Source organism: Vibrio sp. 2130-1 (assembly GCF_033339515.1).
The window spans coordinates 129,789-245,131 of record NZ_JAWOUT010000001.1 but is presented as its reverse complement, the minus strand read 5'-3'; the positions used below and the strand labels follow the sequence as shown (position 1 = coordinate 245,131).

Sequence of the window (115,343 nt, the reverse complement as noted above, 5' to 3'; positions counted from 1 at the left end):
GCACGGTTGTGCTCAGCAAGGGATTTCGAGAATACATGTCCGCCCTTTCCACTTGCTACAAAATATAAATAGTTGCTGCTTTCTGGATTCAAAGCCGCTTCAATGGAAGCTTCACCAGCCATCGCAATCGGTGTTGGTGGCAAACCATTGATGGTATAGGTGTTATATGGTGTCGGCGTACGCAAATCTTTCTTACGAATGTTGCCATCGTAGGCGTCACCCATACCATAAATAACTGTCGGATCAGTTTGTAACCGCATACGTTTGTTCAATCGGTTGATAAACACAGAAGCGACGCGCTCACGCTCAGAATCAATAGCCGTCTCTTTCTCGATGATAGACGCGAGAATCAAGGCTTCATATTTATCCTGTAATGGCAGCTTTTCTTGACGAGCTTCCCAGCTAGCGTCCAGTATTTTATTGAGTTTTCGATGCGCTCGTTTTAATAACTGGCTTTCACTCGCACCCGCTGTGTAATGGTAGGTTTCTGCTAAAAACAACCCTTCTAGCTTTTCTCTCTCAATTCCGAGCTTCGCAGCCATTTCTTTTTCTGAAAGATCGGTTAAATCATGCTTTAAATAAGGAGCACTTTTTAGTTGATCTACCCATTCAGAAAAGCGGCTGCCTTCAACAAAAGTGATCGCAAACTGGTATTCTTTTCCAGTATTCAGATGCTCCAATGTTTGCGAAAGTGACATACTAGGCTCAAGTTGGTAAGTACCCGCTCGCACTTGCAACAATTCTGGATATAAGTGAGGAATTAAACGGATGTACTCCGATGTTTCAATCACCTCATCTTCAACTAAGGCGCGCATGACATGATGAAAGCTTGTACCACTTTCTACAGTAAACAGCTGAGGTTGTTCCAATAGAACAGGCTTTTCAACGTATTGTTTAGCCTGTGAAATTATATAAAAAACAGCTGCTGCGCCTATCACTGCGATCAGCACAACAAAAGCCAACAGTTTTTTAATCACGTAGTTAAATTCCCTTGCAGTCGTTGAGTCAATTTTCCTATCGGAAATATAGTCTTAGAGGTCGATGTCACTATGCTGCGAATAGGTGCGACACCTAATATTGAGTTACACATGAAAGCCTCATCAGCACTCAGAAAATCTGGAAGTATAAAACGCCCCTCGATGACTTCAATATGACTTACTTTAAGTAACTCAAGCACCTTACGACGCATTACGCCCGTAACGCCTGATAAGGTCAGCTCCGGCGTAAATACTTTATTACCTTTAACCCAAAAAAGGTTGGCCATTGTAGTTTCAATGACATGGTTTTGCACATTTAACGTTATTGCATCTGCAAACTCTGTATTGTCGATTTCAGCCTTGGCGAGAATCTGCTCTAAACGGTTGTTATGCTTATGTCCAGCAAGTAAAGGTTGAATCCCTAGACGAGTATTACAAACGCCCAAGTCCACACCTTGTTCTTGCCAAGATGAATAATGAGAAGGAAACGCAAAATTGGAAATCGTCACGATAGGGCCTTCAATCCCATTAGGGCTATACCCTCGCCCACCAATACCGCGGCTAACGTGAATCTTCACCCCCGCTCGTGCGTCAGATAAAACCGCTTTGCTTGCCCAATCATGCACAACTTTCCAGTCAGGTGAAGAGATCTTCAAAGCGTCAAGGCAAGCACTCATGCGCTCAGTATGTTCTTGCCAGTAAACCAACTCTCCATTTTGGGTCAGGATGGTGGTAAAGCCTCCATCACCGTATTGGAATGAGCGATCACCTAGCTCTACATGCGTTTGCGGAACTCCATTTACCCAAAACATTCACGTACCTTCAAATTAGCAGACAACAAATAAAACAAAACGGCTCAATGCTAAGCATCGAGCCGTTAGAATACAAGTTTCGCTTATCTAAATTAGGTTAGATAGTGTTACTCAGCGAACTTCTTGAAGATCAAAGAACCGTTTGTACCACCAAAGCCAAACGAGTTACAGATAGCGTACTCCATACCTTCAACTTTGCGCGCTGTATGCGGCACAAGGTCGATGTCTAGACCTTCTTCTGGATCATCAAGGTTAATGGTTGGCGGAACAATTTGGTCAACCAAAGACATAACCGTGATAATTGCTTCAACAGAGCCAGCAGCACCTAATAGGTGACCCGTCATCGACTTAGTTGAAGACACAAGAACTTGCTTCGCACCTTCTTCACCAAGAGCACGTTTCACGCCTTTGATTTCTGCAACATCACCAGCTGGAGTAGAAGTACCGTGAGCATTCACATAACCTACTTGAGTACCTGTGATGTTAGCGTCACGCATCGCCGCTTCCATCGCAAGTGCACCACCAGAGCCGTCTTCGCTTGGAGATGTCATGTGGTAAGCATCACCAGACATACCAAAACCAACCAGTTCTGCGTAAATCTTCGCGCCACGTGCTTTTGCGTGTTCGTACTCTTCAAGCACCATCATGCCAGCACCATCACCTAGAACAAAACCATCACGGCCTTTATCCCATGGGCGAGACGCTTTTTGAGGCTCTTCATTACGAGTAGATAGCGCTTTAGCTGCACCAAAGCCAGCCATGCCAAGAGGCGTAGAAGCTTTTTCTGCACCACCAGCAACCATCGCATCTGCATCGCCGTAGGCAATCATACGTGCTGCATGGCCGATATTATGCAGGCCAGTAGTACATGCGGTAGAAATCGCGATATTTGGACCACGAAGACCACGCATGATAGATAGGTTACCTGCAACCATGTTTACAATGGTCGAAGGAACAAAAAATGGGCTAACTTTGCGAGGGCCTTTGTCTACTAATGCAGTATGGCCAGTTTCGATAAGGTCAAGACCGCCAATGCCTGAGCCGATAGCAACACCAACTCGAGCCGCATTTTCTTCGGTAATTTGTAAGCCAGAGTTATCAAGAGCTTGAATACCCGCTGCAATGCCGTACTGGATGAAAAGGTCCATCTTACGAGCATCTTTTTTAGACATGTACTCTGTGCAATCGAAATCTTTAACAAGACCTGCAAAACGAGTTGAGAAGTTCGTAGTATCAAAGTGCTCGATATTTACGATACCACTTTGACCTTCTAGCAGGGCTTTCCAAGATGATTCTACTGTGTTGCCTACCGGTGACAACATACCCATGCCAGTGACAACTACACGACGCTTGGACACGATATAATTCTCCGGGAATTGAATATTTCTATGAGAGGATAGAAGAAGTTAGAAAGAACACAGGCGGTCTAGGAGACCGCCTGGGAGAGCTAATTACTGAGCGCTGTTTACGTAGTCGATTGCAGCTTGAACAGTAGTGATCTTCTCAGCTTCTTCGTCAGGAATCTCAGTGTCGAATTCCTCTTCTAGAGCCATAACTAGTTCTACAGTGTCTAGAGAATCAGCACCTAGATCGTCAACGAAAGAAGCTTCGTTTTTAACTTCTGCTTCGTCTACACCTAGCTGTTCAACAATGATTTTCTTTACGCGTTCTTCGATGTTGCTCATTTTTCTTTTCCTTTACAGATTTCGCCTAATGCGATGATTCCGTAGTTTATTCGAACTATTGAAAGTTGCAAGGGGGTCCTTGCTGGTCAAACCACAAAATTAGCGAATTTAACCGAATTTCAATACATTTTTGACTTAAATCATGCACAAATCTTGCGCATAAGCATGACAAGTTCATGACAGTTAACTGCAACTATAGGCTATTTTTCACAATGTAAAATAGCTTATTTTGCATAAACTGTCGCATTAAACCATGTACATGCCACCATTTACATGCAAAGTTTCACCAGTAATGTACGCTGCTTCAGGAGAAGCAAGGAAAACTACTGCTGATGCAATTTCACGTGGGTCACCTAAACGACCTGCTGGCACGTTCGACAAAGTTGCCGCACGTTGGTCATCATTTAGCGCCTTAGTCATGTCAGTTTCGATGAAACCAGGAGCAACAGTGTTCACTGTTACACCACGAGACGCAACTTCACGAGCCATTGATTTAGTAAAACCAATCACGCCCGCTTTCGCTGCTGCGTAGTTAGTTTGACCAGCATTACCCATGGTACCAACAACAGAGCCTACGTTGATGATACGACCCGCACGTTTTTTCATCATACCGCGTAAAACCGCTTTAGACATGCGGTAGATAGGCGTTAGGTTGGTATCGATGATGTCGTTCCACTCATCATCTTTCATGCGCATCAATAGGTTGTCACGAGTAATACCAGCGTTATTCACCAGAATATCGATCACACCAAATTCTTCGTTGATCGTTTTTAATGTCGCTTCGATAGACTCGACATCAGTCACGTTAAGCGCTAAGCCTTTACCGTTATCACCAAGATACTCGCTGATAGCAGCCGCACCACTTTCAGAAGTAGCAGTACCGATAACCGTAGCACCTCGCTCGACAAGAAGTTCCGCGATCGCGCGGCCAATACCACGGCTTGCGCCGGTAACTAGCGCGATCTTACCTTCTAGATTCATCATGTTGTGTTTCCTTTTCTTATCGCAAATTTATCGCTTGATGGATTACTTCGCAGCGTCTAGCGATGCGATATCATTCACTGCTGCTGCAGTTAGCGTTTTCACGATACGTTTTGTTAGACCTGTTAAAACTTTACCAGGGCCAAGCTCAAGAAGATTTTCTACGCCTTGTTCGTGCATCAGTTCAACTGTTTCAGTCCAACGAACTGGGCTATGTAGCTGACGAACAAGCGCATCTTTGATTTTTGCAGGATCTGTCTCAGCAACCACATCAACGTTGTTGATAACTGGCAGCTGTGGTGAGTTAAATTCGATAGACTCAAGAGCTACAGCAAGTTTTTCCGCTGCTGGCTTCATAAGTGCACAGTGTGAAGGTACTGAAACAGGAAGAGGAAGCGCACGCTTCGCACCAGCTTCTTTACATAGCGCACCAGCTCGCTCTACTGCGTCTTTGCTACCAGCGATAACGACTTGGCCAGGCGAGTTAAAGTTTACTGGAGAGACCACTTCGCCTTGCGCTGCGTCTTCACACGCTTTTGCAATCGCATCATCAGCCAAACCGATAATCGCGTACATTGCGCCAGTACCAGCTGGTACTGCTTCTTGCATAAGTTGACCACGTAATTCAACCAGCTTGATGGCTTCTCTAAAGTCAATAACACCCGCACATACAAGTGCTGAGTACTCACCTAGGCTGTGACCAGCTAGGTTGGCTGGTTGCTCTAAGCCAAGTTCCTGCCATACACGCCAGATTGCAACAGATGAAGCTAGCAAAGCTGGTTGAGTACGGAAAGTCTCGTTTAAATCTTCTGCAGGTCCATTTTGAACAAGCGCCCATAGATCGTAACCTAGTGCGTCAGATGCTTCTGCAAATGTTTGTTTTACTACGTCATATTGTTCGCCTAGTTCTGCAAGCATACCTACAGCTTGAGAACCTTGACCTGGAAATACGATAGCAAACTTGCTCATGTTGTTTTCCTTTAAGCAAAGTAAAAAGAAATAAGATGCACCAAGTGCACCTTAAATTTTGAATTCTTGTGAAACTTAGAACTTCACAAGGGCCGAGCCCCAAGTGAATCCGCCGCCAAACGCTTCAAGAAGCAGAGTTTGACCGCGTTTAATACGACCATCACGTACCGCTTCATCTAGTGCTGTTGGCACAGTAGCAGCTGATGTGTTGCCGTGTTTATCAAGTGTAATCACGACTTGGTCTAGTGACATCGAAAGTTTCTTCGCTGTCGCTGAAATAATGCGGTAGTTCGCTTGGTGCGGCACTAGCCAGTCTAGTTCAGACTTATGCATGTTGTTGGCTTCAAGCGTATCTTTTACTAGTTTCGATAGCTGAGTGACAGCGACTTTGAATACTTCGTTCCCAGCCATATGAAGCCATTTATCCGCATCTTGCCCCCGCACAGGTACAGGTAGGCTTAGAAGCTCTCCGAATTGACCATCCGAGTATATGTGGGTAGAGATAATGCCAGGCTCTTGGCTAGCGCCTACGACAACGGCTCCGGCACCATCACCAAATAGGATGATGGTTGAACGGTCTGTCGGATCACACGTTTTAGACAAAGCATCTGAACCAATCACAAGTACGTTTTTGCACATACCAGATTTGATATGTTGGTCTGCAACAGATAATGCGTACACAAAACCAGAACAAGCAGCGGCTAAGTCAAAAGCTGGACAACCTTTAATGCCAAGCTTTGCCTGCACCTGACACGCAGATGAAGGGAAAGTATGGCTACTGCTCGTTGTGGCTACGATAATCAGGTCGATATCGTTTTTATCAATACCCGCCATATCGATAGCGTTTTCAGCTGCGTAGAATGCCATGTCTGCTACAGTTTCGTTTTCTGCAGCAATTCGACGCTCTTTAATACCCGTGCGAGCAACGATCCACTCATCACTTGTATCTACCATTTTCTCTAGATCTGCGTTTGTACGCACCTGAGATGGCAGGTAGCTGCCAGTACCTAAAATTTTGCTATACATGAAGACTAATAATGCCTCTCGAGTAAAACCGCTTCCAAACGATCGCTAATACGGCTTGGTACTTGTCGTTTGACCTCGTGTACTGCCTCGCCAAGTGCATTGACAATCGCAGATACATCCGCACTTCCATGGCTTTTTATGACAATGCCGCGCAATCCTAGCAAACTTGCGCCGTTATACTGGTCGGGGTTCAGTGTTTTTAGTTCATTAAACAGCCTAGAAAACAACTTTCTAGCTATCCAACCCTTTATCGTTGATGCCATTATGCTGGTTTTAATTTTTTCGATAAAAAGTTGAGCTGTTCCCTCACTGGCTTTTAAGCATACGTTGCCGACAAATCCATCACAAACAATGACGTCCGCAACATCATGCAAAATTTGATTACCTTCAATATAACCGACAAAGTTAATCGCATCGGTCTGAGAAAGCATTTCTGCGCAACGTTTGACTAAATCGTTACCTTTAATCTCTTCTGCGCCAATATTGAGTACAGCAACGCGAGGAGGACGACCCAAGTGTTCTTCAGCTAATGCACTGCCCATTACAGCAAATTGGAACAAGCTATCAGCATCGCACGATACATTCGCCCCCAGATCCAGCATCCAAGTACGCTTTCCGGTAATCGTCGGTAAAGCGGAAACTAAAGCAGGACGTTCAATGCCAGGAAGTAACTTAAGAATGAAACGCGATAGTGCCATTAATGCACCGGTGTTGCCACCACTAACACAAGCATCCGCTTTCTGCTCAGAAACCAAATCGATAGCCATACGCATAGAACTATTTTGGCTATTACGTAACGCCAATGAAGGTTTTTCTGAGTTCGAGATAACTTTCTCGCTGTGAAGAATAGTCAAGCGAGAACTGGTCGAGGTACCGAGTTGAGATAATTGAGACGTGATCAGAGATTGATCACCAATAAGAATCACTTTTAGCTCTGGGAAATGAGACAGTGCCTGCACGGCGGCAGGCACTGTTACGCGTGGACCGAAATCCCCGCCCATTGCATCAAGTGCAACGGTAATACTTTGCAAAGGTTCAACCTTACTTGTTGATAACCTTTTGACCACGGTAGTAACCTTCAGCAGTTACGTTGTGGCGTAGGTGAGTTTCACCAGAAGTCGCGTCTACAGATAGAGCAGCTGTAGTTAGCGCATCGTGTGAACGACGCATACCGCGCTTAGAACGAGTTTTACGGTTTTTCTGTACGGCCATTGACCCTACTCCTATACTATTGGGTTAAAAACCTGAAGAAGAATCGGCTACCACACCTATTACTTTTTCAGACTTTTCAAAACGTCGAATGGATTCGGTTTTTCTTCCTCAATTTCTTCAGGAATCTCACCAAAAACCATGTTATTTGAATCAACGCTACAATCCGCTTCATCGTGCATCGCAATTTGAGGTAATGCTAAGATGAACTCGTCTTCAACAAGTTGTATGAGGTCTAATTCACCATATTCATTTAGATCTACCAAATCATAAATTTCTGGTGCTTCCTGTTCTGTTTTCTCACCGTAGTAAGGAGTAGAAAGGAATTCAACTTCGCACTCATGTGCGAATACCTCATTACAACGCTGACACTCTAAATCGACTTCGATGTTAGCTTTACCAGAGATAACAACGAGTCGCTGTTCATCCATCCCAAATGACAATGAGACTTCTGCGTCGCGTTTTACGCCTTCAGTTGTTTCCACTAAGCGCTTGAAAAGACTAGCTTGGATGATGCCATCGTAATCCAATCGTTTCTGTGCAGCTTTAGCTGGGTCAACCGTTCGCGGTATTTTTACCTTTTGCATAGGGCGCGAATATTATCTTCCAAATCAAAATTAGTCAAAGAAAAAGGCAAAAAAGTTGTACTTTTTTACGCTTAACATACAGAGCATTAGCCAGAATCATTTTTGATCGATTATCCTATTGGAAATGCTCCCACGAATTGTAATTCAAAATGAAAAATTACCAACTGGTTTTAGCCTCAACTTCCCCTTTTCGTAAACAACTGCTTGAAAAGCTCTCACTACCATTCGTTTGTTTACCACCTGATTGCGATGAAACACCTTTTGACCAAGAAACGCCAACCGAACTTGTGCAGAGACTGGCCCAAGAGAAAGCAATATCTTGCCAGACGGATAAAGCAAGTTTAGTTATCGGCAGTGACCAAGTTTGTGTCATTAATGGTGAAATCGTTGGCAAGCCTTTAAATAGAGATAACGCGATAAATCAACTTTTGGCTCAAAGTGGAAAAGTCATCACTTTCTATACTGGTCTTGCGGTACATAACACCGTCACAAACCATACAGAAGTCGGCTTTGATTCTTTCGAGGTGCACTTTAGAGATTTAACACTTGAACAAATCGAACGCTACGTCGACAGGGAAGAACCTTTTTACTGCGCAGGCAGCTTTAAAAGCGAAGGCATGGGAATTTGCTTGTTTACGAAATTAGTCGGTAAAGACCCGAACACACTTGTCGGACTACCATTGATTGATTTGATTGATATGTTGCATGTTCAAGGACTCGATGTCCTTTAACCCAAATACGATAAAAGGGAGCCACAGGCTCCCTTTTGCATCCGCGAGGAAAACATGGTTACGCGTTTCTTAAACCCGCCAACACTTTTTCTAGTTTCGGTTCCATCGGTGCGTTGATTTCCATCCACTCATCATTTGATGGGTGTTGGAACTTGATGTTTGCCGCGTGTAGGAACAAACGATCTAAACCAACTTGACCTGTGTAAGCATCAAAGCGACGATCACCGTAGCGATCATCCCAAGCGATTGGGTGACCAGTGTATTGCGTATGAACTCGTATTTGGTGAGTTCGACCAGTAATCGGACTCGCCTGAATCAATGTAGCTTGTTCGAACTTTTCCAAAATCTTAAAACGCGTTTCTGACGGCTTACCATTAGGGTTAACACGAACAATACTGTTCACTTCGTTTTTGAGCAGTGGCGCGTTCACAACCTTACAACTGCTTTTCCATTGCCCCATGACAAGAGCTAAGTAAAACTTCTTTACTGTCTTTTCACGAAACTGGGCTTGCAAGTGACGAAGTGCAGAACGCTTCTTAGCAACCAGCAAAATCCCTGAAGTATCACGGTCAATACGATGCACAAGTTCAAGAAAGCGAGCTTGAGGACGCAGAGCCCTAAGCGCTTCAATCGCACCAAACTTTAACCCACTGCCACCATGCACAGCGGTGCCAGATGGTTTGTTTAGAATCAACATATGGTCATCTTCGAAGATAATCATATTTTCCAACTCAGCGACTTTGTTAAGTTTCGTACTTGGTGCGACATCGTCATCTTTTTTCTCGACGGTCACCGGTGGAATACGAACGAGATCGCCTGCTTTTAACTTGTACTCTGCTTTTATACGCTTTTTATTTACGCGCACTTCGCCCTTACGCACAATTCGGTAAATCATGCTTTTAGGAATGTCTTTTAATTGGTTGCGCAAAAAATTATCAATGCGCTGACCCGCCATATCTTCGTCGATGTCGACGAACTGGACTTTTGTTCTTATTTCGTTCATGGACGGTATTGTAAACTCAATTTCGTGCGACTTCACATTATTCTTGTCGTAAAAGAAACACTCGGTGGCACATACTGGTCTAAATTTCGCCAAGCTTTTGTTTAAATTATTAAAACTCTCAATCAAGTTCTCAATTTGTTTTCTGTCTTGAACAGTTTGCACATCTCAATTGCTTATGAAACAGCCAGTTATAAAATAGAAATTTTGAGTTTAGCGGCAAATTTTCTATCGTTTGCGTGAAAGCAGATTGCTGATAGCCACGCGCACTGCTATAGTTCACAGCTGCTAAGGAAGGTTTGGTTACATTTTATTCATTACCAATCATTTATCCTCAAGCAATGTGAGTAGATCGTTGAAGGTCGAGTGCAGCATTGGCGTGAGACACATCGAATTCAACACTCTTGCCACCCTACTCCTCGCATATTCACGTTGAGTACCTACCGCCCAAATAGCGGGTCACAAGTCTACGTTTCCAACAGAAACCACAAGAGGCTTGTGATGACTGAAGTGCCCGAGAGCATCCCCTTCCAGCCGGGAGGCTGCAAAATACAAGCCATGGGATCAGGCACCGTGAAAGAGCGAAAAAACAGTGGCAAGTCGACAAGAAAGATATAAAAGAAAAGACAACGAGAATTTTCAATGAAAAGAATGTTAATTAACGCAACTCAAAAAGAAGAGTTGCGTGTCGCTCTGGTTGATGGCCAGCGACTTTTCGATCTTGATATCGAGAGTCCAGGTCATGAATCTAAAAAAGCGAATATCTACAAAGGACGTATCACACGTATCGAACCAAGCTTAGAAGCCGCATTTGTTGATTACGGCGCCGAGCGTCACGGTTTCCTCCCTCTCAAAGAAATTGCCCGCGAATATTTCCCTGAAGGTTACACCTACCAAGGTCGTCCAAGCATCAAAGAAGTGCTAACGGAAGGCCAAGAAGTTATCGTTCAAGTGGAAAAAGAAGAACGTGGAAGCAAGGGCGCAGCTCTTACTACTTTCATTTCTCTTGCTGGTAGTTACCTTGTTCTGATGCCTAACAACCCTCGTGCTGGCGGTATTTCTCGTCGAATCGAAGGTGACGAGCGTACTCAACTAAAAGCCGCATTAAGTACTTTGGAACTGCCTCAGGGCATGGGCCTAATCGTACGTACTGCTGGCGTTGGCAAGAGTGCTGAAGAGCTTGAGTGGGATTTGAATGTACTACTTAACCACTGGGGTGCAATCAAAGGTGCAGCGGACTCTAACCCTGCTCCATTCTTAATCCACCAAGAAAGTAACGTTATCGTTCGTGCAATCCGTGACTATTTGCGTCGTGATATTGGCGAAATCTTAATTGATAGCAACACCATCTACGAACGTGCAAAAGAGCACATTCAATTGGTGCGCCCTGATTTCCTTAACCGCGTTAAGAAATATGAAGGCGAAGTTCCACTATTCAGCCACTACCAAATCGAAAGCCAAATTGAATCGGCTTTCCAACGTGAAGTGCGTCTGCCATCTGGTGGTTCTATTGTTATTGACCCGACTGAAGCACTAACGTCTATCGATATCAACTCTGCTCGTGCAACCAAGGGCGGCGATATTGAAGAAACAGCTCTAAACACGAACCTAGAAGCAGCCGACGAAATTGCTCGCCAATTACGTCTACGTGACTTGGGTGGCTTAGTGGTTATCGACTTTATCGATATGACCCCGGTTCGTCACCAACGAGAAGTAGAAAACCGTCTACGTGAAGCCGTTCGTCTTGATCGCGCTCGTGTACAAATCGGTCGTATTTCTCGCTTTGGTTTGTTGGAGATGTCACGCCAGCGCTTGAGCCCTTCTCTTGCAGAAGCAAGCCACCACATCTGTCCTCGCTGTAGCGGAACTGGTGTCGTTCGCGACAACGAATCTCTAGCACTTTCTGTACTTCGTTTAATTGAAGAGGAAGCGCTAAAAGACAACACAGCACAAGTACTTGCAGTCGTACCTGTGCCAATCGCCTCTTACTTATTGAACGAAAAACGTCGTTCAGTAAACCATATCGAACGCATTCAAGAAGTGAAAATTACGGTTGTTCCTAACTCTGATATGGAAACACCGCACTTTGAAGTTATCCGTGTTCGTGAAGGCGAAGAGTTCGATCTGATTTCTTACTTACTTCCTAAGAAACTGGAAGCGATGAAAGAAGCAGAAGGTAAAGAGCCAGCGGAAGTTGACGTAAAACCAAAACGAATTGAAGAGCCAGTTCTTAAAGGCTTTGCTGCTCCGTCTCAAACCGCACCTGCACCAGCAGCTAAACCAGCTCCTGAGGCGAAGAAGAAAGAACAGAAAGTTGAACAAGAAGAGAAACCTGGATTGTTCAGCCGTCTGTTTAAAGCACTTGGTAGCTTCCTATTCGGTGGTTCTGAAGAAACAAAAGAAGAACAGAAACCTCAGGAAGAGAAAAAACCAAATCGCGATAATCGACGTAACAAACGTGATCGCAACGATCGTCGTCGCAATAACAACCAGCGCGATAATCGTGATAACCGCGACAATCGCGATAACCGACGTCGTCGTAAGCCTCGTGATGAGCAGGCTAATGAGCAAAACGAAGCTCAACAACAAACAAATAAACCGCAAAACCGTAACCAAAAGCGTAAACCTAAAGCTCAACAGGCAGATAAAGCCCAAGAGCAGAAAGCAAACGCAAAAGTAGCGGAAAAAGGTCTGCAGCTAGCAGCGGAAGCTCGTACTGAAACAAAACCAGAAGAGAGCAAACCGAAGCAGCAAAATGCGAAAGCAGAAAAAGTGAAAGAGCGCCGCCAACGTCGCAAATTGAACAAGTCTGTACGCGTTAAAGACCAAGAAGCGATTGAGAAGAATGCCGAAGAAACAGCGGTTAAGACTCAAGAAACGGTTGAAGCTAAAGTTGAAAAGCCAACAGAAGCAGCGGTAGAGGCACAGCAAGACAACAAGCAAGCAGAGTCTAAGCAACGTCGTAATCGTCGTTCGCCACGTCACCTGCGTGCAAGCGGCCAGCGTCGTCGCCGTGGCCGTGATCGCCGCCCTAACCCGTTCCGCCTACGTAAGGGAGGTGTCGCTTCTCCTGAAATGGCTATGGGTAAAGTAATGCCACGTTACATTCCGAAACCAGCACCTAAGAAGGAAGAGCGAGTTAAGGAAGAAGCTGTAGCAGCAGTACCTACAATCCAAGGTGGCTTTGCGTGTCCAGAAATGGCAATGGGTAAAGTGATTATTCGTCGCGAGCAACCTGTCGTAACAGATGCGCCAGTTGTTGAACACAAGGTTCAAGAAACCGTTGAAGCGAAAGTGGAAGCTCCAGTAGTAGAAGCACCTGTTGTTGAAACAGTAATCGCAGAAAAAGCTGAATCGGCAGTAGTAGAAACAGCATCGGTAGAGCCTATCGTTGAAACTCCTGTAACTGAACATGCTGAACCGGTTGATGCCATTGTAGAAACGGCACCTGCTGAAGAGCCTGTGGTTGAAGCAGCAAAAGAGATTGCAGCCGAAGCGCCAGTAGCTAAATCAGAGCCTAAAGTCGAAGCCATTAAAGTTGCGGCTAAGCTAAACGCTAGCGCACCGATGACGAAAGCACCTGGCCCTCAAGAGCTACGCGAAATCACGGTTGCAGCAGCACCGTTCAAAACCGAACGTTACCAAGCTAAAGGTGCGGGTAGCCAAGTGGCTAAAAACCGCGCATCAGCAGAGATGACAAAGCCTAACTTTAACTAGGCTAAATCATTACGTTCAACTGCTTAACGGCATAAATAAATTAAAGGCTACCATCTGGTAGCCTTTTTTATCTTCATATTTGCCCAATAAATTGTTCATATAAATACCAATTCGTGATCACATTTGTACGCCATTATTCGTATCATTCTTGAACTTAATCACACTTTTCGGTAGCATGCGCCGACTCAAGTTTTCGACACCATTCTGATGCTGCTCTTTTAATACTACGGTTTACACTGCAATGTTTGATTAGAAATCAACCACTCAGTGGCTTGTGCAAATACGAATATGTGTCGGGTTTAACTCATTGCAAAGAGAACTTAAAAACAAACATGTTCGAATTTCCCCAATTTTCTAAGCACTCCGTAAAAAATGATGTGCTATCAGGCTTAACCGTTGCGCTAGCATTGGTTCCTGAAGCTGTCGCATTTGCGTTCGTCGCAGGCGTAGATCCGATGGTCGGTCTTTACGCTGCATTCATCGTTGGTCTTATTACTTCCATTTTCGGTGGTCGTCCTGGCATGATCTCTGGTGCAACAGGTGCCATGGCAGTCGTAATGGTTTCGCTTGTCGCGACTCACGGTGTCCAGTACCTATTCGCAGCCATCATGCTCGCTGGTATTCTTCAAATTGCCGCTGGTATGTTTAAATTGGGTAAGTTCATCCGTATCGTACCTCACCCTGTGATGATCGGTTTTGTGAACGGTCTGGCTATTGTTATCTTCCTAGCTCAGTTGGGTCAGTTTAAAGCGCCAGACATCAACGGCATGCTCACTTGGCTACCACAAGACCAGATGCTGCTAATGCTTGGTTTGGTTGCGCTGACTATGGCAATCATTCACTTTCTACCAAAAATCACAACAGCTGTACCCTCTTCACTTGTTGCGATCGTAACGGTGACGGCTTTAGTGGTTGGCTTGGATCTGGAAACTCGAACTGTTGTTGACTTCCTGCGTACAATGTCTGGTGATGAAGCTGCAACACTCGCAGGTTCACTACCAACCTTCTCTATTCCTGCGGTACCATTTACACTAGAGACACTACAAATCATTCTTCCATACGCGATCATTCTCGCGGCCATTGGTCTAATTGAATCTCTACTAACACTGACAGTTTTAGATGAGATGACGAATACTCGTGGTCAATCTAACCGCGAATGTATCGGTCAAGGTATGGCAAACATGACGTGTTCTGTGTTTGGCGCGATGGGTGGTTGTGCGATGATTGGTCAGTCGATGATCAACGTAAACTCAGGTGGTCGTGGTCGTCTATCTGGTATCGTTGCGGCTATCGCTCTATTGATGTTTATCTTATTCGCTTCTTCGCTAATTGAAATGATCCCACTCGCTGCTCTGGTTGGTGTGATGTTCATGGTTGTCATTGGTACATTCGAATGGGCAACATTTAAGCTAGCACGCCGCGTACCGAAGCAAGACTTCTTCGTTATTGTTCTTGTGACCGTTGTTACTGTTCTTACTGACCTTGCTGTTGCCGTAGCGGTTGGTGTTATCGTTTCTGCATTAATGTTTGCATGGCAACACGCTAAGCACATCTATGCCGACACGTGCTTAAACGAGGAAGGTTCAAAAGAGTACAAGATTCACGGCCCTATTTTCTTTGGCTCTGCGGCTAACTTCCTGGAGTTGTTTAACGCGCCTGAAGATCCAAAAGATGTGATTGTCGATTTTGCAGACTCTCGCGTGACAGATCACTCTGCAATTGAAGCCATTGAAACACTGGCTGAGCGTTACAATGCTCAAGGTAAAACGCTGCACCTTCGTCACCTAAGCCCAGATTGTCGTAAACTTTTGGACAAAGCTGGCAGCTTGGTTGAAATTAACGTGAAGGAAGACCCAAGCTACAAAGTCGCAACCGACATACTAGCGGGTTAACACGAATAAAAAGGGATGAGCTGAGCTCATCCCTTTTTCTATTGTCTTCAAGCACGGCGATTATAGCTTCTTCAAAATTGCGTCTGATGCCTCTTCGATTAAATCAAGCACCAGTTCAAAGCCATCTTCCCCACCATAATATGGGTCCGGGACTTCGTCGTAACTTGACTCAGAATGACTTAAAAATAACGATACTTTGTGTCGATACTTCAACGGACAAATATCCAATAAATCGGCCAAATTTGCTTTATCTGCGGCTAATATAAGGTCAAACTTTTCAAAGTCATCAATGGTGACTTGGCGCGCTTGCATTCCTTTAAAAGAATAACCTCGCTGCTTTCCTGCTGCCATCGCTCTTGAATCCGGTCGGTTTCCTGCGTGGTAGCCAATTGTACCTGCCGAATCAACCTCTACTTCAACGCCTAGCTTTTGAGCTTTCGCTCTTAACACTGCCTCTCCAGTTGGTGACCGACAAATGTTTCCCATACAAACAACAAGTATTTTCTTCATTTTATTCCCTGAATTATCGGTGGTTTTTCTTCACGATATGTTGGTCTATCATAGCGAGATAAATCAATGAACCCAAATTAGCTTGGGCACAGCACGAAAAGGAATTGAGGAAGTATTATGTCTATCGAAGAAAATAAAGAAGCACGCCATAAAGCTCGCCAACAAAAAGTCAAAGAACAGGTAGACGCAAAAATCGCTGCTGCTCAAGAGGAAAAAGGTCTGCTACTGATCATTACCGGAAATGGTAAAGGTAAATCGACATCAGGATTCGGTACGATCGCACGCGCAGTGGGTCATGGTTTGAATTGTGCTGTCGCGCAGTTTATTAAAGGTACTTGGGACAACGGTGAGCGCAACCTACTTGAGAAACTCGGCGTTGAATTCCAAGTAATGGCGACCGGCTTTACATGGGAAACTCAAAACAAAGCCGCTGATACCGAAGCAGCGCAAGGCGTATGGCAAGAATGTAAGCGCATGCTCAAAGATGAATCTATCGATGTGGTTCTTTTTGACGAGCTGACGTACATGGTGAGCTACGGCTACATTGATTTAGACGAGGTCGTTGAAGCGCTGAACAACCGCCCTAAAATGCAGTCGGTTATTATTACTGGGCGTGGCGCACATCGAACCCTGATTGAAATGGCCGATACCGTTTCTGAAGTGAAAAATGTAAAGCACGCATTTGAATCTGGCGTAAAAGCCCTCAAAGGCGTCGATTGGTAACACTCGCAGAGTAATTTAAAAAGGGTTGGCAAAATGCCAACCCTTTTGATTTTCACGCACGGTTAGTTGAAAAGATTCTTCAATAAACCATCGACCGCATCTTTGGTTTTCTCGTCTTTGATTTTGTCCGTTAGCTTCTCCACGCCACGATCGATTTCTTTTTGAGCTTTCTGCTTCAGAACATCATCGAATACGAGCTTGAATTTAGGATCTGCCCACTTACCAGACACATTGATTGGAATCGTGATGTCTTTCAGCTCATCTATATCTTTACCGCCCTGGCCTTCTAGGCTGCCTACAACTGACGTGCTGATAGTAAAGTCGACTGTTTCATTGATGTAGTTTGCGGTACCTTTACCACGAACACGTAACAATGGAGACTGAGCTTGCATATTATCCGTTGATACAACACCTTTGTTGAGTTTCAATGTCGCCGTCATCGCACTGAAGTCTGTTTTCTTAGCTACATTGGTGCCTTCAACTTTTTGCCCTTTAAATTTCGCATAGTTTTCACGAATCAACTGAGCAACGTTGATGCCATTCACCGCACCGTCAGCAAAATTGATAACAACCGTACCAGATAGATTCTTCTTGATACCGGTAGGCGTGAGACTCTTACCTGTAACATTCACATCAATGTTACCTGTCCCTTCAAGTTTGTCGTTTTCAGCAACGTCTATAAGTAGCGGTTGAACTTTCACGCCTTTGATTGACTTTTTAACACTGTAAGTCGCTGGTGATTGGCGTGCATCTAACTTCGCTGTCGCTGAGATTGAGCCTTGGTACAACTTCGAACTAAATGATGTAAGCTCAAACACGCCACGATTCACAGTGAAGCTCGTTTTTACCGCTTCCATCTTCGCATTTGCCGCTTTGAATTTGTCGATGGTAATGTCACCCTTTACATCTAACGTTTTCAACGCAGACAAATCAGGCTCAACCTCAGGTCCGGCAGGAGCACTCTCGCCACCAGAAGCAGGCTTATTACCTTCGGCAGCTTGCTTATCTAACCCTAACAACTCATCAAGATCGATATTGGGGCTATGGAGAGCAAAGCGTACTTTAGGAATATCACCGAGTGTCACATCTGCCTTACCATCTAGGGCGATAGCATTCGCTGTTAACTTCTCTAGAACAAAACTCAGGTGGTTTTTCGTTAGGTCGAAAGACAGATCAGACACCATGTCGACTTTCATCGGGGACTGAGGTAAGGCATCACCCTCAAAAGTCGATTTAAGAGTTAACTTATCCAACTGTACTTTGCTGATAGCCTTGTCCACGCTAAGTTGACCAGCACCCTGCATATCTAACTTCATACCACCAGCGTCACCCTTAATGGCATAAGTCAGGTTATTTACTGTATCGAATTCAAACGTGTCTAAACCGATCGTTGCCGATTCAATCTTATTGGCAGGGTCAGAGTATGTCGCATCAAAGTTGATGTTCTTTAGCGCGTAGTTTGCCAAACCTTTTTCTAGCTTAAAGTCTGCCTGACCTTTCGCGGTGAACTTTTGGTCGTTCATTTCGCCCTTCACGCCAAAATCAGCCGTTGTCCAGTTGTCAAAAGCGAATTCGGAAAGGTTTAATGAAATATCATAAAGTTTGGTGTAACTACCGGCTTGCTTATCCTGCATTTCTAATGAACCGTTAGAAACCGTAACGCCAGCAAGATTAATACTCCACTCAGAACCAGAAGTTTGCGTTTCACCATTTTGCGTAGGCGCAGCATTGCTCTCTTGTTCTGCTTGTTGTGTTTGGGCTTTCGTCAATGCATCAATATTCTTGCTGCCATCTTTCTTGGTTTCAATGTAGAACTCAGCACCATCAAGCGTGACGTTTCCAATTTCAAGCTGTTGACTAAAAAGTGGCATAACAGAGATGTCTACACCAACGGTATCAACTTTGAATAAATTGGGTTTACTAAAGCCTTGTGGGTTTCGCAATTCTGTATGTCCCAACTCAAAGCCAATCGATGGGAAAAATTGCCAACTGATATCCCCTTCAATCACCAACTCTAATCCCGTTTGCTTTTGCGCTTGCTCAACAATAAGGGGTTTAAACTGATTCGGGTTGACGAAGATGGTTAACGCTAAAATTGCGACCAAAATGACCACAATCGGTATTGCTAGAATTAAGAGCAGTTTCTTCATTTGTTTTTCCTTGCTCGAGTGTTTTTACAATTATAAGCGCAGACTCCATTTACCGCTGACAGTTCCACAAAAGCGTGAAAAGTGTCTGGTTTTAACCTGCAACTGACTAATTTAAAAACAAAAAAAGAAGTGGCACTTAAGGTGCCACTTCTTCTCTTAAAAATAAAGCGATATAGCCGTCTATAGGCTTAAGCTTTCAAAAGTCTTGCAATGTGAGCTTTTAATACATCAATTGCGATACGGTTTTTACCACCGCGAGGAACAATAATGTCCGCATATTGCTTAGAAGGTTCGATAAACTGCATGAACATCGGACGTACTGTTTGTTGGTATTGCTTAAGAACAGACTCCATAGTTCGGCCTCGTTCTTCCACATCACGCTTAACACGGCGAAGTAAGCAAATATCTAACGGTGTGTCCATAAATACTGTCGCATGCATCAAATCACGAAGACGAGGGTCTGTAAGAAGAAGGATACCTTCTAGAATGATCACCTTTTTAGGTGTCATTGTGGTGGTGTTAATTGTTCTTGTGTGCTCAGTGTAGCTGTACTCAGGCACTTCTACTGCTTCACCACGTACCAATTTTTCTAGGTGCTCACACAGTAGGTCGTGGTCCAACGCACTCGGGTGATCGTAGTTCGTCTTTACTCGCTCTTCCATGCTTAGGTGGCTTTGGTCGTTGTAGTAGCAATCTTCCGTGATGACACCGATTTGATGATCGCCTACTTTCGCGCGAAGCTCATTATAAATAGTGCTCGCGATCAGACTTTTTCCAGAAGCAGAAGCGCCAGCAATACCTACGATGACGCATTGATTATTATCAGACATTAGTTTGCACCCGATGATGATTTCTAGTCACATAAAAAGATAAACTGCCTGATTATAGGGAGTTCACCCCATAGTTACTAGTTGGAATTAGGGTTTAGTCATAAGTTTCTGCCTGCTCAGAGGATTAACCTCCGAGCAAACGTTAAAATGTGCAATTATCAACCAGCAGGCATAGTAAACTTAGTTCACCATTGTAAAGCTAATCGCATCTGGTTTTGCTTTGCCTTGCCAAAACATCGTGCTACATACGCGATCGGCAAGTTGCTTATAATACCCTGCATGCTCACTTTCTGGGCGTCTTGCTACCGTTGGCACGCCAGCGTCAATATCTTCTCTCATAGAGATATGAAGCGGAATTTGTCCTAACAATGCTAAGCCAAATTCTTGTGACATTTTTTCAGCTCCGCCCATACCAAAAATATGCTCTTTCGCGCCACATTGACTACAAATGTGATAACTCATGTTTTCCACAACACCAATAACCGGGACATGGACTTTGTTAAACATTGCCGCTCCCTTCCTTGCATCGGCAAGGGCTAAATCTTGCGGTGTTGTGACTAGCACGCTACCTGTTACCGGAATTTGTTGTGACAGAGTCAATTGAATATCCCCTGTACCTGGCGGCATATCAATCACCAAATAATCCAAATCTGGCCAATCTGTTTCAGTTAATAACTGCGACAACGCTTTTGAAGCCATTGGACCGCGCCATATCGCCGCTTCTGATTTATCCACCAAATAACCGATAGAATGAGTATAGATGCCGTGAGCAAAAATGGGTTCCATCCACTTGCCATCACGAACTTCTGGTTTAGCATCTTCTTGCCCCAACATCATAGGTACAGACGGACCATAGATATCTGCATCCAACAATCCCACTTTCGCCCCAGATTGAGCAATTGCCAACGCTAAGTTAACTGCGGTAGTAGATTTACCAACGCCACCTTTCGCAGAACTGACGGCAATGATGTTCTTAACACCCTTAACCGAGTTAGCCACTTGAGTTTCTAAAGCTTTAACTCCAAGGCGAATATTAAATGGGAATTCAGCCACTTTACCCGAGGCTTGCTGCTGTTTGATCCAGTCATGCAGTACGGTTTGAAGCTCATTACTTGCGAATGACAACGTTATATCAATAGAACCCTGTGTCGTAATCGAAATTGCGCCATGAATATCTGCCCAGTTTTCCACCAACTGTGGATGTTGGAATTGGTTAAACCAGTGACAAAAATCTTGTTTTGAAGTGAACTGATGCATAAGCCCTCCTTTTAGATGTCATGCTACCACCGTCCAGGCTCAACCAGAACCCCAAAAAAACTAAGGCATTCCGCAGTTTGACACCTTGGAGTTAGTCAGTTCATGGGGTAGTATTATCCATCAAAATTTATTTATACCTATCAAGAAAAGCGAATATTAAGTATGGCAAACGATCCAAAAAACTTTCCGTCAAGGAAAATGCTGGTAACTTGTGCCCTTCCGTACGCTAACGGTTCGATCCACCTTGGTCATATGCTTGAGCATATCCAAGCGGACATTTGGGTTCGTTACCAACGCCTACGCGGCAACACTGTAAACTTCATCTGTGCTGACGATGCTCACGGCACGCCAATCATGCTTAAAGCGCAACAGATGGGTATTACTCCTGAAGAAATGATTGCCGCAGTTAGCGAAGAGCACCAAAAAGACTTCGCTGGATTTGATATCAGCTTTGATAACTACCACAGCACACACTCAGATGAGAACCGTGAGCTAGCGTCACACATTTATCTTGAGTTGAAGAAAAATGGCTTTATCTCTAGTCGTACTATCTCTCAGCTGTTCGATCCAGAAAAAGAGATGTTCTTACCGGACCGTTTCGTAAAAGGTACCTGTCCAAAATGTAAGTCTGAAGACCAATACGGTGACAACTGTGACAACTGTGGTGAGACTTACAGCCCAACAGAACTGATCAATCCTAAATCTGCGGTTTCTGGTGCGACGCCAGTAATGAAAGATTCAGAGCACTTCTTCTTCGACCTACCTCAGTTTGAAAGCATGCTAAAAGAGTGGACTCGCTCTGGCTCGCTACAAGCTGAAACAGCGAACAAAATGCAAGAATGGTTCGAATCTGGTTTGCAGCAATGGGATATCTCACGTGACGCACCATACTTTGGCTTCGAGATCCCTGGTGAGAAGAACAAATTCTTCTACGTGTGGCTAGACGCGCCTATCGGCTACATGGGCTCTTTCAAAAATCTATGTGACAAGCGCGACGACCTAGATTTCGACGAGTATTGGAAAAAAGACAGCTCAGCAGAGCTGTACCACTTCATCGGTAAAGACATCGTTTACTTCCACAGCCTATTTTGGCCAGCAATGCTAGAAGGTTCTGGCTTCCGCAAGCCTAACAACGTATTCGTACACGGTTACGTAACCGTAAACGGCGCAAAAATGTCGAAGTCTAAAGGTACGTTCGTAAAAGCAAGCACTTACCTAGAGCACCTAGACCCTGAGTGTCTACGTTACTACTACGCTGCGAAACTAAACAGCCGTATCGACGATCTAGATCTTAACCTTGAAGACTTCACTCAGCGCGTAAACGCTGACGTTGTTAACAAGATCGTTAACCTGGCATCTCGTAACGCAGGTTTCATCGCGAAACGTTTTGAAGGCAAACTGTCTGACAACTTTGCAGAGCCTGAACTTTACAACGAATTTGTTTCTGCTGCTGACCGTATCGCTGAGCTTTACGAAACGCGTGAGTTTGGTCGTGCAATCCGTGAAATCACGGCATTGGCAGACAAAGCTAACCAATACGTTGATGAAAGAGCACCGTGGGTTGTAGCAAAAGAAGAAGGAAAAGATCAGGAACTACAAGACATCTGTTCTGTCGGTATCAACCTGTTCCGCGTACTGATGACTTACCTGAAACCAGTAATGCCATCGCTAGCTGCGCGTACTGAAGCGTTCCTAAACCAAGAGCTAACTTGGGAAAACATCGCTGCTCCACTAACAGGCCACGAGATCACTAAGTTCAAAGCACTGTTCAACCGTATCGATCCGAAGAATGTTGAAGCGATGATCGAAGCGTCTAAAGAAGATGCGGCGGCAGAAATGGCGGCGAAAGAGAAAGCTGAAGCGGAAAAGAACAAGGCTAGCCAAACCGAGCTAGACAAAGAACCAATCGCTGAAGAGATTGAGTTCGATGCTTTTGCTGCAGTAGATATGCGTATCGCTCGTATCATCTCTTGTGAAGAAGTACCAAAAGCCAACAAACTGCTTAAGTTCCAATTGGACATCGGTGGTGAAACTCGTCAGGTATTCTCTGGCATCAAGTCAGCTTACAAACCTGAAGAGCTAGAAGGCAAGCTAACGGTAATGGTAGCAAACCTAAAACCTCGTAAGATGAAGTTTGGTATGTCTGAAGGTATGATCCTAGCGGCAGGCCCTGGTGGTAGCGACCTGTGGATCCTTGAGCCACACGAAGGCGCTCAACCTGGCATGCGCGTAATGTAAGTATCTTTATTGAAAAGGCTTAACTAAATCAGTTAAGCCTTTTCTCGCAGTTAAGCTTATCGATTAAGCTTGATTGTACTACAAAGAGAATTCTTCTGGACCCCAAGTAATAATCGCGCCACATGCAAGGAAAAGTACAAAGCTGATCGTGACTACAAAAGCGAGAACTCGATCAAATGTCGTTGCGTATTTTAGTATTAACTGATCATCTACAAGTGATACTTTCGCAGGCTTGCCTCGCATTAAAACTGTAGTATACATTGGGAATCTAACCCCCCAGGTATCTCTATCCCAACCGACAGGGCCATGACCATCCTTCGACATCTTTTTCTCGATCCGCTTTACCGAAACACGAATGAAAAGCAAAGTACTAACTAACCAAGTACATCCGATAATCATATTTGTCATATCAAAATAAGACACGTTGATCCCTTTAATTCCAATGAATGTTAGAACTAACTTCATAGGCACCTTTGGCTAAATTTTGCCCTGCACTATCAGCCATCTTAGCTGCTGCATAGCCGACACCTAAGCCTACACCAATTAATACTACGACTCCAAATGGGCCAGCAGCCAAAGCGATTCCCATTCCAGATGCAATCACTTTGGATGTGGTCCAAACGCCAGCAGCGTTGCTCGCACCAAACCCTGCAACTTCCATTGCTGCTCTTTTTTGCCAATTTTCTCCGTTATTCTTGGCATTTCGAACATTGTTAAAGCGAACACCAGCATCAATCATGATGATCTTTTTACCCACAATACTAGAGCTTTGTTCAAGAAATCGAATTGAGCGGATGTTAGCTATAGATGTTAAATGTAACTTAGTTATATCCCTGCCACTTCTCGCGATATTGGCAGCTCTATTCGGGTTGCTCCAAATGTTTCCACGGCTACTTTTAACTCGTCCTGCATAATGGGTAAGCTCTTTTGTAAATTTTGCATTCAAAGAATTGTGAGCTTCTTTAACTCTATATCCAAGCTTCACAAGCTCCTTTTTCTGCGCACCATTTCGTGAGGCTGTACGTACATCTAGTAAGGCATTTTGATATTTGAGCAAAGCTTTCCCGAAATTACTCAATCTGACTTGCTTTTCATTAACAGCAGTAGCGGCAGCACCTACTGCAGTATACTCATCGATTTTCCCCCCCATAGTATGATTAGTAGCATCTAAAAAAGGCTTAATCTCTTTTTCATAGAGGAGGGCTACCGCTTGTAAGTTTTCATCGCCAAACTCACTTGTTAGATTGGCTACATTTCTTTTGGTTTCTTGTGACCAACTTTTTACAGTATCAAGAGCACAAGCTATATCAGGTCTCTCGCTACGTAACTTAGCTATGTTGATCACAGAGCCTTCGTTCAGTATGAAAGGAGTACCTGCGGGAATAAAACTACCAAATATATGTAGGTTGTCCTTACGAAACTGAAGGTACCTATCCTCATCATTTGTATCGATAGGGAGCGTTATCTTTGAGTGAGTACTGAAGCATAGGTCGAATTTATTAGACAAATTAATTACCTCGAACAACCAACAAAATAGACAACTTATATCATATGAAGTGTTCGAATATTTTAATTTCTAAACATTGTGACTTGAATCAGACTAAAAAGTAATCAATATGTAACTCACAAAGAATAACGCGTACACCAAGCATCGACACCGAATAATCAAACATATTCACAAATTTGGTGAATCCATGCACCAACAACGACCATTCAAAAAGAACATTCAATATAACCAATTGTTTAAATTGAGTTTTTGTTTGGCATCAAAACTGCAATCTTCCTTGTTAGGTCCAAACACTAACAAGGAGTTGGTTATGTTTGTTTTGATTTCCACACTATTGTCCATCGCTATTTTAGCCGGAATATATCACTTATCTTCTAAACGAGAGCAGCAACATGCGCGCAAATATCAGCTGTTAACATTGTTGCGAGATGTTGTTCACCTTCTGAGACACCACCGAGCTGCTACTCACTACTCGCTTCAATTCCAACAAAACGATCAACAAAAATTGGACGCTCTTCATGATGCTCTGACTAACAAGCTGCATCTTTTAGTCGAAACATCACGGTTTGAAAACAAACCCATGTACCGCGTATTACAGATTAAAGTAGGGAAACTACTTGAACAATGGAATGACCATAGTGTTGCAAGAAACCAGATGGAGCATGGTAAGTTAATTCGTCATTGCTTGTTTTTGATGGATGAAGTAACCATCGCATGGCTAGCGGTTGAACAAAGAGATGACTTACATAATGAGTATCACATGAACTGGCAAAACATTATGGATAGCTTGGAGACCCTGACTCAGTTACGAATCAGCATTCAAGATTTAGGAGAACAAGGCGGAAATGAGCGTTTCAAAAACTATGCATCGGTCATGATGCGTAAGCTAAACCAACTAGCGGTTATCGCTCCACTTAGCATTACCTCTCCTGCTTCCACGCGCTCAATACAGACGCTAAATGAATACGTGACAGGGAGTCATGTCGACTTAACAGAAGCAGAGCTTTATGGCGTCACATCGGACTTGTCATTGACCATCTTCAATACTTACGACCATGTCCTTTCAGATGTCGTAGAGTCATTATATCTACCGTTACCCAGACTCTCGCTAGCAGGATAAACGTTCCATGCCTTATTATTGGTGCTAGGTCCGTCGCCGACTTATAAATAAAAACAAAAAAACCGCAGGCCTAAGGCACTGCGGTTTTCGTTTATTCAACTTGTCAGCGCTTAGCTGTCGTCTTCCGTGAAGTTCGTTGGTAATTGCTTTTTCATTTCGTTCCAGATCAACGCACTTTCCATACCATAATGACGAATCACTACTGGTAGTTGCTCACGCTGGCCACTTTCACAAGTTTCGAGCAATTGATGGTAAAACTTCAGAGCTAGCTCACGAGAAGCTGGATTTGAGAAGTAGTAGCTACCGACACGATCGTAGAGCTTCTTCAAACCATTAAAGATCAAACCGTAAATTTGATTTCCTGAATGGAATGCCAGGCGCTGGAAAAGCATATAATCGTAAAAGTTGAACGTTTTAGCAATCAAGATTTCTTGACGCTTCGCTTCATCTTTCTCGTTATCTTCTTTCACATTCTGCAGAACTTTTTCAGCATACGGCGAGGAAGCGATGAATTCATCCCAGGAAGCCGCATTCATTAAAGCTTCACAAGATTCGATTACGTTCTTAATTGTACGCTCAGAGCTCTCTTTGTTCGCTTTAAATGCATAGCGCATAAAGATAGGACTGATGTTGGTACGAGCCGCAAGCAGATCTTCTACAATGTTTGTCGCATTATCAACGTCTAGCGTCATTAAAGTATCCAAAATATGCAGACCAGAGGTCTCCATAAATTGGTTAACTTTCGTAGGTTTGCCGTGCTGGATAGTCAACCATCCGTCACGGGCTAGTCGTTGAAGAACCTCCCTTAAAGTCGTTCGAGTAACACCAATCAGTTCGGACAGCTCGCGCTCAGCAGGTAAAATTGAGCCTGGAGGAAAACGGCCGTTCCAAATGCTCTCGATAATATATTTTTCTGCGAATCCCGCAGGGCTTTTCGCCTTTATGACCATTCTACTTTTTATCCAATATTGATTTCTGAGGGTCGATACTACTCATCATACCACTACTTAGCGGTTTGAGAAAATTTACGATCAATAGTGGAAACGACTCCATAACATAGAGTTAATACTCTATATGTTGTGTCAATTTAAGAGGCTCTAACATGCGAGCGAAAGCAGTAAAATATGAATTTTCATTTAATTAAACAGCTCACAAATCTCGGAGAAATAAAGACAACCGTGTCACATTTTCATATTCAAAATATGAAAAATTACTTTGTATATCACAGTTAATATTCTTTCTTAATTTGCCTTTTCTCGTCACTGACCGTCATTTAAAATCCAAGAGGATTTTTTTAAGACTTTCATGGTATAGTAACGCCGTTTTGATCGCGTTATTACATTTAAAAAGTCATTTTAGTCGGTAGCATCACGTTTTGTTATTGACTAATAAATGCCTGAGTGTAGAGTTTGCGGTCGAAAGTGAGCGGTGCTTGAGTTCAGGGGAAGTAACTTGGCAAGACTACAATAAACAAAGGATTGTTGTTTTACTAAGTTATTGTTTTTAAAGACTAGTTAATAAGTCTAACAAACAGATACTTAAGCACTATTGTAGTGTCTATTCATAATTTTGTTATAAAGAGAATTATCATGCCGATATCGCTCGGAAACGCTTTTATCAAGAACTTCCTTGGTAAAGCGCCTGATTGGTACAAAGTTGCCATTATAGCCTTCTTAATAATTAACCCGATTGTATTCTTCCTAATAAACCCATTTGTAGCTGGATGGTTGTTGGTCGCTGAATTTATTTTCACGCTAGCAATGGCATTAAAATGCTACCCATTACAACCTGGCGGTTTACTTGCTATTGAAGCCATTGCTATCGGCATGACTAGCCCTGCGCAAGTTAAGCACGAATTAGTAGCAAATATCGAAGTACTGCTACTTCTGGTATTTATGGTTGCGGGCATCTACTTCATGAAGCAGCTATTGCTGTTCATTTTTACCAAAATTTTACTTGGCATTCGCTCTAAAACCCTACTATCACTCGCGTTCTGCTTTGCTGCGGCATTTTTGTCTGCATTTTTGGATGCCTTGACGGTTATCGCCGTTGTTATCAGCGTGGCGATCGGCTTTTACTCTATCTATCACAAAGTAGCGTCTGGTAACCCTATCGGTGACCATGACCATACACAAGATGACACGATCACTGAACTAACGCGTGATGACCTAGAAAACTATCGTGCGTTTTTGCGCTCTTTGTTGATGCATGCTGGTGTAGGTACTGCCTTAGGTGGCGTAACCACGATGGTTGGTGAACCTCAAAACTTAATTATTGCAGACCAAGCGGGTTGGTTATTTGGTGAATTCCTAATCCGTATGTCTCCAGTGACACTACCTGTATTTTTCTGTGGTCTCATCACTTGTGCTTTAGTTGAAAAGCTTAAAGTGTTTGGCTACGGCGCGAAGCTTCCTAATAACGTTCGTCAGATCCTCGTCGATTTTGACCGTGAAGAGCGTAAAACGCGAACAAATCAAGATGTCGCAAAACTCTGGGTTCAAGGTCTTATTGCGGTTTGGTTGATCGTTGCACTCGCTTTGCACTTAGCGGCTGTCGGCTTAATTGGCCTTTCTGTGATCATATTAGCGACCGCATTTACTGGTGTCATTGAAGAGCATTCCATGGGGAAAGCGTTTGAAGAGGCCCTGCCCTTCACTGCACTGCTTGCAGTATTTTTCTCGATCGTTGCCGTAATCATTGACCAAGAGCTGTTTAAACCAGTCATCGATGCGGTGCTTGCCGTTGAAGATAAAGGTACTCAGCTAGCTCTGTTCTATGTGGCGAATGGCTTATTATCTATGGTGTCGGATAACGTGTTCGTTGGTACGGTTTACATCAATGAAGTAAAAACTGCACTCATCGAAGGCCTCATTACTCGTGATCAGTTCGACTTACTGGCGGTGGCAATCAATACTGGTACTAACCTGCCTTCTGTTGCAACGCCAAACGGTCAAGCGGCATTCCTATTCTTACTCACATCGGCTCTCGCTCCATTAATTCGTCTGTCTTACGGTCGAATGGTTATCATGGCGCTGCCTTACACCGTCGTTCTTGCGATTGTCGGTCTGATGGGAATCATGTTCTTCCTAGAGCCTGCAACCGCTTCTTTCTACGAAGCTGGTTGGATTTTACCTCATAGTGGTGATCTGACTCCCGTAGTATCCGGTGGTCACTAAAATTTGAGTTGATTAGGAAACTTATCCACGATAAAAAGCTCTGAGTATTCAGAGCTTTTTCTATTTCAGACAGGAACAAAAACGTGACTATTTTAAATTCACTTAACCAGTTTTCAAAGGGACGTTTATCGTGGCTACTGCTTCTGCTATTCGTCGTTTTCTTTGAAGCATGTGCCCTCTATTTTCAGCACGTCATGATGCTTGCACCATGTGTCATGTGTATTTATGAAAGAGTCGCGATGATTGGAGTGGGCGTCGCTGCAATGGTTGGTATATTGGCACCCAAGAACCCAATTTTCCGCTGGCTAGGTTTGATAGGCTGGGGATTAAGTGCTTACAAGGGTTTGTTACTTGCGATGCAGCACGTTGACTACCAGTTTAATCCATCACCATTCGCGACTTGCGATTTATTCGTCACATTCCCTAGCTGGGCTCCGCTCAATCAGTGGGTTCCTTGGATGTTTGAAGCATATGGTGATTGCTCTAAGGTTGTGTGGCAGTTCCTTGATTTATCAATGCCACAATGGTTAGTCGTAATTTTTGCAGGCAATTTAATCGCTTTGGCATTAATTGTAATTGCACAATTCTTCCCTGCAAAACGCGTTAATCCAATTCGTTAATCCTACTGACGCGTAAAAATTAACAAAAAGCCGACCATCTGGTCGGCTTTTTGTTAAGTGGATAGCGCGGCGATTCGATTTAGCCGCGTGATTGACCACAGCACTGCTTGAATTTTTTTCCGCTCTCACAAGGACAGGGATCATTGCGCCCGATACCTTTGAATGGGTTTAGGCTTTGAGCTTTATTGCCTACCATCAACTCATCCGCGCCCAGCGCGACTTCACCGACCATTAAATCAAGCTGGTCGACTAAATCTGTCAGGGCCGGTGGCGTTTCAATACCTGCGTCGCGCATCTGTTGCTGCGTTGCTGGCTCATCGATAGCCAGCATCAAAGTGGTCAGTAATGCTTGCAGCATACGCTGTAATCCATCATTGAGCTCAACGTCTTGCCACTGTTCTTCAATCATTGGCCAAACAGACATAAAGCCTTCGGCAAAATCAGCAAGTTGTTCAGGTTCTTTGCCTGTTAGCTCTAGCACAGAATATTCGTTTCGTTGAATTCGGTTATGCTGCTTGTGAATTTGCTCTTCCACAGCTGGTTGAATCGCTTTGAATCCCTCACCTAATAGCGGCTCTAACCACTTTTCAGGAGCGAGTGGTTTTGTCGTCAGATTCGCAGCTAACACTGCGCCTTCGATAAATAGGCAAGATTCATCGACGTGAACTTCACCTTTTTCAATCAATGTGTATTGCATGACATCTGGTTTCCCATAAATTTGGCGGCATTATACCTCAGAGCTCAAAAGCACGTAACCTAACGTTGTGTGTTTGACTGCATTGGGCGCTTCGAGTCTTTTAATGACAAACTTAACTTACATCGCTACAATCGCCCTCCTTTTTACCACCAAACTGTATTAGGCAAGCTATGCGAGTTGTACTAGGCCCAATGGAAGGCGTTTTAGATCATTTGATGCGCCAAATCCTGACCGAGATAAACGACTATGACCTGTGTGTTACGGAGTTTGTTCGCGTAATCGACCAGCTATTACCCGATCATGTGTTTCACCGTTTATGCCCAGAGCTGTTGCAAGGTTCTCAGACTGCATCTGGTGTGCCAGTACATGTGCAATTGTTGGGACAAGAACCGAACTGGATGGCTGAGAACGCAATTAAAGCGGCAAACCTTGGCGCCAGAGGTATTGATATAAACTTTGGTTGCCCAGCCAAAATGGTCAACAAAAGTAAAGGTGGAGCAGCGCTACTCCAACATCCAGAGCTCATTCACCGTGTGGTTAAAGCTTGTCGAGAAGCCGTTCCAGAAGCCATTCCCGTAACTGCAAAAATTCGTCTTGGCTGGGAGAACCCTGAAGATTGCTTTGAAATTGTCGATGCCATTCAGTCTGCTGGCGCAAATGAACTGACCGTACACGCACGTACTAAACAAGGTGGTTATAAAGCTTCTGAGATAAAATGGGATTACATCAACCAAATTCGTGAACGTTTTGATATCCCACTGATTGCGAATGGCGAAATTTGGAATTATGAAGACGGTCAACGTTGCATTGAAACGACTGGCGTTAACTCTTTGATGGTGTGCCGAGGCGCTTTCAATATCCCTAACTTAGGCAATATGGTAAAACATAACCACCAGCCAATGTCATGGCCCGAGGTGGTTGAGTTGCTCATCTATTATTCCAAGTTTGAGATGAAAGGCGATAAAGGCTTGTATTACCCAAACCGCGTAAAACAATGGTTCTCTTACTTACGTCAGGCTTATCCTGAAGCAAAAGACCTATTTAGAGAAATCAGAACGTTCAACAAAGCCGCACCAATTGTTGAGCATATTCAACGCTACCGCGATGACTTAAACTCTCAGGTTGCATAACTCCCGAACACAAAAAAGGACGAATATCTCGTCCTTTTTTGTATCTAAATCCTAGTAACAGATCTTATTTTTGCCGGTACTTTTGGCTTGATATAACTTTTCATCCGCCGCTTTAAACAATTCATCAAAGTTTTCTACTCGGCTCTCTTTACTAAACACCACACCGCCAGAGATCGTAAAGCCTTCTTTCGTTACGCGTGTCGAGCGCTCATCTATGGCCTTTTTTACTCTGTCTAAAATGAGTTTAATGCCCTCTGAATCTTCGTCATAAATCGCTAAAACGAACTCTTCGCCACCAAACCTTGAGGCAACATCGGTATGGCGAATATTTTCACGTATACATTTTGCAACAAGCTGAATTGCAGAATCACCGACATCATGACCATAGGTGTCGTTGATCTTCTTGAAGTTATCAATATCGAACACTGCTAAAGCAACCTGTTTTTTTGTCATCTTATTACGCCACACGGTTTGCATACCTCGACGATTCAATAAGCTGGTCATTGGGTCTCTTGCTGCCAGTTCTTTAAAGTAGCGTCGCTCGCTATGCATATTCACATAGAACAAGACGACGGTACTCAACACGTAAATAAATAGTGCGACAATAAGGCTGTATTTTTCAAAAACCGCTAGGTTCTTAGCTTCATCCCAAAGGTTGTACTCGTAGTACATGCTGTGATTCGCACTCAATCGCTCTAATTCGACTGGTTTGATTCGTGTACTGTTTGAAGGAATGGATTGTAAATTGGAAACCAAATGAAACTGACCTACAAGACCTAGCGACGAAGCCATAAGCGTATTGATGTCAAAATCAATAGATAAAACACCTTGATGTTCTCCTTTCTCATAGACGGGTACCGTCATACTAATGACTTGACCTTCCATCGAGTCCAACACAGGCCCTGGTCCAGCCAAGGTAATGTTCACTTTATCTTGCGCGGTTTTTTGCCAAAAAGGTCGGGCTTTTAGCGTTGACAAAAGCTCTTTTGTGAAATTTTTTGCGTAGGTATCGGGTGAGGAGATAACGTAACCGCGCTTGTCAATGTAATGGATTCCAACAATGTGCGATTCAATATCGTGCAGAAATGACAATGACGGCGCAAAACCCGCCTTTTGTTCAGCTAACTGGTTAATCGTTGAACCTTGCTGACATAAGCTTTCGTCCCCTACGATCATATAATCCAGGTCAACCGCAGGTAACCCTTCACTATAAACACTTTCGAGTAATAACACATCTATAGGCCAAAGATAACAAAGCCCTTCTTTGACTAAAGAATTATGTTCTTCAAACAGTGGGTTAGCGTAATTGGTATAGTTGGTGAAGCTGTAATCTAAAGCCGTGAGTACTTTAATACCGCGAGACATTGCACGCTCGATACGCGAATACTCAGAATCGATATAGCGGTTAACCGCATCATAGTAATTTTTCGTTGTCACGAGTAAAACCACTACAAATAACGCCAGAGGAAAAAAGATGACAAATGAGAGGCTAAATCGCCTTTGGTTTACCATTGAGTACCATGCATATGAAAGGTCAATAGTCTCTTATGACTGCTATTAAATTGATACTCGTTATCTGGTGACGCATGCAATGCAGCACCAGATAACAAGAGACCAAACAAATGTGTGCGCGCTGTTTGAGACCGTTTATATATTAAAGGAGTTTAATCAATATAGAGTGTGGTGTCACTTTAGTCGCCATAATTTGCAGCTCTGTGCCGACATATTGACAGAGATATGACCTTTATAATCAACCTGTTCTGTGTCATCTAACAACGATATAACTTGGCTAACCTCCAAGCCCAGTTGCCACATAGGTAAATCGATTGAACATTCATTACCACTGAGATTAATCATAACAACGACTGCTTCGCGACCCAGTACACGTGCGTACGCCAACTGGTTGTTAGTGCAATGAAGCCATTGAATACAGCCCGACTGTAAAGGCTTACATTGTTTACGTATCTTGATCCATTGTTGGTAAAGCGATAGCCATTGTGAACTTTCAATTTCATTCCAAGGAAAACAACGACGATTATCCGGGTCTAGCCCTCCTTCTAGACCGACTTCACTCCCGTAGTAAATACAAGGCGTGCCAACGTAAGTCATAAGCATTGCTAGCGCGATGTTCATTTTACGCTTATCACCATCAACCAGTGTGATAAACCGAGCAGTATCGTGACTATCGAGTTGATTTAGCTGCGATAGCTGATTAGAAAATGGGATTTTTGCTCTGGCTTCGTCCAACCATGCTTTAAACTCCAAACCATCAATGTTGATTGGATCGTACATAATGTCTTGTCGTGCGATAAAAGCTCGAACTGGATGAGCAAAACCGTAGTAGTTCATCGCCCCATCCTCTTGATCACCTTGCAACCACTGCGTTGCTTCAAAAAAGTGCTCACCTAACACATAAGCATTCGGGTTTACTGACTTAGTCGCATTACGAAACGCTGCCACATAATGAGCATTGTTTTTCGCGCCGTCCCCTTCGCCAAGCATATGAATTACATCAAACCGCCAGCCATCAACCAAGTACGGTGGCTTCAGCCAATACTTGATGACAGACTCTTCACTTTGGTAGATGTAGTCGCGCACCTGTTCATTTTCGAAGTTTAGAACCGGTAAGTTACCAATGCCTTTCCAACCAATGTAGTGATTGGTTTCGCCTTCGAAAAAGTAGTAATCACGGAACTTTGACTGCGGATTGCCATACGCTCCTTCTCCTTTTTGATGGATATCAAACCAAGGATGATGCACTGACGTGTGGTTAAACACCGCGTCTAAGACAATCTTCATATTCTTACCACGGATTTTCTCACACAGTTCAGCAAACTGATCATTGGTGCCGAACATAGGGTCAACAGTGAAGTAATCGGTGGTGTCGTATTTATGATTACTTGGTGAAGAAAAGATCGGATTAAAATAAAGCGCAGTAACGCCGAGCTGTTCAAGATAGTCCAACTTTTGCTCCACACCTTTGAGGTCGCCGCCAAAGAATTCACGCGCCCCGGTATTTTGGTGAGAGCCTACCGCGTCTCCCCACGCCTTGACGATCGATGCAGAATCATACTGAGCATAAGCGTGGCGAATATCAGACTCACTTTTACTAGCAGAAAAACGGTCAGGAAAGATTTGATAGAAAACTTGCTCTTGGACCCAGCTTGGTGGTTGATGGTTTACATTCAACTTAAAGTGGAACTCTTTGGGTGGAATACGCTTTTGCACACCCCGTGCATCGAGCCAGTATTGTTGTCCGTCTTTGAGGATCTTAAACACATAATGTGTGACATCTCGATCTCGATTTGGTCGAAACGATGCCTCCCATAGTAACAATTCCCCAGCTGTTCCAATTTGAGCCATGTCGACCAGATATTCTTCATTGTCCGGCTCAATACGCACATAGACGGAATCAAAATCCAATGTCTCGGTTTTCAGTCTGACTGTAATTTGCTCGTCATTAAAAGCTAAACCATCAATAGTTTGACTATGAAAAATAAATGGCAGGTTCATTATGGGCACTCCTCGTCATCGGATATGCCACTATGTTATTGAAGAATTCGAGACAAGAAATCCTCCTTGCGAGTTGACATATCAGCCAATTTTCTCAAGGAGGATCACACTTAGTAGGCGTAGTGACTTGTCGGATACCGCTTAGTTCAACAAGAGACTGTCATCTGCCAGCTCTTCACCACGCACTTTGGAGAACATATCCAACAAGTCTGGTACTTGCATGTTAGCGCGCTGCTCTCCAGCCACATCAAGCACAATTTCACCTTGGTGAAGCATTACGGTCCTATCGCCACATGCTAATGCGTCTTTCATCGAATGCGTCACCATCATCACTGTTAAATCGAACTCATCGACAATACGTTTAGTTAAGTCGATAACAAACGCCGCCATACGAGGATCAAGCGCAGCCGTGTGTTCATCAAGCAATAACAGCTTACTCTCCGATAACGTCGCCATCACAAGGCTAACGGCTTGTCGTTGTCCACCAGACAGCAACCCAATGCTATCACCCAAGCGGTCTTCTAAACCAAGACCGAGGATGCTAATTCGCTCTTGGAACAGCTTGCGACGTTTAGTAGAGAGCGCCAATCCCCAGCTGCGTTTTTTACCACGCATGTGCGCTAGAGCCATGTTCTCTTCTATCGTCAGTTCACCACAAGTCCCGGCCAATGGATCTTGAAACACTCGGGCACATTGCGTCGCACGTTGGGCTACCGTCTGCTTGGTGACGTCTTTGCCATCAATGATCACCTGACCACCTATCATCGGCGTCTCACCTGTCACCGCACCAAGCAACGTGGATTTTCCCGCGCCATTAGAACCAATCACGGTAAGAAATTGATGCTCTGGAACCTCTAAAGAGACGCCTTTCAATGCACGATTTTCCAAAATCGTCCCAGGGTTGAACGTGACCTGAATATTATTTAGTTCGATCATAATGCCTCCCCAGAACCATTTTTTGATGCCGCTTGTTTAGCATCAGTAACGCGTTGTTTCGCTCTCATGCTCTGTTTTAGCTTTGGAGCAATAAGCGCCACAGCCACCAATACTGCGGTAACAAGGTTGAGGTCTGAAGCTTGTAAACCAAACATGCCAGAGCTCAAAGCGAAAGCCACTGCAAGGCGATAAAGTACCGAACCGATGATGACCGCAAATACCGCAACCCAAATCTTGCGCCCGGGAATAAGGGTCTGCCCCAAAATCACAGCTGCCAAACCAACGACAATGGTGCCCACGCCAGAGGTCACATCCGCAAAGCTGTTCGTTTGTGCAAACAACGCGCCTGCGAATCCCACAAACCCGTTGGATAAAGCCAAGCCAAAGTAGGTATAAAAGCCAGTGCTCGCCCCTTGCGCAGAAACCATACGCGCATTCACACCCGTGGCTCGTAAACCAAGACCAAAGTCGCTGTTCAGCAGGCGAATGACAAAGAAAGCGGAAAGAAGAACTAAGACCCCAACAACCAGAGGGCGAATAAACATCGCATCGCCCAATGCTTCAAACGGAGTGAGAATCGTATCCTCTCCAAGCAACGCCATATTAGGTTTGCCCATAATACGAATATTAATTGAAAATGCAGCGATCATGGTAAGAATGGAAGCTAACAGGTGTAAAATACCACACCGAACAGCCAGAAAAGCGGTTACCCACCCCGTCATACTACCAGCTATCATCGCCATTATTGTCGCAAGCCAAGGATTAATACCTGCGACAATCGCCGTTGCAGCCACCGCCGCTCCCATTGGAAAGCTGCCATCCACACTCAAATCGGGGAAATCGAGAACACGGAACGTAAGATACACACCCAGAGCGACTAGGCCATAAATCAAGCCAATTTCGAGTGCACCAAAAAAAGCAAATGCAGACATAACTGCTCCTTTCTGCATGCTCAGGCTGGCTAATACCAACCTGAACGTAAGACTTCTAACGTATACTCCCCTTCTTCTCTAGCAGAATGCTTTACACGAGAAATCTGGCGAGTATCAATTTTGGGGCAAGCCTCTATCAACCAACGTGACAGGCTTAACCCCAAAAAGCGTTACTTATTGCATGCTTGTCGCACGTTCAATCACAGAACTTGGCAGCTTGATACCGAGCTTAGATGCTGCGCTTTCATTAATTACAAGGTCAGAGCCCGTCGCGACTTTTACATCCAGCTTGCCTGGTTCTTGACCATCAAGAATCGCCGCCACGTAATCCGCGGTTTGTACACCAACCTGGTAGTAGTCAAAACCTAAGCCTGCAATTGCACCCTTTTCGACATACGACGTCGCGCCACCAAATACAGGTTTCTTCGCTTGATTCGCTGCAACAATCATCCCTTCAATCGCACTTGCAACTGTATTGTCTGTTGGGGCGTAAAGAATGTCTGATTTCGCTGCAATCGCTTGAGTCGCAGACTGAACATCAGCACTTTTTAGTGCGGTCGCTTCAACCACTTGTATGCCTTTTGCTTTTGCGCTTTCTTTTAGTAATTCAACTAAAGTCACGGCATTAGCTTCACCGGGATTAAATACAACCCCGATGCTTTTCACCTGAGGAAGAATTTCTTGGATGAGATCGACATGCTGAGCAACGGGTGAAAGATCAGACAGGCCAGTTACGTTTTTGCCTGGTTTTTCCATCGACTTAACCAATTTCGCACCAACCGGATCTGTTACCGCAGTAAAGACAACAGGAATAGAGCGAGTAGCCGACACCAAAGCTTGTGCCGAAGGTGTCGCGATGCCAACTAACACATCGGGATTTTCACCGACGTACTGACGGGCAATTTGCACCGCAATCGCTGGATTACCCTGTGCGGTCTTATAATCAAATTCTAGATTTTTGCCTTCTTCGTAGCCTTTCGCTTTCAAACCATCAAGCAATCCTTGGCGCGTCGCGTCTAACGCCGGGTGTTCGACAATCTGTGAAACTGCGACAGTTGCAGTGGCGGCCAGTACATTGGTAGAAGAGAAAATAGCAGTAGCCGATAGAACGGCGGTGGCTAATAAACGTTTCGTTTTCATCATAACTCCTTGATGTGACTTCGTCCTTGTTTCACGAGCTTTCAATATGTGTATCGACTCGTGAATTCAAATGTTTGAAGGCGGTATTGTTGTGTTCGTATAACTGTGCACTTCTTGCGCATCTTGTTTTTATTATTACTACTAAGTCTTAGTAAAGAAAAGAAAGATTTAACACTAAAGCAACATTTGTGATCGGGGGACTTCTTCATCCGGAAAGAATCTTTGGTAAACAAAGCTTCGCTCGCTTCATCGACGACCGTCAAAGTAGGTAATAGAGGCAGGATCAAAAATGGAGCGGCCAGTGCACACTCCATTTCAAACAATTTAAATTAGAACCAACGCTCTAATGACGATTTATCGAGCTGGCGAAACGCTCGGTTCAATATTATCGCAAGCTCTTTGTAACGAGGGCGAGCTTTTACAGGCTCTAATGCAAAACCTGTTTCCACAATTTTTTGATGCAACTCCCGATACCAAGAGGCCAAAGAAGGCGGCAATTTCGTGTTGGATCGAGCACCAAGCCACCAAATGCCTTGAAGTGGCAAACTAATCGCAAACAAAGCGACAACAATGGATTGAGGTAACGCGTGGTAATTGTTGAATGCCATTTGAGTGAGTACGCTGATCGCAGCAACGGCTGGCATGACTTTAATGCCAAAGCGAGTCGCCTTAATGATACGCTGTTCCGGAAATATGGCGCTTAGCTCTTTACGAACCGGCCAGATCTCCATGTAATTCTGGCCATCTTTCAGGCTATGGATCAATCCGACTTTATTACTCATACCGCTCTCTCACTAAAAAATAGTTGAACATTTCAACTGAAGGTACAAAAAATTGATGAAAGTTAATATTCTTTCAAATTTTTTTTGTTATCATTGCTTATTATCGCTATCCTTTGCAGACCCTCAATCTCATTGTTGCTGTTATTTACAATTTAAGCAACTCCGAGATATCTATCTGCACGGATCGCATCATAGTGATGGAAGGGTTCATCACTATTTCTTTATATGGAATTAGAACAATTTTTGACCAGGATTAGTACGCAGCCTTCTGGGTATCGGCTATTCTTGTGATTAATTTTTCATTCTTTAACTGATTTTTTATCAGACGAATAACAGGTAGTCATACATGTCTAAGCTAGTTTTAGTTTTAAACTGCGGTAGTTCTTCTCTTAAATTTGCCGTTGTTGATGCCGAGAACGGCGACGAGCACTTGTCAGGTCTTGCTGAGTGTCTTCACCTTCCTGAAGCTCGCATCAAGTGGAAACTTGATGGCAAGCACGAAGCTCAACTAGGCAATGGTGCAGCTCACGAAGAAGCACTAGCTTTTATGGTAGAAACTATTCTTGCTTCTAAGCCAGAGCTTAAAGCTAACCTAGGCGCAATCGGTCACCGTATCGTTCACGGCGGCGAGCAGTTCACTCAATCTGCACTAATTACTGATGAAGTTCTAAAAGGTATTCAAGACGCTGCAACATTTGCACCTCTTCATAACCCTGCTCACATCATCGGTATCGAAGCGGCTAAGAAAAACTTCCCAGAGCTGAAAAACGTTGCTGTATTTGACACTGCGTTCCACCAAACTATGCCTGAAGAGTCTTACCTATACGCTCTTCCATACAACCTATACAAAGAACACGGTATCCGTCGTTACGGCATGCACGGTACTTCTCACTTGTTCATCACTCGTGAAGTTGCAGGCCTACTAAACAAACCAGTTGAAGAAGTAAACATCATCAACTGTCACCTAGGTAACGGCGCATCTGTATGTGCGATCAAGAACGGTCAATCTGTAGACACTTCTATGGGTCTTACTCCACTTGAAGGTCTGGTAATGGGTACTCGCTGTGGCGACATCGACCCTGCTATCGTCTTCCACCTACACGACGCTCTAGGTTACTCTGTTGATCAAATCAACACGATGCTAACTAAAGAGTCTGGTCTTCAAGGTCTAACTGAAGTGACTTCTGACTGTCGTTTCGTTGAAGACAACTACGGTCAAAAAGAAGAAGCAACACGCGCAATGGACGTGTTCTGCCACCGTCTAGCTAAATACGTTGCTGGCTACACTGCTTCAATGGAAGGCCGTCTAGACGCAATCACTTTCACTGGCGGTATCGGCGAGAACTCTGGCCCTATCCGTGAAATGGTTCTAAACCGTCTTGGCATCTTCGGTATCGAAGTAGATAGCGAAGCTAACCTTAAAGCTCGCTTCGGCGGCGAAGGCGTTATCACGACTGAAAACAGCCGTATCCCTGCAATGGTTATCTCTACTAACGAAGAGCTAGTCATCGCTGAAGACACTGCTCGCCTGACAGGTCTTTAATTGAATTCCTGGCTAGCCACTCGGCTAGCCAGATTTTCATTCAAACGAATTTCTTAGGGGCTCAACTCCTATTCTTCGAGCTTCATGGAATAAGAGTTGAGCTTTTATCCCCCAAATAGCTAAAGGTACTCTACGAATGTCTCGTACTATTATGCTTATCCCTACTAGCGCAGGCGTTGGCCTAACAAGCGTTAGCATGGGTGTTCTTCGCGCTATGGAGCGTAAAGGCGTTAAAGTTTCTTTCTACAAGCCAATCTGTCAGCCACGTTCAGGTGGTGATCAGCCAGATCTGACTTCAACTATCGTTGGTCGTAACAGCGATATGAAGATCGGTGAACCAATGGCGATGTCTGTTGCTGAAAGCCTAATCGGTAACGACAACATGGACGAGCTGCTAGAAACCGTTGTTGAACGTTACAACCAAATCAACAAAGACGCAGACGTTACGCTAATCGAAGGTCTTGTACCTACTCGTAAGCACCCATTTGCAAACCAAGTAAACGCGGAAATCGCGGCAACACTTGGTGCAGAAATCGTGCTAGTTGCGACTCCAGGTACTGATAACCCTGCGCAACTGAAAGAGCGTATCGAAGTAGCATGTTCTAACTTCGGCGGCACTAAAAACAAAAACATCTCAGGTGTTATCATCAACAAGCTAAACGCTCCTGTTGACGAAGCTGGCCGTACTCGCCCTGACCTATCTGAAATCTTTGACGATGCAGACAGCGCGAAACAAAACGAATTGAAAGTGATGGAAATTTTTAACACTTCTCCAATTCGTGTACTAGGTTGTGTGCCATGGAGCATTGATCTGATTGCGACTCGTGCAATCGACATGGCTAAGCACCTGAAAGCAGATATCATCAACGAAGGTGACATCAACACTCGTCGCATCAAGAGCATCACTTTCTGTGCACGTTCTCTGCCAAACATGATTGAGCACTTCAAACCGGGCTCTCTACTTGTTACTTCAGCAGACCGTCCTGATGTTATCGTTGCTGCTTCTCTTGCTGCAATGAACGGTGTGGATATTGGTGCAGTACTGCTAACTGGCGGTTACGATATCCCTAGCGAAATCGAAGGCCTATGTAAACCAGCATTCGACACTGGTCTACCTATCTTCAAAGCACAAGGTAACACTTGGCAAACGTCTCTAAACCTACAGAGCTTCAGCATCGAAGTACCTGCAGACGATAAAGAGCGTATCGAGTTCATCAACGAACACGTTGCTGGCCACATCGACGGTAACTGGATCGAGTCTATGACTGAAGGCACTCAGAAGTCTCGTCGTCTAAGCCCACCAGCGTTCCGTTACCAGCTAACTGAACTTGCTCGTAAAGCAGGTAAGCGTATCGTTCTTCCAGAAGGTGACGAACCACGCACAGTTAAAGCAGCGGCAATCTGTGCTGAACGCGGCATTGCAGACTGTGTACTTCTAGGTAACCCAGATGAAATCCGTCGCGTAGCGGCTCAACAAGGCGTTGAGCTAGGTACTGGTGTAACCATCATTGATGCAGATGCTGTTCGTGAAAACTACGTTGCTCGCCTAGTTGAGTTGCGCGGTGCTAAAGGCATGACTGAAGTTGTGGCTCGTGAGAAGCTACAAGATTCAGTATTCCTAGGCACAATGATGCTTGAGAACGACGAAGTTGACGGCCTAGTTTCTGGTGCTGTTCACACTACGGCGAACACTATCGTTCCTCCGTTCCAAATCATCAAGACGGCACCAAATGCGTCTATCGTATCTTCAGTATTCTTCATGCTTCTGCCTGATCAAGTACTGGTTTACGGTGACTGTGCAATCAACCCTGATCCAACTGCTGAACAGCTTGCTGAAATCGCTATCCAATCTGCTGACTCTGCAGCAGCATTCGGTATCGAACCACGCGTTGCAATGATCTCTTACTCTACAGGTGAATCTGGTAAGGGTGCAGACGTTGATAAAGTACGTGAAGCAACAAAACTGGCTCAAGAGAAACGTCCTGATCTTATCATTGACGGCCCTCTACAGTACGACGCTGCTATTATGGAAAACGTTGCTGCTTCTAAAGCACCAAACTCTCCAGTTGCAGGTAAAGCGACAGTATTTGTATTCCCAGACCTAAACACGGGTAACACAACTTACAAAGCGGTACAACGTTCAGCTGACCTAGTATCTATCGGTCCAATGCTGCAAGGTATGCGTAAGCCTGTAAACGACTTGTCTCGTGGCGCGCTAGTAGACGACATCGTGTACACCATCGCTCTAACAGCTATCCAAGCAGACCAAGAAGCTAAATAATCGCTTCTGACATCTAGTTGGATATAGATACAAAGCCCTCGATTCGTCGAGGGCTTTTTCTATTGCTGGCCAGAACACTTATTTGTTTTTTATACCAATTACTGCACAACCTATAATTACTGGTGCACAAAGCTTTTCTCCCTATCGCCCCCCATACCTAATCGACATTGCTCGTGCTTGTTCTTACACCGATTGACCCACTCCCCAAAATGCATTGGCTCCAAAGCAGCACGGTCCCTGTTCAATTTATCGACATTATTTACGTTTTAGCTAAACTTTTTTGCTAGGAAATACGTAAAAGCTACTGCAATGCACAAACTCATTGACTGCTAAGGAATATATATGAAGGATTTCATCAATACATCACTGATAAAGTTTGGTTTAGCTGCGTTTCTGATTAGTTTTTCTTCATTCAGCTTTTCCGCCCCGAGTATTAAAGGCGTCGATCAAGATATGTCCGGAGGAACGGTGACCGCTGAAATGGCTCATGCTGATGACAATGGGTGGATGGTTGTCCACCGAACAGACGAATCAATGAAGCCTGGTCCTGTTATCGGCTACGCTCCGTTAAAAATGGGAAAGAATGAAAACGTAAATGCAATTTTGATGGAACCAGTAGAATCAGGCGATATGCTGATGTTAATGGTCCACGGAGAGAAAGGTGGCATGAAGACTGGTGTGTTTGAGTATACGCTCGGCGCTAAAGAGGACGGTCCTGTAAAAGTGGACGGAAAGCTAGTGATGGACATCGTACGCGCTAAGTAAGGTGGCGATGAATGAAAAAGTAAACTTCCTACTCCCGGTATTTAGATGACACAAAAGTACTTAACGGCATTGCTAACCGTTAAGTACTTTTTCATTTGCGATGGAAGCAGCAAACTAGCCAATCCTTTCTCTTCCATGAGGAGTATTTAGGTCTAAATCAGGCCCTTTTGGTACAACTTGCGTCGGATTAATCCCAGTGTGGCTGAAGTAGTAGTGGCGTTTAATGTGATAGAAATCCGTCGTTTCTTCGACGCCTTCGACTTGATATAACTCTTTTAAGTAGCCTTGTATATTTTCGTAGTCTGCGATGCGCTGCTTGTTACACTTGAAATGCCCCACATACACCGCATCAAAACGAATAAGAGTCGTAAACAAACGCCAATCAGCCTCAGTAATTGTGTTCCCTGCTAAGTAACGATGCGTCGCTAAGTGAGCATCGATTTTATCTAACGCATTAAACAAAGAATCAAACGCTTCTTCATACGCCTCTTGTGTAGTCGCGAAGCCACAACGATACACTCCGTTGTTGACATTTGGATAAACAAAATCGTTCCAATCATCAATAACGTGTTTTAGATGATCTGGATAGTAGTCGTCGTGATTCCCTGTTAACGCATTGAATTCCGAATTGAACATGCGAATGATCTCTGACGACTCGTTTGACACAATAGTATTGGTCTTTTTATCCCAAAGTACAGGCACGGTTACGCGGCCCGTGTAATCGGGTTTGGCCTGCGTGTAAATTTGATACATGCGCGTGTGACCAAACAATGGCTCAGGAAGCCCCATTTGCCAACCTTGGCTGAGCATATCAGGGCAAACGACCGTGACATCAATATGTGGTTCTAAACCTTTCAGCTTGCGGAAAATGAGGGTTCGATGTGCCCACGGACAAGCAAGAGAGACATACAAATGGTATCGACCGGACTCTGGTGTAAATTCCGCATCAGGGTCGTTTTTAACCCAGTTACGGAATCCGGCATCTTCGCGCACAAATTTGCCACCATTTGATTTTGTGTCATACCAGACATCTTGCCAAACACCTTCAACCAACTTACCCATGATTGCTCTCCTCTCGTTCTGTTTGTGTCTATATTAGCGTTTCCTATCAAACAGAGAATCATCGAACTTAGGACATCATGTTCAAGAAATTCGAATGTATAAATCAGACACATAAAAAAAGCGCGACCCGATGAAGGTGTCGCGCTTAAGCCCGTCACAGGCTGAATTTATACACTAACGTGTAAACAAGATACCGCGTGAACGTCATTACCTAAAATGGTTGGCTTCGTCTTCGCACACTCTTCGGTTGCTTGTGGGCAACGAGTGCGGAATACACAACCCGACGGTGGGTTGATAGGTGAAGGAAGATCACCCTCTAGCATTTGGATTTTCTTATTGCGCTCAATATCCGGGTCCGGGATCGGAACCGCAGACATCAGCGCACGCGTATATGGGTGCTTAGGATCAGCAAACAGAGCCTCGGCCTCGCCAAGTTCCACGGCATTACCTAAATACATAACTAAAACGCGATCTGAAATGTGTTTAACGACAGACAAGTCATGCGCAATGAATACCAGAGAAAGCCCTAACTCTTTTTGAATCTCTTTAAGCAGGTTAACCACCTGAGCTTGAATAGATACATCAAGCGCCGATACTGGCTCGTCACAAATGATCATCTTAGGCTTAAGGATAAGCGCACGCGCTATCCCGATACGCTGACACTGACCACCCGAGAACTCGTGTGGGTAACGGTTAATCACGTTAGGTAATAGGCCAACTTTCGCCATCATCTCTTTAACGCGATCTTTCACTTCCTGCTTAGACAGTTCTGGATAGAATGTCTCAAGAGGTTCAGCAATGATATCACCAACAGTCATACGCGGATTCAGCGATGCCAATGGGTCTTGGAAAATCATCTGAATTTCTTTACGCGTCTCACGGCGCTGAACGCTTTTCATTTTAGTAAGGTCTTGACCCAACCAAACTACTTGGCCGTCAGTAGCTTCAACCAGACCAATGATGGCACGAGCAAACGTCGATTTACCACAACCTGATTCACCTACTACACCAAGCGTTTCCCCTTCGTATAGTCGAACGTTCACGCCATCTACCGCTTTCAGGCTCGAAGGCTTTGACCACGGCCATGCCGACTTTGAGGCAATGCTGAAGTGAACTTTCAGCTCAGAAATGTCCAGAATTAGTTTTTTGTCTACTGCGTTCATTTGTTCCAAGCCTCCCATTCAGAAAAACATGCACGCTGACGACCATCACCAAATGGTGTCAGAATTGGCGCCTCGCGCTTACAACGATCCATCACACGGTGACAGCGCTCTTGATAAGGGCAGCCCGGCGGTAGACGAAGCAAGTTTGGTGGATTACCAGGAATGGTCGGCAGAATTTCACCCTCAGTATCGAGGCGAGGAATCGCCTTCAGCAGCCCCTCCGCATAAGGATGGCTTGGATTGTAGAAAATTTCGTTTACGTTGCCGTACTCCATAGTACGGCCTGCATACATCACCAGCACCTTGTCACACGAACCTGCAACCACACCAAGGTCGTGCGTGATCATGATGATCGCTGTGTTGAACTCAGATTTCAGCTCATTCAACAAGTCCATGATCTGTGCTTGTACCGTCACATCAAGTGCTGTTGTTGGCTCATCGGCAATAAGCAGTTTAGGACGACATAACAACGCCATCGCGATCATTACACGCTGACGCATACCGCCTGAAAACTCATGCGGGTACATCGTGATACGCTTACGCGCTTCAGGGATTTTTACCGCTTCCAGCATGCGTACTGATTCTTCAAATGCTTCCGCTTTGCCCATGCCTTTGTGCAGCATAAGCACTTCCATCAACTGATCACTCACTTTCATGTAAGGGTTCAGTGATGTCATTGGGTCTTGGAAGATCATTGCGATCTGTTCCGCACGCACTTTGTTCAGTTCTTTTTCCGGTAAGTTTAGGATTTCTTTGCCTTCAAACTTTGCGCTACCAGAAATAATACCGTTCTTAGCCAAAAGGCCCATGATTGCGAATACGGTTTGAGATTTACCTGATCCCGACTCTCCAACGATACCTAAGGTTTCGCCTTGGTTGAGAGAGAAGTTCAAATCGTTTACTGCGGTTACGATACCATCTTGCGTGGTGAATTCGACGCGCAGATCTTTGACATCTAATAAGCTCATCATTGCTTCCTTAATCTTATCTTTTAATTATCTGTCTTTTGGATCCAGCGCATCGCGCAGGCCGTCACCAACGTAGTTGAAGCAGAATAGCGTCACAACCATGAACACTGCTGGGAATGCCAGCTGCCAGATTGCTACTTCCATCGTCTGTGCACCTTCTTGTAGAAGAGCGCCCCAACTTGTCATTGGTTCCTGAACACCAAGACCAAGGAATGATAGGAATGATTCCGTTAGAATCATACTTGGGATAAGCAGCGTAGAGTATACCGCTACAATACCCAGTACGTTCGGTACGATATGACGAGTAATGATTTTCCAGTTGCTTACACCACACACATGTGCTGCTTCGATAAACTCCTTGCTACGTAGACTAAGAGTCTGACCACGTACGATACGCGCCATATCTAGCCATGCGATAGCACCAATCGCAACGAAGATCAGCATGATGTTACGACCGAAGAATGTTACCAGTACAATCACCAGGAACATAAACGGTACCGCGTATAAAATTTCTAGAATACGCATCATTACGCGGTCAACTTTACCGCCGATGAAACCAGATGCTGCGCCGTAGAGCGTACCAATCAGTACCGCTACAAATGCACCCATAACACCTACCATCAACGAAATACGACCTCCAATTAGCGTACGCACGTATAAATCACGGCCTAAGCTGTCAGTACCAAACCAATGGTCAGCATTCGGTGCAACGTGCATCGCGTACCAGTCAGTATCATCAAATGTGTACGGTGCGATCATTGGCAGGATAATAACCGCCAACGTCATTAGAACAAGAAGGAATAAGCTCACCATCGCCGCTTTGTTGCGCATGAAACGGATACGAGCATCTTGCCAAAGACTGCGACCTTCAATCTCCAAGTTTTCGGAGAATTTCTCAATCGCTTCTAGGTTTTCTTTTTTCGTTAACATAACCAAACGTCCCTGTTAGTAGCGAATTTTCGGGTCAATCATTGCAAGTAAAATATCTACAATCGCGTTGAATAGAATAAATAGGAAACCAATCAGAATGGTTACCCCCATTACTAGCGAGTAGTCACGGTTAAACGCAGCGTTAACGAATAGTTTACCAATACCAGGCAGACCAAAAATGGTTTCGATAACAACGGAACCGGTGATGATACCTACGAAAGCTGGACCCATGTAAGAAACAACAGGGAGAAGTGCCGGCTTCAGAGCATGTTTGATAATGATGTAACGGTAACTTAGACCTTTAGCACGTGCCGTACGAATAAAGTTACTGTTTAAGGTTTCGATCATCGAACCACGCGTAATACGAGCAAAAGTAGCAACATACAGTAGCGACATACCAATAACAGGAAGCACTAAATACTGCCAGCTACCATCTTGCCAACCGCCCGCAGGGAAGATATTCCAGTGAAGCGAGAATATGTAGATAAGCGCAGGCGCTAATACAAAGGATGGCATTACCACACCAAGCATCGCAGTCGACATAATGGTGTAATCAATCCAAGTATTTTGCTTGAGCGCAGCAATGGTACCGACGGTAACCCCCATTATCAAAGTAAAGATAAAGGCGATGAAGCCCACTTTAGCCGAAACTGGTAAGGCAACCGCGATCAGCTCGTTTACTGAGTAATCAAGGTATTTAAATGACGGTCCGAAATCACCTTGGATAACATTGGTCAAATACGTGGTGTATTGTTCAAATACAGGTTTATCCAAGCCATATTTAGCTTCGATATTTGCCATTACTTCGGGTGGCAATGGACGCTCTGTCGAGAAAGGGTTTCCCGGTGCAAAGCGCATAAGAAAGAAAGATACGGTGATCAAAACCAACATTGTTGGGATCGCCTCAAATATCCTTTTTGCGATGAATTTAAGCATAAACTCACTCTTTCAGTCTGTGACAGTTAAATTAAAGAAGTCGTCCAATTCTTTTGGACTAAAGATAGGCGCTACATGCAATTTCTCACATGTAGGGCCTCATTTTTATAGTTCTATCGAGTTACGAATTACTCTGTGATGTAGAGATCTTTAGAGTAAATCTTGTCTTCCGCGTTATTTACTGGGAAGCCACCAACTTTCGGTGATAGTAGACGTGATTTCACGTACTGGTAGATAGGTGCGATTGGCATATCTTTTGCCATCAACTTCTCTGCTTCTAGGTAAAGCGCTTGGCGCTCTTCGTCAGAAGTTGAAGCAAATGCTTTGTTCATGATCGCATCGTACTCTTTGCTGTCGTAGTGAATACCACCAGTAGTGTTATTACTCATCATCAGCGTTAGGAAAGATGAAGCTTCGTTGTAGTCGCCACACCAACCTGCACGAGCAACCTCAAAGTTGCCAGAATCTTTGGTAGATAGGTAAGTTTTCCACTCTTGGTTTTCTAGCGTAACGTCAAGACCAAGTGTCTTCTTCCACATTGAACCCAGTGCAACCGCAAGTTTCTTGTGGTTCTCTGATGTATTGTATAGAAGGTTAAATTCAAGAGGGTTGTCTGCGCCGTAACCCGCTTCTTCCAATAGACGCGCAGCTTCTGCGTTACGCTCTTCTTGCGTCATTTTGCCGTATGCAGGGATTTCTGGGTTGAAACCTGCCGTAATTTCAGGTGTTAGGAAGTAAGCTGGCTTTTGACCTTGACCTAAAATCGCATCAGTCACAATGTTACGGTCAATCGCATAAGAAATCGCTTTACGCACACGAACATCATCAAACGGCTTTTTCTTCGTATTGAAGATGTAGTAGTAAGTACATAAGTTACCGGTTACAGACACTTCTTGTGGGTGCTCTTTCTTCAGACGCTTGAAGTGCTCTGTAGGCAGCTCGTTCGTGAAGTCGATTTCACCCGCTAGGAAGCGGTTCATTTCCGCTACTTGGTTCTCGATTGGTAAGAAAGTCACTTGATCAAGCGTCGTGTTTTCGTTGTCCCAGTACTGTTCGTTACGTTTTAGAACCAAACGCTCATTTACAACCCAGTTGTCAACAACATAAGCACCGTTACCTACAAAGTTCTCTGGCTTCGTCCATTGATCGCCGAACTTTTCAACAGTTGCTTGATGAACAGGTTTCACTGTCGTGTGGCCCATCATCATTACAAAATATGGTACTGCAGTATCTAACTCAACCACTAACGTGTGGTCGTCAACCGCTTTAACACCTAACTCGCTCTTATCTTTTTTACCCGCAACAATGTCTTTTGCGTTCTTCATCTTGGTGTATTCCATGTACCAAGCATATGGAGAGGCGGTTGCTGGATCGACTGCACGTTGGAAGCTGTAAACGAAATCACCTGCAGTGACAGGATCACCGTTTGACCATTTTGCGTCTTCACGTAAGTGGAAAGTGTATGTTTTGTTGTCTTCAGTTTCCCAAGATTCTGCAACACCAGGGATAGTGTTACCGTCCGCATCTTGGTTTACAAGGCCTTCAAGAAGATCGCGAATCACGTGGGATTCTGGAACACCTTGAGATTTATGAGGGTCTATTGTCGCAACTTCTGTACCGTTACCACGCACCAATTCTTGAACAGCAGCAAGTTTTGGCTCTTTAGAATCAGATTTAGCTTCAGGGGCTGGAGCCGGAGCAGGCTCAGCAGCTTGTTTCTCCGCAGGCTTTTCACCACAACCAGCTAGAGCGAGAGAAAGACCAGCACCAATAAATAAAGCGCGCGTGATTTTATTCTTATACATGCGTAAAACTCCAAATTTTTTCGTTAGCATCCATGACTTCTTTGTAAGGGCCTGGAACGGTCAGAGTTTTAGATTTTTTTAGTGCACTTTCTGAGCACAAAAGTCTAAAACCTTACAAAGACTGCGGCACACATTAGCAATCATTGAAGTAATTTGCCATAAAAATGTAGCAAAAAAACCAATAATGCTGACTAAACCACACATATCTAGCAGTAAACTCTAACCCCAAAGCATTCACCAGCCAAATAAAGACCAGAAGCGACATTTAACAGGCGAAACTTTCGATTAATCTGAGTTTAAACCATTTACTAGCATCTTATGCTAGATATTTACACATCATTTAACATTTATGACAAATCAAGTCTAACAAATAATTGTTTATATATTGGGCAAAAAACTTTTATTGTGAAGAATATCACCAGACAAAAGATAGGAAATATTGAAACAAAGTGAGCAATACAATGAAGATAAATACAAAAAAAGCTAAGTACCATTAGCACTTAGCTTTTTTCACTAGAATGCGGGTTAGTTCTATTTTTCCCAACGCTGTGCAGCTTGATGATCGGTGTCGCGCGACTCAACCCAACGATCTTCATTCGTCGTACGCTCTTTTTTCCAAAATGGAGCTTGGGTTTTCAGATAATCCATGATGAACTCGCACGCATCAAATGCCGCGCCGCGGTGCGCACTGGAAACGCCCACAAATACAATTTGATCACCGCTATCCATGTCTCCGACGCGATGAATCACGCGTACACCTAATAGTGGCCAGCGAGACTCAGCTTGCTCGCAAATGTCGCTCAAGCTCTTCTCTGTCATCCCCGGATAGTGCTCTAGATGTAAACCAATGACATTATCCCCAAGGTTCATATCTCGAACTTTACCAACGAATGTAACGACAGCGCCGGCAGCCGTCCCTTCAGATAGACGTTGATATTCTTGCTCAACCGAAAAGTCTTCAATTTGTACAGATACACGAGAATCCATCTTAACCCCCAGTTACCGGCGGGAAAAACGCAACTTCGTCACCTGCTTTTACTTGTGTATCCAAAGGGACGATGGATTGGTTCACTGCAGCAAGTAGCTTTCCTGGCTCGAGCGCTAAATCCCACTTGCCATCTTTCTTAGTGCCTTCTTCCACTAGATGTGCACGAATTGATTCAACCGTTTCAAACGGCCCGTCTAACTCGACACTGTCGATGCCAATCAGCTCGCGAGTTTGAGCAAAGAAAAGTACTTTAATCATGATTCCACCTTAAAGTGACCAGATTTACCACCCGTTTTCTCTAGTAGACGAACTTGACCAATGACCATGTCTTTTTGTACTGCTTTACACATATCGTAAATCGTTAGAGCAGCAACGGAAGCTGCCGTGAGCGCTTCCATTTCCACACCAGTTTTACCCGCAAGTTTACATACTGATTCGATGCGAACTTTGTTTTCTGTTTCGATAGCTTCCAGTTGAACTTCAACTTTAGAGAGTAGTAGCGGATGACAAAGTGGAATCAAATCCCAGGTTTTCTTCGCAGCTTGAATACCAGCAATACGAGCCGTCGCAAATACATCACCTTTATGGTGCTGGCCAGAGACAATCAGTTGAAGTGTTTCTGGGGCCATGTGAACAAATGCTTCAGCACGAGCTTCACGAACCGTCTCCGTTTTTGCTGACACGTCAACCATGTTTGCTTCGCCAGAAGCATTGATATGTGTAAATTGGGTCATTGTTTTTCCTTCGCTTTTAGGAAAGGTTATACAGATAGGTGTGGCATGAAGTTACAAGGGCGATGACTTGCATCCAACTGCTGTTTAATAATTTTTGTCCAGCCTGTGCGGCACGCACCAGTTGAACCTGGCATTGCGAAGATCACGGTGTGGTTAGCAAAACCAGCAATCGCACGAGACTGAATCGTAGACGTACCGATCTCTTCGTACGACACCATACGGAACAACTCACCAAAACCTTCAACTTCTTTATCAAATAGAGGCTTAAGTGCTTCTGGCGTGCTATCACGTGAGGTGAAACCTGTACCGCCAGTAATCATGATCGCTTGTACGCTTTCATCAGCAATCCATTGAGAAACAATCGCGCGGATCTTGTACATGTCATCAATAACAATTTGCTTGTCTACTACGTTGTGACCCGCTTCTTGAGCATGTTCAGCAAGGTAACGACCAGAGGTATCGTTTTCTTCAGTACGAGTGTCAGATACCGTTAGAACGGCAATATTTGCAGGTTGGAATTTGCTTTCAGCGTGACCCATTTGTTCACCTATTCTCTTAATTAGCTTTGATACGCTTGGTATCGATTCGGAAAAAGTTAGAGCCAGCTTATCAGTGAACTCGCTCTAAAAATTGAATGAAGTTAGCCGCCGATAGACGCGAGGTGTGGCGTCATACCAGTATTGCCATCATGCAAGAAATGGCTTACCGACTTGGTTTGTAACTGCGCCTGGATACGTTCAATAAGCTCACTCTCTTGCTCATCACGTTCCAAAAGATCACGCAATTCTACACCGTGGTCTCCAAACAGACATAGGTGCAGCTTACCCATCGCCGAAACGCGCAGTCGGTTGCAGCTTTCACAAAAGTCTTTTTCATAAGGCATGATAAGACCTATTTCACCCTTGTAATCAGGATGAACAAATACTTGCGCAGGACCATCATTATGCGAGCGCACTTTCAGCAACCAACCATTTGCAATTAGCTGGTTACGAATTGCCACTCCGGATACATGGTGCTTATTAAATAGCTCATCCATCTCACCCGTTTGCATCAACTCAATGAAACGCAGTTGGATTGGACGATCTTTTATCCAGTTAAGAAACGCTGGCAGCTCGTGATGGTTCAGATCTTTCATCAACACCACATTAACTTTTACTTGCTCATAACCGACCTCGAACGCACGTTCGATACCATTCATGACTTCAGTAAACTTATTTTCACCTGTGATTTGATGAAACATACGCGGGTCAAGGCTATCCACACTGACATTAATGTGGGTTAAACCGGCTTCACGCCAATCTGCGACTTGTTTTGCCATGCGATAGCCATTGGTTGTCGTTGCAACTTTTTGAATGCCAGGCGTCGCCGCTACTGAATGGATAATGTCGGTAAAATCTTTGCGTAAGCTAGGCTCACCACCAGTGATGCGCACTTTTGACGTGCCACAATCAGCGAATGCTTTTACGACCCGTTTGATTTCAGGGAGAGATAAAAAAGACGAGTTTTTATTGCCCGAAGGCTTATAGCCATCAGGAAGGCAATAGGTACATTTGAAATTACATACGTCGGTCACAGACAGACGCAAGTAATAAAACTTACGATGAAATTTGTCTTCGAATTGTTGCGCCACGGAACACCTTTCCAAACACGGGAGGCATGGCCATTTCCAATCATGCCCTTGTGACAGTATGCCACTGGCTCAAAACGCTTATCCAAGGACTTAGCAATAGTGAGCTCGGAGTTATGGCAACCAGAGATATGAAATCTCTGATAGCTTTGCGGTGTAAAATACTTAATATTTGTAATGGAATCCAGACTTGAGTGATAAAAAACTCTCTAGAGACACAATTTACCGCTAAGTGAGTACCTTTAAGACACTCCTTAAGATAAATTGTAGCCGTTTTTTATTAGATTATTAGAAGAACATAATGAATATCTACACAGATAAAAAAGTGGTCGCTGTTGGCGGTGGTCATGGCTTAGGTCGAATGCTGGCCGCATTACGAGATTTTGGCAGCAATGCAACTGGGATTGTTGCCACGACTGACAATGGTGGTTCAACAGGAAGAATTCGTCACTGCCAAGGAGGAATCGCTTGGGGAGACACACGTAACTGTATTAATCAGCTCATTACAGAGCCTTCGATCAGTTCTATGATGTTTGAATATCGCTTCAAAGGCACTGGCGAACTTGATGGTCATAATCTTGGTAATTTGATGCTTACTGCACTCGATAACTTATCGGTCAGGCCTTTAGATGCCATTAATCTGATTCGCAATATGTTAAAAGTCGACGTTAACATCCTTCCTATGTCCGAACACCCTTCGGATCTTTCCGCGTTATCCGTAGATGGGAAGTGGGTTACGGGAGAAACAAATGTCGACGAAATGAAAGCAGACTTGCGACGTTTGGATCTTTCACCAGAAGTGCCTGCTACCAAAGAAGCCATCACAGCTTTGGCGGAAGCGGACGCGATTATTCTTGGCCCTGGCAGTTTTTTAACTAGTATCATGCCTCCTTTATTGCTGCCTGAACTCGGCAAAGCGATTGCAGCAAACACAAGAGCAAAAGTCATTTTTGTTGCTAACCTGAGTCCAGAATACGGCCCAGCGGGACGAATGACGATGGCTCAAAAATTAGAATGGTGTGAACGTGCCTGTCAAGGAAGAAAAATAGACGTGGTTCTAGCAGAGAAAACCGAGCAAGACGTCTTAAGTCAATGGAATGTAGTGACGGAGTCACTCGCCTCCTCTAACCGAGACTGGCGTCACGATAGAAACAAGCTCAAACTAGCGATTGAAAATCAGCTACAACTTTCTATTTAAGAGCACGTTACCTGGCTAGCGCCCTCTTTTAAGGTGTTTATTGATAATGAAAACCCTTCTGTCATCGAAGGGTTTTAGTTCAGGCATCCAGTAAAAACAGATGTTTACTAAGAAAAAATGGTTAATAGAAAAAATAGCTACTGTCGCCAAGAGCGATAAGCATCTCGAGTTTCGTGCAAAAGATCGAACATAGCCTCTAACTCCTCAGACTCCGCAGTCAACTCACCGGCTTTCGCTTTTTTGTCTATGGACATAGCCAGTTCACAAAGGCGATCTGCCCCAAAGCTCGCAGCACTACTTTTCAACGCGTGGCTGATTTCTTTTGAGTAAGCTAATCGCTCTGCCCCCTGCAGTTGGGATAAGTTCTCGATATAGGTATCCATTTCTCCTAGGAAGATATCGAACAGTACAGGTACGTTGTCACTGCCAATTTCCATCGACAGTTCATCTATTTTTTGCTGATTTAATACATTTACACTCATACTTTTTGCCGCTCTTCCTTGCCGTTCCATGCCTGTAACTTGCGGTAAATCGTCGACGGACTGACATCAAGATATCCCGCCGCTCGAGGAATATTGCCATCACATGCTTCAATCGCTTGCTCGATTGCCATTTTTTCCGTCATCCATAATGGCATAATCTCAGATGCGGTCATCGCTTTCGGCTCAATTAATTTAGCCACAGACGACGGACGGTCAAGCGGTTGATTCAACGGTGGCGGTAACATGTCCAACGTAATCTCTTTACCGTTGTTTAGAACAACGATATTGCGTAGCACGTTTTGTAACTGACGAACGTTACCCGGCCACTCAAAGCTGTTGAATCGCTCGATGACATCAGGCGCAAAACGTATGAAACTTTTTCCTTCTTCGTGTGACATGTAACCTAGCAGTGAGTATGCAATTTCAATAACATCTTCGCCTCGTTCGCGTAAAGGCGGTAAATGCAAAGGAATGACATACAAACGATAGTACAAATCTTCACGGAATCGACCTTCTTGTACCTCTTTCCAGGGATCACGGTTAGTGGCACAAACAAAGCGCACATCCACGCTCTTCATTTTTGAGGAACCCACTTTTTGGAATGTGCCCGTTTGAATAAATCGTAGCAACTTGGTTTGTAAATCCAAGTCCATCTCACAAAGCTCATCTAGAAAAAGTGTGCCGCCATCCGCTAACTCAGCTGCCCCTTGACGATCATTCGCAGCGCCAGTAAAGGCCCCTTTTACGTGACCAAACAGTTCACTCTCAATCAAATCTTTTGGAATTGCAGCACAGTTAATTGCAATAAAAGGTTTGTCACCACGTTTACTTGCTGCGTGAATAGCCTCGGCACATACCTCTTTACCAGTACCACTTTCACCTGTGATAAAAATACTCGCTTTACTGCTCGCCGCTGAATCTATCGTACGGTAAACCTGCTGCATGGTTTGGCTACTGCCGATAAACCCCTGATAGCTCTGATTACCTGGATTATCGGCTTCATTTTTTAGCTTGGTCGCTTTACGAATTGCATTGTTAACCGTGACACGTAAACGGTCTGCTTCACACGGTTTAATTAGAAAGTCTTGTGAGCCATGACGCATGGCCTCGACAGCGGTATCGATAGAACCGTGAGCGGTCATAAAAATTATAGGTACGTCGGGATGACTCTTTTTAACGGCATGTAAAACGTCCATCCCCGTCATATCTGGCAGACGGAGATCGAGTAAAATAAGATCTGGAATTCGATGATTTAGGCTCTCAATGGCATCCCTACCTGTGCCGACAATATTGATATCTATGCCAAGCGGTGTCAGGTATGAGCGGTACAGAGCCGCAACAGATGCGGTGTCCTCGACCATTAAAAGGTAACGAGACTTTGGGCCTTCGGGTTTTTGTTGCATAACCTAGCTATTATTTTGTTGTGTTTTAAACAATAATCGCATTACGCTTTGCATTTTGCAAATAACATTAGCTAAATTATGGGCAAAGGAAAAAATTCAAAAATAATATCAATTATTTAAAAAGTGGCACAAACCATGCTGTAACGATAGTGACCCCTCGGGTCACCTAGCCAACTGACGTTGTTAGTGAACGATATGTTCACAAAACAAGCCAATAGACCCGACTGCCTATTGGCTTCTTTTTTTTACAAGCGACCTAAAATGCTTGGATAGCTAAATCGGTAAGTTTGTTCAACTATTTGCGATGAACTGCGCTCGTAGTTTTTCAATCTCGTCACGCTTTTGTGCCGCTAACTCAAATTCTAAATCTTGCGCATGCTGATACATAGCTGCCTCCAGTCGACTGATTTCTTTTTCTAGCTGCTGAGGGGACAGTGCCTCGTAAGTTTGCGAAGGCTCCGCCACTTTCGATAATGGTACCTGTTTAGTGTTACGCTGGCGTTTAGACTTAGTGATATCGCCAAGTTCCATGATGTCTTTGATATTTCGTTTGAGCGCTTGTGGCGAAATACCCATTTCTTCGTTGTACGCTTCCTGCTTCTCGCGACGACGGTTAGTTTCATCCATCGCCTTTTTCATTGAGTTGGTGATTCGGTCAGCGTATAAAATCGCCTTACCTTCGATGTTTCGTGCAGCACGACCAATGGTCTGAATGAGTGAGCGTTCAGACCGCAAGAAGCCCTCTTTATCCGCATCCAAAATTGCAACTAACGAGACCTCTGGCATATCCAGGCCCTCTCTCAATAAGTTGATTCCCACCAGCACGTCAAATTCTCCAAGGCGAAGGTCACGGATAATTTCCACACGCTCAACAGTATCAATGTCTGAGTGTAAATAACGTACCTTAACATCATGTTCGTGAAGGTATTCGGTGAGATCTTCAGCCATTCGTTTGGTCAGTGTTGTAACCAGAACTCGCTCATCTTTAGCAGCGCGAATACGGATCTCAGATAATAGGTCGTCGACTTGGGTCGCTACTGGGCGAACTTCCAACTCAGGGTCAAGCAAGCCTGTAGGACGAACGACTTGATCCGCTACATCACCCGCCGATTTTTCTAGTTCGTAATTTCCAGGAGTAGCAGAGACGAAAATCGTTTGTGGCGCTAGTGCTTCAAACTCCTCAAACTTCAGTGGACGATTATCCAAAGCTGAAGGTAACCGGAAACCAAACTCCACCAGCGTTTCTTTACGCGAACGGTCGCCTTTATACATGGCACCTATCTGCGGTACTGTCACGTGAGATTCATCGATGATCAACAAGCCATCATGAGGTAAGTAGTCAAACAGGGTTGGTGGCGGCTCACCTTCCGAGCGTCCACTGAGATAACGAGAATAGTTTTCGATACCGGAGCAAAAGCCCAACTCATTCATCATTTCGATATCGAATTGAGTGCGCTGGCTAATTCGCTGCTCTTCCAGTAGCTTGTTGTTATCTAGAAGCTGCTTTTTGCGCACTTCTAGTTCGACTTTAATATTTTCAATCGCTTCAAGAATGCGATCTCTTGGCGTCACATAGTGCGTCTTGGGATAGATGGTATAGCGCGGCAAGTCTCGTTGTTTCACCACGCCTGTCAATGGGTCGAACACACTGATGCAATCCACCTCATCGTCAAACATCTCAACGCGCACAGCGTCTTGGTCTGATTCAGCAGGGAATATATCAATCACCTCGCCACGGACACGGAACTGCCCTCGCTCAAAAGCAACATCATTGCGTGAGTATTGGAGCTCCGCTAGGCGACGAAGCATATCACGCTGATCAATCACATCTCCACGTCGCAAATGAAGCATCATTTGTAGATACGATTCAGGATCACCCAAGCCATAGATAGCCGATACCGATGCAACAATAATGGCATCTTTACGTTCTAGTAGTGCTTTTGTAGCAGACAAACGCATTTGTTCTATATGCGCGTTAACTGAAGCGTCCTTTTCAATGAAAGTATCTGTTGTGGGAACGTATGCTTCAGGTTGGTAGTAATCGTAGTAAGAAACAAAATACTCAACCGCATTATTAGGAAAGAATGACTTCATCTCACCATATAACTGAGCAGCAAGCGTTTTGTTTGGCGCAAGTAATATTGCAGGTCGTTGGGCTTGAGCAATCACATTCGCTAGTGTGAAGGTTTTACCTGAGCCTGTGACCCCCAACAATGTTTGATGTGCTAGCCCAGCATCGAGCCCCTCAAGCAACTGATTGATCGCTCCTGGTTGATCGCCCGACGGCTGATAATCGGAGACCAATTCATAGACTTTACTCATACCCTTCCTCAATTTTACTGCGCTTTGGCTGTATATATATACACCTTAGCTAATGAAATCTACGTCTATCGAGAATTTAACCATCATTGTTAATAAATTTTCTTGTTTGTCTAGAATGCTATAGCCATACAAAAGTGACTCTGATATAGTACTTCGCCCTAGTTGAAGAGCTACACACATTCTTCACATTATAGTTTCCACAACTTTTCCCCAAAAATTAGCTTAAAACTTTCTTATCCCCAAAAGATTGATTTTTATCCACTTTGAATACCTTTTGATTAACATCGATAAATCTCTGTTTTATTTGCTTATTTTACGCATAACTCCGACTAAAAATTCATTAAATAAAAACTTAGTTGCATATCAACTTTCTTTACCCAGATCTCATCAACATACTTATCCACAAATTTAGTGGATAACTAACCTCGAGCCTTTACTGGCAAGCCATACAGAAAAGTAAAGCCCTTCACTCAATATTTTTTGCTAAAAATGTATTTTTTTACTGTTGACAGTAGTTTGAGTGCTCGGTAAGATTCGTCCCGCTTTCAAGCAAAGCAATTCCTCCTTAGCTCAGTTGGTAGAGCGACGGACTGTTAATCCGCAGGTCGCTGGTTCGAGCCCAGCAGGAGGAGCCAGATTATAGAAAAGCCGTGTCGCAAGACACGGCTTTTTTTGTATCTTAATCGCCAGGAAATCTAAGCCAATCTAGGCGCCATAAAATCACACCGAAATAAGTTCAAATTACAGAACTCATAACATTGTCATAGATAGTGTTCTCACAGCACCACACATTTAATTCTGTCTCTTTTCTAGCAAAAAACAATCATAACCAATTGAATCTATTATTAATGCAATTTAATCATTGAAAAAATGAAAAGCATTCATTTTACTCATACCAAATAAATCCATACGATTAAAAGGGTTAAGAATGGTTCCGTCCTACTCGTCGCCTCCATTCTAATTATCAATAACTTAGGGATTTACTTATGACTATTCCGACAACTGACATGCTAGATGCATGGGCTGGATTTACTGCTGGTGAATGGCAAAACTCTGTCAACACTCGTGACTTCATCCAAAAAAACTATACACCCTATGAGGGAGACGAGTCTTTCTTAGCCGAGGTTAGCAAATCCACTTCAGCATTATGGAACCAAGTGCTTGAAGGCATAAAACAAGAAAGCCGCACACACGCCCCTATTGATTTTGACACAGACTTGCCCTCAACAATCACTTCCCACGATGCAGGCTACATCAACAAAGATCTGGAAAAGATCGTTGGCTTACAAACTGATCAACCGCTAAAACGTGCAATCATCGCCAATGGCGGGATTCGCATGGTCAAAAACTCGTGCGAAGTTTATGGCCGCGAATTGGATCCAACGGTTGAAAAGATCTTCACTGAATACCGTAAAACTCACAACAAAGCGTGTTTCGACCTTTACACCAAAGAAATTCTAGCCTGTCGTAAATCAGGCATCATCACGGGTCTTCCTGATGCCTATGGCCGTGGTCGTATCATTGGTGACTATCGCCGTCTCGCCCTATACGGTATCGACTTCTTAAAAGCAGACAAAAAAGAACAATACAACTCAACACAAACGTTCTTAGAACAAGGCAACGATCTTGAGAAAACACTTCGTCTTCGCGAAGAAATAGCTGATCAAGTTCAAGCGCTTGAAGACATTCATCAAATGGGTCTGAAATACGGCATTGATATGTCGCTACCTGCAAAAACAGCACAAGAAGCGATCCAATTTACCTACTTTGGCTACCTAGCGGCGGTTAAATCGCAAAACGGCGCAGCAATGTCACTGGGCCGTACTTCGACTTTCCTAGACGTCTATCTAGAACGCGATATCGCAAACGGTTTGATTGATGAATCACAAGCGCAAGAAATGATTGACCACTTCATCATGAAGCTACGCATGGTTCGCTTCCTACGCACACCAGAATACGATTCATTGTTCTCTGGCGACCCAATCTGGGCAACCGAAGCCATGGCTGGTATGGGCGTTGATGGCCGTACGCTAGTATCTAAAACGACATTCCGGTACTTACATACACTACATACTATGGGCCCTGCTCCTGAGCCAAATATGACGATTCTTTGGTCAGAGCAATTACCTGAAGCGTTCAAGCAATACGCTGCAAAAGTGTCGATTGATACCTCTTCGGTTCAATACGAAAACGACGATCTAATGCGTCCTGATTTCAACAATGACGACTACGCGATTGCCTGTTGTGTGAGCCCGCAAATTGTTGGTCAGCACATGCAATTCTTTGGTGCACGTGCCAACCTTGCAAAAGCGCTGCTTTACACCATCAATGGTGGTATCGATGAAAAATCGAAAGCGCAAGTGGGTCCGGTAGTGGACAAAGTTCAAGATGAAATTCTCGACTTTGACGCTTTGATGCCTCGTTTCGACAATATGTTGGAGTGGCTAGCAACGCAATACGTCACAGCGTTGAACATCATCCATTACTCACATGACCGTTACAGCTACGAAGCATCACTGATGGCATTGATGGATCGCGACGTGCACCGCACCATGGCGTGTGGTATTGCAGGTCTGTCTGTTGTCGCTGACTCTTTGGCGGCAATTAAATACGCGACCGTGAAACCTGTTCGTGATGAAGATGGCATCGCCGTTGATTTTGAAATCGAAGGTGATTATCCAAAATTTGGTAACAATGATGCCCGTGTTGATGACATCGCTTGTGATCTGGTTGAGCGCTTCATGAAGAAAATTCAGAAGATGCACACCTACCGCGAAGCAGTGCCAACTCAATCGATCCTAACGATCACATCTAACGTGGTTTACGGCAAAAAAACGGGTAATACACCAGATGGCCGTCGCGCAGGTATGCCTTTTGGCCCGGGTGCAAACCCAATGCACGGTCGTGATGAAAAAGGGGCGGTTGCGTCTTTGGCATCGGTATCTAAACTGCCGTTTGCTTACGCGAAAGATGGTATTTCTTACACCTTCTCAATTGTGCCTAACGCACTGGGTAAAGATGAATTAAGTCAGAAGAAGAACCTAGCTGCGCTAATGGATGGTTACTTCCATCACGAAGCAAGCAACGAGGGCATTGCGATTGAAGGTGGTCAACACCTTAACGTCAACGTTCTAGACCGAGAGATGTTATTGGATGCGGTTGAACATCCAGAGAAATACCCTCAGTTGACGATTCGAGTGTCTGGTTATGCGGTACGTTTTAACTCTCTAACGACAGAGCAACAGCAAGACGTCATCACTCGTACTTTCACAAGTAAGATATAAACATAGTCCATCAAGCACTCAGAAGATTTAAATAATTAGCTTGTAAATATGCATTACCCGCTTCTCTTTTCTACCTGGGAGAGGCGGGCTTTTTTTAAAATCACACATTAGATGAAAATTAATAGGTAGTATCCTCTCGCTAACAATACATTCAGCAAACGTTTCAATTTCTTATTGATTCATCAAAATAGATCAAATAGACGACTATTTTTCCATCGTGTATGTAAAACCACATCGTTCACTGGTTGTTATTGGTGTCACAAAACACGATAATATCAAGATCGGATTTTAAGAACGTAATAACTATGACCGAATATGTTTTGTTGTTGGTCGGCACTGTGCTGGTGAACAACTTTGTACTGGTGAAGTTTTTGGGCCTATGTCCTTTCATGGGTGTGTCCAAAAAACTGGAAACAGCAATAGGTATGGGCTTAGCGACAACTTTTGTGCTAACGCTCGCGTCAGTGTGTGCGTATTTAGTGGAAAGCTACATCCTTCGTCCACTAGGTATTGAGTACCTTCGAACCATGAGTTTTATTTTGGTGATAGCCGTTGTGGTGCAGTTCACCGAAATGGTTGTGCACAAAACCAGCCCGACGCTTTATCGCTTGCTTGGCATTTTCTTACCGCTGATCACAACAAACTGCGCAGTATTGGGCGTGGCACTTCTTAACATTAATGAAAACCATAACTTTATTGAATCGATCATCTACGGCTTCGGCGCCGCTGTTGGTTTCTCATTGGTGTTGATACTTTTTGCATCCATGCGAGAGCGCATAGCCGCCGCCGACGTTCCTGTACCTTTTAAAGGTGCATCAATAGCAATGATTACAGCAGGTTTAATGTCACTCGCCTTTATGGGCTTTACAGGTTTGGTGAAGTAAGCGATGAGTACGATTTTAATTGCGATTATCGCGTTAGCGGTTCTGGCTGCGATTTTCGGCGCGATACTTGGTTTTGCTTCTATTCGCTTTAAAGTTGAAGCGGACCCTATTGTGGATCAAATCGACGCCATTTTACCGCAAACTCAATGCGGTCAATGTGGCTACCCTGGTTGCCGCCCTTATGCTGAAGCAATTGCAAATGGCGACCACATCAACAAATGTCCACCTGGTGGTCAGGCAACAATCGAAAAGCTCGCCGACTTAATGGGTGTTGAGCCAGAAGAATCTGCGCACGATCTCGACAGCAAAATTCCAACTGTTGCGTTTATTCATGAAGACATGTGTATTGGCTGCACTAAGTGTATTCAGGCGTGTCCGGTGGATGCAATTGTAGGCGGAACAAAGGCGGTCCATACCGTAATCAAAGATGAATGTACGGGCTGTGACTTGTGTGTTGCCCCATGTCCGACTGATTGTATTGAAATGATTCCTGTGGCAACGACCACAGAAAGCTGGAAGTGGCAACTTCACTCCATTCCGGTACTTAACATTACGGATGCTGCCGACAATGCAGCGAACGTGAAAGATTCAATTAAGTAAGGTTTCACATGTTGTCTTTGATTGAACAAATTCGTACAGGCGCGCTTTGGGATTTCCCAGGTGGTGTGCATCCGGCAGACAATAAAAAGCAGTCCAACAAAACTGAACTCGCTCATGCGGCTATCCCGTCAGAAATTGTATTGCCGCTAAAGCAGCACATTGGTAAAGCGGGTAACCTACTGGTTGCCGAAGGTGACTACGTATTAAAAGGTCAGCCATTAACGCAATCGGAGACCGGCTTTACGGTTCCAGTGCATGCTCCAACATCAGGTACGCTCACCGCGATTGAGCCACGAACTGTCGCGCACCCTTCTGGGTTAAGTGAGTTGTGCGCAGTCATCACGCCTGATGGGAAAGATGCATGGTGTGAAAGAAACCCCGTCGCAGATTACCAACAAGAAACCCCTGACGCACTGATTGATATTATTCGTCTCGCTGGTATTTCTGGTATGGGTGGCGCAGGCTTCCCTACTGCAAAAAAAATCCAATCAGGTTTTGCTCGTACCGAGATTCTTATCGTTAATGCAGCAGAGTGCGAGCCATACATCACGTCTGATGACAAGCTCATGCAAGAACATGCCGAAGAGCTTATTCAAGGTATCGAAATTGTCGAACATATCCTGACACCAAAGCTCACGATTATTGGCATTGAAGACAACAAACCAGAAGCAATCAAAGCGCTAGAAGCTGCGGCTATAAACAAAGATATCGTTATTCGCGTTATCCCAACTAAATACCCTTCTGGCGGTGAAAAACAGCTGATCAAAATTTTAACCAATAAAGAAGTACCAAGTGGCGCGATTCCAGCCGATATTGGTATTTTGGTTCAGAATGTTGGTTCTCTTTACGCTATAAAACGCGCAGTCATCGACGGTGAACCGATGATAAAGCGCATCGTGACTCTCACTGGTAAAACCTTCAAACAACCACGCAACGTTTGGGCATTGTTAGGGACACCAGTACAAGCACTGTTGGATGAGTTTGGCTATAAAGCAGATAAGAAGTTACAGCGTTTAATTATGGGTGGGCCAATGATGGGCTTTACCCTTCCTCACTCCCAAGTGCCGATTACCAAGACAGCAAACTGTATCCTTGCTCCGACTCGTCGTGAGATCTCTCCGCACCAGTATGAGATGGAATGTATTCGCTGTAGCCAATGTGCCGAAGCGTGCCCTGCTTCGCTGCTGCCTCAACAACTGCAATGGCATGCAAAAGCTGAAGAGTATGACAAACTCGAAGAATTAAACTTAAAGGATTGTATCGAGTGCGGCGCTTGTGCGTTTGTATGTCCAAGTGAAATTCCGCTCGTACAGTACTACCGTCAAGCGAAAGCAGAAATTCGAACTAGAACACAAGAAGCGGAAGCTGCAGAGCGAGCAAAACTGCGTTTTGAAGAGAAAAAAGCGCGTATGGAACGCGAAAAAGCAGAACGTGAAAATCGCTTCAAGAAAGCTGCCGATCAGCGCCGTAAAGAGATGAAGTCTTCTGGCGGCGATGATGCGATAGCAGCAGCAATCGCACGAGTGAAAGCTCAAAAGACAGAAACCACTGAAAAAGCAGAGCCAGCAGTAAAACCAGCCGTAGCGGCAGCCATTGCCAAAGCGAAGGCTAAACAAGCGGCAGCAGCTAAAGCAGGCTCTAGTGAACCTGATAACTCAGAAATGGCAAAACTGCGCGAAGAACGCAAACGTCTTGCTCGCGAACGTAAAGCGCAAAAAGAACAAGGCGAAACGCCAGACAATAACGCTGATGATAAAAAATCGGCAGTTGCGGCCGCCATCGCCCGAGCTAAAGCGAAAAAAGCACAACAAGAAGATTCAACTGAATCTGTAGAATCGGAAACGTCTGCACAGCAAGACAGCGATCCGAAGAAAGCCGCGGTTGCTGCTGCCATTGCACGTGCCAAAGCACGTAAAGCGAAGCAAGCAGACTCAACTGAAGCGGAAGAAGCTGAAGCACCTACTGAGCAAACCGACGATCCGAAAAAAGCCGCCGTGGCTGCTGCGATTGCACGTGCCAAAGCACGAAAAGCGAAGCAAGCAGACTCAACTGAAGCGGAAGAAGCTGACGCACCTGCCGAGCAAACCGACGATCCGAAAAAAGCCGCAGTTGCCGCTGCAATTGCTCGAGCCAAAGCGCGCAAAGCGAAGCAAGCAGACTCAACCGAAGCGGAAGAAGCTGACGCACCTGCCGAGCAAACCGACGATCTGAAAAAAGCCGCAGTTGCCGCTGCAATTGCTCGAGCCAAAGCGCGAAAAGCGAAGCAAGCAGACTCAGCTGAAGCGGAAGAAGCTGAAGCACCTGCCGAGCAAACCGACGATCCGAAAAAAGCCGCCGTGGCAGCTGCCATTGCACGTGCCAAAGCGCGTAAAGCTAAGCAAGAAACGCAAACAGAGCCTGTTGAAGAAGCAACTTCCGAAGAACCAGAAGTGGATCCGAAGAAAGCCGCGGTTGCCGCAGCAATTGCGCGCGCGAAGGCTCGTAAAGCGAAACAAGCAGACTCAACTGAAGCGGAAGAAGCTGAAGCACCTGCCGAGCAAACCGACGATCCGAAAAAAGCTGCCGTGGCTGCTGCCATCGCTCGAGCCAAAGCGCGCAAAGCGAAGCAAGAAACGCAAACAGAGCCTGTTGAAGAAGCAACCTCCGAAGAACCAGAAGTGGATCCGAAGAAAGCCGCGGTTGCCGCAGCAATTGCGCGCGCGAAGGCACGCAAAGCGCAACAAGAAGCTAATAAAAATAATACTGAGGAGAACGAGTAGTGTCGTTTTTTATTGCCAGTTCACCGCATACCCACAGTCGTCGTAGTACGCCAGACTTAATGAAATGGGTGGCACTTTGCGCACTTCCAGGTTTAGTAGCTCAAACCTACTTCTTTGGCTGGGGTACGCTTATTCAGCTGATTTTTGCCATTGCAGTCGCTGTATCCCTTGAAGCCTTAGTCATGATCTGTCGTAAACGCTCACCAATGAGAGCGCTACGTGATAACAGTGCAATAGTTACCGCTTGGTTGTTAGCCGTTGCTATACCACCATGGTCTCCGTGGTGGATTATGGTGATCGGGCTTATTTTTGCGATAGTAATTGCTAAACACCTCTATGGTGGCCTTGGACAAAACTTATTCAACCCTGCAATGGTCGCTTATGTGGTCTTGTTGATCTCTTTCCCAGTACAAATGACGAGTTGGAGTGCACCGACATCACTCATACCTGATCATGTAAATTTTGCAGATACACTCTCTTTAATTTTTACGGGCTATGATTACGACGGCTTATCACTTCAGCAAGTTCGCTCAGGTGTTGACGGCGTGACAATGGCGACACCACTTGATGCATTTAAGACTGGCATTCTTACAGGTGCCACTCCAAGCGAAGTAATGTCGCAGCCAATATTTGATGGCTTAGGTGGTATTGGTTGGCAATGGGTAAACCTTGCTTACCTTCTTGGCGGCATAGTCATGATCAAAAAGCGTATCATCCAATGGTATATTCCAGCAGGTTTCCTTGCGAGTCTGACTCTGTTTAGCCTAGTGTTCACGTTGCTGACGCCAGGGGAAACTGCGTCGCCAGTTTTACACTTGTTATCTGGTGCAACCATGCTTGGCGCATTCTTTATTGCAACCGATCCCGTTTCGGCGTCTACCACCGTCAAAGGACGTTTAATCTTCGGTGCGCTTATTGGTGCTTTGGTTTTTATCATTCGCAGTTGGGGCGGTTTCCCAGATGGTGTTGCATTTGCAGTGTTGCTTGCAAATATGTGTGTGCCACTGATCGATTACTACACCAAACCTAGAACTTACGGTCACTGAGGTAAACATGTTAACCGCTATTAGAAAAAATGGTCTGACACTCGCGATATTTGCATGTGCAACAACCGGATTAGTCGCCCTTACTCAGTACCTAACAAAAGACCAAATCAAGGTACAAGAGCAAAAACAATTACTTTCTGTTTTGAATCAAGTCATTCCAGAAAATATGCATGACAACGCACTCACGCAAGCTTGTACAATGGTCACGTCTCCAGATCTGGGGACATTACGTGCGATGCCAGCCTACCTCGCCACGAAGAATGGTGAACCAACAGCAATCGCAATAGAATCTATCGCGCCAGATGGCTACAATGGTGAGATAAAAGTAATTACTGGGATTGATAATCAGGGCAATATTTTGGGGACACGCGTCCTAAACCACCAAGAAACCCCTGGTCTGGGCGATAAAATCGATCTTCGTGTCACCGACTGGATCCTGAGCTTTACAGGAAAGCAAGTCACGGAAAACAATTGGAATTCGTGGAAAGTTCGTAAAGATGGCGGCGATTTCGATCAATTTACTGGTGCAACGATCACGCCAAGAGCCGTCGTAAAAGTGGTGCGAAATACCGTTAACTACGTAAACCAATCTCGTAAAGACATTCTTAGCCAGCCGTTAGGCTGTGAAGGAGAGCAGTAATGAATGAGAATAAATTACTGATGAAAAACGGTATGTGGAGTAACAACCCCGCTCTCGTACAACTGCTGGGCTTATGTCCACTGCTAGCGGTTTCTTCCACGATAACCAATGCATTAGGTCTTGGTATTGCAACCTTACTCGTGCTAGTTGGATCCAACGTAACAGTTTCTCTTATTCGTAACTATGTGCCAAAAGAGATCCGTATACCTGTATTCGTTATGATCATTGCCTCACTCGTTACCTGCGTTCAGTTGTTAATGAATGCCTATGCGTACGGTTTGTACCTGTCTCTAGGTATCTTTATTCCTCTGATTGTAACGAACTGCATTATTATTGGCCGAGCAGAAGCTTACGCGTCAAAAAATGATGTTGCACCCGCTGCGCTAGATGGTTTGTGGATGGGCCTTGGTATGACGAGCGTCTTGGTTGTTTTAGGTGCCATGCGCGAATTGATTGGTAATGGCACACTATTCGACGGAGCAGACCTTCTCCTAGGAGACTGGGCTTCAGCTCTACGGATTCAAGTTTTCCAATTTGACAATAGCTTCCTGTTAGCGCTTCTCCCACCTGGTGCATTTATCGGTGTTGGGCTGTTGATAGCGCTCAAAAATGTCATAGATAATTCAATTCAGGCACGTCAACCAAAAGAAGAAAAACCAACCATAGAACGTGCTCGCGTCACTAACGCATAACAAGATAAGGCTCTGTCATAGGAGCCTTTTTCATAAACCGCAGAGACGGTATTGGAAGTCAGCAATGAACAAAATAAAAAGAATCGAAATTCTTGAGCGATTACGAGAAAACAATCCGAATCCTCAAACTGAGCTTAACTGGAGCTCCCCTTTTGAGCTGCTAATCGCTGTATTACTATCAGCTCAAGCAACCGATGTAAGCGTCAATAAAGCCACCGACAAGCTTTTCCCTGTAGCGAATACACCTCAAAGCATTCTTGATTTGGGAGTCGATGGCTTAAAAGAATACATAAAGACCATCGGTTTGTTTAACTCAAAGGCAGAAAACACAATCAAGACTTGTAAGATCTTGTTGGAAAAACACAATGGTGAAGTTCCTGAAGATCGTGCAGCGTTAGAAGCGCTGCCAGGCGTAGGTCGCAAGACCGCAAACGTCGTGCTCAACACCGCTTTTGGTTGGCCAACTATTGCCGTCGATACGCACATTTATCGCGTGTCGAATCGCACTAAATTTGCGATGGGAAAAACGGTTGATGATGTCGAGCAGAAGCTATTAAAAGTTGTGCCAAAAGAGTTCAAACTCGATGTGCACCACTGGCTCATTCTTCATGGTCGTTATACGTGCGTAGCAAGAAAGCCTCGCTGCGGTAGCTGCATTATCGAAGATTTGTGCGAATATAAAGATAAAGTATACCCAGATAGCTAACGCTATTTGTAAATCAAAGCTAGGAGCAAAAAATGTCAAACGGTCGAATTCTCCACACTATGCTTCGCGTAGGTGATCTAGACAAATCCATCAAGTTTTACACTGAAGTTATGGGCATGCAGCTGCTTCGTACTAACGAAAATAAAGAGTACGAATACACGCTAGCGTTTCTTGGTTATGGTGACGAATCCCAAGGTGCAGTGATCGAACTGACTTACAACTGGGGTAAAACTGAGTATGACCTGGGTACTGCTTTTGGTCATATCGCCATTGGTGTTGACGATATCTACACAACTTGTGACGCTATCAAAGCGGCGGGCGGTAATGTGACACGTGAGCCAGGTCCAGTAAAAGGCGGAAGCACGCACATTGCATTCGTAAAAGACCCAGATGGTTATATGATTGAGCTTATTCAAAACAAGCAAGCTTCAGCAGGTCTTGAAGGCTAAGCGGCACTTCTAATAATCACTTGTACTGCAAGTTGAACTCCGATTACAGGCAGGTCTGCGATCTGCCTGTCCTTTTATAAACAAAACCCTTTACTTGATAATAGTTATCGTTTAGATTTATCCGCAACTTCGATATGCGGGATTACGATAATGATCAGTGAATGGGAAAAACACACACTTCTAGCCGATACGGCACTTCAACTAGATGACCCTGTTCGCAGCATTCTTCATTACCAGCAAGCCCTAAGCCTGAGTGAAGATATTAGCGAATGTGTGGAAATTGAGGCGGACGAGCGATTATTAATTTCTGTGATTTCTTGTCATAACTTAGCTCAGTTCTGGCGTTGGGCCGGAGATACTGACTATGAACTCAAATACCTTCAACTGGCCTCTGAGAAAGTCTTAACACTTATCCCACAATGCCCAAATAAAGAGTGTGCAAGCTTTATCGACTCGATAGGATGCTGTACTAAGGCGTTGATAGACTTTATGAAGCGTCACCCTAATCCAGCTATTGCCAAACAGGTTGAAAAAATAGATACCGCAACCAATTGCGAAGTCATTGCCAAATTCCGCTTAAACTAACATTCAAATTATACAGCAGGAATCACCGAAAGGTGCTTGGCAAAATACCACTAAAATATTATTAACAACGTCAGTAAATCAAAAACGCCGAAGCTTTCAGCTTCGGCGTTTTTATATGCATCACACTTGGGTTCGCCCTAGAGATATCACGACTCGGCGGTTTTTGTCTTTTCCTATTGGCGAACCGTTATCTGCAATAGGACGACGCTTGCCGTACCCTTGCACTTGAATTCGATCTTCCGGTAGCCCTAGAGACTGAAAATAGTCACGAAGTGACTCTGCACGTCGCTCTGATAAACTTTGACTCGCACTTTTACCATCGGTTGAATCTGTGTACGTCGCCACCAGCACGAGATCGATATCTTGATTATGTCGGATATAATCTGCAATTTGTGATAAACGCTTTTTAGAAGCCTTGGTTAACTGATCACCTTGTCTTTCGTAGTGCAAAATCGTAAAAGCAATGTCCTCAAAACTATATTTCAATAAGTTGGAAATACAGTCGCTAAACGCGTTGTACTTGTTTTGAAATAGTACTGATGACAATGCGACTTCAATTCTCTGATCTCGGCTCTGCCAATCTTGGTAACTAAAAGTCGGATAACGGCCTTTTTCCAGCTCAGACAAAATGCCCCATGCTGTTTGCCCTCCGACATAACCATCAAACTGTTTAAAAAACTTTAGGTTTGTAATTCGATCGGCGTGTTCACCTGGCCGCCAAGGTGGCGGCATAGAAATGAGACTGACGTTACGTGTTTCTCCCATCGGACGACGCATTTTTAACTCAAAGTCTAAATTGATTTTTTTATTTGCACGAGATGAAAATACCGCATCTCCAAAGCTTGGAATGGGGTGTACAAGCTGACATTCTAATGGTGTATTGACCACCATTTCCCATTGAGATTGCTGTGGAGTTGCAGCATAACGTTTGCCCATCAAAGCGAAGCTGCTTGTGCTAAACAACGAAAATACAACACCACTGGTAATCAGCCATTTCTTCATCTAATACTGTCTCTTAAACGGCAGTCTGTTGCCGTCAAATTGCATCAATAAAACCACTTCAACGGGCATGCAAAAATCTCGCCAATATCGGAATATCTGTCACACTGCCATTAATGTGAGCCATAGTGTTCCAATCACCTTAACCGCCACTTAGCGTTTTACTTCCTCATGTTTTATCGGTTTACATGATGCAAAGTATGGCGAATAAACGTCTACATAATATGCAATACAAACTTATTGATTGGATGCAAAATAGAATTCCGGTTTTCTCTTAAATTGCGGTTTTTCTCATCGGTATAATCTGCAATAATGCAGCCTTCGTCACACAAAAATAAGCCAACATGACACTAGAAAATGAAGCTCTAACCTTGAAAAAACGCTTTCGTGGTTATTTCCCTGTGGTAGTAGACGTTGAGACCGCTGGTTTCAATGCTCAAACTGATGCACTTTTAGAAATCTGTGCCGTTACGTTGAAAATGGACGAACATGGCGTGTTGCATCCGGCCTCCACCATTCATTTTCATGTGGAACCATTTGAAGGCGCTAACTTAGAAAAAGAAGCGCTTGAATTCAATGGTATTCGTGACCCTTTCAGCCCTCTTCGAGGTGCTGTTTCTGAGCAAGAGGCGCTAAAGGAAATTTATAAGCTTATTCGCAAAGAACAAAAAGCCGCAGATTGCTCACGTGCAATTATGGTTGCTCATAACGCAGCATTCGACTTGGGTTTTGTAAATGCAGCAAATGAACGCTGTAAACTAAAAAGAGTCCCTTTTCATCCCTTTGCTACTTTTGATACGGCTACATTAAGTGGCCTTGCTTATGGCCAAACAGTTCTCGCTAAAGCATGCAAAACAGCCGGGATGGAATTTGATAACCGTGAAGCACACTCTGCGCTTTACGATACACAAAAAACAGCAGAATTATTCTGCGGTATTGTCAACAAATGGAAGGCCCTCGGCGGTTGGCCGCTTGTCGACGAAGAATAATAAGTAAACACAACATATTAGGAAAAGTATGAATCCTGTCGTTATATCAGTGTGCGTCATGCTCGTGTTAGCATTGATGCGCGTAAACGTGGTGGTTGCCCTCACGTTTAGTGCCATCGTAGGCGGCCTAGTCGCAGGCATGAGCCTTGGGGATACGGTTGCCGCATTTGAAAGTGGTCTAGGTGGCGGTGCAACTATCGCGCTAAGCTACGCCATGTTAGGTACTTTCGCTGTTGCCACCTCGAAATCAGGCATCACGGATCTACTGGCCAAAAGTGTTATCAAGCGCTTAAATGGCAAAGAAAACTCCGCTTCCACTACTGGCTTAAAGTACGCCGTGTTGGTGGCATTAGTGCTTGTTACGATGTCGTCTCAGAACGTAATTCCGGTCCATATCGCCTTTATTCCAATTTTGATTCCACCTCTTTTGGGCGTATTCGCGAAACTTAAACTCGACCGACGTTTGGTCGCGTGTGTTCTTACCTTCGGTTTGATCACACCTTACATGATCTTGCCTGTTGGTTTCGGCGGTATTTTCTTAAACAACATTCTGTTAAAGAACCTACATGACAACGGTTTGGAGAATGTGGTTGCAAGCCAAGTCCCAACCGCCATGTTACTGCCAGGTGCAGGTATGCTGTTTGGTCTATTACTGGCTATCTTTGTTAGCTATCGTAAACCGCGTGTCTACAAAGAAACTGAGTTGACTGTCGTTGACGAAACCGATCACGTCATTAATAAAAAGCACATCTTAGTTGCGGCACTTGGTATTGTCGCTGCATTGGGTGTTCAGCTTTACACGGGTTCAATGATTATCGGTGCTCTAGCTGGCTTTATGGTGTTCACTTTCGGCGGCGTTATTGCATGGAAAGAGACGCACGACGTGTTCACTAAAGGTGTACACATGATGGCAATGATTGGCTTCATCATGATCGCAGCGGCAGGTTTTGCAGCAGTAATGAAGCAAACTGGCGGTGTTGAAACACTAGTACAATCGCTATCAACCAGCATCGGTGACAATAAGCCTCTAGCTGCACTACTGATGCTGATCGTTGGTCTATTAGTAACAATGGGCATTGGTTCATCGTTCTCTACGATTCCAATCCTTGCAACTATCTATGTGCCTCTTGCGCTAGCATTCGGTTTCTCGCCGATGGCAACGATTGCACTGGTAGGTACTGCAGCTGCGTTAGGTGATGCAGGCTCTCCAGCTTCTGACTCTACATTAGGCCCTACATCTGGTCTAAATGCCGACGGTCAACATGAGCACATTTGGGAAACAGTCGTTCCAACCTTTATCCATTATAATATCCCTCTAATCATCTTTGGTTGGATTGCAGCAATGGTGCTTTAATACTATTGTTTGGATGGATATACATTAGTTACGAAAAAGCCGCTCAATGAGCGGCTTTTTGTTATTCATAACTGTGGTTATTGCGCTGGCATATTGTCAATAATACGCTCACGAATCAGCTTCAAGGTTGGTTCTGTCGACAGGTAATCGATGGCAATCGGAAAATAAGCGTCGTTAATTTTAAGAACCAAGCTAGGGTAAGAGCTCACACCTAGGCTCTTTGCAAGGCTCAATTGATCTTCGAACACACCTTCTAAGAAAGAGCCATCCATGTCATTCTTGAATTGCTGAACATTCAAGCCAATTTCTCTCGCTAGTTGCAAGTGAGTGGCTTCTTCATGAGGAGGCATCGCACGTAAGTAGTACGCATGCTGAATCGCTTCTAGCATCTGCTCATAAGAGTCTTGAAAGCCCGCTGCAATAACCGCACGACAAGATTGGTAAGTGCTTCTAACTGGCGTACAAAGCTTCCAGAAATCGTAGTTAAACTTAGTGCCTAACTGGCGCTCAATCTGCTTCCAAATACCTTCGAGTTTTTGTTGCATCTCGGGCGGCATCGGTAAATTAGTATCTGGCGCAAGACCACCAACCACATACTCAAACTGAATCACACCTGGCAGTTGCTGTTTTAGTTTATCCAGCGTTGGTTTGTAACCCCAACACCAACTGCACATTGGGTCATGCACGTAGTAAAGCTTTATATCCACTTTAATTTTTTAACCTATAAAATCAATTAGTTAAATGAAACAAGAATAATAAATGGCGATAAAGTGGCGACACATTTAAATCTTATTGCTTGGTTTCTGCTTAAGAGTTAACGAGTTTTGCTTGTAACCCTGATAACAATATAGGTCCAGCACTCACTCGTTCCCCTCTTCTTCATCAACACGTAAACAGCGGTTTTGTCCCGTTAACTGCACAGTGATTTTGACATCTGAGTTTAATTATACCGTCTCATAAATTGAAAAACTGCTTTATCTTAATAATTCGCTCTAAAGCCTTATAGAGTAAGGCTCTATGCCCTCTTGATCAGATCTTATCTTCGCTCACCTGATCATCTACATTTCTCACAAAATTCTGAACAACACTTATTTTTCATGCACTTACAAAAGTCACTTTGATCTTCCCAGATCATTAAAATTGGAATTTACTGAAAATATTTTCAATCTTTGAAATTTTCAAAACACTCTCAGTCTAGGCTCTAAGTAGCTCTATTCTCTCGCAAGCCCCGCTATATATATGGTTTCCCATGAGACACTCTAGGAACTCTCCCCACTAAATTTCAGTACACAAAAACTGAAAAAAAACTGATCGAAAAACCTCGCAGGCGGGTGAGGAGAGTGCGGATTTTGTCATCCGCTCAGTGTGTCCCGTGAGTTCATAACCGTTCATCGCCATATGACTTGTAGCTTTAGTTTGAGATCAACATAAAAAAACGCAGCCGTATGGCTGCGTTGATTGTGTGAAAATCAAGTTCTTTATGTGTGCTAATATGCCTTAAACTTGCTTTCATCATCACCTTGTCCTACGGACTGCATTTCAGAGCAGCTCCATAGCAGCTCAAATTGGTTCAGATCTTCATCGTCTTCGGGAAGAACAATGGTTGAATCTTGAATAACTAGCTTCACGCAACTTGATTGTTTAGTTGGGATACAGTGGTAAAGCTCAGCAACTTTTTTATCATCTTCGATTCCCCCAAGCACAAGCGTTGAAGCGTCTAGAATGAGACACTGGCAAGGTACAAAGTCCGGCAATGCCCCAAACTTAGTTTCTAGATTATTCAATAACTCCGTATCTAAACTATCTCTCTTCAAGCAACCAACGATAGCAAACTGGTAATTTTTCGATTTTCTAACCACCTTACCAGAGAGCCAAGGTTTGTGGTCTTCGTTGACAATTTCTACCCACCAATTCCAGTCCTCAAACATTTTATAGATCTTCTTATTTTGAGTGCTTTTTTTAAAAGCGAGACACAAACCCACCACTACAAATACTGCAGCTACTAGAGTACTGATTGTCATCCCCTTGCCCCTACTTAATGGTTCTTTAAATACAAAAATAGGACAGAGAATAACAATAATTTCAAACAGTTATTATTCTTAATGGAGTATTCCAGCGAATCTCCCTACAAAATGGTTATTTTGTCTATCAAAAACATGGCATAAGAAGGTAATAAGCCTAATTAATATATGGATAACAATTGTTAAGCTATCAACATTAAAGTCCAGGTGGGTTATCCCCCACCCGTTGGACAACTAGCTTGTTTGTGTTATCGGTTCGAGTCTTCCCTTCAATTTCATACTATCCTCCCCATGGCCAACAATATCATTCGCTTGGACTGGTGTTTTGGTGCTTGCTCGTCCTGGTGCTACACCGCTGTGTGTATGCGTTGCTAAAGTGTCGGCCAATTCTTTAACCACCTGCATTAGCTCCGATAAAAGAATCAACACATTCTCTTGCTTAGAGCCTATCCAAGTCTTAGGTGATTGAAGCCATTGGTGCTCAGCGGCAATACTTCGGCGAAATTTTCCGATGGTCTCAATCAGTTCGCCAGCGGTAGCCGTTTGCATGTTACCCAAGCTTCCTAACACCAGATCATCTCCTGACAACAAATTAATAGCGCCAAGCGCTTCAATGAGCTTCTTACCATTCACTTCTTCAGTGCTGTGCTCATTTACAAAAAGCTGATGCTGGCCTAACTCACCTTTATACCGTTCAAATTGGTCTAACTTACCAAACGCTCTCTGATTTTGAGTTTGGTCAGTCTGCAGTGTTGTATTTCCTGCGGCATCGACTCGATAACTCACTTCTTCACGTTGCTGTTGTAGTTGTTCACCAGGCTCTATTGAGGGAAGCGCATATTCACGTCCATAAACGCCACGTATGATGGGTCTATCGCTTCGACCATAAGCGAAAGCAATTTCAACCAATGTCCCTTCTAATGGATACGCTAACAATCCGGACTCATGTCCGCTCATGTTAACTGGCAGTGGAATCGAGCGATAAACCGGTACGTTACTATCTGGTTGCAAATTCTCATCTAGAACTTGCACATCAACAGAGAGTCTTGGCCGAAATGGGTCAGATACTTTACCCGCCGTCGCACTGTCTCTGACCATTTCGACTCGCCCGAACTTTGGCAAGTGAAAGCCTGCTGCTAATTCAGGAAAATGCTGTAGTGTTTCTCGCTTTTTAGGTATGACTTCAGACTGCTCAGCTTTCCAATACGCCGTCATATCATCCTGTATTAAGTCAACCCGATTGACTCGCTTACCATTCACAACCCGACCTGGTCTAAGCATAGGAAACGGAACAAAGGTGACACTGTTACCATTTTGACGACTCGTAAACTCTTCAGGTAGTGGCATTGGTTTGTCGTTGAAATGGCTATCTTGATAGGAGCCAAAATAAACCACCTGGTCAGTATGTTGAAACCAAACACAGTCAGGAATAGAAAAAGCCTTAGCGACCTGCTCTAAACATTGATAACCCGTTCCCTGGCAAACAAAGTTTGGGATCGCGGTCTTCATGTATTCTTTATTAGGTAGATTAAACTCGAGACCAGTAAGGTGAGAGAGCTCATCAATAACCTGCTCGGCATTTGGATGCTCTAAACTGAGAGACCAACGTTTACTCAAAATACCTGTCAGTTCTTTTACTGTGATTTTTTGGTAGCCATTGACTGTAGATTGGATTTTATCAACATAGCCCTCAAACCAAGGCGACGTTTTGTTTTCATATCCAATATCAAAACGCACTGGCTCGAATAATTTCAGGGGTTGTGTTGCTTCAATTTCAAAGATGGCCACACTACCTAAAGAAAGCTTTAAGCTCACCATGTTACTTGCCAATTTGACTTCTTCGCCGCTTATATACAAACGCTTCTCTAACTTCATTGAGTCGCCTCCTCTGCGGTGATGAGAGCCTGTTTTAACCGAGTATTCTCTCGCTGCTCTGGCTTGCTTTGCGCTTTAATCCGCTGCTCTTTTTGCTCGGCGACACTGTTGTACTCCCGAAGCTCAAAGGAAACATTCCAAGCCTGTAGAGTTTCATGTTCTCTTGCTTGAATACGCCCAGTGAACTTCACATTGCGAATTTTAAGTGCGAGCGCAATGTCATTGCCGATTCGATAAATACGTCTAGCATTCGCCTCATCTTTGTCCGAAGCAAACGCATAAAGTTGGGTCAGTGTGTCTATACGAATGAATGGAACACGACCACTAAAGGTAAGCTTTTTGCCTTTGTCACCTTGCTCTGCCACATCGGTACCAGAAGACTGCCCACTCATGTCCTGGTCTTTAAACTCCATGGACACTTCAACCGTCATCGAGTCTAAGTTAATTGGCACACCATCTAGAGCTAGCATAATAGCTCCTCAAAAAACGTCATAGGTTCATAACTAAGCAATAAGCTTGCTAATGTAAATTGATGATTGTTGGGCGTTCCCGCTTGATTCAATCGTGTCGCTATACTTTCCGCATTGCCCTCCACGGAGAACACATAGATACTTCCTTTTAGGTTCTTCAGGGCGTTGAGCTGAGCCTTGATTTCTTCCATCTTTTTATTGCGTTTCGCTGCTAGTAACTGCAACTTGTCAATTACGTGATGGTAATCGTCTGCTAATGACTCTAGCGTAGCTACTTGGGCACCTTGCCAATGTAAAGCATCATGTAATGGGTTAGCGTTGAGTAAAGCCATCGGCTTAAAGCGTGGTAGAGCGATCGCTGCAGGTTGATGGAACTTATCAACGTCATTGGTATTTAAAGCATGACTTTGCCTAGCTACTTGGCACCACTCAGGCATTGGAAACAATGATGTAAGCTCAATGAGCTGCCGAGAGAATTGGTTCAATTGAGAGGCCGTTACCATTATCGCAATACCGTGAAGATGGCCATTTGGTCGGTACCTATCAGCGTAATCCCGCAGCTTATTAGATAACGTTTTAATTGCAGTACTAGGATTGAGGTAACACCCCGAGTCCAAACGGGTCCCCACTTGAAACTGATATGGCGACACTGTAAGTACGGTTCCTGAGACAAGTAAGGATTGAAGTTCACTACGCAGCTTAAGCAAAGCGCTCGCCTCTTCACTTAAAGAGTGACGCCCGTAATTGGCGTCACTTGTATGGTTGGTTAACCGGTTAATCGCTTCATTCATTACGGCGCCGACTGCGTCTGTCACTGACTCAGCCTTGGTTTGAATATTCTGCGAGTAACTTGGCCAGTTTAATTGGGATAAGTGCCAAGTCATAAGCGGCCTTCAATTGTCATGGATTTCTCTGTAGGGCGTTGTGGTCGAATGGCCATCGTTACTACACCGTCCTTTACATAGTCGCGTAGTGCTCTCCGGTAACTTCTCCAAACTGAAGCAGTTAGCGTAGAACGAGGGTCGGAGTCTTCATGTAATGTGACTTGTCTATCCACATAAACCATTTCATGTGCCACCCACTGATTTTCTGCTTCAGCAAAAATGGCTGGCTCTTCTTGACCAGAAACTGCATCTGGATATGTCCATATGCCATTTGATTGTAAGACAGCGGGCAACTTTTCGGGTGGTGAAGGGATCTCTATCCATCCATGCGGAGGGGTACCTCCGATAACTTGAAAACACCCCGTTCCCACTAATCCATATATTTTCTCTTTATCCATCCCTTACACCTTAACGCCCACAATCTTTCTCAAATAATGCTCACCTGAATAGGCGGTCACACCATCGTATTTTAGAGAAGTACCACCTCTAACCGATTGAACTTCCTTACATGTCAAGGTAAACCCGTACTTGCCATCACTCTGCAAGATTACATAAAACTGGCCCAGCTCCATTGCTAATTGCACATCAACAATCGCGCTAAGACTTAGCCCTGACGCCGCTGCATAACCACCTTCGGCTGTCACTATCAAGAAATCGAAGTTCGTAATAGGCTCTGACGTTTTTAGCTTCGTATCACCTGGCGCTCTTCCATTCCATAAAATTGACCGCTTTGTATTTGATTTACTACTGAGTGCTTCTTGTAAACCTCGAATAGTAGAAATAGCTTGAGTGCCCGTATGATTAGCTCGGTTCTTTAAGTATGCGTCTGTTTGATTTTTCGTAGCTTGAGTGGCAACTCCATCGAGCTTTTTCTTATCTGCTGCCGTCATTACCCCTGCATGAGATGTCGTCACCGCACTTAAAACCGCATCTTTACCCGTAGAACTCTTGATCGTTTGAGTTGTGGCGTTGCGAGATGCCGTCAAGTTAGTTGCGATATTCGCTTGCGCTCCAGCTTGTATGCCATCCAGCTTCTTCTTGTCTGCTGCGGTCATCACCCCGGCGCTCGATGTTGTTGCGGCACTTAAAGTGGCATCTTTACCCGTAGAGCTATTAACCGTTTGAGAATTGGCGTTGCGAGACACGCTCAAGTTAGTTGCTACATTGACTTGAGCCCCACTCTGAATCCCGTCTAATTTTTTCTTATCGCTTGCACTCATCCAACCGGAGGCTGTTTTAGTGGCATTCTTAACATTCTTGTTGATGTATGACGCGACAGACTGAAAGACTCGCTTTGCACTCCATAGGCTACGGTATTCATCCTCACCAGCTTCAGCTTGTTGCTGAGTGATAACATCCCACACGCGCCAATCAGTAACATTGCCATGGGAGTCAATGCCAGCAAGTCGAGCGATGTAATGCTGTTGACCATTTTCATCAACGTAATTACTGAGTTCTGTTTTTGAGCTTCTTACTGTCGCTATGTTTTCCCAACGAGAGAGTGCGCTGCCTTGGCGTACCACATCTAAGTACAAGCCACATGGGATGCCATCACTGACCACCACCTCTTTTTTTGACAGCTCAACACGTAACCCTGAGACATAAACAACTCCGGGACTAACAACAAACGTGTTTGACTTTCCTTTAGCGACGACCGAGCAGCCACGAACAAAGGCCGAATGGCCATAATGGTCAAGATTCGCCAAACGTAAATCATCATCAATGCCCATTAAGCGCCCATGAAAATCTATCTGCCAAGTTCCTGGTTCAACATGAATATTTGCTATCGCTGCAGCGCCACTGTACTCCTGCGCGACGGACTTAATAGTGGTCATGTTTTCTTCTTTAGTTTCCGTGTTCTTATACACGATCAAGCCACAGGAGTTCTCAACATACTTGTCATGGAGGTAAATCGCATTGAACTTAAAACTCGGTGTGGTTGACTGAAGAATGACGGAATACACCAACGTATTACTATTAAGTCGCGCAGCCTGGTCCACTTTTTGACGATGCACGATATACGCTTCACTAGGCAGACCTAGGGCTCGGTCAATCGGTGATTCAGCGTCTAAGTTAGGAATATGAGCAAACACAAACTCGTTCATGTCTGTCGTACTACCCGTTGTAATTTTATCCACTAAATAGCGCTCAAACTGAGCAGGGATAATGGTCTGGCTCATACTGTATTATTCCTCTAGTTTTGCACTAAATAGCTGCTGACTCTGGCTGAAACAGGCCGTACGAATGTGCACCTGAATGGGATAAACGACTTCAAATCGATATCGACGGCAAGTTCTCCCATATTGCTCTATGAGCACTTGAACCAACTTGCTGTTTTGCGAGATATCGCCATCACTTAGCTCAATAGTACAAACGTCCCACTGAACTTCGTTTTGACGCTCTTTGAACTTAACGATACCAATGCCTAACCTTTCAAAAATCCGCTTGAAGCCCGCTACGCTACCTGCGTCTTTGGCGTTCACTTCTGCGTATTTCACTCGCTTTCGAAACAGTGAAAGTGGCTCACTCTCAAACCTTTTGATATCTCTATCCCATGCCATTAATTCCAATGCTTTTTCGTTACAGGTCAACGCATCCATTTGGCGAAGCGGAAATAGTAGGCTGCTCCAAACTATCCGGAAGAATGAAAAAACGCCTTTAGATAAAAAGTGAGGTTCTTTGACTTCATCCGCCGTCGTTCTTCCGTCCTGCCACCATGGGATCACAATTTCGGGTAAGCGAGGGGAATGTCGGCTTTGGTCGTAATTTCGAGACTCAGACATCCACGAGTTCCCTAACTGTGAGTGATTTCAAGCGAGGCTGTTCTAGCTTGCTGATAATGTCTTTTTGGACTTTTCCGTCTACGGTAAACCTTACCGATTCAACTTCCGTCATGTTGGTATGTATCTCAGTACCAAGCAAAGATAAGCTAAAACGATGCTCAGGTTTCGCGCGTGTCATTTCTGGGTAAGCTGCTGTTTCTCGAAAAGCCGCTCTAATCCTCTCTTCCACTTCAAGAAGTTCATTCACTTTGGTGGCGCTGTCTAAGTTCTCAGCTAAGACGACATCCGCCGTGATCTCATGTTTCGTATCGGGAATGGCTTTACAGGTAAGTACATCACCGTGACCGTGATGCCCTTTAGACATTATGTGCTCATTTAGCTGTTCAAGAACGGTTAGCGGGGTTGGTCCCACTTCCATCAAAATCAATGCTTCTGCTGAACCAGGGGTTATGTCCCCTGTATTTCTAAAATAGATGTTATCACTTCGGATCCCCGCTACGCTGGCGATGATAGAGCGATACACATCATCGATGTGCCATTCACCAGAGCTAGTAAAGGCATTTTGAATACGAAGCGCTAACTCTTCATCAGTCTCTGCGTCAGCACCGAGTACAGAGAGCCAGTCAGGTTCATTCACCGCATCAACAATGCCCGGTATCGCTTCAGGAATAATGTTGAAATACCCCGCCGGCAAGTTAAACGCGGAGCCCGCTTCAAGTGCTTCGACAAGCACCTTACCCTTTAGGTGACCAGCCTCGATGATTCCAGGCTCAATAACTTGAACTTTATACATAACGCCATCTATAGGTAGCGTTTGAATAACCGCCCCTTTCTCAATCGTCACCGCATCGGCAGCATTTGCTTTAGTTAGTGTGATGTAGCCTTGTGCTCTTTGAGCTACTTTCGGCGCGATATTGTGCTCCCATGCTTTTAGGTCCAGAGCCCAACGCTCAGCGGTTGCCACGAACATATTGGGCATAACGTGCTGAGCCAATAGATGTCTAGTCAGCCAAACACATGGCGTGACCACTGCAGCGCGAACCCAACGCCAAAACGGTGACATTTCGGAGTCATTCGAAACCTTACTACCAGCCCCCACGACTTCTTGTTTTAGTTTGGTTTCAAAGTCCTTTTCGGTAACTGGCACACCCGATTCACTTAGCACCTGAACAAAATCCGTACTTGGTCGTTTACTCATACTTTCACCTCAAGTTCCCCATATTCATAAGCCTTAGCGGTTAAGGTGATATCACCAGTTTCTGTTTCTCTTGCTGTCGCTGAACCCGGTACCACTCTTACATCTCTCTCAGCAAGTTGCTCAATTTGCACCATTACATCAGCGCGTAACGCTGGGTTTCTTTCTGCAACCAATTGGCGAGCCAATCCTGATTCCATGATCGCGTGCTTAATGTCCTGCGCGATGCTGTATAAATCACTGCACTCTTTAGGCTGTTGGCCTGCGTCCATATCCCAGCCACCCTCGACCACTTTGATATCGTTGTAGCGCTTGCGTTCTGTTAAGTCGTTACCCCACATTGAGCTCATCCCACTCGGCTAATTGGTCTGGTGTTATTCCGTTAGGGGCAGTGATATACACGTCGCCAAAAGAGCTAACTCGACTAGCATCACTGTGATTGGTTGTTTTCATATTGTTCACCACTTGAGGAGGCAATCGTGGCTCGTTGCTCTTCCCTTTATATTCGATAAACGGTTGAGGCGATTGAGTATCTAGATTTGGAGCTTCAACGTTGATGCTTGGCTGAGAAATAACCTGGCTTTCTGCAATTTTGAACGGCGCCATTTGCTCTGGCTTATATCCATAAACGTCTTGGTTCGTCGCTATCGCAGACTCGTAACTCATTTGAGGTTGAAGTAGTTCTAATTGCTTAACTTCTGACGCATCACCCGGAGTTAGGTTCTGTGATATAGGAGTACTGTGTTCAGCTTGGACGGCCGTTGTCATCTCTGGCGTTTCAATTTGGCTCCCCAGTTCAATATCAACACCTGGGATCATATTGAGTAAATCAACGAGCCCTTCGATAGCATGAGCAATAACATCAAACCAAGCCGTATCTTTAAACGCGGAGGTTAAGTCGTCCCACCAATAGATTGCCGCAGCAATACCACCTATAAGCAGCGCTATACCAGCGACAACCCAAGTTAACGGGTTGGCCCAAAGCGCGGCGTTAAATAGCCATGCAGCAGCAGTACTCGCCAGCGTACTAATACGCAGTAGTTTCATGATGCTATTTAAACTCGTCATGGTAACCGTCCAACCAGCAGACATCATTTGCCCGATCCCCATGGCAAGCGACAATGTTGCAATCACTCCACCAAGAGACAGGCCTGCGATGGCGACATAGCCAAGAATTTCAGCAAGCCAAGGAAATTGGTCCGTCCAACCAACAAGCACCATTAAGCCGTCAGCCATGGTGCCTACAACCGAATTGATTGAAGGAAGAATCGCACCAAATACCGCTGCACGAACCGCAAACCATGCCGCTTCTAACCGTTCCCACTGATCTGTCATGGTGCTGGCCATTTGCTCGGCCTTCGACATTCCCTCGATTTGACCAAGTTGGTCAATACTGCCTGCGAGTCCTTCGGTATCAGCCATTAATAACTTAATCATGCTAACGGCTTCTTCTGAGCCGAATGCCTTTTTCAAATCAGCCGCTTCAGCAACACTTAAGGTGTCACCATATTTACCTTTCAATTGTTCAAGAATATCTAGCATAGGCAGCATCTGACCTCGGCTATCGGTAAACGACAAATTGAGCTTATCTTGAGCGTTGGCCACACCCGCTAAGAATGCTTTGTATTTAGTACCCGCTTCGCTGCCACTCATGGTTGATTGAAGAGTGCCTAAAATCGCCATCTGCTCTTCGATAGCAACTCCTGCACTGGTCGCATTCGCTCCGATGCTAGTAAAAGCACTACTCATGCCTGCGCCTGTAGTCTTAAACATTTCAACAGACTGCGCGGTCATGCCGGCAATTTGTTTGGACCAAATACCAACCCCAATTTCATCAGCTTGATTTTTGAAAACACCATACATGGTGCCCATATAATCCGTAATGGTTGCTGTATCAGCCTTAGTCGCAGCAGCTAAAACGGCAGAGCTTTTGGTGATGTCAGAAAGGTTGTCTCCATCAATATCACCAAATGCTGACTTGATATCATATGAGGCGCCGACAATATCTGTGGCGGATTTCCCGTACTGTGCCGATGCCCAAAGTGCGGTCTTTGAAAGCTTCGTGAGATCCTCATCCAGAACCCCTAACGACTTCACTTCGCCTAGCTTTCTATCCATTTCAATCGCTGGCATCAGCGCATTTTGAATAGCAAAGCCCGTGGCGACTAAACCCGCACCACCTGCCGCCATGTTTTGCATGCCTTGCTTACCAGCATCCATCGAAGCTTGTACTTCTTTAGTAATCCCCTGCAACGGCTTGGTGACTTGATCAACCAACGCTATGTGCATCAACAGTTTTTCCATGCTCATCGCGTAATACTCACTCGCTCTTTATGTCTGTTAATGACTAAACAGTCGGCTGATAGCACTCATTACCGCTCTTTCTTCGCGTTCGAACTGGTGTTTGTCCAGCCAGATAGCGCGACTTAAACTTCTTTCGTCGTCTGGCTCACTCGGCAAAAAATGACGACGAAGGGCAAAGGCTTGTTCCAAAGGATTGTCTTCAATCCGCTTTGCCCTATCTGTTATTTTTTTAGTGTGATTTCGATACCACCTTTAGAAGCGTTACTGACCGTGGCATAAAGCTCGATAGTTAAGCCAGGAACGCTATCAAGTAACTCAGTGAGCTCATCTTTTTGCTCTGGGTTCACGGTACGCGTTAAGTACGTATAGGCAGGCGCGACTTTGTTGTTAGGCATCATGTCATTGGTATAGTTATTTGCATCCTGTACCGTTGGCGTAAATACGAAGTCAGTGCCACCGATAGCGACTACGACAGGTTTTGATGTAAAGGTAGGTTTAGTCATTTTTACTTCTCTTCTTGTTTTCGTGCCTAGCACGCCATTGCAAATAATCTTCAATCTGGTTATCACACTCAGTCAGTGCGTTTTTCAGCTTGGGAATGTCGTCGGTAACCACTTCTGGCCATGTCCCTTGAACTTGTGGTTTTGAACAGGGCACCAACATTCCAGCAGGTGGCAATTTCATGAACACCTGCGTTGCGACGGTTTCAGTAGGGTTCGCGCAGGCGGTCAGTAACAGTGGCAGGGATATGGCACTGAACGTTTGCCAGCTCTGTTTTAAGTGCTGCCAGGTCTGCATTGAGTTTTTCCTCTGCTGCTATGTGTTGCCGTTGCCGCTGAACTAACATGTTGTTAGCTTGCTCACTTTCACCCTTCAAAAATTCAATGGTGGTTAAGTTGATTTGGTTGTCTGCTTCTGCCTTGGTGAGCTTTTCACTTAATGTGGTTTTCTCTGCTTTGACGGTATGAAGCTGCAGCTTCAGCACCGCGATGGTCGTCACCAACACCGCAAGACCAATCCACTTAATCCATTTCCATGCAGCGATCACGTTCTAATCCTCTTCGAGTGACGAGTCCTTTAAGTACAACGCCCTGACTCTTTACCCACTCCGTAATGTGACCGCAGGCTTTGGGATAATTGCCATGTTTGATTGCTGCGTAAATCCGAGTGTCAGAGCCGTCCTTATTTTTGCGAAACTTGGTACACCCGAAGTTGAAAACAAAGCTGGTAAATGCGTCAAATTGACCTGTGCTCATTTGCGCTCCTGAAATCCTTTCTGCATTGGTCACACATCGTTCGGCCGATTGAATATTTTTCACCCAGTCGATCGCGACTTGCTCCAATGTGATTGGCGTATCTGGCACACCATGAGTATTCCCAATACCATTCGTAGGAATACCTCCCGGACAAACGTAAGGGTTCTGCCGGCATCCCTCGGCATCACCAATCAACTTCAGTCCTTTAGGGGTGATGCGCAGCGCTCCTAAGTCTCGTTCCGATACCACAACTTGCCCAATGGGCTGCGTCAATTCAGGTCCATAAACAGCCGTACCACCTGTTACCAAGCCGATCACAGCGACTACAGAACAAATGATCCGCTTAGTCAGTTTCACTCAGTGCTACTCCTTTTTCGCTAGCAATACGTTGCATTGCTCGCTTGTGCCAATAGTTCAATCCCAGTGCTGCAAGGCCAATCACTAGTGATAAAATGAAATACCACTGCTCAAATGTCAGCTTGCTGAAAGTCATTCCTGCCAATGACACAAGGTAAGCAACTCCACTGGTTAATTTGTCGAACCAATCTTTCATATCGTTACTCCAACTTAGCCTGGCAAGGTGCGCAAAACTGGCATCCCGCTATCGCTATCTGACGCCCTTCAGGGATAGGGTCACCACATTCAAGGCATTCTTTTGCACTCTCTTGTTCGCTTGTCTGCATAGACTGTTTAAGCTGGTTTGCGATTGCCATTTCAGTAAACTTGGTTTCGTTACTACTAGCATGGTCGATAAAGTCAGGCATTCGTTCTCTCTCTGATAGGCTTAAAGCAAACCGCGGGTATCATCATTACTTAGGTATGAGATGCCATTAATGCGAACAAAGTGAGGGCTCGTCACAAAGCCTTTAAGCTTGCGCTTGGTTTTATCACTGCTGTTTGGATCAACACTAAGTAAATCTGAGATTTGAAGCTTCACACCAAACAGCTCTACTTTGTCTTCATCATCGCCAGTATTTGCATAGAACATACAGTCGTGTGGCTTAATACCGCGCCAACTGCCAGCTTCGCGAGCTTTTTGTTGAAGCTTACGGAAGTTGTTCAAGTCCAGCTCATACTCAACATCACAACTCACAGCTCCATGAGTAAATCCAGTGGGAATGCCGCGCTCTTTATCAACAGCAGACTCATCATTGATGGTTGCTGTAGCCGACTCCACATGAACCAAAATCCCCAGCATGTTTATGTCGAAGCTTCGCCCTGTATAACGAGAATTCATTGTTTACTCCCCTAGTCGTTGATTGAGCATGATGCCGATGGTGATTTTCACTGGGCACTCGTAAGGTGTAACTGCGAGTAGAATTTCAACTTCTTCACTATTAACCCATGTAATGGTGATGTCATCGTCTTGAGGTGGTTTGATTTCACCAGGGAACTCGTAATCACCAATTTTTTTCACTACCGCCATTTCACGGAGGTCTTGAGTAAAATACAGCTTTGCGCTGGCTTCACTGCCTGGTGTGGAATTGAATTCTCGATCAGCAATTCGTGCAATTGCTCGTACCCGCACTTTACGTGCTGCTTTCATGGCGACACGAATGTGACGAATATCTTGATAATCACCACCAGGGACATCTAGCGTACGTCCAGTTGTCCAATATTGCCCCGGATAGTCCGGATACCACATCGGTACAGCGATTCGAGCAGCTTCTAGTGCTTTAAGTGTTGCTAGCTCTAATGGCTTTCCATCCTTATCTTTTGCTAATGCCATACTGCCGAGAATGCTGCCTGTTTTTACTCGTGCCGGTGAGTCAGCAATAGATACTTCTTGATTGGCCAACCGACCTGCATAAATGCCAACTGTAGAGTTTCCTTCGTGTACTTGTGGCACTACGGTGATGTATTCACTTGCAATGTTCTTTGGCACATTCACCGTTTGCGCTAACCACTCGGCCCATGTTTCACCGTCCTCGGAATCATTAATTCCTGGTAAGGAACAGATCATGAAAACTTCTCGTCCAAGCTTGGCTTTAAGTTCATGGCGAAATGCGACTGCATCTTCAAGAGTGGACGCTCCAGTATTTGGCTTATCCAACACAACAGCTTCAAAGCTTGATGTCTCATTGGCTTTAAAAACCGCAGCCTGCCAACTATCTGATGGGTTTAAAACGATCACACCGGCAGTCCAGTTCTGTTTCCCATTTAACTGAGCAGCTTTTAGCGTGAGCATGTGTACAGGGTCGATGTTATCGAACGCGCTGTCTGAAAAATCCGTGGTGTTATCCACCATAATTAGGTTGCGCTCTGTTCCTGCAACTGTGCCGTACACAACAAACAGAAAGTGAAATTCAACGCCCGGGATCGGTCCGCGCATCATGTTCAGAATGTTAATAATGACGGTAGGCCATGCCATGTTTAGTTGCTCCTATTTCGATTCATTTCCCGCTTGATAATCATTGCTGCCCGTTTCGGACTAATGCCTATCAATCGGCGTTCTGGGCGATCTACTTCCCACTTACGTGATGGCGTTTTATTTTCCAGATCACTAATCAGTTTTGCGGCTTCAGCGACGGTCATATTCTGAGTAATGAATTTGAGCGTTGGCTTTTTGCCTCTCTTCTGCCTGCCTTGGGGCGGAAGTCTGTAACCTAAACCGCGTAACTCTTTTGCTTGCTCTCTCGTTGCCGGGTCGGTTTTCTTTGGTTCTTTCGCTTTCTTGGCTTGCTTGAATCGCTGCTGCAATCCGCTTTCCTCTGCTTCACCTGTATGGTGAGCCAGTGCAACGGTTCCTCGTCTTGATGGCCAACCAACAACCAAAACCCGGTTATTGTCTTTTTGAAAATGCTTTAGCTTCTTAGTGAAACCTCTAAGCATTTTTCGCCTGCCGTTTTTGCGCTTTGACCACGCTTTACCGTCTGGGTCACGCTGTGCTCGAATGTTTTTTTTGGTCGTTTTGGTGATGTATTTACCAAGCTCTTTCAGCACTCGGGCTCTGGCTTTTTTCTCAAGCTTTAGCAGCTCGAATTGCTCTTTAACTCGCAAATAACTGCGCTTATCGGCCCGTATCTCATACATTGCGGAGAACTACATGTGATAGCCTTTCCGCCTGCCAAATCTCGTACTCTTCAATCTTCCAGCGCTGACCATTCCAATAGATTGGCCCGTCGGGGTCTGCAGCCACTTTGACGGGTTCTTCAAACATGACTGAGACCAACACTTCGGCGTTTTTCTCATCTTCCAGTACTACGTCTACGTATGGGTCGTCTAAGTCTTCGATGCGGAAACGGTCAGAATCGTTGTCCATCAACCACGCTCCAACATTAGCGAACAGCACCGCTGGGTCGCATTCTTTGAAAGGGAATTTGTCGAAGTAGAAGTCAGCAACATAACGCTGATACAGCAGGTCAAAACCATGACCCATGTGCTTGGTTTCTAGTTTCAACTCAACCTTGCCCATTTCACATTCCATGCGCTTGGCTATCTTGTCGCCCACAACGCTGATTAAAAATGCGTTTAGGTCACGCAGCTTGTAACCTGCTTGGTATTGCGTTCTCATAGCAAATCCACCGATGAACGGTTCAGCCCTTTCATATTTCTAATAATGCGCTGGCTTTCTGAAAGTAATTCAGTGCGCACCTCTACGCTTCTGTCTGCGATGTGATCGCCCTTGTCCTTGGTATGAACAGTTGCAATGTCCGGCAGCAAATCAGCTTTGGCTCTCGCAAATACTGCTGATTCGTATTGATATACAACACGGTTTTTATCATTCATTTTCGGAAATGTAGGAACATTGCCAGCAGTTGCATGCCCCTCTTCCCGATACTTAGCTTTTAAGTCTTCGAGTTGCTGATTAACTTCCGAAACAGCATTAACTAGAGCGATAGCAATACGTTCTGAGTCTTGAGCAGCAGGAATACCGCGACGCTTCTCAAAATCACCGGCATTGATGTTCGGCCAAAAACCGTCATTGGTGATTTCTGTCGCTTGATAATCCGAACCGGAAGATCCCGTAAACATCGTTATTCCTCTTTTAATAAGTGAGCCTCTAGCCACTGGGTCGACGGTATTGAGTTAGCCTATTGGCACTCTTACCTCACCAGCCGAGGCTCGGCGGCGTAGGAGCTGTTACAAATTTTTGTTGTCTTTAATTGCTCGAATACGTTGTTCTACCTGACCAATTTTGGTTTTCACCCCAATTTTTGCGTACTTCTCATGAGCACACTGCAGTAGAAACAAGGCCTTTTCCAAGGTATCTAAACAACCGATAGACGTCGGTTGCGGCTGTCCTTCTTCATTTCGAAGTAAGTGCAACCCAGCAAACCGATACCACTTGGCATGCACTTCTTCGTGTAGTCGCCATTCGCCCTCAACCTTTTCAAAAACCGCGCTGAAATAAGGCTCGATAGAATGTCCTCTGCCAGACTCTTTTTCCGCCCAAGCTAAAACTTCATCGGCGCACACGGTTGGCCAGTCACGTCGGAAGTTATCTGGTGTAGGTAAATCAAGCGCTATGGCTTTCAAGCACCAATCAATCGCTGTTTCCATGTCGTTGACATCGAACAACCAGATAACCATATTGGTGAAAATTGGGTTCTCGAATACTTCGCCTTTTGCTAGGTAAGCTTCCACGTACGGTTTGTACTTGGGCACCAAAACATCATGCTTATGTTTCACCTTGTCTTCGATAGCATTGAGCTGTTTTAGATACTTGCGGTCTTCTTCAAAATCGATCAGCTTGATGTGCAGGCTTTCGGTATTTGCACTAGCACTCAACTTCGATGCAGAATGACTGACTTGATTTTCTAGAAGCTGACGACGCTGCCTTGCTAAAGGACTAGCCATTCATTACCTCTGCAACGGCTGATTCGACGACTGAAACAGATTCGATAGCCGCGAACTTTTTAAGATTTCCCACAGCGTAACCTTCCATACGGATATGGTTTTGCTTGAAACGAAGCTCATCTTCATCGTTTTTCTGCTTACGCCACTGAGTGCCTTCTTGCGTCAGAATCTGTAGGTTCTTGGTATTGGTAACCCAAAGTTGATCAGCCGGGAAAAATGGTGGTGTGTAAGCCTTTTTGCCAGCAATTGTCTTGGCTAGGCTTTGAGCTGCTTTATGCTCTGTTGGACTATCGGCAGCCTCAAGTAAGCGGTGCTGCTCAGCCGCGACTAGATTCGACCCAACTAAAACAACGAGATCTGGGTCTTGGCGATGTTCGGGAGCAATCGTCGTGTTGATTAGATCTTGCGTAAGTGAATCAAGATTCTTGTATGAATCAGTCGCACTGCCTGTTGGGTCAAGCTTTGCTGATGCGAGTACCTGGCTAGATCTCTTCTCTTTAACTATCGTGAGCCAGCCTTTATTTACATCCTGGCCTAATGGATTTTTAATCGGGTCCGTATTAGTTGCGATAGACGTACCGTTAAAACCGACACGCAACATATCCAATGCAAAACGACGAGAAATCGCGCTTTTCATCATGCTCAACCAGTGACCTTTAGAGCCAGAGTTTGCCCATTGCGTCATAGTTTCCCAAAGGATGTGTGCTCCTGAATCTGTCTTTGTAAGCTCGAAAGTATTACCACTTTGCCCCACTTCCACGCTAAAACGTCCCGAACCAGAGCGACCGGTCGAAAGGCCATCATCACCAACATCAACAACCTGACCTTTGATTTGCTGAACTGGCAGCAATGAAACCATGCCTAAGAAAGCATCCGATTCCATAATTGCTTGACGTAGCTTAGTTTCCATTGGGGGCGTCAAGTTAAACGACTGTGTACCTTGCGGAGCATTTGCGGCGGATAACGTCGCTGTACAAAACTCTTGTAGATAACTGGTAGATAGTGCGTTCAGCATTAAAACATCTCCTTAGATGAGAAATATTCACTAGCACCTGATGGATCTGGTTCCTGGTCAGGGACTTCTTGTGATAGTTCAGCAAACTTAGTTCCTAGTCCGTTCACTTTCTCAAACAACGGATTTAGCTTTTCTTCCAGCGCAGCGGAAAACTGCTCAACCGTCGCATCTTTGCTTGCTACTTCTGGTGTTTCTGGTTGGTCGGGTGTGTTTTGCAAATTGAACTCTTCTTTTAGTTCTTGCTTAAACTCACCTTTGAAAGCAGAAAACTGCTCTTTTAGTGCGACTTTTAATTGTTCTTCGGTCACGTTGGTGCCCTCTGCTGTTGATAGCGTTTCTGGTTCTTCATCGTCAGAAGAGAAAAATTCATTGAATGCCGCAAAAAAGCGGTCTTTGCGAGTAAAGCAATCTGAAAAGTCCACCTCTTCTAAATGGCTTGCTTTGATCTCGGTGGTTTCCCCATGAACACGAGAGAATTGAAGGAGCGATGTTCCTGTGGAGGCTGGGGAGTCAGTCGCAGCTAGCCCATTAGATAGCAACGCCCTTCCCCCTTGTAGTCGGGATTTGGCTCAATAGATGTGAATAGTTTTTGTTTTTTACGATTGGCTTCAAGCAGGTAGTCATTCGGCTCTAGCTTGGCGAACAGACGTAATTTCCCACCTTGTTCCTCCGCTTTTACTTCAACCACTCGGCCCCAGTTTTCACCGTAACCGTAAAATCGACGATGCTCAGGCCAAATTAGTGCGGTGTACTCATCCATCGAATAACTAGCGGCCATTTGCTCAATCCAATCACGGGTTATTTTACGCCCGTCGACGGTCGGTCCTTCTGTCGCGATGATTTTCCACTCACTAATCTTTGGCATTTTTGTACTCAAACTTGTCAATCACATACGGTTCGAGCAAACAATACGCCTTTGAATGTGTCGTTTCAGCTACTTCAATTCCTTGTAATTCGGATACATTTACTATCCGAATTCATCCGAACTTTGCTTAGTCATCTGCAAGTTTTCGGCGCGTATGATGCGCTTATGGCATATTCTCCCGAAATACGACAAGCCGCCCGAGCACTCTATTTGAAAGCTTGGACGCCACGTGAAATCGCTACCGAACTGAACCTGAATAATGAGCGCATCATTTATTACTGGGCAGACAAATTCGGTTGGCGCGATATGTTGCGTGAACAAACCATTGATGAAGCGATAGCAAATCGAATTCAAACACTGCTTGAACTTGTTGACCCCACTAAAAACCAACTAGACATGCTCGATCGGCTTATCAAGCATCACGCTGCATTAAAGAAACAAAGGGCACAAGAAAAGCAGCAAGGTGAGCAACCTTTAAATACAGGGAATAAAAAGCACGACGGTACAAATAGCCGTAACAGCCAGAAATCTAGCAGTAATTCAAAATCGACCAAGAAACGTAAAAGTAAAAAGAATGACATCAGCGAACTGAGTGAAGATGACTTTGTCACATGGCATGACTCCCTGTTTGCCTATCAGCATGTAATGCGCAACAACATAAAACAGCGTATTCGAAACATTCTTAAATCCCGCCAAATTGGTGCAACTTACTACTTCAGTGGCGAAGCGTTAGAAGATGCGATTCTGACCGGCGATAACCAGATCTTTTTGTCAGCATCACGAGCTCAAGCAGAAGTATTCCGCAGCTACATCATTGCTATTGCAAAAGAGTTCTTAGACATAGAGCTGACTGGAAACCCGATCATTCTCTCCAATGGCGCTGAACTTCGCTTTTTATCTACCAATAGTAAAACCGCGCAGAGTTACCACGGCCATGTCTATGTTGATGAGTATTTCTGGATACCGAAGTTTGACGAACTAAACAAACTCGCTTCAGCAATGGCTACCCATAAAAAATGGCGTAAAACCTACTTTTCGACACCATCATCGAAAATGCACCAGGCATATCCATTTTGGACGGGCGACCAATGGCGAAAAGGCAGAGACTCACGCGCCAAAGTTGAGTTTCCAACGTTCGATGAATATCGCGATGGTGGTGTACTTTGCCCTGATAAGCAGTGGCGATATGTCGTCACTATTGAAGACGCTGCAGCAGGCGGCTGTGAACTATTTGATATTGAAGAACTGAAGGACGAATACAGTAAAGACGATTTCGATAACCTGTTTATGTGTATCTTCGTCGACGGCTCTTTGTCTGTATTCAAATTCTCTGACCTCGAAAAAGGCATGGTTGACTCTGCCCACTGGCAGGACTTCAAGCCGAAAACAAAATCACCGTTTGCCGGGCGTGAAGTATGGTTGGGTTATGACCCTAGCCGAACGCGAGACAATGCTTGTTTGGTAGTAATAGCTCCACCGGCAGTTGCAGGTGAAAAGTTTCGTGTCTTAGAGAAGCACTACTGGAAAGGGCTTAACTTCCAGTACCACGTAAGTGAAATTGAAAAGGTATTTCAACGCTACAAAGTCACTTACATAGGCGTTGATACTACAGGCATTGGTGGCGGTGTTTGGGACTTAATTAAGAAAAAGCACCCTCGTGAGGCCCACGCCATACATTACAGCAACGAAAACAAGAATCGCCTAGTAATGAAGATGATCGATATCGTAGAAGCAAAACGACTGCAGTTTGATGCCGAACACAAAGACATTGCTATGGCATTTATGGCGATTAAACGAGTGCCGACCAATAGCGGTAACGCTATGACCTTTAAAGCAGAGCGAAGTGAAACAACAGGCCACGCTGATGCGTTTTGGGCCATTTCACACGCCATTATCAATGAGCCGCTAGACCACAACACACCAACGAAATCAACCTGGGCGACTGCAGCATGAACAATCAAAAAGAAAAACTAGTACAACAGGAGCAACATGCGGAGTCTGTTTATCACCTTGACTCTACGCCTGAAGCAATTGACTCAACCAGTTGGATGACTTCATATTCTGAGCTTTTCTATAACGACACTGATGGTTACTGGGAACCACCAATCTCACGCCAGGGCTTAGCAGAAACTTCTCGTGCAAACGCCTATCACGGGTCTTTACTTAAAGCTCGAGCAAATTATGTTGCTGCCCGTTTTATTTCAGGTGGCGGTTCAAGACGTCGGCAGATTCAATCTTTTTGTAATAACTACTTCACGTTTGGTGATGCCGCATTTTTAAAAATCCGAGACCACTTCAAGCGTGTTGTACGCTTGTTTCCTCTACCGACCATGTATCTGCGTAGACGTAAAAATGGGGACTTCGTTTTGCTAGAGCGAGACAACAAGCAACGAGTGTACAAAGAGAGTGACATCATTTTTTTGCCTCAAGAAGACCTGCAACAGCAAGTTTATGGCCTACCTGATTATCTAGGTAGTTTACAAAGCAGCTTACTAAATCGAGATGCAACGCTATTTCGTCGTCGCTATTACAAGAACGGTGCACACATGGGATTCATTTTTTACGCCACGGATCCAAACCTTAGTGATGACGACGAACAAATGCTGAAGGAAAAAATCGCGAGCTCTAAAGGGGTGGGTAACTTTAGAAGTATGTTTGTTAATATTCCAGGCGGTGCAGAAAAAGGTATTCAGCTAATCCCGGTGGGCGATATAGCGACAAAAGATGAATTTGAGCGAATCAAAAACATCACTGCGCAAGACATTCTCGTAGGCCATCGCTTCCCTATAGGAAAAGCAGGAATAATTCCCCAGGGAACGACTAATCTGGGTGACCCCGTCAAAATTGGCAGTGAGTATGCCAAAGACGAAATCATCCCCGTATGCGAATTAATTATGGATGAAGTTAACAACGATCCCGAGATAAAAAATATCAAAAATCTACATTTAAAATTTGCTACTACGTTTGGAGAAAGCTCATAAACCTGTACAAAAACACAGCCCTTTGACGTATCATTATTTGGTCAGTCAATAAGTTAGGTGCTTGTATGAGAGTATTGTGTCCGGAGTGTGGTTGTAAAAGCCGAATTCAAAAATCCAATCGACTATCCAATAGTCATGCCGATTTATATTGCAGTTGTAGTGACCCAGAATGCGGGCATAGTTTTGTGATGAACTTGTCGTATAGTCACACTTTAAGCCCATCGGCAAAAACAACTAGTCAAATGGCTTTTGATTTATGTAAGGCGTTGCCGCCAGAAGCGCGACAACAACTCAAACATCAACTATCTATACTTTAGATTTGGGTTCATATGAACCCATCTAGCAGATTCACTTTTCTTGGGTTCTCGTATTCCGTAAGTGTAAAAAACAACAGCCGCTAGTACACACAAACCAGCCGCGGTTAATAATGAATCGTTATTAACTGCAAGCCGCCACGCTTGAAAAAGTGTTAAATCCAGATTTGAGAAATACATACCATAGAGTTGATATCCCTCTGTAGCTACCGTTAGAAAAACAATAGAGGGTATCGTCCGTTTGGAAATAAAGATCAAAACATGTTTAAAAGGCGTTCTGTCAGTAATCTTTTCATAAAAGCCCCAATGCAAGCTCAACCAAATCCATGAGGCAAATGCAACTGTCGTTGAAATTACTATCTGAGAGTGTTTATCAATGCCCTCGAGAGCTTTAAAAACTTCTAGCTCAAACAGAACTAGGTAAGGAGCCAATATAAGAGAGATTACTATATAGGAAATTTTAGGTACTTTTTTCATCATTACTTTTCAAACTTGGGTTTCTATTTCACTAGCCATCTCGATAATACTCAAGATGGCTTTTTGTTTTTTGGTGTCCAACTGCCCTTTTGTATCCGCAAGTATTAAACCAGCGATATACGCTCCAGCCGCTCGAGTTCTCTCTGTTGCCTCACTACTAGCCACTCCATCAATGACGATTTCTAAAGCAGACAACAAGATATCGTTTTGATTTTTATTCGACATATCAACACCCTTACCAATCATTAGTGAAATATACTGTATATCCATACAGTTTTCCACCGTGGTTTTTAGATACAATTCACTCATTAGGTATTTTGATAAAGCCAAAATATAAAATTATACGGGAACATAAGCACTGAACACGATATGAGCATGGTTGCCTATTGGTTCATTTTGCGTACAATACTTGTTTAATAGAATTGTTTCCCCGTAGATGGGTTAATATTTGAGGAATAAAGATACCTAATGGAAAATGTAAAAGAGTTATTAGATTCTATCGATCAAGCAATTAAGCGCTTGGTATCTCCAGTAGCAATGCTTGTTGGTGCAGCTTTGCTCGGAAATGGCATTGGTAAACCACAAGCAAATGAGTTTGTTATCCACTTTCTCATGGTTTTACTTAGTGTAGGTGCTTTGGGATATATGATTCTTTCCGGTAAAGAGGCTATTGCTACATTCAAAAAACTAACCATAAGCAACTGGAAATATGGCTTATTAACAATCTACTTCATTTTGATATATTTTGTTCTTTGCGTTGTAGCTATTCACTTAGGGTTTGATAAGCTGCCTACCACATAACTCTCATTGAACAATACTTCGCAGTTAAGTGAACTCTTAGTTTGAGAGAAAAACGCAATCCAGAATATTCTGATTGCGTTTTACCAAAGTTTCATCTTTTAAAAACGGTAACACTTTAACTCTTTTTTACGCCTAAGAGTTGATCACAAGTTAAACCTTCCGAATGTGGTGGGGTATCATTTTCTTCATTATGATTGCTAGCACCCTTTATATTCGGATTTACTTGTTTAGAAACGCATGAAGCCACCTTTCCATTTTTAATCCTAAGTAAAAATTCATTTGTTACCATATACATATACTTAGAGTCACTATGTATTATTACTCCTGAAACCAGCCCAGGTTCCACATCAACAGGGATTTTTTCGCAACTTAATATCATCTTCTGATTACGATACTCAGGCAAATCCCAAGATAGCTTCTCACAGACTTCTCCCTCATCGCGAGCCAGGAATGATTGAGCAGACAAAGAGCCCATCTGATATGGAAAGTACAGCGGTATCATAACAATAGCTGAAAGTGCTACTATCACTGCAAAGCACGCCAAATGACTAAAATAAACAATGGGAAATACAAACAAAGCACTCATCACTGGCTTTCTTTCTATTAGAGGTTTTTCATGCTTTTTAGAAGATAAATCTAGTTGAGGCTTTAAAGTAAGTTTTTTCCATACTTTACAATTATATACAATTACAAAGAATACACAGAACCCCGTCACTATAAGTGATATTTCCAGGGGAAATACCAGTAGAGTACTTAAGTTAGCCAGCAACGCTTTGCTAAAAACCTCTCCTAAAAAAACTTGAGAATAAATCAATGGCGAAAATATGCTATCGAGAGACGCACCAGAAAACCCAATTTCGCCCATATAGCCGTAAAAATAAAGAGCACCAGATAAATATATATAAAAAGAACACAGATAGATGAAATTATATGATGCTATATAGTCGAATAGACTTTTCTTCGTAGTAGTTATTTCCTTTGTTTCTGATACTTTACTTTGATTGATTTGAGTCATGTGCATTTTACTTTCTGAGACATAAATAAGGGTATTTTTTATCTATGTATGCATAGCAGAGCCGTCGCTCTGCTTTATTTTCGGAAGGGTTGTTTAAAATCAAGTTATTCGTTAACTGAATGGATCTGTCAGATTAGAAGAGAATACGAGCCCATTAAGCTGATTTTGTTCACACATAGCCTTGAACCTCTCTGTACAGTATAAGTTGCTGGCCCCTTCTAATCTTGATTTAAAGATCACTTTATCTTTCACATCATCATCAATGAATGCAAGAACCTCTAGTCCATCAGGGCTTCCATATGAAATCTTCTCGACACACTTTTGTCTATCTTCTTTTCCAAAGGTCAGCGATGTATATAAATACCATTGTTCACCTTGATAGTTGACAGGTAAAAAATCCCCGCTTTCAGATAAGCAACTATTTAGAGCTTCATATGCCCTCGGAGATAAAACAAGATATGTTCGTAACCATAAGCTAATATCAGGCAATACAGAGTTGTCGGTTAACACATCTTCAAACTCGACCTCCGCAGGCTTCCAAATATCTTTCAGAGATTTATTTTCAACAGCTTGCAATAAGATTCTCTCAAAATAGTCGAAATCCCCCAACTGGGTAGCGATTTCATCTGGGCCAGAGCATACCGACTGAAACTTAGTTAAATCATCTGTAATTTTATAAACCGTCATCATCCTTTCCAAACTTCATTCTTAGCTTCCAAGACCTCTTTAGGGTAGGTACCACTCTTCAACTCCATTTTGACCCGAAGTAAGTTAGCCTCAAAGTGCTGTTTACTCGGAATACCCTTCGAAAATTTGGAACTAATCCAGGTTTCATAATTAAATGTATGGATCGAACGATGAGCAGGAGACTTAGGTGCTTCCCAGTTAAAGTCCGTATGTTTCGCATAATTTGTTAACCAAACACCATTTACGGGCGCATTTATGCCAATTTTATGCATGTGCAAATTTAATCTTGCGGCTCTCATTTCTGCTTTTCTAAACCTTCCCGAACCAGGAATGATATGGTGAGGCTCATGGTTTTTAGTTGGTTTAGGCTCTCCTGCTGCGGTTAGGTTATTCGCTAGTTTCGTCGTCGGATGATGCTTTTCAACGAACAACTCTTTCGCATTTTTTTTTAAGTTTTCTACAGAGTACGATTGCAACTTAGCTTGCATATCTTCAACTCGAGCATGAGCAATGAGTTCAATCCTCATTTTTTTCAAAAACCTCAAGTCTTGTGCTTCAAACTGCAATCGTTTTGCTCTTTGCTGTTCAGTTTCACCCGCAGGTGGAGCTACACGATACTTGCTATAGAAATCGTCGACTAACGCATCAAAACGATCTAAGGCCAACTCAGCTGCAGTTGGATTACTAGGACGATTCGTTTTTCGTCCAACTATACTCAAATTATGCTTCATACTCGTATCCCTCGAACAAACAAAGCCGTTGGATAACATTCACATAACTGACGAGCAAATAATCAATAGCTTTTATGTGGGCTACCGCTCAGATTTTTATGCAAACAATAGCACTTCAAATCAGCTTTAAGAAATAACGAATCACTACTCTAGCCTTAAAGTTCTTATGACGGCACAAACCGGACTAACTCAATATTGGAAAAAGCCGCCCCTCGAGATAATCTGCCGTAATGCTATACCAATAAGAAAGCTCACTTTCATCAACTTCCAGATGTGCTACAGGTTCATGTAATAGTGATTGCCAATAGGACTGATTATCTTTAAATCGCTGATATTCAGATTGATAGAAGTGGCTCGCACTCTGTTTTATATCGCTCAGGTCCAGATCTCTACAATTCAATGACCACCCTCTTGCACCAGCAGCCCAAACCATAAACTTGTCTACTTTATCCTTAGCCAGTTCTCCTTCAAACGTAATGCAGAAGCGATTGCTCGTATTCACGTGCACTCCCCTGCTATGCAAGTTCTGACTCAGCTTTTCGGCCTGCTTTTCCAAACGGATGATTCTCTGATAAAGCTTGTTCTGATATTCCTCAGATTTCTGCTGCTTTTTGGCGATCGCTTTGGCCTTGATGGTTTGCTCTTTGGCATTTCGTAGCTTACGGATTTGCCGCTTAATTGGCTTTTTCCATTGCTCAAGTTTGTATCCCAACTCCTTAATTATTGCGGTCATATTGCCAGCTTCAAACGAAGCAAGAGTTTCCCAGGCAGGAGCTCTTGAGCACTTCGCGATATTGTATCGATTTCCCTTGATTAGCCCTTGGTCAGCATTTTCACCTTTAGCGGCATAACCGACTGCTTTGATAATGTAAGAACCAGCGGCTTTTGGCTTTTTGATTCGCTCTAATTTCGCAAACCCGTGCCCCCATATCTTTTCAAGTCGCTTAGCCCAAGGACTAAAGAGATGCTCTGGTACTGTCCAACGTAGCAAAATATGAACGTGTGGATTAGGCTCTCCATCTTCATTGGCTGGACACTCGGCTACCCATATGTAATGGAAATCAGCAGGTAAGTTAGTCGGCCCAACATCGCTGGGTTGAGCATGTTTAGCAACCTTCTCCTGGGATAAGTCGCAGTACTTTCGTCCACTATCTTTGTCAACTTGGATGGTATGATCCGCAACCCAGCCGCGTTGATACATTTTCTTTGCGCCATCAAGAAAACGAGAGACTTCTTTACCTATCGTTGTCTCTAAGGTTTTTTCCATCGAGAACTCTTGCTTGGGCTTTTGTTTAAGATCGCAATACGGCCCGGCTATGACACTGCCCTGGTTCATAGCTTTAACACGCTTACTATCTAAGGTTGGAAACAGCCAGTATTCTCCACCAATATCCGTGATTGGTTGGTCAACTTTCTTTTCACCACGCTTAGGATGTACTGTCACCATGTTGCGCTTATAGATTATTGGATGATGCGACCCCATGCTGACACACTCACTTCCATCCAACATTCCACCGAATATGGCCATTCGTTGTGCCTTGGTGAAAGTCAGCGTGAGAAAAGTAGAGAAACCACCATGGCAAGCTGCAGTATAAGCCCCTGCCTCAAAGATTTTAGAAACAGAACGGGACGTCAACTTTTCCGAGAATCTCTCACCACTGTTTTCCGAAGGCGCAGCACTAGATGGCGTTTCGGTTACCGCCTGAAACTTATAAGTTTCATTCCAAGACCGGTGCATTAGCTGCATTGAAATAGGAATCTTTTTAGGTTCGCCTTGTCCTCGTTTTCCATTCTGATTGAGAATGGCAGGTTTGGAGCGCTCGTTCGTTTCATACAAAGCATCATGGCTGAAGTTGGCGTCGGCATTGCTGATGATACTTTTAGGGCGTAGAGACTTGCTCAGACTCATCAATTGCTTAATTTGCTTGTCTTTTCTGTGGCGAAATTTCTCTGTCGGACTTTTGCGCCCTTTGACTAGCCTATACTCTTCGGCGATTCTCGCCGCCGCTTCGCGGTCGTGTTCAGAGAGATAATTTACAGATTTATAAAAGTCAGTTCTCTCTTGAAGATCTCGTTCGCGCTTGGACTTTCGGTTGGGAACGCGGTCATATATCGCTATTTTTTTGACCATTCCGCTATCCAGAAGCGCTTGTTCTTGGTCTGAGTATATCTTGGAACCTAAAAAACCAGCATTATAGCTGGCGTCATTATTTTTGATTCGGTCCAGGGGCATCACTGCCCCGCCGATATATAGAAGATCAGACTGATTCATAATCTATCCGTAGTTTGTCCTTACCTACAGAGAAAACGGTAAACTTTGGGTGCGTCATACCGCCTCCAATTCCTGAGTCGTCACTAGCATGAAACCACCTTTCATGTTGCCTTTGCTCAATACACCTTTGCTTAGATGAGTACAACTAAGGGAAACACACGCTTGTTCGATGGCTTGGTCTAATGAGTCGAAATCACCAACTATTACATTGGCAACTTCTTGAGTTTCTTCATGGCGGATAACACCGCCAGCTGGACAAAGCATTATTGCGGCGTATTGCATGACTCACGCTCCTGTTCTTCTAAGTAGCGACTCGCCTCATCAATGAAAGAGCGTCCGCCTTCCACCGTTAACTCTGCATCAATAGTCCTGTATCCGGCAGAACGCGTAATCTCATAGCCAGCTTCGATACAGTCACAACACTCTTCCAATCGGTCTTTCAACATTTCAATTAACTGGCTGGCTTCACTCGAACTATTGTTCATGCGGCATCCTCCGCTTCAACTGCATCACGACGAAAAGCAATGCGTTCAATCAGGTAATCTTCAATATTCAGTAGTTCTTCTAGCGCTCGTTCCTTATCAATCAACACAACGTTGTGGGCGTGGTTAGTCGTGTTCTCATCAAACACAATCACGTTGAGAAGGCTCATTTTTGATGAGTACTCGATACGAATACTGATAACATCTGAGCTATCCAACGCCAAAGCGAACAGACTATTAATGGTTGTTTGGATAGCGAGTTTGTTTGCAACTTCATTTAGATTCATCTTTTATGCTCCTACGCTAAGACGAAAAAAAGCCCCCTATTAAAAGAGCAAAGGCTTGGAGAATTAATGGGTACTACTGAATTGGTAATTCTTGAGGCGTCGAACGTCACCAAGATTGCGATCGAACAACGTCGCGATTTCTTTAATCTGTTGCATGCCGTTACGGATTTTTTGAAGCTCCAAATCATTGAAGCTTTCAAACTCTCGCACATGCTCTGAGGCTTTCAGATCACTGGCGACTAAAACCATACCGCGAAAACGTGGTGGCATAGCGTCCCACAATTTTTTCAACTTGCCGCGTGTAGCGGAACCATTGAACAAGGCTTTACAAGCGGCAATGCTCTCGCTGGCGTTGGGTATTTGCTTTTGTTGTTCTTGTTGAATAGCTAGCTGACTCATTGGTTCTCCTTAGGCTAAGCCTGGAAGTGGCGCACCGTTGGCGAGGAAATCTGTGCCCATTTGCATGAGTGGCTGAAAGCCGGTGGTGCGATTTTCTAAATCGTTGACGAACAAAACCAAGTTGCCGATGGCCGCTTGAACCTTGGCAATGGTTTTGCGCTTTTGACTGCGAGGTAAACGGTCTGCGCTGCACATGTGCATTGCATCGCTAGACAGCTCACCTGAATATTGGTTGTTAAGTAACGTGCGCTCTAGAAGGTTCTTCTCTTCCCCGTCTTGAGGTAACTGAACCGTCACGACACCTAGGTCAGCAAAGAGTGTGTTCACAATGGTGTAATCGCCGGATTCTTTACTCAGCAATGCCAAATCCACTGGATCTAGTTTGTGAGGCTGTTCTGGGTTTAGCTTGTTACGCAGCATTCTCCCAGTTAGGCCAATGCGTGGAGCCAGCTTTTCCATATTGTGATTGATGGCGAAGTCGCAGCATGCAGCGTTAAAAGATTGCTGTTTGCGTTCGCGGAATCCGCACATAGCGATATTTGCGTCCATGATCCACACTCTTACATGAAAAGCGGTACGTGAATGACAACCAACTCAAACTCATTTAGCCACATTAGGCAGTGTATTTTGGTTGGAATAAGAGAGGAAAAACCCATGACTTAGCCCAGTGCAGCAATGGCTTCACGAGCCGCCATTTCGTGCATAGCAACCATGTTAATCAATGGCTTATCTCGACGTTTATCTTTTGGTTTGATGATGACGCGACCTTCAGTCACATATTGTTTGATAGTGCCCATCGGCAAACCAGTAAGGCGAGAGTATTCTTCGTAAGTCACATATGGGCTGAGTGGAGGTATCTTGTACGTTAACATGGTGATATCCTTGCGTTTATGTCTATCTTTATCGGCTGTCACTTGCTTTGGTCGGCGTGACTTCCGGAACACAAGAATTATTGATCTCATTTGACATACTTACAAGATCTTATTTGAGTATTTATGGAATTTATTTGGGACAGGAATCACAATTAGGTTTTATATGAGCATTAATGACAACCAAGAAATATTGCCATACGACTACTTAAAGGGACGGGAATTCACCGAAAATCTCAAAAGAGTCCTAAGCTGTCGAAACCTAGAAGAGTTGAGTGAGATTTTGAGCATACCAAAATCTACCTTTACAACATGGAACGCCCATGACAGAACATCTCATGAGCTCATGGTTAGACTGCACTTAGCTCTAGGTATCCCAGTTGAAGAACTTGCGTTGAAACTAGAAGACAAGGCAAGGCTAGACTTTTCAAAGAAGCATATTGCGTGGACGCGTAATAACACTAAACCACTAATTTTTGATAAGCCCGCTTGTGATACTGTCAAGGAGCATGCCGAGACTCATACGATATCAACCTTTTGCTTATCTAATGGCAAACTAATTGATACGGGTTGGATTGCTTACCCAAAAAGAAGATTCAATAGTTATAACCTTCGTCCAAACAAAACAATTGAGCTTGAAACCAATACCGCTCATTACTTAGTTGATGTTGATGAAACTGATCCTGTTACTGGCGACTACTTGATTAGTATTGATGAACGGCACTCACTAAATCATATTCAGCGTTTACCAGGTAAAAAACTTGCCGTGGTGTTTGGTGACAGTACCGTTGAAATCTCAGAAGAAGATATAAAAGTAATTGGCCGCGTGGCGGTATCGTTGGAGAAGAAGTAGTTGGCTAACAATGTGACTTTTGACAATAACGGCTCGATTGCCCGTTTAAAAAGTATGGCAGAGCCTTTAACTCAAGACGACATTCGCAATGCCGTGAAGCAGTACCTAAAAAAAGAGCGCGTCATAAACACTTATTCAGACTCTACAACTTATGATCTTATCGTAGATGGTGAGCCTTACCCACCAAAGGCTATCTTTGGTTTAGCCATGAGTAAGCTACTTGGGATCGAAGTGAAATCCACTCATTTCTCTGCTGGCCTGAAGAGCCCCTGTTTTACTACGTTTGAGAACCTGGGTTTTGAAATAAGATTAAAAGATGGAAGCCCTTGGTCCAATGCCGAAATGGAAGATTCCGTCCGCGAATACCTTCGAATGCTCAAGCTATCCAGGAGCGGTGAAAAGTTCAATAAAGCCCAGATATACAGAGAGTTAAGCAGTCGACACAAACGAGGTGCCAAATCTTATGAATTTCGAATGCAAAACATTTCTTATGTATTTGAACTTCTAGGTCGCGCTTGGGTTACTGGCTTAAAACCTAAGCGTAATATCACCGCTCAGCAGGTTAAGTTTATTGAACAACTTATCGCGGACATAGAGAACAAACCCTTTGAGGGCAAAGCAGTCTTTGAAGCAGAAGTGCGTGATACTAGTGAAAGCAAAAGCATTGAAAAGCCGGAAGGAAATATAAAACCCTCAACTTCGATAGCCCAAACGATCATATTTGCAAGAGATCCAAAAGTTAAAGCATGGGTTCTTAGACGCACAAATGGCATCTGTGAATGCTGCAACGAACCCGCACCTTTTGAAACAAATGAAGGCAAACCATTTCTAGAGGTTCACCATATTGTCCCTCTCATTGATGGTGGTGCTGATGTAATAGAAAACTGCGCTGGTATTTGCCCTAACTGTCATAGAGAATTACATCTAGGACAGTTGAAAGAAACAAAAAAAATACAATTAGTAGAGAATATAAATCGGAAAAAAAATGAGCAGCACTATCACCTCTGTGACTAAATACATAATAGAAAAGCCAATAAAGTCCATGATTATTTTCTTAGCTTTTCTTTTGACTTTAATAGTGGGAATAACTGGCTTTTGGCCATTTTTCAGTAATATTCCTGTACTGTCCGAAATGAGATTTGGACTTTACAACAAAGCTTTCTGGGAAAACTTTCTGGTTGAGGCTCATGGCTTCCTACTAGACTTTGTTATTTTTGGAGTAATTGTATTTGGTTTCGATCACCTTAGAGCTCAAAGAGAAGTTAAAAATCAAAAAGACGAAGCAGCTAAATTAGTTAGGTTTAAAGCAGAAAAGAGAAAGAAAGAAGAAATTGAACGAATGCTTGAGGAGCTGTCTGATTTTTCTGACCTAGACCTACCAGAGGTAAATAGAAAGAAATGGGGGCATATTAGACGCTTACAGCAGTATGGAGTAAAGGTTATAGACGTAACCCAACTAACTCTTAACGGCTGTAATATAAGAGACTTCTCATTTGACACTGGTTCAAGACTTATAGGGTTTCAGCTACAAGATGGGTTTATGACAAAGGTTAAGTTTCATGGCGTCAATATGCGCTCATCATATTTTAATGGAAGTAGACTCACGTCATGTGAATGGCTCACATGTGACGTTACTAAACTAGTAATGAAAGATGCAAAAAGTGCTAAAGGCAGTAAATTTCTTGAGTGCAACATGACAAATGCTGACTTAAGGGACACTGATTTAACTGGTGCAGAGTTTAGAGGTTCAACATTGAGTAATGTAAAATTTGATGGGGCTACTTTAGATAGAGCAGATTTTAGAAATGTTCATGATCTAAATGTAACGCAACTTAGTAAAGCTGACTCACTGAATTACCTAAAAATGGATAGAGTTAAGCTAGAGCAGTTAGTAAGCCTTAGACCTGATATAAAGATTGCGCAAAAGCAAGCTGCTTAGCAACAACAGGCCATGGGGGAATCGAACCCCCGTGCCTACATAAAGTAAACACTGAACCATCCTGGCTTCCGCTGTGCAGCCATTATATCAAAGCTACTACCAAGTACGCAATTAGATTAATTATGTCTACTAATCTAGCTAGCTCAAATGAAAAACACTAACCTTCAATACGTTATAGATAGTAAGTATTTCTTATAACGTCCCGTATCGTGTAGAATTGGAGCACATCTCTAACGTCAATTTATAATCACATGTCTGAATTAATAAGAAAAATATCTAGAAGAAAAACTCACAAATTACACAATTTTATACAAGAGATTAGATACCCTTTTTATAAAAAGCTTGAACACAACTGTACTGTTACATTTAACTCACCTTTTACAGTTCTCGTGGGTCCTAATGGTTCAGGTAAATCTTCTGTCCTGACATCTCTATATGGCGCTGTAAGAGGAAATAACCTCAACAAGTTTTGGTTTTCCACAAAACTAGATCCTATTGTTAGTACGGAGGTTGGTGGCTCTCCTCGGTTTATATATAAATACATCCCAGATGGAATGGAGGAAGCAGTAGAAGTCATAAAGCTGAGAGTTCGTCGTGTTGGGAGTTCAACCAAACGTGAAGATCCTGACTATTGGGAGACTGCTAAACCAAGACAAGCAGATGGCATGGAAAAACTACCAGATCATATACTTGACGAACATAAAGAGCATAGAAGTGCTTCAAGGTGGCGAGCAGTAAAAAAACAAGTGGTTCTCATTGATTTCCGTAAAGAGTTGAGTGCCTTTGACATTTCGTTTAACTTCACAAATATCAGATACATAGATAGTTACAATACTATCCAAGATTTTTTACGAGACAGGACGACAACATTAAGTAATAAACTTCAAAAACCTGAGAAACTGCCAACTAGTTGGTACAAGCAGCACGTAGAAAAAGTTCAAATTCTTTCGGAAAAAGAGTTAGAATGGTGTAATAAAATTTTAGGTAAAAACTACGTTTCGGCAAAAAGAGTTGAACATTCACTATTCGGCAATAGCGGCTACTCAATTATATTTGAAGATATAGGTCATAAATATACTGAAGCGGTTGCTGGAAGTGGAGAGGTGGCCGTTGTAAACACCGTATGTAAAGTATTAAGTGCTCAAAACAACGCTCTTATTTTACTAGATGAACCAGAAGTATCACTGCACCCTGGTGCCCAAAACGAACTTCGAAATTTGTTATTCGAGACAGTTTTAAATAAAAATGCTCAAGTTGTTATTTCTACACATTCAGACCATTTCTTAAAAGGTCTACCAAATAACTTCATCAAAGTATTTAGTCAAAACCCAACTTCTGGGTTATTTCAAGTAATAAACTCATGTACCCCAAGTCAAGCCTTCAGTCGCATAGGAGGCACCTTAGAGCAAAAATCTCGTATATATGTCGAAGATGACCTGGCAAAAGCTGTAGTTGAAGCAGCTATTCAAGATATAGATTCGAATATGATCTCCAACTATATGGTAACAGCCTACCCCGGAGGTGCTGATACTATAATTAAAAACTTGCCATTACACTTTGCCGTAACTGAAGACATAAGTAATGATATTGTAATTCTCGATGGTGACAAACGAAAATCTATACATGCTAAAGATGTAAAAAGATACGAAAAAGAAATTAGAGCTAAAAAGTTGTTCGTGAAAAAACTTTCCTCCGACATAGCTAAAAGTGATTTTAGAACTATTAACAAAACCCTAAGTGAACAAACTGGTATCAATGGTGCTACCTTCTCTCTACCACTGGACGATGGCAATGCTCCAAGAGAAAAGAAAGAACAACAAGCAATCAAAATGAAGTTAGATATTTTAGATAAATATCATGAAAAATTTCATTTTTTAAATACGGACACTCCTGAAGAGTTGCTATGGGAAGTTGCCCACGGTTCATTGCCAAAAATATACAAAGATTCAATAAAAGTAGAGGACTATAAGGGGAAATTCGAGTTAGCCACAAGGCAGATGTTCGGAGATGAAGAGACTAATGCGGATAATATTCTTAATTTACAAAAGATTTTCTTGAATCATCGCGACAAAAGTCACTATCTTTGGCAACAACTAATGGATGATATAAAGTTGGTCTTGAGCTTAGAGTAAATACAGCTTTATAACTGAACTAAGTTGCTTTCACACAACGCTAGCAACTTAGTTCAGTTAAGATCATTAAGCAGAGTTTCAATTAGAACTCTGCCTAATAACGGAGGAACTGCATTACCAATTTGCCGAGCTTTTTCGGTTGAACTTCCATAAAAGTTAAACCAGTCCGGAAACGACTGTAACCTCGCCGCATGCCGCAATGTAATCCCATGATTTAACCAAGGGTGAACAAACCGACCCTTCGAGGGGTTATTACAACCTGTTGTAATGGTATTGCTCGGTAAATGAATCAAAATACGTCCATAAACATCTTTATGCCCCTTGTAATCACCTGAGTGACATTTTAGCTGATGCTTTTCTCCAGCATCCTCTCGTCCCCCGTTAAGAGGAGTATCCAAAAAACGCTCAATCATCGTACCAGTAGGCTTCATGTGAACATTACATGGATCGTTTTCTTTAATCTCTTTACCACATTTGAGATTACTCAGACGCTCCATCGTTTGCTCATATGACCACTTAGTTTTTTTCTTAAAATACTCTTCCCAATACTGTTCATATAACTCTTTAGGAACTTCTTCAAATACACTAGATGCAGTTTCCCATTGAGGGAGTTTCCCACTTGCTTCAGAGAAATGAGTCGGCTTAGGAGGAAAAGCATTCTCATCGTATCTATCTAAATCTTGGCGCAACCCATAAATGAAGACACGCTTTCTGTTCTGCGGTACGCCATAATCCTTAGCGTTCACAATGCCACAAAACTTGATGTTGTAACCTGAATCTTCAGCAAGAGATATAAACTTATCTAAAAAGTCTTTATGGCGTTCCCATAATAGACCAGCAACATTCTCGACTAAAAAAGCTTTGGGGTTGAATTCATTAACAAACTCAAAATATCTGAGAAGCAGAGCATTACGAGGATCATTAACTCCCGCATTTTTAATACGATGAGTTGAGAAGCCTTGGCATGGAGGACCACCCAATATCAAATCCAACTCCCCCCTACCTAGATTCAAACTCTCTCGCAACTCTAAAGGATTAACATTATTGATGTCGCCAAAGTCTTTTCCAGCACGCAAGTCAATTTTGCACTTCTTCACATTAATAAAGTTTTCTTTATAGGTATGAGCAGCTGCTTTATCAAATTCGATAGCTGCAAGTACATCTACCCCTGCATTAAATGCTGCAAGTGTAAAACCACCGGCGCCGGCAAATAAATCTATCGCTTTAACTGTCATTCAAACCACTCATAAAAAACTTAGCCGATACATTCTACCGACTTAATCATAAATTTCCATTGTTCGTGAAGCTAACAGGTTACAAATCAAGCCACTATGTACAATCATTTCAACAATAAACATTGTTCTATATTTCCCTCCCAAATATACTGTATATATATACACCTCCAACATTCTACTATGTCTATAAGAAACTTGAAAGATGGTTCAAAGAAGCCTTGGCTTTGCGAGTGCTATCCGCAAGGCCGCACTGGTAAACGCGTTCGTAAGCGCTTTGCGACCAAAGGTGAAGCTACAGCTTTTGAGTTGCATCTAATGAAAGAAGTGGATGATAAGCCATGGCTAGGTTCGAAGCCTGACCACCGCCGATTATCCGATTTAGTCGAATTGTGGTTTAAGCTGCATGGCAAAAATCTTAAGTCTGGTGACCACACTCGCCTACGTTTAGAGAGCATGGTTTTAGACTTGAGCAACCCTATCGCTTCACATCTTAATTCCAAGCAACTCGCTAATTACCGTTCTAGCCGTGCTAACAAAGGTCGTGGCCAACAACACAAAGAACTTTCCATTGCTTCGAATAATGTGGACTTTGGGTTGCTGAAAGCAATGTTCAATAAGTTGATAAAGCTTGGAGAGTGGAAACTGCCTAATCCGGTTGATGGTATTGAGGCAATCAAAAAGCCGGAATCCGAACTGGCGTTCTTGACCGAACAAGAAATTCGTCACCTGTTCGACGTGGCACAGGAAAGCCCAGTTGGTGATGAACTAACGAAGATATACAAAGTATGCCTAGCGACGGGTGCACGCATTAGAGAAGCGATTTATCTTAAAGGCTCTAACTTGACGAAATATCGTATTACCTACAATAACACCAAAGGCAAACGGAACAGAACTGTACCGATCTCTGAGGAGTTGTATAACAAAATCTATAAGCCAACCAATGATCGCCTTTTCACTTGCGGTTATGGCGTAGCATACAAATGGTTAACTAAAGCCCTGCCCCACTTACCAGAAGGACAAGCAACTCACGTTTTACGCCACACTTTCGCAAGTCACTTCATGACCAATGGAGGCAACATTCTCGTACTGAAGGAAATCCTCGGCCATCAGCATATCGATCACACGATGATTTACGCTCACTTTTCACCAAACCATTTGAGTGATGCGGTGAGGTTTAATCCGCTTACAGCGCTAGACATCTAGTGCTGAGAACAAAGGGCTTGTAGCGTTTTATTTGCAAGGATATGCTTCGCCAAAAGCGGCCATGGTCAAGAGCACCTCGTCATAATGCAATATCGCGGGGTTTCTCTTTAAATATGACACCACGATTCGCGTTGCTTGTCCGTTAGTAATACCATTCTTGGGAAGACATGCTTCTACTACTTTATTCTTCCCAAGAATACTCATAGTGTTCCTGACGCCTTGTACCATCCCGAAACAGACACCTATACCAAATGGATTGTTCATTTCTTGTGTGTCCATAAACTTCTCCGCTGCTAGGCAATTATCTAACAAGTCATTACCATCGGCATAAGAAGGAAATGAGAATGTTAATAGCATCGCCATGCTTAACATGTAGGGTTTAATTCTTTTCATTACTCCTCCGCTAAACTGAGTAACTCAGTAACATTGTCAACATATATCGATAGATGTGTTCAGTATATAAAAGCTTGCTCAATATGATCAGGTACCTTGTAAAAAACCAAACTGTATCCATAGATTTACATTAACAATGGGTAAACACCGAAACTAGTAATATGAGTCGTATCCACAAACAGTTAATGAAGTACTTCATCATTCTTTTAGCATAGGCTTCAGAGAGCTCGCCCTCTTAGATTACAGTAAAGCATTCGAATAAATGTATGGCGACAAAATGGCGGCACAGGTCAGCTTTCTTCGTTATGCATAAGTCACCATCAGATTGGTAAGTTTCTTACACTCTATATATAAAAAGGGATAGCAGCGATTGGAGAGCTTCGGCAAGGTTGCGGGATATAATAAAGCTTTATGTTCATTCCACTAACCTAAAAAGAAAAAGGAGCCAGTACGGCTCCTTCGTATTCTATCGCTAAATGTGAGTATTTACGAATTACTCAGCTTGATCTTCAGCGCGCGCTGCTGCTTCTTTGATTAGAGGCTGCAGTTCACCTTTTTGGAACATTTCTAGAATAATGTCACAACCGCCGATAAGCTCACCTTCAACCCATAGTTGAGGGAAAGTTGGCCATTGCGCGTACTTTGGTAACTCAGCACGGATATCTGGGTTTTGCAGAATGTCTACGTAAGCGAACTTCTCACCACATGCCATTAGTGCCTGTGACGCTTGAGAAGAGAAACCACAGCTAGGTAGTTTCGGTGATCCTTTCATGTACAGCAGGATTGAGTTTTCAGAGATCTGCTGTTTGATTTTGTCGATAGTTTCCATCGCTTCCTCATTCATGGGTTTGAACTTTATTTATTTGCCACATTCTACTCAATAACGACAGAATAAAAACCATATAATTAATAAGGCTTAATTTTAGGTTGCTCATTGGCGAGCAATGCAGCACTTCACCACTGCTAACCTCTTAAAATATTTTCATATCGGGGTTTTAATAAAGTAAAAACTTGCTAAAATACTTACCAAGTCAGCCTTAAAGGCGACATAGCTATAAAAAAACACTGGAAGCAATCGAAAGGTCATCCTTTCAAATCAATGGAGAATCGAGTAATGGCATTTGAACTACCAGCTCTTCCTTACGCGAAAGACGCACTAGAACCACACATCTCAGCAGAGACTCTAGACTACCACCACGGTAAGCACCACAACACTTACGTTGTTAAGCTTAACGGTCTTATCCCTGGTACTGAGTTCGAAGGCAAAACTCTAGAAGAGATCATCAAGACTTCTACTGGTGGCGTATTCAACAACGCAGCGCAAATCTGGAACCACACGTTCTACTGGCACTGTCTTGCTCCAAATGCGGGCGGCGAGCCAACTGGCGCAGTTGCAGACGCAATCAACGCAGCATTCGGTTCTTTTGAAGAATTCAAAGCGAAGTTTACTGATTCAGCAATCAACAACTTCGGTTCTTCATGGACTTGGCTGGTTAAGAAAGCTGATGGCTCTCTAGAGATCGTTAACACTTCTAACGCTGCTACTCCTCTAACAGAAGAAGGTACAACACCACTTCTAACTGTTGACCTATGGGAACACGCGTACTACATCGATTACCGCAACGTACGTCCTGATTACATGAACGGCTTCTGGGCTCTAGTAAACTGGGACTTCGTAGCTGAGAACCTAGCGAAGTAATATACTTCCCCCTAAGTTCAATTTAGTCTTATTCAAAAGCTCGCTATTTAGCGGGCTTTTTTTTTTCGCCTTCCCTAGCACCTTTAAATAATTCCCTCTTTTACTAAAGTTCTTCTTATCCACGCCGTTAAAAGAGCATCGAGCGAGGAACATCATGCAAATTCATACGTTAGACAAAGCTGCAATTATCAACGAACTTCAGTTCGGTAATGGTATTAACCATGCCGTACACGAAGGTCGTCGTGCGGATTTCTCGCTGATTCTGTCTATGTTCTCTAATGATGTTCGCGATGTGGTCCCAGTTGAAGAGGTCCAGGAAGTCATCACCAGTGACAGTATTCTTCGCCAACAATTGGGTTTATCGCAACCTCAAGCTCTTCGTTCTGATAGCAGCAGCTATGAACTCGCAGCTGAACAAGCGAAACAGTTTCACGATGCAGGATTGCCTTCCGCAAAGCTGAGCCATTACCTAAAACCAGATGCGCTGACTTACCTGCCTGAAGACACATTCAACCTACCAGAGGAGGTTTATCACAACCTATCTGGTCATGAGCGACGCAGATTGGGCGAACGCAACAAACAACTGATCCCAGATGCTGGGCTATATAATCAGCTAGTGACGGCTCAACGTCAGCATCAAATTCAAGCTAAAGCATAGAGATCCGCTTTTTATCCAATAGCTTGCAATACCTACACGTCAGAAATGTGACGTCTTACAAATTACCGCACAATAGTCCTCACTCGAAAGCGTTAGTTTGAAGCCTTTCACACTGAACTCAACGAATTTCAACCATGCTATTAGCACAAACCACTGGTGTATTGTTTTTCACATATGGATACAGTGAAGGTGCTATGGATATCAAAGAATCAATTATTCTCGTCACGTCTGCAGGTTCGGTTATAGGAAGAACCTGTGCAAATCACTTTGCTCACCTTGGAGCAACGTTGATTCTTTGTGACCAAAATTCTAGCGCTTTGAGAGCGAGCTATGAGCAAATCAGCGCTTTCACTGACAAAGTGTATGCGATGAATGTGTGTAGTGATAACACAACGTCCATTAACTTA

At 44.0% G+C, this 115,343-nt stretch carries 117 protein-coding genes, 1 tRNA gene, 1 pseudogene and 1 riboswitch (2 of these 120 cut by a window edge); of the genes and pseudogenes, 38 read left to right on the top strand and 81 right to left on the bottom strand.

All coding sequences use genetic code 11. The annotated features are described in order from the left end of the window. The 10 genes from mltG to yceD form a co-directional block, all read right to left on the bottom strand. Window positions 1-977: the 5' portion of an endolytic transglycosylase MltG gene (mltG, locus tag R7Q09_RS01200; protein ID WP_151515008.1), read on the bottom strand. Its footprint begins 40 nt before the window's first position; 977 of the gene's 1,017 nt are visible here — the first part of the coding sequence; it begins with the start codon at window positions 975-977; its stop codon lies beyond the left edge, outside the window. Next, the gene (gene pabC / locus R7Q09_RS01195) at window positions 974-1,789 is read right to left on the bottom strand and encodes an aminodeoxychorismate lyase (protein WP_213903939.1); all 816 of its coding nucleotides are present in this window, start codon (window positions 1,787-1,789) and stop codon (window positions 974-976) included. Before pabC ends, mltG begins: the two co-directional genes overlap by 4 nt. A gap of 107 nt (window positions 1,790-1,896) precedes the next feature. Beyond that, entirely contained in the window at window positions 1,897-3,147 is a 1,251-nt protein-coding gene (gene fabF, locus R7Q09_RS01190; RefSeq protein WP_005372948.1) for a beta-ketoacyl-ACP synthase II, read from the bottom strand. A 93-nt stretch (window positions 3,148-3,240) separates the two neighbouring features. Continuing rightward, on the bottom strand, window positions 3,241-3,474 hold the full coding sequence (gene acpP / locus R7Q09_RS01185; RefSeq protein WP_004406112.1) for an acyl carrier protein: 234 nt from the start codon (window positions 3,472-3,474) through the stop codon (window positions 3,241-3,243). A gap of 246 nt (window positions 3,475-3,720) precedes the next feature. Beyond that, window positions 3,721-4,455 carry a 3-oxoacyl-ACP reductase FabG gene (gene fabG / locus R7Q09_RS01180; protein WP_031781117.1) on the bottom strand — a complete coding sequence of 245 codons (735 nt, stop codon included), beginning with the start codon at window positions 4,453-4,455 and terminating at the stop codon, window positions 3,721-3,723. A gap of 45 nt (window positions 4,456-4,500) precedes the next feature. Further along, on the bottom strand, window positions 4,501-5,424 hold the full coding sequence (fabD, locus tag R7Q09_RS01175; RefSeq protein WP_213970715.1) for an ACP S-malonyltransferase: 924 nt from the start codon (window positions 5,422-5,424) through the stop codon (window positions 4,501-4,503). 75 nt (window positions 5,425-5,499) lie between these two features. After that, complete coding sequence (locus tag R7Q09_RS01170) at window positions 5,500-6,450, bottom strand: beta-ketoacyl-ACP synthase III (protein ID WP_017821385.1); 951 nt, start codon at window positions 6,448-6,450, stop codon at window positions 5,500-5,502. 5 nt (window positions 6,451-6,455) lie between these two features. Next, window positions 6,456-7,481, bottom strand: a complete 1,026-nt coding sequence (gene plsX / locus R7Q09_RS01165) for a phosphate acyltransferase PlsX (protein ID WP_017633846.1) — start codon at window positions 7,479-7,481, stop codon at window positions 6,456-6,458. A gap of 10 nt (window positions 7,482-7,491) precedes the next feature. Continuing rightward, a complete protein-coding gene (rpmF, locus tag R7Q09_RS01160; RefSeq protein ID WP_005396978.1) occupies window positions 7,492-7,662 on the bottom strand; it encodes a 50S ribosomal protein L32 in 171 nt (56 codons plus the stop codon). A gap of 59 nt (window positions 7,663-7,721) precedes the next feature. Beyond that, window positions 7,722-8,246: a 23S rRNA accumulation protein YceD gene (yceD, locus tag R7Q09_RS01155; protein WP_005387307.1), complete on the bottom strand. Its 525-nt coding sequence runs from the start codon at window positions 8,244-8,246 to the stop codon at window positions 7,722-7,724. Window positions 8,247-8,395: 149 nt separating this feature from the next. Here yceD and R7Q09_RS01150 point away from each other — a divergent pair, with 149 nt between their 5' ends. Then, on the top strand, window positions 8,396-8,977 hold the full coding sequence (locus tag R7Q09_RS01150; RefSeq protein WP_054729223.1) for a Maf family protein: 582 nt from the start codon (window positions 8,396-8,398) through the stop codon (window positions 8,975-8,977). A 58-nt stretch (window positions 8,978-9,035) separates the two neighbouring features. On the opposite strand, the gene rluC is transcribed toward R7Q09_RS01150, so the two are convergent. Continuing rightward, window positions 9,036-9,980, bottom strand: coding sequence for a 23S rRNA pseudouridine(955/2504/2580) synthase RluC (gene rluC, locus R7Q09_RS01145; RefSeq protein ID WP_021033985.1), 945 nt, complete (start codon window positions 9,978-9,980; stop codon window positions 9,036-9,038). A 639-nt stretch (window positions 9,981-10,619) separates the two neighbouring features. On the opposite strand from rluC, the gene rne reads away from it, so the two are divergent. Together rne and R7Q09_RS01135 are read left to right on the top strand one after the other, a co-directional pair. Continuing rightward, the gene (gene rne, locus R7Q09_RS01140; protein ID WP_213903941.1) at window positions 10,620-13,694 is read left to right on the top strand and encodes a ribonuclease E; all 3,075 of its coding nucleotides are present in this window, start codon (window positions 10,620-10,622) and stop codon (window positions 13,692-13,694) included. A 332-nt stretch (window positions 13,695-14,026) separates the two neighbouring features. Then, window positions 14,027-15,586, top strand: coding sequence for a SulP family inorganic anion transporter (locus tag R7Q09_RS01135; RefSeq protein ID WP_005380840.1), 1,560 nt, complete (start codon window positions 14,027-14,029; stop codon window positions 15,584-15,586). A gap of 60 nt (window positions 15,587-15,646) precedes the next feature. Here R7Q09_RS01135 and R7Q09_RS01130 read toward each other — a convergent pair whose 3' ends face one another. Next, a complete protein-coding gene (locus R7Q09_RS01130; RefSeq protein WP_104979551.1) occupies window positions 15,647-16,096 on the bottom strand; it encodes a low molecular weight protein-tyrosine-phosphatase in 450 nt (149 codons plus the stop codon). 117 nt (window positions 16,097-16,213) lie between these two features. Between R7Q09_RS01130 and cobO the strand changes: the two genes are divergently transcribed. Further along, a complete protein-coding gene (gene cobO / locus R7Q09_RS01125; RefSeq protein WP_104979552.1) occupies window positions 16,214-16,819 on the top strand; it encodes a cob(I)yrinic acid a,c-diamide adenosyltransferase in 606 nt (201 codons plus the stop codon). Between the two features lie 62 nt (window positions 16,820-16,881). On the opposite strand, the gene R7Q09_RS01120 is transcribed toward cobO, so the two are convergent. The 3 genes from R7Q09_RS01120 to apbC all read right to left on the bottom strand — a co-directional run bounded on the left by R7Q09_RS01120 (window position 16,882) and on the right by apbC (window position 21,056). After that, window positions 16,882-18,969, bottom strand: a complete 2,088-nt coding sequence (locus tag R7Q09_RS01120) for an AsmA family protein (protein WP_104979554.1) — start codon at window positions 18,967-18,969, stop codon at window positions 16,882-16,884. 188 nt (window positions 18,970-19,157) lie between these two features. Beyond that, window positions 19,158-19,799 (bottom strand): uridine kinase, encoded by a 642-nt coding sequence (gene udk / locus R7Q09_RS01115; protein WP_005380833.1) that lies wholly within the window; start codon window positions 19,797-19,799, stop codon window positions 19,158-19,160. Between the two features lie 180 nt (window positions 19,800-19,979). Beyond that, window positions 19,980-21,056, bottom strand: a complete 1,077-nt coding sequence (gene apbC / locus R7Q09_RS01110; RefSeq protein WP_104979556.1) for an iron-sulfur cluster carrier protein ApbC — start codon at window positions 21,054-21,056, stop codon at window positions 19,980-19,982. A gap of 162 nt (window positions 21,057-21,218) precedes the next feature. Here apbC and metG point away from each other — a divergent pair, with 162 nt between their 5' ends. Then, window positions 21,219-23,294: a methionine--tRNA ligase gene (metG, locus tag R7Q09_RS01105; RefSeq protein WP_318070813.1), complete on the top strand. Its 2,076-nt coding sequence runs from the start codon at window positions 21,219-21,221 to the stop codon at window positions 23,292-23,294. Between the two features lie 78 nt (window positions 23,295-23,372). On the opposite strand, the gene R7Q09_RS01100 is transcribed toward metG, so the two are convergent. Further along, a complete protein-coding gene (locus tag R7Q09_RS01100; RefSeq protein ID WP_104980051.1) occupies window positions 23,373-23,717 on the bottom strand; it encodes a hypothetical protein in 345 nt (114 codons plus the stop codon). Window positions 23,718-23,727: 10 nt separating this feature from the next. Beyond that, window positions 23,728-24,801, bottom strand: a complete 1,074-nt coding sequence (locus R7Q09_RS01095) for a hypothetical protein (RefSeq protein ID WP_213903942.1) — start codon at window positions 24,799-24,801, stop codon at window positions 23,728-23,730. Between the two features lie 310 nt (window positions 24,802-25,111). On the opposite strand from R7Q09_RS01095, the gene R7Q09_RS01090 reads away from it, so the two are divergent. Further along, window positions 25,112-25,921 carry a hypothetical protein gene (locus tag R7Q09_RS01090; protein ID WP_017821380.1) on the top strand — a complete coding sequence of 270 codons (810 nt, stop codon included), beginning with the start codon at window positions 25,112-25,114 and terminating at the stop codon, window positions 25,919-25,921. A gap of 110 nt (window positions 25,922-26,031) precedes the next feature. Here R7Q09_RS01090 and fadR read toward each other — a convergent pair whose 3' ends face one another. After that, window positions 26,032-26,871, bottom strand: a complete 840-nt coding sequence (gene fadR, locus R7Q09_RS01085) for a fatty acid metabolism transcriptional regulator FadR (protein WP_005380824.1) — start codon at window positions 26,869-26,871, stop codon at window positions 26,032-26,034. 639 nt (window positions 26,872-27,510) lie between these two features. Here fadR and nhaB point away from each other — a divergent pair. Further along, window positions 27,511-29,097 carry a Na(+)/H(+) antiporter NhaB gene (gene nhaB, locus R7Q09_RS01080; protein WP_005380822.1) on the top strand — a complete coding sequence of 529 codons (1,587 nt, stop codon included), beginning with the start codon at window positions 27,511-27,513 and terminating at the stop codon, window positions 29,095-29,097. An 83-nt stretch (window positions 29,098-29,180) separates the two neighbouring features. Continuing rightward, window positions 29,181-29,717, top strand: coding sequence for a disulfide bond formation protein DsbB (dsbB, locus tag R7Q09_RS01075; protein WP_213885513.1), 537 nt, complete (start codon window positions 29,181-29,183; stop codon window positions 29,715-29,717). A 79-nt stretch (window positions 29,718-29,796) separates the two neighbouring features. On the opposite strand, the gene R7Q09_RS01070 is transcribed toward dsbB, so the two are convergent. Next, window positions 29,797-30,414 carry a YecA family protein gene (locus R7Q09_RS01070; RefSeq protein WP_005380818.1) on the bottom strand — a complete coding sequence of 206 codons (618 nt, stop codon included), beginning with the start codon at window positions 30,412-30,414 and terminating at the stop codon, window positions 29,797-29,799. 170 nt (window positions 30,415-30,584) lie between these two features. Here R7Q09_RS01070 and dusC point away from each other — a divergent pair, with 170 nt between their 5' ends. After that, on the top strand, window positions 30,585-31,544 hold the full coding sequence (gene dusC, locus R7Q09_RS01065) for a tRNA dihydrouridine(16) synthase DusC (protein ID WP_017633856.1): 960 nt from the start codon (window positions 30,585-30,587) through the stop codon (window positions 31,542-31,544). A gap of 51 nt (window positions 31,545-31,595) precedes the next feature. On the opposite strand, the gene R7Q09_RS01060 is transcribed toward dusC, so the two are convergent. The 6 genes from R7Q09_RS01060 to yfbV all read right to left on the bottom strand — a co-directional run bounded on the left by R7Q09_RS01060 (window position 31,596) and on the right by yfbV (window position 38,847). Beyond that, window positions 31,596-33,056 carry a sensor domain-containing diguanylate cyclase gene (locus R7Q09_RS01060; RefSeq protein ID WP_213886608.1) on the bottom strand — a complete coding sequence of 487 codons (1,461 nt, stop codon included), beginning with the start codon at window positions 33,054-33,056 and terminating at the stop codon, window positions 31,596-31,598. Window positions 33,057-33,230: 174 nt separating this feature from the next. Then, the gene (gene malZ / locus R7Q09_RS01055; protein ID WP_213886607.1) at window positions 33,231-35,057 is read right to left on the bottom strand and encodes a maltodextrin glucosidase; all 1,827 of its coding nucleotides are present in this window, start codon (window positions 35,055-35,057) and stop codon (window positions 33,231-33,233) included. Between the two features lie 141 nt (window positions 35,058-35,198). Beyond that, entirely contained in the window at window positions 35,199-35,993 is a 795-nt protein-coding gene (locus R7Q09_RS01050) for an ABC transporter ATP-binding protein (RefSeq protein WP_005387275.1), read from the bottom strand. Further along, entirely contained in the window at window positions 35,990-36,925 is a 936-nt protein-coding gene (locus R7Q09_RS01045) for an ABC transporter permease (RefSeq protein ID WP_012841584.1), read from the bottom strand. The genes R7Q09_RS01050 and R7Q09_RS01045 overlap by 4 nt, the downstream gene beginning before the upstream one ends. A gap of 174 nt (window positions 36,926-37,099) precedes the next feature. After that, the gene (locus R7Q09_RS01040) at window positions 37,100-38,065 is read right to left on the bottom strand and encodes an ABC transporter substrate-binding protein (protein ID WP_115386199.1); all 966 of its coding nucleotides are present in this window, start codon (window positions 38,063-38,065) and stop codon (window positions 37,100-37,102) included. Window positions 38,066-38,394: 329 nt separating this feature from the next. Next, window positions 38,395-38,847 (bottom strand): terminus macrodomain insulation protein YfbV, encoded by a 453-nt coding sequence (yfbV, locus tag R7Q09_RS01035; protein WP_005380809.1) that lies wholly within the window; start codon window positions 38,845-38,847, stop codon window positions 38,395-38,397. Between the two features lie 346 nt (window positions 38,848-39,193). On the opposite strand from yfbV, the gene R7Q09_RS01030 reads away from it, so the two are divergent. The 3 genes from R7Q09_RS01030 to R7Q09_RS01020 all read left to right on the top strand — a co-directional run bounded on the left by R7Q09_RS01030 (window position 39,194) and on the right by R7Q09_RS01020 (window position 43,436). Further along, a complete protein-coding gene (locus tag R7Q09_RS01030) occupies window positions 39,194-40,390 on the top strand; it encodes an acetate kinase (RefSeq protein WP_005380807.1) in 1,197 nt (398 codons plus the stop codon). Between the two features lie 136 nt (window positions 40,391-40,526). After that, a complete protein-coding gene (gene pta / locus R7Q09_RS01025; RefSeq protein ID WP_005380805.1) occupies window positions 40,527-42,671 on the top strand; it encodes a phosphate acetyltransferase in 2,145 nt (714 codons plus the stop codon). 342 nt (window positions 42,672-43,013) lie between these two features. After that, on the top strand, window positions 43,014-43,436 hold the full coding sequence (locus tag R7Q09_RS01020) for a hypothetical protein (protein WP_005380804.1): 423 nt from the start codon (window positions 43,014-43,016) through the stop codon (window positions 43,434-43,436). Between the two features lie 114 nt (window positions 43,437-43,550). Here R7Q09_RS01020 and R7Q09_RS01015 read toward each other — a convergent pair whose 3' ends face one another. The 11 genes from R7Q09_RS01015 to moaA form a co-directional block, all read right to left on the bottom strand. Further along, window positions 43,551-44,498 carry a glutathione S-transferase family protein gene (locus R7Q09_RS01015; protein WP_318070812.1) on the bottom strand — a complete coding sequence of 316 codons (948 nt, stop codon included), beginning with the start codon at window positions 44,496-44,498 and terminating at the stop codon, window positions 43,551-43,553. 167 nt (window positions 44,499-44,665) lie between these two features. Then, entirely contained in the window at window positions 44,666-45,679 is a 1,014-nt protein-coding gene (gene oppF / locus R7Q09_RS01010; protein ID WP_005387265.1) for a murein tripeptide/oligopeptide ABC transporter ATP binding protein OppF, read from the bottom strand. Beyond that, window positions 45,658-46,629 carry an ABC transporter ATP-binding protein gene (locus tag R7Q09_RS01005; RefSeq protein ID WP_005380792.1) on the bottom strand — a complete coding sequence of 324 codons (972 nt, stop codon included), beginning with the start codon at window positions 46,627-46,629 and terminating at the stop codon, window positions 45,658-45,660. Before R7Q09_RS01005 ends, oppF begins: the two co-directional genes overlap by 22 nt. Window positions 46,630-46,656: 27 nt before the next feature. Then, complete coding sequence (oppC, locus tag R7Q09_RS01000; RefSeq protein ID WP_017633861.1) at window positions 46,657-47,559, bottom strand: oligopeptide ABC transporter permease OppC; 903 nt, start codon at window positions 47,557-47,559, stop codon at window positions 46,657-46,659. Window positions 47,560-47,574: 15 nt separating this feature from the next. Then, the gene (oppB, locus tag R7Q09_RS00995) at window positions 47,575-48,495 is read right to left on the bottom strand and encodes an oligopeptide ABC transporter permease OppB (RefSeq protein ID WP_005380786.1); all 921 of its coding nucleotides are present in this window, start codon (window positions 48,493-48,495) and stop codon (window positions 47,575-47,577) included. A 128-nt stretch (window positions 48,496-48,623) separates the two neighbouring features. Next, window positions 48,624-50,300, bottom strand: coding sequence for an ABC transporter substrate-binding protein (locus R7Q09_RS00990; protein WP_017633862.1), 1,677 nt, complete (start codon window positions 50,298-50,300; stop codon window positions 48,624-48,626). 531 nt (window positions 50,301-50,831) lie between these two features. After that, window positions 50,832-51,287, bottom strand: coding sequence for a molybdopterin synthase catalytic subunit MoaE (moaE, locus tag R7Q09_RS00985; protein WP_318070811.1), 456 nt, complete (start codon window positions 51,285-51,287; stop codon window positions 50,832-50,834). Window position 51,288: 1 nt separating this feature from the next. Further along, entirely contained in the window at window positions 51,289-51,546 is a 258-nt protein-coding gene (gene moaD / locus R7Q09_RS00980) for a molybdopterin synthase sulfur carrier subunit (RefSeq protein WP_005388938.1), read from the bottom strand. Beyond that, window positions 51,543-52,022 (bottom strand): cyclic pyranopterin monophosphate synthase MoaC, encoded by a 480-nt coding sequence (gene moaC / locus R7Q09_RS00975; RefSeq protein WP_005388936.1) that lies wholly within the window; start codon window positions 52,020-52,022, stop codon window positions 51,543-51,545. Before moaC ends, moaD begins: the two co-directional genes overlap by 4 nt. 26 nt (window positions 52,023-52,048) lie before the next feature. Continuing rightward, window positions 52,049-52,561 (bottom strand): molybdenum cofactor biosynthesis protein B, encoded by a 513-nt coding sequence (gene moaB, locus R7Q09_RS00970; RefSeq protein WP_005388935.1) that lies wholly within the window; start codon window positions 52,559-52,561, stop codon window positions 52,049-52,051. A 101-nt stretch (window positions 52,562-52,662) separates the two neighbouring features. Then, window positions 52,663-53,652, bottom strand: a complete 990-nt coding sequence (gene moaA / locus R7Q09_RS00965; RefSeq protein ID WP_017636052.1) for a GTP 3',8-cyclase MoaA — start codon at window positions 53,650-53,652, stop codon at window positions 52,663-52,665. Continuing rightward, window positions 53,641-53,775: riboswitch (molybdenum cofactor riboswitch) on the bottom strand. It overlaps the preceding gene by 12 nt. Before the next feature lie 175 nt (window positions 53,776-53,950). Here moaA and R7Q09_RS00960 point away from each other — a divergent pair. After that, window positions 53,951-54,847, top strand: a complete 897-nt coding sequence (locus tag R7Q09_RS00960; protein ID WP_318070809.1) for a YvcK family protein — start codon at window positions 53,951-53,953, stop codon at window positions 54,845-54,847. 137 nt (window positions 54,848-54,984) lie between these two features. Here the strand turns inward: R7Q09_RS00960 and luxU are convergent, their stop codons facing one another. The 3 genes from luxU to uvrB form a co-directional block, all read right to left on the bottom strand. Then, entirely contained in the window at window positions 54,985-55,329 is a 345-nt protein-coding gene (luxU, locus tag R7Q09_RS00955; RefSeq protein ID WP_017636054.1) for a quorum-sensing phosphorelay protein LuxU, read from the bottom strand. Continuing rightward, on the bottom strand, window positions 55,326-56,732 hold the full coding sequence (luxO, locus tag R7Q09_RS00950; RefSeq protein WP_318070808.1) for a quorum-sensing sigma-54 dependent transcriptional regulator LuxO: 1,407 nt from the start codon (window positions 56,730-56,732) through the stop codon (window positions 55,326-55,328). Before luxO ends, luxU begins: the two co-directional genes overlap by 4 nt. Window positions 56,733-57,023: 291 nt before the next feature. Then, a complete protein-coding gene (uvrB, locus tag R7Q09_RS00945) occupies window positions 57,024-59,054 on the bottom strand; it encodes an excinuclease ABC subunit UvrB (protein ID WP_017636056.1) in 2,031 nt (676 codons plus the stop codon). 559 nt (window positions 59,055-59,613) lie between these two features. On the opposite strand from uvrB, the gene R7Q09_RS00940 reads away from it, so the two are divergent. The 11 genes from R7Q09_RS00940 to R7Q09_RS00890 all read left to right on the top strand — a co-directional run bounded on the left by R7Q09_RS00940 (window position 59,614) and on the right by R7Q09_RS00890 (window position 70,699). Then, window positions 59,614-59,689, top strand: a tRNA-Asn gene (locus R7Q09_RS00940). Window positions 59,690-60,040: 351 nt separating this feature from the next. Next, window positions 60,041-62,338, top strand: a complete 2,298-nt coding sequence (gene pflB, locus R7Q09_RS00935) for a formate C-acetyltransferase (RefSeq protein ID WP_318070807.1) — start codon at window positions 60,041-60,043, stop codon at window positions 62,336-62,338. 305 nt (window positions 62,339-62,643) lie between these two features. Next, complete coding sequence (gene rsxA / locus R7Q09_RS00930) at window positions 62,644-63,222, top strand: electron transport complex subunit RsxA (protein WP_005380762.1); 579 nt, start codon at window positions 62,644-62,646, stop codon at window positions 63,220-63,222. A gap of 3 nt (window positions 63,223-63,225) precedes the next feature. Further along, window positions 63,226-63,822 carry an electron transport complex subunit RsxB gene (rsxB, locus tag R7Q09_RS00925; RefSeq protein WP_005380760.1) on the top strand — a complete coding sequence of 199 codons (597 nt, stop codon included), beginning with the start codon at window positions 63,226-63,228 and terminating at the stop codon, window positions 63,820-63,822. Between the two features lie 8 nt (window positions 63,823-63,830). Beyond that, window positions 63,831-66,581, top strand: a complete 2,751-nt coding sequence (rsxC, locus tag R7Q09_RS00920; RefSeq protein WP_318070806.1) for an electron transport complex subunit RsxC — start codon at window positions 63,831-63,833, stop codon at window positions 66,579-66,581. Next, a complete protein-coding gene (gene rsxD, locus R7Q09_RS00915) occupies window positions 66,581-67,627 on the top strand; it encodes an electron transport complex subunit RsxD (RefSeq protein WP_005390256.1) in 1,047 nt (348 codons plus the stop codon). Before rsxC ends, rsxD begins: the two co-directional genes overlap by 1 nt. A 7-nt stretch (window positions 67,628-67,634) precedes the next feature. Beyond that, window positions 67,635-68,267: an electron transport complex subunit RsxG gene (rsxG, locus tag R7Q09_RS00910; RefSeq protein WP_167415366.1), complete on the top strand. Its 633-nt coding sequence runs from the start codon at window positions 67,635-67,637 to the stop codon at window positions 68,265-68,267. Then, complete coding sequence (locus R7Q09_RS00905) at window positions 68,267-68,959, top strand: electron transport complex subunit E (protein WP_005380745.1); 693 nt, start codon at window positions 68,267-68,269, stop codon at window positions 68,957-68,959. The genes rsxG and R7Q09_RS00905 overlap by 1 nt, the downstream gene beginning before the upstream one ends. A gap of 64 nt (window positions 68,960-69,023) precedes the next feature. Further along, window positions 69,024-69,665: an endonuclease III gene (gene nth, locus R7Q09_RS00900; RefSeq protein ID WP_256895605.1), complete on the top strand. Its 642-nt coding sequence runs from the start codon at window positions 69,024-69,026 to the stop codon at window positions 69,663-69,665. Window positions 69,666-69,697: 32 nt separating this feature from the next. Further along, entirely contained in the window at window positions 69,698-70,114 is a 417-nt protein-coding gene (gene gloA / locus R7Q09_RS00895; RefSeq protein WP_005380739.1) for a lactoylglutathione lyase, read from the top strand. A 150-nt stretch (window positions 70,115-70,264) separates the two neighbouring features. Further along, a complete protein-coding gene (locus R7Q09_RS00890) occupies window positions 70,265-70,699 on the top strand; it encodes a DUF2753 domain-containing protein (RefSeq protein WP_005384886.1) in 435 nt (144 codons plus the stop codon). 120 nt (window positions 70,700-70,819) lie between these two features. On the opposite strand, the gene motY is transcribed toward R7Q09_RS00890, so the two are convergent. Then, window positions 70,820-71,701, bottom strand: a complete 882-nt coding sequence (gene motY, locus R7Q09_RS00885) for a flagellar protein MotY (RefSeq protein ID WP_005384887.1) — start codon at window positions 71,699-71,701, stop codon at window positions 70,820-70,822. Between the two features lie 341 nt (window positions 71,702-72,042). On the opposite strand from motY, the gene rnt reads away from it, so the two are divergent. Continuing rightward, window positions 72,043-72,687: a ribonuclease T gene (gene rnt / locus R7Q09_RS00880; protein ID WP_005384888.1), complete on the top strand. Its 645-nt coding sequence runs from the start codon at window positions 72,043-72,045 to the stop codon at window positions 72,685-72,687. Window positions 72,688-72,715: 28 nt separating this feature from the next. Then, window positions 72,716-74,041 carry a Na+/H+ antiporter family protein gene (locus R7Q09_RS00875; RefSeq protein WP_318070805.1) on the top strand — a complete coding sequence of 442 codons (1,326 nt, stop codon included), beginning with the start codon at window positions 72,716-72,718 and terminating at the stop codon, window positions 74,039-74,041. A gap of 77 nt (window positions 74,042-74,118) precedes the next feature. On the opposite strand, the gene R7Q09_RS00870 is transcribed toward R7Q09_RS00875, so the two are convergent. The 26 genes and pseudogenes from R7Q09_RS00870 to R7Q09_RS00745 form a co-directional block, all read right to left on the bottom strand. Beyond that, the gene (locus tag R7Q09_RS00870; protein WP_017821191.1) at window positions 74,119-74,748 is read right to left on the bottom strand and encodes a DsbA family protein; all 630 of its coding nucleotides are present in this window, start codon (window positions 74,746-74,748) and stop codon (window positions 74,119-74,121) included. Between the two features lie 780 nt (window positions 74,749-75,528). Next, a complete protein-coding gene (locus R7Q09_RS00865) occupies window positions 75,529-76,062 on the bottom strand; it encodes a hypothetical protein (protein ID WP_318070804.1) in 534 nt (177 codons plus the stop codon). 234 nt (window positions 76,063-76,296) lie between these two features. Next, window positions 76,297-77,937, bottom strand: a complete 1,641-nt coding sequence (locus R7Q09_RS00860) for a hypothetical protein (RefSeq protein WP_318070803.1) — start codon at window positions 77,935-77,937, stop codon at window positions 76,297-76,299. After that, on the bottom strand, window positions 77,934-78,407 hold the full coding sequence (locus tag R7Q09_RS00855) for a hypothetical protein (RefSeq protein WP_017635430.1): 474 nt from the start codon (window positions 78,405-78,407) through the stop codon (window positions 77,934-77,936). The genes R7Q09_RS00860 and R7Q09_RS00855 overlap by 4 nt, the downstream gene beginning before the upstream one ends. Beyond that, the gene (locus tag R7Q09_RS00850) at window positions 78,401-79,291 is read right to left on the bottom strand and encodes a hypothetical protein (protein ID WP_248393802.1); all 891 of its coding nucleotides are present in this window, start codon (window positions 79,289-79,291) and stop codon (window positions 78,401-78,403) included. Before R7Q09_RS00850 ends, R7Q09_RS00855 begins: the two co-directional genes overlap by 7 nt. Continuing rightward, window positions 79,288-79,689, bottom strand: a complete 402-nt coding sequence (locus R7Q09_RS00845; RefSeq protein ID WP_318070801.1) for a hypothetical protein — start codon at window positions 79,687-79,689, stop codon at window positions 79,288-79,290. The genes R7Q09_RS00850 and R7Q09_RS00845 overlap by 4 nt, the downstream gene beginning before the upstream one ends. Before the next feature lie 3 nt (window positions 79,690-79,692). Beyond that, entirely contained in the window at window positions 79,693-81,471 is a 1,779-nt protein-coding gene (locus R7Q09_RS00840) for a phage tail protein (RefSeq protein ID WP_248393806.1), read from the bottom strand. Between the two features lie 6 nt (window positions 81,472-81,477). Beyond that, window positions 81,478-82,074 carry a phage tail protein gene (locus tag R7Q09_RS00835; protein WP_042522470.1) on the bottom strand — a complete coding sequence of 199 codons (597 nt, stop codon included), beginning with the start codon at window positions 82,072-82,074 and terminating at the stop codon, window positions 81,478-81,480. Beyond that, entirely contained in the window at window positions 82,067-83,272 is a 1,206-nt protein-coding gene (locus tag R7Q09_RS00830; protein ID WP_268662308.1) for a baseplate J/gp47 family protein, read from the bottom strand. The genes R7Q09_RS00835 and R7Q09_RS00830 overlap by 8 nt, the downstream gene beginning before the upstream one ends. Next, window positions 83,269-83,610 carry a DUF2590 family protein gene (locus R7Q09_RS00825; RefSeq protein ID WP_017635436.1) on the bottom strand — a complete coding sequence of 114 codons (342 nt, stop codon included), beginning with the start codon at window positions 83,608-83,610 and terminating at the stop codon, window positions 83,269-83,271. The genes R7Q09_RS00830 and R7Q09_RS00825 overlap by 4 nt, the downstream gene beginning before the upstream one ends. Next, complete coding sequence (locus R7Q09_RS00820) at window positions 83,600-85,579, bottom strand: phage tail tape measure protein (protein WP_318070800.1); 1,980 nt, start codon at window positions 85,577-85,579, stop codon at window positions 83,600-83,602. Before R7Q09_RS00820 ends, R7Q09_RS00825 begins: the two co-directional genes overlap by 11 nt. A 30-nt stretch (window positions 85,580-85,609) precedes the next feature. Beyond that, a complete protein-coding gene (locus R7Q09_RS00815) occupies window positions 85,610-85,762 on the bottom strand; it encodes a DUF6890 family protein (protein ID WP_017821181.1) in 153 nt (50 codons plus the stop codon). A 32-nt stretch (window positions 85,763-85,794) separates the two neighbouring features. Beyond that, complete coding sequence (locus R7Q09_RS00810; protein ID WP_017821180.1) at window positions 85,795-86,076, bottom strand: putative phage tail assembly chaperone; 282 nt, start codon at window positions 86,074-86,076, stop codon at window positions 85,795-85,797. Continuing rightward, window positions 86,069-86,257, bottom strand: coding sequence for a hypothetical protein (locus tag R7Q09_RS00805; protein ID WP_140337432.1), 189 nt, complete (start codon window positions 86,255-86,257; stop codon window positions 86,069-86,071). Before R7Q09_RS00805 ends, R7Q09_RS00810 begins: the two co-directional genes overlap by 8 nt. A 22-nt stretch (window positions 86,258-86,279) precedes the next feature. Then, complete coding sequence (locus R7Q09_RS00800) at window positions 86,280-86,621, bottom strand: hypothetical protein (RefSeq protein WP_052764199.1); 342 nt, start codon at window positions 86,619-86,621, stop codon at window positions 86,280-86,282. Further along, a complete protein-coding gene (locus tag R7Q09_RS00795; RefSeq protein WP_042522473.1) occupies window positions 86,596-87,186 on the bottom strand; it encodes a lysozyme in 591 nt (196 codons plus the stop codon). Before R7Q09_RS00795 ends, R7Q09_RS00800 begins: the two co-directional genes overlap by 26 nt. Continuing rightward, on the bottom strand, window positions 87,173-87,382 hold the full coding sequence (locus R7Q09_RS00790; RefSeq protein ID WP_017635442.1) for an HP1 family phage holin: 210 nt from the start codon (window positions 87,380-87,382) through the stop codon (window positions 87,173-87,175). The genes R7Q09_RS00795 and R7Q09_RS00790 overlap by 14 nt, the downstream gene beginning before the upstream one ends. A 4-nt stretch (window positions 87,383-87,386) precedes the next feature. Next, on the bottom strand, window positions 87,387-87,593 hold the full coding sequence (locus tag R7Q09_RS00785; protein WP_017635443.1) for a TraR/DksA C4-type zinc finger protein: 207 nt from the start codon (window positions 87,591-87,593) through the stop codon (window positions 87,387-87,389). Window positions 87,594-87,613: 20 nt separating this feature from the next. Then, window positions 87,614-88,066, bottom strand: a complete 453-nt coding sequence (locus R7Q09_RS00780) for a phage protein (RefSeq protein ID WP_017821175.1) — start codon at window positions 88,064-88,066, stop codon at window positions 87,614-87,616. Window positions 88,067-88,069: 3 nt separating this feature from the next. Then, a complete protein-coding gene (locus R7Q09_RS00775) occupies window positions 88,070-89,200 on the bottom strand; it encodes a DUF2586 domain-containing protein (protein ID WP_193837614.1) in 1,131 nt (376 codons plus the stop codon). Between the two features lie 2 nt (window positions 89,201-89,202). Beyond that, window positions 89,203-89,862: a phage virion morphogenesis protein gene (locus R7Q09_RS00770; RefSeq protein WP_268662306.1), complete on the bottom strand. Its 660-nt coding sequence runs from the start codon at window positions 89,860-89,862 to the stop codon at window positions 89,203-89,205. After that, the gene (locus R7Q09_RS00765) at window positions 89,855-90,343 is read right to left on the bottom strand and encodes a phage tail protein (RefSeq protein WP_268662305.1); all 489 of its coding nucleotides are present in this window, start codon (window positions 90,341-90,343) and stop codon (window positions 89,855-89,857) included. The genes R7Q09_RS00770 and R7Q09_RS00765 overlap by 8 nt, the downstream gene beginning before the upstream one ends. Continuing rightward, the gene (locus R7Q09_RS00760; protein WP_017635448.1) at window positions 90,340-90,804 is read right to left on the bottom strand and encodes a head completion/stabilization protein; all 465 of its coding nucleotides are present in this window, start codon (window positions 90,802-90,804) and stop codon (window positions 90,340-90,342) included. Before R7Q09_RS00760 ends, R7Q09_RS00765 begins: the two co-directional genes overlap by 4 nt. A 108-nt stretch (window positions 90,805-90,912) precedes the next feature. Further along, complete coding sequence (gene gpM, locus R7Q09_RS00755) at window positions 90,913-91,629, bottom strand: phage terminase small subunit (protein ID WP_318070799.1); 717 nt, start codon at window positions 91,627-91,629, stop codon at window positions 90,913-90,915. Next, window positions 91,622-92,644 (bottom strand): phage major capsid protein, P2 family, encoded by a 1,023-nt coding sequence (locus tag R7Q09_RS00750; protein WP_268662304.1) that lies wholly within the window; start codon window positions 92,642-92,644, stop codon window positions 91,622-91,624. The genes gpM and R7Q09_RS00750 overlap by 8 nt, the downstream gene beginning before the upstream one ends. Next, window positions 92,644-93,509, bottom strand: a pseudogene (locus R7Q09_RS00745) (GPO family capsid scaffolding protein). Before R7Q09_RS00745 ends, R7Q09_RS00750 begins: the two are co-directional and overlap by 1 nt. Window positions 93,510-93,674: 165 nt before the next feature. On the opposite strand from R7Q09_RS00745, the gene R7Q09_RS00740 reads away from it, so the two are divergent. The 3 genes from R7Q09_RS00740 (at window position 93,675) to R7Q09_RS00730 (ending at window position 96,807) form a co-directional block, all read left to right on the top strand. Then, window positions 93,675-95,462 (top strand): terminase large subunit domain-containing protein, encoded by a 1,788-nt coding sequence (locus tag R7Q09_RS00740; RefSeq protein WP_318070798.1) that lies wholly within the window; start codon window positions 93,675-93,677, stop codon window positions 95,460-95,462. Next, window positions 95,459-96,490 carry a phage portal protein gene (locus R7Q09_RS00735; protein WP_318070797.1) on the top strand — a complete coding sequence of 344 codons (1,032 nt, stop codon included), beginning with the start codon at window positions 95,459-95,461 and terminating at the stop codon, window positions 96,488-96,490. Before R7Q09_RS00740 ends, R7Q09_RS00735 begins: the two co-directional genes overlap by 4 nt. A gap of 65 nt (window positions 96,491-96,555) precedes the next feature. Then, entirely contained in the window at window positions 96,556-96,807 is a 252-nt protein-coding gene (locus R7Q09_RS00730) for an ogr/Delta-like zinc finger family protein (RefSeq protein WP_080773762.1), read from the top strand. On the opposite strand, the gene R7Q09_RS00725 is transcribed toward R7Q09_RS00730, so the two are convergent. Together R7Q09_RS00725 and R7Q09_RS00720 are read right to left on the bottom strand one after the other, a co-directional pair. Further along, a complete protein-coding gene (locus R7Q09_RS00725) occupies window positions 96,793-97,284 on the bottom strand; it encodes a hypothetical protein (RefSeq protein WP_318070796.1) in 492 nt (163 codons plus the stop codon). The two genes, R7Q09_RS00730 and R7Q09_RS00725, sit on opposite strands and share 15 nt — an antisense overlap. 6 nt (window positions 97,285-97,290) lie before the next feature. Further along, window positions 97,291-97,551, bottom strand: a complete 261-nt coding sequence (locus tag R7Q09_RS00720) for a hypothetical protein (RefSeq protein ID WP_238762516.1) — start codon at window positions 97,549-97,551, stop codon at window positions 97,291-97,293. A gap of 198 nt (window positions 97,552-97,749) precedes the next feature. Here R7Q09_RS00720 and R7Q09_RS00715 point away from each other — a divergent pair, with 198 nt between their 5' ends. Then, window positions 97,750-98,082: a hypothetical protein gene (locus tag R7Q09_RS00715; protein WP_182036933.1), complete on the top strand. Its 333-nt coding sequence runs from the start codon at window positions 97,750-97,752 to the stop codon at window positions 98,080-98,082. Window positions 98,083-98,197: 115 nt separating this feature from the next. Here the strand turns inward: R7Q09_RS00715 and R7Q09_RS00710 are convergent, their stop codons facing one another. The 10 genes from R7Q09_RS00710 to R7Q09_RS00665 form a co-directional block, all read right to left on the bottom strand. After that, entirely contained in the window at window positions 98,198-99,097 is a 900-nt protein-coding gene (locus R7Q09_RS00710; protein WP_318070795.1) for a hypothetical protein, read from the bottom strand. 111 nt (window positions 99,098-99,208) lie between these two features. Beyond that, entirely contained in the window at window positions 99,209-99,784 is a 576-nt protein-coding gene (locus tag R7Q09_RS00705) for a hypothetical protein (RefSeq protein ID WP_182036931.1), read from the bottom strand. Next, window positions 99,784-100,515: an AHH domain-containing protein gene (locus R7Q09_RS00700; RefSeq protein WP_318070794.1), complete on the bottom strand. Its 732-nt coding sequence runs from the start codon at window positions 100,513-100,515 to the stop codon at window positions 99,784-99,786. The genes R7Q09_RS00705 and R7Q09_RS00700 overlap by 1 nt, the downstream gene beginning before the upstream one ends. A gap of 184 nt (window positions 100,516-100,699) precedes the next feature. Further along, window positions 100,700-102,787: a hypothetical protein gene (locus tag R7Q09_RS00695; protein ID WP_318070793.1), complete on the bottom strand. Its 2,088-nt coding sequence runs from the start codon at window positions 102,785-102,787 to the stop codon at window positions 100,700-100,702. 54 nt (window positions 102,788-102,841) lie between these two features. Then, window positions 102,842-103,069 (bottom strand): hypothetical protein, encoded by a 228-nt coding sequence (locus R7Q09_RS00690; protein WP_262580444.1) that lies wholly within the window; start codon window positions 103,067-103,069, stop codon window positions 102,842-102,844. After that, on the bottom strand, window positions 103,051-103,272 hold the full coding sequence (locus R7Q09_RS00685) for a hypothetical protein (protein WP_213963252.1): 222 nt from the start codon (window positions 103,270-103,272) through the stop codon (window positions 103,051-103,053). The genes R7Q09_RS00690 and R7Q09_RS00685 overlap by 19 nt, the downstream gene beginning before the upstream one ends. Then, window positions 103,269-103,556: a hypothetical protein gene (locus tag R7Q09_RS00680; protein ID WP_213963253.1), complete on the bottom strand. Its 288-nt coding sequence runs from the start codon at window positions 103,554-103,556 to the stop codon at window positions 103,269-103,271. Before R7Q09_RS00680 ends, R7Q09_RS00685 begins: the two co-directional genes overlap by 4 nt. 63 nt (window positions 103,557-103,619) lie before the next feature. Beyond that, on the bottom strand, window positions 103,620-103,955 hold the full coding sequence (locus R7Q09_RS00675; RefSeq protein WP_213963254.1) for a hypothetical protein: 336 nt from the start codon (window positions 103,953-103,955) through the stop codon (window positions 103,620-103,622). Between the two features lie 9 nt (window positions 103,956-103,964). Next, complete coding sequence (locus tag R7Q09_RS00670) at window positions 103,965-104,504, bottom strand: phage regulatory CII family protein (protein ID WP_104971994.1); 540 nt, start codon at window positions 104,502-104,504, stop codon at window positions 103,965-103,967. 110 nt (window positions 104,505-104,614) lie between these two features. After that, window positions 104,615-104,827 (bottom strand): hypothetical protein, encoded by a 213-nt coding sequence (locus tag R7Q09_RS00665; protein WP_017821157.1) that lies wholly within the window; start codon window positions 104,825-104,827, stop codon window positions 104,615-104,617. 163 nt (window positions 104,828-104,990) lie between these two features. On the opposite strand from R7Q09_RS00665, the gene R7Q09_RS00660 reads away from it, so the two are divergent. The 4 genes from R7Q09_RS00660 (at window position 104,991) to R7Q09_RS00645 (ending at window position 109,748) form a co-directional block, all read left to right on the top strand. Beyond that, a complete protein-coding gene (locus R7Q09_RS00660; protein ID WP_213963255.1) occupies window positions 104,991-105,677 on the top strand; it encodes a helix-turn-helix domain-containing protein in 687 nt (228 codons plus the stop codon). Next, a complete protein-coding gene (locus R7Q09_RS00655) occupies window positions 105,678-106,691 on the top strand; it encodes an HNH endonuclease (RefSeq protein WP_318070790.1) in 1,014 nt (337 codons plus the stop codon). It begins immediately after the preceding gene. Then, on the top strand, window positions 106,663-107,616 hold the full coding sequence (locus R7Q09_RS00650; RefSeq protein WP_206225617.1) for a pentapeptide repeat-containing protein: 954 nt from the start codon (window positions 106,663-106,665) through the stop codon (window positions 107,614-107,616). The genes R7Q09_RS00655 and R7Q09_RS00650 overlap by 29 nt, the downstream gene beginning before the upstream one ends. Window positions 107,617-107,867: 251 nt before the next feature. Next, on the top strand, window positions 107,868-109,748 hold the full coding sequence (locus tag R7Q09_RS00645; protein WP_318070789.1) for an ATP-binding protein: 1,881 nt from the start codon (window positions 107,868-107,870) through the stop codon (window positions 109,746-109,748). A gap of 53 nt (window positions 109,749-109,801) precedes the next feature. On the opposite strand, the gene R7Q09_RS00640 is transcribed toward R7Q09_RS00645, so the two are convergent. Next, window positions 109,802-110,983 carry a DNA cytosine methyltransferase gene (locus R7Q09_RS00640; RefSeq protein ID WP_213963258.1) on the bottom strand — a complete coding sequence of 394 codons (1,182 nt, stop codon included), beginning with the start codon at window positions 110,981-110,983 and terminating at the stop codon, window positions 109,802-109,804. Between the two features lie 180 nt (window positions 110,984-111,163). Here R7Q09_RS00640 and R7Q09_RS00635 point away from each other — a divergent pair, with 180 nt between their 5' ends. Then, complete coding sequence (locus tag R7Q09_RS00635) at window positions 111,164-112,186, top strand: tyrosine-type recombinase/integrase (protein WP_213963259.1); 1,023 nt, start codon at window positions 111,164-111,166, stop codon at window positions 112,184-112,186. 27 nt (window positions 112,187-112,213) lie between these two features. On the opposite strand, the gene R7Q09_RS00630 is transcribed toward R7Q09_RS00635, so the two are convergent. Both R7Q09_RS00630 and R7Q09_RS00625 read right to left on the bottom strand, forming a co-directional pair. Continuing rightward, window positions 112,214-112,579, bottom strand: a complete 366-nt coding sequence (locus R7Q09_RS00630) for a Rap1a/Tai family immunity protein (RefSeq protein ID WP_213963260.1) — start codon at window positions 112,577-112,579, stop codon at window positions 112,214-112,216. 493 nt (window positions 112,580-113,072) lie between these two features. Continuing rightward, window positions 113,073-113,408, bottom strand: a complete 336-nt coding sequence (locus tag R7Q09_RS00625; RefSeq protein ID WP_017635833.1) for a Grx4 family monothiol glutaredoxin — start codon at window positions 113,406-113,408, stop codon at window positions 113,073-113,075. A gap of 285 nt (window positions 113,409-113,693) precedes the next feature. On the opposite strand from R7Q09_RS00625, the gene sodB reads away from it, so the two are divergent. The 3 genes from sodB to R7Q09_RS00610 all read left to right on the top strand — a co-directional run. After that, window positions 113,694-114,278: a superoxide dismutase [Fe] gene (sodB, locus tag R7Q09_RS00620; protein WP_005396533.1), complete on the top strand. Its 585-nt coding sequence runs from the start codon at window positions 113,694-113,696 to the stop codon at window positions 114,276-114,278. A gap of 154 nt (window positions 114,279-114,432) precedes the next feature. After that, window positions 114,433-114,936, top strand: a complete 504-nt coding sequence (locus R7Q09_RS00615) for a VC2046/SO_2500 family protein (protein ID WP_033907342.1) — start codon at window positions 114,433-114,435, stop codon at window positions 114,934-114,936. Between the two features lie 134 nt (window positions 114,937-115,070). Then, window positions 115,071-115,343: the 5' end (the start) of an SDR family oxidoreductase gene (locus R7Q09_RS00610; protein ID WP_005380732.1), read on the top strand. Its footprint extends 471 nt past the window's final position; only the first 273 of its 744 coding nucleotides appear in the window; the start codon lies at window positions 115,071-115,073; its stop codon lies beyond the right edge, outside the window.

What these genes read in the sequence shown, in the direction of transcription:
- pabC (WP_213903939.1), bottom strand. Translation starts at nt 1,789, where the DNA reads ATGTTTTGGGTAAATGGAGTTCCGCAAACGCATGTAGAGCTAGGTGAT.
- acpP (WP_004406112.1), bottom strand. Translation starts at nt 3,474, where the DNA reads ATGAGCAACATCGAAGAACGCGTAAAGAAAATCATTGTTGAACAGCTA.
- fabG (WP_031781117.1), bottom strand. Translation starts at nt 4,455, where the DNA reads ATGAATCTAGAAGGTAAGATCGCGCTAGTTACCGGCGCAAGCCGTGGT.
- fabD (WP_213970715.1), bottom strand. Translation starts at nt 5,424, where the DNA reads ATGAGCAAGTTTGCTATCGTATTTCCAGGTCAAGGTTCTCAAGCTGTA.
- R7Q09_RS01170 (WP_017821385.1), bottom strand. Translation starts at nt 6,450, where the DNA reads ATGTATAGCAAAATTTTAGGTACTGGCAGCTACCTGCCATCTCAGGTG.
- rpmF (WP_005396978.1), bottom strand. Translation starts at nt 7,662, where the DNA reads ATGGCCGTACAGAAAAACCGTAAAACTCGTTCTAAGCGCGGTATGCGT.
- yceD (WP_005387307.1), bottom strand. Translation starts at nt 8,246, where the DNA reads ATGCAAAAGGTAAAAATACCGCGAACGGTTGACCCAGCTAAAGCTGCA.
- R7Q09_RS01150 (WP_054729223.1), top strand. Translation starts at nt 8,396, where the DNA reads ATGAAAAATTACCAACTGGTTTTAGCCTCAACTTCCCCTTTTCGTAAA.
- rluC (WP_021033985.1), bottom strand. Translation starts at nt 9,980, where the DNA reads ATGAACGAAATAAGAACAAAAGTCCAGTTCGTCGACATCGACGAAGAT.
- rne (WP_213903941.1), top strand. Translation starts at nt 10,620, where the DNA reads ATGAAAAGAATGTTAATTAACGCAACTCAAAAAGAAGAGTTGCGTGTC.
- R7Q09_RS01135 (WP_005380840.1), top strand. Translation starts at nt 14,027, where the DNA reads ATGTTCGAATTTCCCCAATTTTCTAAGCACTCCGTAAAAAATGATGTG.
- R7Q09_RS01130 (WP_104979551.1), bottom strand. Translation starts at nt 16,096, where the DNA reads ATGAAGAAAATACTTGTTGTTTGTATGGGAAACATTTGTCGGTCACCA.
- cobO (WP_104979552.1), top strand. Translation starts at nt 16,214, where the DNA reads ATGTCTATCGAAGAAAATAAAGAAGCACGCCATAAAGCTCGCCAACAA.
- R7Q09_RS01120 (WP_104979554.1), bottom strand. Translation starts at nt 18,969, where the DNA reads ATGAAGAAACTGCTCTTAATTCTAGCAATACCGATTGTGGTCATTTTG.
- udk (WP_005380833.1), bottom strand. Translation starts at nt 19,799, where the DNA reads ATGTCTGATAATAATCAATGCGTCATCGTAGGTATTGCTGGCGCTTCT.
- apbC (WP_104979556.1), bottom strand. Translation starts at nt 21,056, where the DNA reads ATGCATCAGTTCACTTCAAAACAAGATTTTTGTCACTGGTTTAACCAA.
- metG (WP_318070813.1), top strand. Translation starts at nt 21,219, where the DNA reads ATGGCAAACGATCCAAAAAACTTTCCGTCAAGGAAAATGCTGGTAACT.
- R7Q09_RS01090 (WP_017821380.1), top strand. Translation starts at nt 25,112, where the DNA reads ATGTTTGTTTTGATTTCCACACTATTGTCCATCGCTATTTTAGCCGGA.
- fadR (WP_005380824.1), bottom strand. Translation starts at nt 26,871, where the DNA reads ATGGTCATAAAGGCGAAAAGCCCTGCGGGATTCGCAGAAAAATATATT.
- nhaB (WP_005380822.1), top strand. Translation starts at nt 27,511, where the DNA reads ATGCCGATATCGCTCGGAAACGCTTTTATCAAGAACTTCCTTGGTAAA.
- R7Q09_RS01070 (WP_005380818.1), bottom strand. Translation starts at nt 30,414, where the DNA reads ATGCAATACACATTGATTGAAAAAGGTGAAGTTCACGTCGATGAATCT.
- dusC (WP_017633856.1), top strand. Translation starts at nt 30,585, where the DNA reads ATGCGAGTTGTACTAGGCCCAATGGAAGGCGTTTTAGATCATTTGATG.
- R7Q09_RS01060 (WP_213886608.1), bottom strand. Translation starts at nt 33,056, where the DNA reads ATGGTAAACCAAAGGCGATTTAGCCTCTCATTTGTCATCTTTTTTCCT.
- malZ (WP_213886607.1), bottom strand. Translation starts at nt 35,057, where the DNA reads ATGAACCTGCCATTTATTTTTCATAGTCAAACTATTGATGGTTTAGCT.
- R7Q09_RS01050 (WP_005387275.1), bottom strand. Translation starts at nt 35,993, where the DNA reads ATGATCGAACTAAATAATATTCAGGTCACGTTCAACCCTGGGACGATT.
- R7Q09_RS01045 (WP_012841584.1), bottom strand. Translation starts at nt 36,925, where the DNA reads ATGTCTGCATTTGCTTTTTTTGGTGCACTCGAAATTGGCTTGATTTAT.
- R7Q09_RS01040 (WP_115386199.1), bottom strand. Translation starts at nt 38,065, where the DNA reads ATGAAAACGAAACGTTTATTAGCCACCGCCGTTCTATCGGCTACTGCT.
- yfbV (WP_005380809.1), bottom strand. Translation starts at nt 38,847, where the DNA reads ATGAGTAATAAAGTCGGATTGATCCATAGCCTGAAAGATGGCCAGAAT.
- R7Q09_RS01030 (WP_005380807.1), top strand. Translation starts at nt 39,194, where the DNA reads ATGTCTAAGCTAGTTTTAGTTTTAAACTGCGGTAGTTCTTCTCTTAAA.
- pta (WP_005380805.1), top strand. Translation starts at nt 40,527, where the DNA reads ATGTCTCGTACTATTATGCTTATCCCTACTAGCGCAGGCGTTGGCCTA.
- R7Q09_RS01020 (WP_005380804.1), top strand. Translation starts at nt 43,014, where the DNA reads ATGAAGGATTTCATCAATACATCACTGATAAAGTTTGGTTTAGCTGCG.
- R7Q09_RS01015 (WP_318070812.1), bottom strand. Translation starts at nt 44,498, where the DNA reads ATGGGTAAGTTGGTTGAAGGTGTTTGGCAAGATGTCTGGTATGACACA.
- oppF (WP_005387265.1), bottom strand. Translation starts at nt 45,679, where the DNA reads ATGGGAGGCTTGGAACAAATGAACGCAGTAGACAAAAAACTAATTCTG.
- R7Q09_RS01005 (WP_005380792.1), bottom strand. Translation starts at nt 46,629, where the DNA reads ATGAGCTTATTAGATGTCAAAGATCTGCGCGTCGAATTCACCACGCAA.
- oppC (WP_017633861.1), bottom strand. Translation starts at nt 47,559, where the DNA reads ATGTTAACGAAAAAAGAAAACCTAGAAGCGATTGAGAAATTCTCCGAA.
- oppB (WP_005380786.1), bottom strand. Translation starts at nt 48,495, where the DNA reads ATGCTTAAATTCATCGCAAAAAGGATATTTGAGGCGATCCCAACAATG.
- R7Q09_RS00990 (WP_017633862.1), bottom strand. Translation starts at nt 50,300, where the DNA reads ATGTATAAGAATAAAATCACGCGCGCTTTATTTATTGGTGCTGGTCTT.
- moaE (WP_318070811.1), bottom strand. Translation starts at nt 51,287, where the DNA reads ATGGATTCTCGTGTATCTGTACAAATTGAAGACTTTTCGGTTGAGCAA.
- moaD (WP_005388938.1), bottom strand. Translation starts at nt 51,546, where the DNA reads ATGATTAAAGTACTTTTCTTTGCTCAAACTCGCGAGCTGATTGGCATC.
- moaC (WP_005388936.1), bottom strand. Translation starts at nt 52,022, where the DNA reads ATGACCCAATTTACACATATCAATGCTTCTGGCGAAGCAAACATGGTT.
- moaB (WP_005388935.1), bottom strand. Translation starts at nt 52,561, where the DNA reads ATGGGTCACGCTGAAAGCAAATTCCAACCTGCAAATATTGCCGTTCTA.
- R7Q09_RS00960 (WP_318070809.1), top strand. Translation starts at nt 53,951, where the DNA reads ATGAATATCTACACAGATAAAAAAGTGGTCGCTGTTGGCGGTGGTCAT.
- luxU (WP_017636054.1), bottom strand. Translation starts at nt 55,329, where the DNA reads ATGAGTGTAAATGTATTAAATCAGCAAAAAATAGATGAACTGTCGATG.
- luxO (WP_318070808.1), bottom strand. Translation starts at nt 56,732, where the DNA reads ATGCAACAAAAACCCGAAGGCCCAAAGTCTCGTTACCTTTTAATGGTC.
- uvrB (WP_017636056.1), bottom strand. Translation starts at nt 59,054, where the DNA reads ATGAGTAAAGTCTATGAATTGGTCTCCGATTATCAGCCGTCGGGCGAT.
- pflB (WP_318070807.1), top strand. Translation starts at nt 60,041, where the DNA reads ATGACTATTCCGACAACTGACATGCTAGATGCATGGGCTGGATTTACT.
- rsxA (WP_005380762.1), top strand. Translation starts at nt 62,644, where the DNA reads ATGACCGAATATGTTTTGTTGTTGGTCGGCACTGTGCTGGTGAACAAC.
- rsxB (WP_005380760.1), top strand. Translation starts at nt 63,226, where the DNA reads ATGAGTACGATTTTAATTGCGATTATCGCGTTAGCGGTTCTGGCTGCG.
- rsxC (WP_318070806.1), top strand. Translation starts at nt 63,831, where the DNA reads ATGTTGTCTTTGATTGAACAAATTCGTACAGGCGCGCTTTGGGATTTC.
- rsxG (WP_167415366.1), top strand. Translation starts at nt 67,635, where the DNA reads ATGTTAACCGCTATTAGAAAAAATGGTCTGACACTCGCGATATTTGCA.
- R7Q09_RS00905 (WP_005380745.1), top strand. Translation starts at nt 68,267, where the DNA reads ATGAATGAGAATAAATTACTGATGAAAAACGGTATGTGGAGTAACAAC.
- nth (WP_256895605.1), top strand. Translation starts at nt 69,024, where the DNA reads ATGAACAAAATAAAAAGAATCGAAATTCTTGAGCGATTACGAGAAAAC.
- gloA (WP_005380739.1), top strand. Translation starts at nt 69,698, where the DNA reads ATGTCAAACGGTCGAATTCTCCACACTATGCTTCGCGTAGGTGATCTA.
- R7Q09_RS00890 (WP_005384886.1), top strand. Translation starts at nt 70,265, where the DNA reads ATGATCAGTGAATGGGAAAAACACACACTTCTAGCCGATACGGCACTT.
- motY (WP_005384887.1), bottom strand. Translation starts at nt 71,701, where the DNA reads ATGAAGAAATGGCTGATTACCAGTGGTGTTGTATTTTCGTTGTTTAGC.
- rnt (WP_005384888.1), top strand. Translation starts at nt 72,043, where the DNA reads ATGACACTAGAAAATGAAGCTCTAACCTTGAAAAAACGCTTTCGTGGT.
- R7Q09_RS00875 (WP_318070805.1), top strand. Translation starts at nt 72,716, where the DNA reads ATGAATCCTGTCGTTATATCAGTGTGCGTCATGCTCGTGTTAGCATTG.
- R7Q09_RS00865 (WP_318070804.1), bottom strand. Translation starts at nt 76,062, where the DNA reads ATGACAATCAGTACTCTAGTAGCTGCAGTATTTGTAGTGGTGGGTTTG.
- R7Q09_RS00860 (WP_318070803.1), bottom strand. Translation starts at nt 77,937, where the DNA reads ATGAAGTTAGAGAAGCGTTTGTATATAAGCGGCGAAGAAGTCAAATTG.
- R7Q09_RS00855 (WP_017635430.1), bottom strand. Translation starts at nt 78,407, where the DNA reads ATGCTAGCTCTAGATGGTGTGCCAATTAACTTAGACTCGATGACGGTT.
- R7Q09_RS00850 (WP_248393802.1), bottom strand. Translation starts at nt 79,291, where the DNA reads ATGACTTGGCACTTATCCCAATTAAACTGGCCAAGTTACTCGCAGAAT.
- R7Q09_RS00845 (WP_318070801.1), bottom strand. Translation starts at nt 79,689, where the DNA reads ATGGATAAAGAGAAAATATATGGATTAGTGGGAACGGGGTGTTTTCAA.
- R7Q09_RS00840 (WP_248393806.1), bottom strand. Translation starts at nt 81,471, where the DNA reads ATGAGCCAGACCATTATCCCTGCTCAGTTTGAGCGCTATTTAGTGGAT.
- R7Q09_RS00835 (WP_042522470.1), bottom strand. Translation starts at nt 82,074, where the DNA reads ATGTCTGAGTCTCGAAATTACGACCAAAGCCGACATTCCCCTCGCTTA.
- R7Q09_RS00830 (WP_268662308.1), bottom strand. Translation starts at nt 83,272, where the DNA reads ATGAGTAAACGACCAAGTACGGATTTTGTTCAGGTGCTAAGTGAATCG.
- R7Q09_RS00825 (WP_017635436.1), bottom strand. Translation starts at nt 83,610, where the DNA reads ATGTGGGGTAACGACTTAACAGAACGCAAGCGCTACAACGATATCAAA.
- R7Q09_RS00820 (WP_318070800.1), bottom strand. Translation starts at nt 85,579, where the DNA reads ATGAGCATGGAAAAACTGTTGATGCACATAGCGTTGGTTGATCAAGTC.
- R7Q09_RS00810 (WP_017821180.1), bottom strand. Translation starts at nt 86,076, where the DNA reads ATGACTAAACCTACCTTTACATCAAAACCTGTCGTAGTCGCTATCGGT.
- R7Q09_RS00805 (WP_140337432.1), bottom strand. Translation starts at nt 86,257, where the DNA reads ATGAAATTGCCACCTGCTGGAATGTTGGTGCCCTGTTCAAAACCACAA.
- R7Q09_RS00790 (WP_017635442.1), bottom strand. Translation starts at nt 87,382, where the DNA reads ATGAAAGATTGGTTCGACAAATTAACCAGTGGAGTTGCTTACCTTGTG.
- R7Q09_RS00785 (WP_017635443.1), bottom strand. Translation starts at nt 87,593, where the DNA reads ATGCCTGACTTTATCGACCATGCTAGTAGTAACGAAACCAAGTTTACT.
- R7Q09_RS00780 (WP_017821175.1), bottom strand. Translation starts at nt 88,066, where the DNA reads ATGAATTCTCGTTATACAGGGCGAAGCTTCGACATAAACATGCTGGGG.
- R7Q09_RS00775 (WP_193837614.1), bottom strand. Translation starts at nt 89,200, where the DNA reads ATGGCATGGCCTACCGTCATTATTAACATTCTGAACATGATGCGCGGA.
- R7Q09_RS00770 (WP_268662306.1), bottom strand. Translation starts at nt 89,862, where the DNA reads ATGTATGAGATACGGGCCGATAAGCGCAGTTATTTGCGAGTTAAAGAG.
- R7Q09_RS00765 (WP_268662305.1), bottom strand. Translation starts at nt 90,343, where the DNA reads ATGAGAACGCAATACCAAGCAGGTTACAAGCTGCGTGACCTAAACGCA.
- R7Q09_RS00760 (WP_017635448.1), bottom strand. Translation starts at nt 90,804, where the DNA reads ATGTTTACGGGATCTTCCGGTTCGGATTATCAAGCGACAGAAATCACC.
- gpM (WP_318070799.1), bottom strand. Translation starts at nt 91,629, where the DNA reads ATGGCTAGTCCTTTAGCAAGGCAGCGTCGTCAGCTTCTAGAAAATCAA.
- R7Q09_RS00750 (WP_268662304.1), bottom strand. Translation starts at nt 92,644, where the DNA reads ATGCTGAACGCACTATCTACCAGTTATCTACAAGAGTTTTGTACAGCG.
- R7Q09_RS00740 (WP_318070798.1), top strand. Translation starts at nt 93,675, where the DNA reads ATGGCATATTCTCCCGAAATACGACAAGCCGCCCGAGCACTCTATTTG.
- R7Q09_RS00735 (WP_318070797.1), top strand. Translation starts at nt 95,459, where the DNA reads ATGAACAATCAAAAAGAAAAACTAGTACAACAGGAGCAACATGCGGAG.
- R7Q09_RS00730 (WP_080773762.1), top strand. Translation starts at nt 96,556, where the DNA reads ATGAGAGTATTGTGTCCGGAGTGTGGTTGTAAAAGCCGAATTCAAAAA.
- R7Q09_RS00725 (WP_318070796.1), bottom strand. Translation starts at nt 97,284, where the DNA reads ATGATGAAAAAAGTACCTAAAATTTCCTATATAGTAATCTCTCTTATA.
- R7Q09_RS00720 (WP_238762516.1), bottom strand. Translation starts at nt 97,551, where the DNA reads ATGGATATACAGTATATTTCACTAATGATTGGTAAGGGTGTTGATATG.
- R7Q09_RS00715 (WP_182036933.1), top strand. Translation starts at nt 97,750, where the DNA reads ATGGAAAATGTAAAAGAGTTATTAGATTCTATCGATCAAGCAATTAAG.
- R7Q09_RS00710 (WP_318070795.1), bottom strand. Translation starts at nt 99,097, where the DNA reads ATGACTCAAATCAATCAAAGTAAAGTATCAGAAACAAAGGAAATAACT.
- R7Q09_RS00705 (WP_182036931.1), bottom strand. Translation starts at nt 99,784, where the DNA reads ATGACGGTTTATAAAATTACAGATGATTTAACTAAGTTTCAGTCGGTA.
- R7Q09_RS00700 (WP_318070794.1), bottom strand. Translation starts at nt 100,515, where the DNA reads ATGAAGCATAATTTGAGTATAGTTGGACGAAAAACGAATCGTCCTAGT.
- R7Q09_RS00695 (WP_318070793.1), bottom strand. Translation starts at nt 102,787, where the DNA reads ATGAATCAGTCTGATCTTCTATATATCGGCGGGGCAGTGATGCCCCTG.
- R7Q09_RS00690 (WP_262580444.1), bottom strand. Translation starts at nt 103,069, where the DNA reads ATGCAATACGCCGCAATAATGCTTTGTCCAGCTGGCGGTGTTATCCGC.
- R7Q09_RS00685 (WP_213963252.1), bottom strand. Translation starts at nt 103,272, where the DNA reads ATGAACAATAGTTCGAGTGAAGCCAGCCAGTTAATTGAAATGTTGAAA.
- R7Q09_RS00680 (WP_213963253.1), bottom strand. Translation starts at nt 103,556, where the DNA reads ATGAATCTAAATGAAGTTGCAAACAAACTCGCTATCCAAACAACCATT.
- R7Q09_RS00675 (WP_213963254.1), bottom strand. Translation starts at nt 103,955, where the DNA reads ATGAGTCAGCTAGCTATTCAACAAGAACAACAAAAGCAAATACCCAAC.
- R7Q09_RS00670 (WP_104971994.1), bottom strand. Translation starts at nt 104,504, where the DNA reads ATGGACGCAAATATCGCTATGTGCGGATTCCGCGAACGCAAACAGCAA.
- R7Q09_RS00665 (WP_017821157.1), bottom strand. Translation starts at nt 104,827, where the DNA reads ATGTTAACGTACAAGATACCTCCACTCAGCCCATATGTGACTTACGAA.
- R7Q09_RS00660 (WP_213963255.1), top strand. Translation starts at nt 104,991, where the DNA reads ATGAGCATTAATGACAACCAAGAAATATTGCCATACGACTACTTAAAG.
- R7Q09_RS00650 (WP_206225617.1), top strand. Translation starts at nt 106,663, where the DNA reads ATGAGCAGCACTATCACCTCTGTGACTAAATACATAATAGAAAAGCCA.
- R7Q09_RS00645 (WP_318070789.1), top strand. Translation starts at nt 107,868, where the DNA reads ATGTCTGAATTAATAAGAAAAATATCTAGAAGAAAAACTCACAAATTA.
- R7Q09_RS00640 (WP_213963258.1), bottom strand. Translation starts at nt 110,983, where the DNA reads ATGACAGTTAAAGCGATAGATTTATTTGCCGGCGCCGGTGGTTTTACA.
- R7Q09_RS00635 (WP_213963259.1), top strand. Translation starts at nt 111,164, where the DNA reads ATGTCTATAAGAAACTTGAAAGATGGTTCAAAGAAGCCTTGGCTTTGC.
- R7Q09_RS00630 (WP_213963260.1), bottom strand. Translation starts at nt 112,579, where the DNA reads ATGAAAAGAATTAAACCCTACATGTTAAGCATGGCGATGCTATTAACA.
- R7Q09_RS00625 (WP_017635833.1), bottom strand. Translation starts at nt 113,408, where the DNA reads ATGGAAACTATCGACAAAATCAAACAGCAGATCTCTGAAAACTCAATC.
- sodB (WP_005396533.1), top strand. Translation starts at nt 113,694, where the DNA reads ATGGCATTTGAACTACCAGCTCTTCCTTACGCGAAAGACGCACTAGAA.
- R7Q09_RS00615 (WP_033907342.1), top strand. Translation starts at nt 114,433, where the DNA reads ATGCAAATTCATACGTTAGACAAAGCTGCAATTATCAACGAACTTCAG.